Genomic DNA, 114086 nt, shown 5'->3' with positions numbered 1-114086 from the left:
AAAAAGTCGGAAAAATCACTATAAAACAGCAGTTTTTCTTGCCTTAAATAGGTTTTTATAGTACAATTTGAGTATTATGACTACCGACGAACTACGCAAAAAATATCTGAAATTTTTTGAAGAAAAGGGGCATAAAGTTATCCCTTCGGCTTCTTTAATTCCGGAAAATGACCCGACAGTGCTTTTTACCACTGCCGGTATGCACCCGTTGGTGCCGTTTTTACTTGGTGAAGAACATCCGGCCGGTAAACGATTGGTTAATGTTCAAAAATGTGTTCGCACTGGCGATATTGACGAAGTAGGCGATGATTGGCATCTGACTTTTTTTGAGATGCTTGGCAATTGGTCTCTCGGCGACTATTTTAAAAAAGAAGCGATAGAAATGTCTTGGGAATTTTTGACCGCAAAGAAATGGTTAGGGTTGGATAAAGATAAAATCGCCGTTTCCGTGTTTGTTGGCGATGAAGATGTGGTTTTTGATAAAGAGGCCTATGATATTTGGAAAAGTTTGGGCTTATCCGAAGAGCGGATAGCTAGATTGGGCAAAAAGGACAATTGGTGGGGGCCGGCGGGAAAAACCGGTCCGTGCGGTCCTGATACGGAAATGTTTTATTGGGTTGGAGAAGGCGAGCCGCACGGCAATCCCGGAGAAAATCCAAATGATTGGGTAGAAATTTGGAACGATGTTTTTATGCAGTACAATAAAACTGCAGACGGTAAATATGAAGAATTAAAACAGAAAAATATTGATACGGGAATGGGGCTGGAACGAACCGTGGCGATTTTGAACGATAAAAAAAGTGTTTACGAGATAGATGAATTTAAGGAGATCTTTAATGAAATAAGGCGTCTTTCTGGTGTAGATTACGATAATCATAATGCAATTGTAAAATCAAAGAGTAAAACACAACCTTTAGTTTGGGGAAATGATGGTGTTCATAATTCCACAGAGATTGTAAGATCGTTTCGTATCGTCGCTGATCACGTTCGTGCTGCGACATTTCTTCTTAGTGATGAACGAGGTATTGAACCATCAAATCTTGGGCAAGGGTATGTATTACGTCGTTTGATTCGACGCACTGTGCGTTATGGTAAACAGATTGGCATTGAAGAATTTTTTACTTCTAAAGTCGCTGAGGTGGTAATAAACCAAATGAAAGACATCTATTCGGAATTAGAAAAAAATAAAAAAAGGATTTTGCATGAATTGCAAAAGGAAGAGGAGAAATTTGCTAAAACCTTAGAAAAGGGATTGAAAGAATTCAAAAAATTAGAAAAAATTTCCGGCAAGGATGCTTTTAATCTTTTTTCTACTTACGGTTTTCCCCTGGAACTTACAAAAGAATTAGCTAGAGAAAAGGGGTTAAAGATTGAGGAAGCGGAATTTAACGAAGAATTTAAAAAGCACCAAGAACTTTCCCGCACGGCTTCCGTCGGGCAATTTAAGGGCGGGTTGGCAGATGCGTCGGAGCAAGTTAAAAAACTTCACACCGCCACACATCTTTTACATGCCGCCCTGCGTCAAGTTTTGGGCGACCACGTGGAACAGCGCGGCAGTAATATCACCGAGGAACGTTTGAGATTTGATTTTGTCCATCCGCAAAAAATGACTCCGCAGGAAATTATGGAAGTGGAAAATTTAGTTAACGAACAGATAAAAAAGAAACTGCCGATTAATTGTGATATTAAAACAGTTGAAGAAGCAAAGAAGGAGGGCGCCATTGGTTTGTTTGAATATAAATATGGAGACAAGGTGAAAGTCTATACTGTGGGGGATAATTCCTCTGTTTGTTCGGAACCCCCTTTTAGTCGGGAAATTTGCGGCGGTCCGCACGTCAGTAACACCGGTGAACTTGGACATTTTAAGATTATCAAAGAAGAGGCCTCCAGCGCCGGAATCCGCAGGATAAAAGCAATCTTAGAATAATTTTTTAGCTAATTTTAGCCGTAAAATTCGCCCTTGACACTAATTAGAGAAAAATATATAATAAGCTTACTTTTAAAAAGCGGGCTAAATATCTTGACGGTATTCCAAAATTACTGTAAGATTAGAATAAATCCGCATAACTGTGGATAACTGATAAAAAGATAGCCCTATTTTTTTTACTTAAAAATGGTTTCAAAAAATAATCAAGATTTGTTAGAAATGGAGGGGGAGGTAATAGAATTATTACCTGCCGCTTCCTTTAAAGTTAAATTGGATAACGGCCATGAAATTTTAGGGCATCTTTCCGGAAAAATGAGAATGAATAAAATCAGGCTGTTGATGGGTGATAAAGTAAGAGTGGAAATGACGCCGTATGATTTAACTAAGGGACGAATTACTTATAGATTTTAATTATGAAAGTTCGCGCTTCTGTTAAAAAAATTTGTAAAGATTGCAAAATCGTCCGCCGCAAGGGGCGCGTTTGTGTTATTTGTAAAATTCCTAAACATAAACAAAGACAAGGATAAACCATATGGCAAGAATAGCCGGAGTCAACATTCCAATCAATAAAAGAGTAGAAGTAGCGCTTAGCTATATTTATGGAATTGGTATAAATAACGCGCGGGATATTTTAAAAAGGACTAAAGTGAATCCGGATACCCGAGTTAAAAACTTGACTGATGATGAAGTTAATAAATTACGCAGTATTATAGAAAAAGAATATCGCGTTGAAGGAGAATTACGCCGTGATATTATGAGTAATATAAAAAGGTTGAAAGAGATTGGCTCTTACCGCGGTTCCCGCCATCATAAAGGTTTGCCGGTTCGCGGACAGAGAACTAAAACTAATTCCAGAACCGTGAGAGGTAACACCAGAAGAACTATGGGCAGCGGTAAAAAACCGGCTGGCCAGAAAACATAATTTATTTTTTATGGAAGAAGTTTCTAAAAATACAATTAAAGTTGATGAGGAAAAAGATTTTTTTTCTTCTGAAGCCGCTGCCGCCGCTGCGGTAGCTCCGGTAGCCAAAGAAAAGTCGGAAGCAGATGGTAAAGAAAAAAAAGTGAAGAAAGCAAAAAAACCGGTTAAGCAAGTTACTCAAGGCAGGGCTTACATCCAATCAACATATAATAATACTATTGTCACGATTACCGACCAAAACGGAAATGTTTTGGGTTGGTCCAGCGCTGGCATTTGCGGATTTAGGGGGCCCAAGAAAGCGACTCCTTACGCCGCGGGAATCATAGTAGCCAGTGTTTCAGAAAAAGTCAGACCCTATGGCTTAAAGGATTTGAATGTTTTTGTCAAAGGAGTCGGCGCCGGAAGAGAAGCGGCTATTCGCGCTCTTAATGCCAATGGTTTTAATCTTTTATTAATTAAGGATACAACTCCGATACCTCATAACGGTTGCCGTCCCAGAAGAGCGAGGAGAGTATAAAGTATGGCCAGAAATTTAAACGAAAAATGCAAACAATGCCGCCGAGAAGGGAAAAAACTTTTTCTAAAAGGAGACAAGTGTTCTTCTTCTAAATGTCCCCTGATTAAGCGTAATTACCCGCCGGGAATGCATGGAGTTAAAGGTCAGCCGAGATTGACCGGCTATGGTATTCAGCTTAGGGAAAAACAGCAGGCTAAACGCATGTACGGTCTTTTAGAAAGACAATTTCGTAATTATTGTAAGAAAGCTGTCACGACTAAAGGCGTTACCGGCGATAATCTGCTTCGTTTATTGGAAACGCGCCTGGACAATGTTATTTATCGTTTGGGGCTGGCTAAATCGCGCAACCTCGCCAGACAATTAGTCGCTCACGCGCATTTTACCGTCAACAACAAAAGAGCGGATATACCTTCTTTCAGCGTCAGGACCGGCGATGTTATCAAAGTAAAAGAAAATTCAAAAAAGAAAAATATCTTTGCCGAGACAATTAAAAATATTAAACCGGAAAATATTCCTGACTGGTTAAGTTGGGATGACAAAGAAGCGTCCGCCAAAGTTGTCAAAGATCCGGTAGATGATAAATTAAGGGGAATTATTAATACTAAAATGATTATTGAGTTTTATTCTCGATAATCAAAAAATAATTTTCAACTTATGGAAAATATAATTTTGCCTTCGCAAGTTGAAATAACTAAAAGCAAGGAGGAAAATAAAGCGATTTTTACAATCTCCCCTTGTTATTTTGGTTATGGTTTGACTTTAGGAAACGCCTTACGAAGAGTTTTACTGTCTTCTTTGCCGGGAGCGGCGGTGACCAGTTTTAAAGTTAAGGGTGTTGACCATGAATTTTCGGCGATTCCTCACGTTTTAGAAGATGTGATTGAAATAATTTTAAACCTAAAACAATTGCGTTTAAAAGTTTTTAGCGAAGAACCGGTTAAATTAAATTTAAAAGTAAAGGGTGAGAAAGAGGTTACTGCTGATGATATCTCAAAATCGTCCGACGTGGAAATTATCAATAAAAACCTTCATATTGCCACCTTGACCGATAAAGATGCCGAATTAGATATGGAAATTACCGTTAGCCAAGGCCGTGGTTATATCACTACTGAAATGAGAGACAGAAAAAATTTAGAAATAGGGGAAATCGCCATTGATTCCATATTTTCTCCGGCTAAAAATGTGGGGTTTAAAACGGAGAATGTCCGCGTTGGTCAGATTACAAACTACGATAAATTGATTTTAGAGGTGGTTACTGATGGAACCATCTCTCCGGAGGAGGCCTTTAAACAGTCCGTTCAAATTTTACTTAACCATTTTAATCTTTTGATGGATTTGGTAAATGAGAATAAATCAAAGAAAAAGGCATCTGCTGATAAGGGAGAAATTAAAGAAGAAAATAGTGATGATAAAGGGGAAGAAGAAAAAAATGAGAAAAAAGAAACAAAAAAGAAAGCTGTAAAAAAAACTGCTAAAGCGAAAAAATAATATTTATGCGACATCTAAAGCGGGGCAAAATTTTGGATAGAGCGAAAGCGGCGCGGGGAGCGCTATTACGTTCCTTGGCGACTAGTTTTATTTTGTATGAAAAGATAAAAACGACCGAAGCCAAAGCTAAAGCCTTAAGACCTTTCGTGGAAAAACTTATCACCAAAGGAAAAAGAAACAATCTAACGGTTCGCCGCGAGCTTTTAAGCATTCTTTATACGGAAAGCGCGGTTAAAAAGATACTTGAAGATTTAGCTCCTCGTTATAAAGACAGAAAGGGTGGATATACAAGAATTACTAAAATAATTCCCCGCAAGGGCGATGGAGCCAGAATGGCAAAAATAGAATTTGTATAATATTATGGTAAAAAAGATAGCACGAAAAATTTACAAACTAGACGCTACCGGTAAAATCCTCGGACGATTGGCAAGCACAATCGCTATGATTTTACGCGGAAAAAATAAAGCGAGTTTTGTCCCCAATGTTGACGGCGGGGATTTTGTTGAAGTTAGCAACTCTGACAAAATAAAAGTCACTGGTAAAAAATTAACTCAAAAAACATATTATCACACTTCGCTTTATTTGGGCGGATTAAAAGCTAAAAAGTTAAAAGATATCTCCATGGCCGAGGCCCTGAAAAAAGCAGTTTGGGGAATGTTGCCGAAGAATACCTTAAGAAACGAAATGATTAAACGTTTAATTATTAAATAGTTATGGCGATAAAAACTACGGAAACAATTAAAGACGCGCGCAAATATTTTTACGGAGTGGGGCGGAGGAAAAGCGCTACGGCGCGAGTTCGTTTATATGAGAAAGGCAAAGGTGAGATTAAAATAAACGGGAAGGATTACACACAACATTTTCCGAGAGTTGAACAGCAACGCAATGTATTGGCCCCACTCAAACTGGTCGGCCTTGATAAGAAGGTTGATGTTTCCGTTATAATTAACGGCGGTGGAGTCCACGGTCAATCTGAAGCTGTAAGACATGGTATTTCCAGGGCTTTAATAGCATTAAAACCAGAGGAATTTAAGGCCGTATTGCGAGCGGAAGGATTTTTAACCAGAGACCCAAGAGTTAAAGAAAGAAAGAAACCCGGCCTAAAGAGAGCTCGCCGCGCGCCGCAATGGGCCAAACGTTAAAAATGCGGATAAAAATTAACTTACGGGAATTAAAATTAATCTAATTTAATACAAAAACCGCCTGATTTTATCGGACGGTTTTTAAACTAATTCTTCCTCTCAATCTGGTATAATACAAGATATGCCTACACAAAATCTTGAAGCGTTTTTAAAAAGATACGATTATAAACTTCCGAAAAAATTAATCGCTCAAAAACCGGCTTCTCCTCGTGATAAAGCCAAACTTTTGATTTATAGAAGAAAGGACGGCGCAATTTTTTGGGACACTTTTTCTAATCTGCCAAAATATCTCCCGCCCCGGGCGGTTTTGGTTTTTAATGAAACAAAAGTTATCCCAGCGCGACTTACTTTAAAAAAAGATACTGGCGGTAAGGTGCGTATTTTATATTTAAGTAAAGAGAAAAATGTTTTGAAAGTTATGGCTGACCGCAAAATAAATATCCCTTCCGTTTTGTATTTAGATAAAAGTATGCCCTTAAGGGTAATTAAACAAAAAGGTAAATATTATTTCTTGAAGCCGTCATTCTTGTTTAAAAAATTTTTTGCGGTATTGAATGAAAAAGGTGAGGCCCCTATACCACCGTATATTAAGAACTCGCCGCTTACACCAAGGGAAATCAAAAAACAATATCAAACAATTTTTGCCCGCGAACCGGGTTCAGTCGCGGCGCCTACAGCTTCTTTGCATTTTACCAAACGGCTTTTGACAAAACTCAAAAAACAAGGGATTAAAACTGTCTTTATTACTTTACACGTTAATCTCGGGACTTTTGCCCCGCTTACCGAAGAGAACATCTTATCCGGACGACTGCACAAAGAGTATTATAAAATAGACAGGAACACCGCAAATTTTTTGACTAAAGTAAAAAAGTCGGGGCGACCGGTTATTGGAGTAGGGACTACCGTGGTTAGAACCTTGGAATCGGCGGTTGGCAAACAAGGGAAAATCAAAAAATTGTCCGGAACCACAGATTTATTTATCAGTGAAGGCTATAAATTTAAATCTATAGACGGGCTAATCACCAATTTTCATGTACCACAATCCAGTTTACTGATGCTCGTTGCCGCGCTGATAGGCAGAGAAAAACTTTTATCAGTATACAAAAAAGCTATCAAAAAAAATTGTAAATTCTTTTCTTTCGGCGATGGGATGTTAATTATCTAATATAAGCTGTATTTGCCAAATTTAAAAAGCCACTTTTTTAAGCGGCTTTCATGAGTTCCTGGCGTTTTTGCATCAACCTTTGATGAATGTTACTTTTTGCTTCCGCAGAAAGATGACATGTTTGAAGCCACCTTTCTGATTCCGCCAATAATCTTCCTTCCAAAACCTCATCAAAATTATCAGGGAGTGACTCATCCCACTCTTTTAGTAGCTTTCTGTCCATCTTGAACCCTCCTCAAATGGAAAATTATTAAAAGATTATCTCGTTTTTATTCTAACATATATAAATTAAAATTACAAGACTTATCAAAGGACCCCTGTTAAAAATCACTTAGGCCTTTTTTGCTTTAATTTTTTTAAAAACAATATAGTAAGTATGCCTTTGTATTGCAGATAATTTTAAATCAGAAAAAGTTTTTATTAGGGCCTTTTTAATAATTTTAAACCTATCTTTAGGTAGTAATCCCCTTAACCATTCTGTTCGGGCGGAATTTTTATAAGTAAACAATTTATCGTTTTTAGTAAAATTTCTCTTAACCTCATAAATATTCAAATGGTTAAAGCCAGCCTTTTTTATTAGTGAAATAGCTTCTTTTAAATACTTTGCGTTTAAATTTGGCAAATCATCTAAATATCTATGATTTATATCTGGATATTGGTTTTCAATAGCTTCCTTAAGATTCTTTCTGAATTGCCAATAAAATTTTCTTGTTTTTTTATGAAGTAAATTATCACTAGTTAAACTTAATACAAATCTCCCATCGGGTCCCAGGGCTCTCTCAATTTTTTTAAGCAATGCTTTTTTATTTTTTATCCACAGCCACGAAGCTAAAAGCAACACAACATCAAACTTTCGGATACCTATTAGTTTATTTAAACTTTGAACGTCTCCGTGTTTAAATTTAGCATTTTTAAAACTACAAAATTTCCTAGCATATTTAATAAAGAGTTTGGAATTATCAATGCCGACTATTTCTCCTTCTTTGCCAATTTGTTCGCGAATGACTTTTGCCGTAAAACCGGGTCCGCAACATAAATCTAAAACCGTCCACCCTTCTTTTATGGGTGTAAATTTTACAACTCTTTCGCCCCTATTTCTCCAGCCAAATCGTTGCCGGTCTTTAATATAATATCTCGTGGCGTCTTTATTGTTATAAGAGTTTGTTTCCATAAATTTATTTTGTTATTTTACCATTTTTAAGAAATATTGTCTTTTACTGCAAAATCAGCTAAAATATAAGAACTATATGCAAGAAGGGGCGCAAATAACCAGAAATACGGCTTATCTGACTGGAGCGTTTATAGGGCAAAAAATTTTGTCCTTTATTTTTTTTACTTTAATTGCCCGTTTAGCCGGAGTAGAGGATACCGGTAAATATTTCTTCGCCCTTTCTTTTACCACAGTTTTTTCTATTTTTGTTGATTTAGGCCTTTCGTCCGTATTGGTTCGCGAGGTCGCGAAATTTAAGGGGAAAACCATTGAATATCTAAACAATATTTTGGGCGTTAAATTGATTCTCTCTTTTCTCGCTTCCGCCGCCGTAATTATTTTTATTAATTTATTGGGTTATAGCGAGATTACCAGACAGCTTGTTTATATTGCCTGCGTTATCATGCTTTTAGATTCTTTTCATTTAAGTTTTTACGGTATTTTTCGCGCTCATCAAAATCTAAAATACGAAGCTTTGGGCGTAATAATCGGTCAGACACTTACCTTGATTATCGGTGGCTCCGCCCTAGCGTTTCATTGGCCGATACATTGGTTGATTATCGCCGTTCTAAGCAATAGCTTATTTAATTTTATCTATTCCCTGCTTTTACTGGTTAAAAAATTCCAATTTTGGCCAACCCTTTCGTATAACAAAGAAATAATTAAATTTCTTTTTAAAATAGCCATACCTTTTGCTTTAGCGGGAATTTTTGTAAAAATAAATTCCGTGGATTCAGTTTTGATTTCCAAAATGCTTTCCGAAACGCATGTTGGCTGGTATAGCGTACCTTATAAAATTACCTTCGCTTTACAATTTATTCCCATGGCTTTTGCCGCTTCTATTTTTCCGGCGATGAGCTCCTGTTATGTTTCTGCCAAAGAAAAATTGTCGGGGATTTTTGAAAAATCAATGTTTTACTTAATGATAATTTCCATCCCAACCGCCATCGGCACGGCGGTCTTGGCACCCGAGCTTATCAAAACGGTTTACGGTAATAACTATCTGACTTCCATCCCGCTTTTACAGATTTTAATTTTTTCCATTATCCCAATATTTTTAACATACCCCGTCGGTTCCTTAATGAATGCTTGTGATAAACAAACTACACATACAACCAATATGGGGATTGCCTCGTTAATAAATATAATTTTAAATATAATACTTATTCCGCGATTGGGACTTTTGGGGGCCGTAATTTCCGCCCTATCTGGCCATAGTTTATTTTTAGTACTGGATTTGTTCTGGGTTTTTCGAATTGTGCCTGGAACAGGCCTAAATTTGCTCAAATTTGCCCTTAAAACGACGATTTCTGGGGTCTTTATGGGTTTTATGGTATTTTATACTAAAACGTATATAAACTGGATTTTAGGGGTTCCCGCGGGGATTATCTCTTTTTTTGGTTTTTTGATGTTGGTTAGGGGTTTAACCAAAGAAGATGTGACTAAAATTTTTAGAACACTTTTCAAAAAAGAGGATAGCACTTAAGATTTTATGAAAAAAATTCTTCTTATTACTCTTGAATTTCCACCGCAAATTGGAGGGATAGCCAACTATCTTTACAATATCTTTTCTCATTTGCCGGAAGACAGGATTTGTGTTTTAGCGAATAAAATTTCCGGCGACAAGGAGTTTGATAAAAGGCAGAATTATAAAATCTATAGGAAAAAATTACTTTATAAAATTTTCAGGCCAAAATGGTTAAGGGCTTTTTTGCCCGCGCTGAAAATTGTCAGAAAAGAAAAGATAGAAGTGCTTCATATCAGCCACGTCTTGCCGATGGGATATGTGGCGTATCTTTTTAAAAAAACTTTCCGGATTCCTTACGTTGTTTACACGCATGGATTAGACATACTTCATCCGCAAAGTCATCCGCGAAAAAAAATCTGGCTTGTAAAAATTCTTCAAAATGCCGAGCTGGTGGTTGCCAACAGTTCTTTTACTGCCAATGAGGTGAATAAATTAGGTGTTCAGAAAGAAAAAATTAAAATCATCAATCCCTGTCTTGATTTATCCCAATATCAAAAACCAACAAGTGAGGATATAGAAAAATTGAAAAATGCGTATGGATTAAAAAATAAAAAAATTCTTTTAACAATTGGCCGGTTGGTTGAGAGAAAGGGGATAGATATGGTAATCAAAGCATTGCCCGAAGTTTTATTAAAAATTCCCGATTTAATTTATGTGATTGTTGGCGATGGAGCGGATGAAGAACGGCTAGGGGGTTTAGTTGAGAAAAACAATTTAGAAGATAAGGTGATTTTTATCGGCGGAATAAAGCCGAAAGATTTGGGTTTATACCATAGTTTAGCTGATGTGTTTATAATGCCCTCGCGACAATTAGCCAATGGCGATGTAGAGGGATTTGGCATAGTTTATCTAGAAGCTAATTTATTTGGTAAACCGGTTATTGCCGGTCGCAGCGGCGGAGTTCCCGATGCAGTAAAAAATGGTGTTAATGGGCTTTTAGTAAATCCGGAAAATGTGGAAGAAATAACGGGGGCAATTATTAAGTTATTCTTAAATCAAGAATTGTATAATCAACTGGCGGAGCAAGGGGAAAGGGGGGTAAGGGAGAAATTTATTTGTCAGAATTTTAATAATTTCTTAAAATAAAACTGCCTCTTACTTGTTGGTAAAAGGCAGTTACTCTTCAACTACTTCAACTATTTCAATTTCAATATCCCTGATTTTTTCATAGAAATAGCCAAAAAATAATACTGTGAGTTCCGCGGAACTCAATCTTTGAAAAACCAAAATTTTAACTTCACCCTCTTGTTTGATTGCCGAAAAACATCGGCTTTTAGATAATCCTTTAGATAGAAGCTCTAAGAGCAGATAATCAGTCTTGGAATTCCAAATTTTTTCATCTCCGATATTAGGGATAGTCATTACCTTGTCTTTTTCATCATCAAGTTCATTAACTTCTACAGCAACAACACCCAAATCATTAATTGCCGGATGGCTGAGGATTTCCGAAAGTAAGATGTTTTTTTGCCCCGGTTTAATATCAAAGGGGAAATTGAAAAAGAAAGTATTTTCCAGATTCCGGTTATTTGCCTTTTCTAAAAACCGCGCCGTTTTTTTAAATTTAATTAAAGCAGGGTTCTCGGTTTTTTTCACTTCTTCACCTCCTTAAAAAATATGGTTACTTTTACTTCTTTCGGGGCAATTCTTTCAACCTTGATTTTTTCTATAAACATTTTTTTAAAACTGAAAAAGATAGAAGAAAGAACTTTGTTGTTCTTTTTAACATAGGCTTTGCCTTCAGAAGGTACTTTCACAGTCACTCCCCGATATTTTACTTTTTCCACTTTTTCTGTTACCAACCCTATTAATACTTCCACTGTATTTCCTCCGTGTTTTTCTTTAACATAAAGTTCCATAGCGTATTCCTCCTTTGATTATTAAATTGTTAAAGTTCTTATTGGTTTATATATCAAATTAGCATTTTTATCTAAATATGTCAACACCTCCCAAAATAAGTATACTTATTCCGGCCTATCAGGCGGGAAAAACAATTTCCCGTTGTCTGGAAAGTATTTTTAGCCAAACTTTCCAGGATTTTGAAGTTATTGTGGTTAATGATGGCTCTATTGATGACACTCTTCAAAAATTGGAAAAATATCAAACTCGTATTAAAATAATCAACCAACAGAATGGAGGGGCGCCGAAGGCGAGAAACAGGGGATTTCAAGAGTCACGCGGGCGATATATTTTATTTTGCGATGCGGATATAATTTTAAAACCCGACGCCCTGCAAAAAATGATAGGAGTTTTAGAGGCTAATCCGGAAATTTCTTATGTTTATTCCTCGTTTTATTTTGGCTGGAAAAAATTTAAACTTCACGAGTTTGACGGCGAAAAATTAAAACAATATCCTTACATTCATACCACCGCGCTGATTCGCCGCGAACATTTTCCCGAATTCGATGAATCGTTAAAAAAATTTCAAGATTGGGATTTGTGGCTGACCATGCTGGAGCGCGGTTATGTCGGCAAATGGATACCAGAATTTCTTTTTAGAGCTCAAGCCGGAGGAACAATGAGCAATTGGTTGCCAAGTTTTATATATAAAATTCCCTGGAATAAAATCGGCTGGAAACCGAAGGTTGTAAAAAAATACGAAGCAGCCAGGGAAATTATTAAAAAGAAACATGGATTATAACTAGAAATATGGACTTATCTATAATCATCGTCAGCTGGAACGTCAAAAACTTGCTTCAAAAATGTCTGGAATCAATTTATCGTGAAACAAAAAATATCTCTTTTGAAATTTTTGTAATTGATAATGCCTCAACTGACGGAAGCGCAGAAATGGTCAGAAATAATTTTCCGCAAGTTAAATTAATAGTGAATAAAAAAAATGAAGGGTTTGCTAAAGGGAATAATCAGGGGATTAAAGAAAGCCATGGCGATTTCATTTTAATTTTAAATCCGGATACGGAAATTTTAGATGGGGCCATAGAAAAAACGCTGGATTTTATTAAATCAAAAAAAGACGCCGGAATCGTCGGTTGCCAAATTTTAAATGCAGATAAAACAATTCAGCCGTCGGTTCGCAGATTCCCCTCATTCTGGCCGATATTTTTAATTTTTTTAAAACTGCCAAAACTTTTTTCAAATCTAAGCACTGTCAGCAGGTATTTAGCAACTGATTTTAATTACCAATCCATGGCGGAGGTTGAGCAGGTGATGGGCGCTTTTATACTTATAAAAAGAGAGTTGTTTGAAAAAGTTGGGTTATTTGACGAAAAATTTTTTATCTGGTTTGAAGAGGTTGATTTATGCAAACGAGCTCAAAAAAATGGTTATAAAGTTTATTTTGCACCGTTGGGCAAAATTATCCATTATGGCGGACAAAGTTTTGCCCAGCAAAAAGTAATTAAAAAACAATGGCTGTTTTTTCGCAGCGCCTGGTATTATTTTATAAAAAATGGATTCTAAATAACTTATGAACTTCTTCGGAAAATATTTTAAAATTACTACCCTCACACTTCTTTTTATTGAATTACTTTCTTTTTTGGGGTATTTATTTACGCCCCTAAACCATCTCTTTTTCTTTTTGATTATAATAATTACCCTTATTCTGTCCCTTAGAAAACCAGAATATGGAATTTTTATACTTTTAGGGGAATTATTTGTCGGGTCCAAGGGTTATCTTTTTTTCTTTGAGTATAACGGGATAATTATTTCATTGAGAATAGCTTTGTTCTTAGTGGTAATGTCTGTTTGGTTTTGGCAATTACTAAAAACAAAAAAAATACTTTTTAGAGAATCAAAACTGTTTTGGCCATACATTTTAATTTTTCTGGCTATTGGGTGGGGGATAGTAAATGGTTTACTAAGAAATGAGTTCAGCGCCGCTTTTTTTGACGCTAATGCCTGGGTTTATTTTGCTTTAATTTTTCCATTTTATGAAATTTTGAAAAACAAAAGTCAATTTTATAACCTGCTTCAGATTTTCTTTGCCGCAACTATCGTTCTGTCCTTAAAAACATTCACTCTGCTTTATATTTTTTCTCATAATTTATGGGAAGTGAGCATTCCTCTTTATCATTGGGTAAGAAATTCCGGAGTGGGGGAGATTACTTTTGCGGGGGGAAATTTTTATCGGATATTTATCCAGTCGCAAATTTTTGTTTTGGTGGGAATTTTTATCACCGCTGTTTTTATTGCGATGATTATAAAAAAGAGTGGGGGAATAAAAGTCTGGCTGGAGGATAAAAATTTTTTACCTTTGATTTTACTTTTTATCTCGTATGGCGCGGTTATTATCATCAGTTTTTCCCGAAGCTTTTGGCTGGGCGGGGCGGCGGCGGGAATTTTATTTTTACCTTTATTATTTTGGCTAAGCAATAAACAACTAGTTTCTGTTTTAAAAAGTTGTCTCTATTTTATTTTATTGTTAATAATAAGTTTTGGTTTGGTTTATACCATGGCGAATTTCCCTTACCCCAAAGTATTAGGCGGATTTTCGGCTTCCTTGTTTGGCGACAGATTCACTAATTTGAGCGAGGCCGGAGCCTCCAGCCGTTGGCAACTTCTTCCGGAACTTTGGAAAGAAATCAAGAAAAATCCTATTGCCGGTGAAGGATTTGGCGCTGCTGTAACTTATAAAACCTCTGACCCGCGAATTTTAGAAACCACTGCTGATGGACTTTATACAACCTCTGCTTTTGAATGGGGATACTTAGATATTTGGTTAAAATTGGGTTTTTTTGGTCTCGCAATTTATCTTCTGCTTCTTTACAAAATATCTAAACAAGGATTCGTGAAGTGGAAAGGTTTAAAAAATGAGAGCGCTGGTTATTTGATTTTGGGAACAATTTTGGGCTTAATCGCTATTATCGGAACTAATTTTTTCAGCCCTTATCTCAACCATCCGCTGGGAATCGGATACCTTATTCTTTGCAGCTCTTTATTTGAATCGGCGATTATGTCAAGTACTTAACATCTCAGTCGCGATCGGCGGGTCTTGACAAATAAATTTTTTGCGCTATAATACGGAATCTGTAAAAGGAGGAGAAATGGAGAGAAAAATACTTGCTTTCTTAAAAACTTTTTTTCTGTGCTGTCAGGTGGGCATAGGCTTAATTACTGTTTATACCCTCTATATTCCGCTTAAAATTGCGGATGTGTACTGGAAACACCCCGAATTTTTACCAAAAATTTTGCCCACCCTTACTTTTGTTCTTTTTACACTTTTGCTGCTGTTTTTTATAGCAAGATTTCTTTGGAAAATCGCCAAAAGTGTTCACTAACCGCGATAATAAATCGCGGTTTTTTAATATTGACTTTTTTAAACCCTTGGGGTATATTAGCTGTGTTAGCGGTAAGTTACGGTTCTTTGACAAACAGTGTTTGTACGTCGTCATTAACGCATTTGGGTCGGGTCCGAAATATTTAGTAGGACCAAACCACCAAGAAACATGAAATATTTAGTAGTGTTTTAAGGGTTGAACTCAAATGACGGCCTCTTTTCTTAACCCGGGCCATGTGCCCATAATTAGGAGGTTTTTACAATGAACGAGCAAACAATAAAACTTTGTGAAGGGTGTTATTTGGTTAAAACGGAAATAGGAGGAGTGCTGTTTGGCGCGCCACCCGAGGTGGTAAAAAAAATATTGCAAACACCCGATTCTCCTAGGGTGAGAATTGTCGTTGCCCCCTCCGTCCCTTATGTCGGCGGCAACTCTCAATTCTCCTTTGAATTTATTCTCTATTATCATCTTTTCAATTCCGGCGGATTTTCTAGAGGAGAAAAATTGATAATCGTCGGCACAAAAAAACAGTGCCAACAGATTGAGACGATTTTACGTATTACTCTTTTAGGACCGACTGACGAAGAGATGAAACGTTGGGGAACTTCTAAGGGAGTAGCAGAGATGCTCCGCCGCGAAATGGACCACTTTGCCCTCAAAAGAGATGGTAAAATTCTCCAAATTCGTGATTTAGTGGATTTTCACTATTTTAACGAGTTGGGAGAAGTGGTAATTCAAGAAGGGGCTAGAGGTGTTAAAATCGCTAAACTCGACAAAAACATCTTTTTGGTCAACGACCTCGATGTTATTAATCTCAATTTTGAAGGAGAACAAATTCCTCCGTTTCCCTTGCCAGTTTTCTACAAAGCTGTTGAGCCGTCAAGTCTCGGCTTAGAGGTGCTAAGTGCGTCAAACGGTTTTGACCCCGAGAACGCTTGCAGCGGTCTTATAGCTGGAGCGAGGGGACTTTTCTATCTTATTGATTCTATGCCGTACGTAGCCGAAGTGGTAGAAAGAATGGGATTGAGCTTACTTCAGATAGAAGCCGTCTGTCCGACTCATGTCCATGACGACCACTGGGCCGCATCATCAATTCACCGCAAGGACAAAAAGCTAAAAGTGATTACTACTCCGGAAATTTTCGGCTCACTCTGTCTGAAAATCTCGGCTATCTGGGATATCGACGAAAACGAGGTAAGGGGGTACTTTGACTTTGTCCTCCTTACTCCGACTAAACCGGTAAAAATCCCTGGCGGTTGTATTACCGCTCATTACAACGCGCATAGTATTCCTACTATCGGCTTCACTTTTTCAATAGTGGATAGTAACGGAGAAAAGAAAAGTCTTCTTATCGGCGGAGATAATCTTTCCTGGACCGGCATAGAGGAGCTTCACCAAAAGGGGGTTATTTCGGATAATCGCCGAGATCGCCTCTTGGAAATACTCAATGCCACTAAACGGGAGGACATAGTAATGGCCGTTTATGACGCCGGCGGGGCGCCCCTTCATGGGAAACCCGTAGACTTCGCTTCTTACATCGAAAGTAACCCGGAAGTGAGAGAAAAGATTTTCTTAACCCACAGTAACTCTTCTAAGCTTCCCCCTGAAATCAAAAATCATCTTCTCCGACCTACCCAGCATTTTAATCTGGTACCAGGTAACAGCGACCTATTTGATGTAATAAGCATCCAAGATGCTCTTAATCAACTCGGGGTTGACCGATCCTGGCTTTCTGCTTTTCTACAAAGCGGAACAATCCAAAATAAACCGACTGGAACAGTAGTAATAGAAGAGGGAAGTAAAGCGGACAATGTCTATGTGGTTTTAAGTGGCATATTTGAAGTATTGGTCGGCTCCAATTCTTCTCAAAAGAAAATTGCCCTACTGCAAGCCGGGGATATTTTTGGGGAAATGGCTTTTGTCCAACGAAAACCGCGAAATGCAACCGTTAGAGCCGTTTCGCCAGTGAAAATATTCTCTATTCCCGGAGAAATTTTTACTGAGTTTATAAGTCATAATCCCGAAACAATCTCAGCTCTTCAGACTATGTGGAAAACAAGAGATTTTCTCCGTCGGGTGAAAATTTTCGCTGAGGTTTCAGCTCAACTGCTCGCGAAAATCAGTTCTTTCGCTGAAAAAATGGTCTTTCCCGAGGGAATGATTATCATCAACGAAGGGACAACTTCAAAGGATTGTTATGTCATCTTTGAGGGCGAAGTAAGTGTGGAAAAAGGAGGGGAGCAGATTGCGGTTCTTGGCCCGCGAGATATTGTGGGCGAAATTGTAGCTCTTGAGCTACAGAAAGAAAGAACCGCCACAATTAAAGCGATTAGCAGGGTGACTGTTTATAAAATAAACGCTACCCAGTTTAATCAGCTTTATCTCACTGTCCCCTCTGTCCGTCGTCACCTACGTTTTATCCTCACTCAGCGAGGATATAGCCCCGAGGCATAGCTTTCCAAAAACAAAAAGAATTGTAACTATACCGCAAAAACCACGGAATCATCCGTGGTTTTTCTATTTTCTATAAAATTTATCCTAATTCCGCACCAATTATATTTTTATATCCTCGCCTGAATTCTTGTCCGGTTAATTCCTTTTTGCCTTCAAGTTGTAGTTTTTCTAAAATCAAACTTCCTTTGCCGCAATAAATCCCCATGTTATCGTCATCGATTAAGAAAACTTTTCCAATATCTTGCGCCGGGTTATTATCCGTATTTAAAATCCTAATAGCGTTTAATTTTAATCGTTTCCCGTCCCAAAAAGTAAAAATTCCCGGCCAGGGAGTAAAAGCGCGCCATTGCCGCTCTATTTCTTCGGCTGATTTAAACCAATCAATTTGGCCATCTTCGCGAGTAGTTATTTTTGTAAAAGTTGCCTGCTCGTGATTTTGTTCTGTAGGTTTCATTTTCCCCGACAAATAATCGGGTAAAATCTTAATAAGTAAATCAGCTCCTAAAACAGACAATTTTTTGCTAAGCGTTTCCGTTGTGTCGTTATTCGTGATTCCTAATTCCTGCTTTGCCAATACTGGGCCGTGGTCCATTTTTTCATCAATAAGCATTATAGTTACTCCTGTTTTTTCCCCACCATTCAATATTGCTGTTTGAATAGGGGAGGCGCCTCGATATTCTGGCAAAAGAGAGCCGTGGATATTAATCACGCCATATTTAGGAATTTTTATAATATTTTGAGGGATAATTTTCCCATAAGCCACCACTACGATTAAATCGGGGCTTAATTCTTTTATCTGGTTTAACGCATTCTGTTCTTTCAAATTTTGCGGTTGGAAAATAGTTAGATTATTTTTCAAAGCCAATTCTTTAACGGGGGATTTTGCCAATTCTTTATTTCTTCCAAGTGGTTTATCCGACTGGGTAAATACGCCAATAATCTGATAATTTTTTATCAGTTTTTCTAAAATAGGCACTGCGAATTCGGAAGTGCCCATAAAAATTACTCTTTTACTATTTTTGAACATTAATATTGACAAAAAATATTTAATATTATATTATTTAACCGATTGTCCAAAAGAGACAACTCCAACCCGGCAGAGGGGAGAGCTATAATTGTGTAGCTCTCCCATTTTATTTTTTCAATCTGTCAATAAATAAAATACCGTCTAAATGGTCATACTCATGTTGAATCACCCGGGCAAGCAGACCGCTCGCTTTAATTTTTATTTTTATACCCTGCTCGTTATAAAAAGACACTTCTACGCTTTTACTTCTCTTTACTGGACCCCATACTCCTGGCAATGACAAACATCCCTCGTCGGCTATTTCTTTCCCGAGAGATTTTTTTGTTATACGAGGGTTAATAAAAATCAAAGGTTTTTCTTTGGTATCAACACAAAACAAACGGATATTTTCTCCGATTTGTGGAGCAGCTAAACCAACACCTTTTTCTTCTTTCATCGTCTTTATTATATCGCCAATCAACTCCTTGATTTCTGAAGAGGTAATTTTTTCGGTGGCTAACTCCACCGACTTTCTGCGCAATATTTTATTTTTTTCACCCTTTTCTATGGGCAATTTTTTAGCCATATATTTTATATTGACCAAACATTATAGTATTTGGCAATAAAAAAGTCAACTCTAAAGAAGATTACTCGGGTCTATATCAATTAACCAGTTTGCCGGCACGACTTTCAAAATTTCATAAATTTTATTCCAAGAATCCTGGCGGACTTTAAGCACTAAATTCCAGCGATATTTTCCGCGTATTTTTAAACCATAATACTGGATCGGGGGAATTAATTCTACTCCAGCTAATCCTTTGATTTTACTTGCTAATAGTTTATAAATTTTCGCTGACTCTCTTTCGGCTTTTTTATCATTACTATCTTGATAAATAAGTTTAATCAGATGCGAATATGGGGGATAAGAAAAAGAGTTCCTAATTTCCAGCTCTTTGTTAAAAAATTCCTGCCAATCTCCATTCTTTAAATATTGAAAAACTGGATTATCCAGGGAGTGTGTCTGGATAACAAGTGGCCCATCAAAATGCGTTTTTAAATTGGCTAAAAAATGGCCTTGCTTTTCTCTGGTCCTGAAATCTTGATGGTTTATAAAATTATCAAAATTAAGCACACCGACAAGCCCGATTTTACTCCAATCTAAACGTTGCCAAATAAAGTTTGTGCCAATAATAATATCGGCCTTGGCGAGTATTTTTTGATCTAAATCCTTTTTATCAACATCAGCATCCAATCTTAAAGAAATCGCGTCGGGAAATTTATTTTTTATAAAAAATTCTACTTTTTGTGTGCCTTTGCCGGAAAATTTTAGATTAGTCCCGGAACAGGCGGGGCAGGCAAGCGGAAAAGGAAACTCTTTATTACAATGCCGGCAACGTAGAATTTTTCCGTACTCTGCCAAGGGTAATTGGCATTCTCCGCATGAAAAAACATAGGAACAATCACCGCAATAAATGTACGTGGCGCCACCGCGGCGATTTAAAAATAGTAGTGTCTGTTTTTTATTTTTTAAAACACCGGCAATTTTTTCCTCCAGGAAATCGCTTAGTAACGAATAATTACCGGCTCGAATTTCTTCGTTTAAATCTATGATTTTTAAATTGTCATATTTTATTTCCGTACTGCTTAAAATTTTTATCTTACCGGATTTTATTTGTGGGTACATTTCCAGCCGGGGTAGGGGACTGGAAAAAATAACCGAAATATTTTTAAGTTTGTTTATTTGTATAGCCAAACTGCGAGCGTCGTAACGCGGGTTTGGCTCTTCTTGTTTAAAATCATCACTGAATTCTTCGTCCAAAACAATCGCCCCAATATTTTTCAAGGGAGAAAAGATAGCGCTGCGAGTTCCAATAATGATACTTTTTTTGTTATTTAAGATATTGAGCCACTCGGTATAAAAAGAACCTTTTGATAAATTATTTAATAACAGAGATGTTTGTCCTTTAAAATGCTGAATAAAAAAATTATTCAATTCTATCGCCCCACTGATAGTTGGCGATAAAAACAATGTTTGCCTATTTTGCCCCTGATTTTTTCGAACCGTGTCTAAATAAAAAGAGTGTTTTTCGTCCTGATTTTTATATTGAAAATAACCCAATCCCCTTGGCCGTGGCTTGACCTCAAAATTAATTGAAAGATTAGAAGTGATTATTTCTTGGGACTGGGATTTTCTTTTGGGAAAATCGGGGATAAATTGTTTGGCGGACAGCCCCCAAGAAATGAAATAATAATTAGCCAGCCATTTTATTAGCTCAATATCCTCTCTATCAAAAACCGGCGGGTTGATAGGTATTTTTATTATGGCTTTCAATTTTTTAAATTTTGATTCACTGCCTTTTTTTATATTATAAACCAGCCCTTCAATTTTTTGGCCACGGAAAGGTATTTGAACTATCTGCCCCACGCGCAGACTACTCTTCAGCTCCTCGGGAACCAAATAGTCAAAGTAGGTAAAATTTCTCGGCAATTTTATTGCCGGTATAATTTCGGCAATCATGGCTATATTTTACCCTATCTGATAAGAAAAAAAAAGCGCCGGAGACCCCCTCTGGGTTCCCGGCGCAATAATTTTAGAGTTTTTTAGGAAAAATTTCCTAGAGGACTTTCCGGTGACGCTTTTGCGCGCTTTTTATCCGTCGCCAGAACTAACTCATCGGGAGGGAGAACAACCGTTCCCCTAAACTCTCTGGTACGCTTGGCCAAAGACATACCTCCTAAAACCCGACGTATCAAGTTAAAATTAACTCAATACAATATTTTGGCAGAACAAAACTCCCTTTTTCCCGCCGGCGCGTTAAACGCACAACGGGGGGAGATGCTATTTTGGGGCGGTTTTTACCGCACCCTTTCTCTGACCATACTATAGCATAATTCTAAAAACCTGTCAAGCGCCAAGATATTAAACAATTCGTATTTATAAAATTGACTAAAAATACTCGCCTTGTTCAACCTTTGTATATTTCCAAAGTTTCCTCGGCAATTTTATCCCAATTGTAATTTTTTTCTATAAATTCTTTCCCTTTTTCTCCCCGTTCTCCCACTATTTCCGGGTGATTAACCAACTCTTGTATTTTATTCTTTAAATCTTCAACGTCTTTATTTTTAAAGCTCACTCCACTGTGGTCAATCAGTTCCAAATTTTCCGGAATGTCACTCATTAAAACACAGCGTCCGTAACTCATTGCCTCTAAAATAGTAAGGGATAATCCTTCAAATTCTGACGGATGAACATAAATATAGGCATTACCAAATAGCTGTGCTAAATCTTCTCCGCTTTGAAAACCGGTAAAAATAATATTACTGTTATTTTCGGCGAGCTCCCGCAGATATTTAAAATAATCGTCGGTATAGCTTGCCGCGCCGACTATAACCAATTTTTTATCAACATTTAATTCATTATAAGCTTTCAAAAGATGATGAATTCCCTTGTGCTCTATCAAACGAGCCACCGTCAAAATATAACTATCTTTTTCTAACCCCCATTTTTTTATTTTGTCACTATTCGGCGGCGGCTGGGGAATTACTCCATTAGGAATATAAACGGGATATTTTTTAAATTTTTTCTGGCAATATTTCTGTATGACATGAGAAACGGCAATGGTTTGGTGGGGAAAAGCGCAAGCGGTAAATTCTCCCCAGGAAAGATACAGACGGGCAAACCAGCCCCATTTCTTGTGGAATTTATCCTGACTATGGAAAGTAATAATCACTTTTGTCTTTGGTTTAAAAATACGCGGGATAAACGCCAGCGTGGACGGCCCCACGCCGTGGTAATGAATTACGTCCGCTTTTTGAAATAAAGCCCGAATGGTGGCCAAAAAACTGTAAGTAATCGTATCTAAATTTTTTGTGGATATAGATGGAATATAAACCAACTTTATGCCGCGATATTCACTGATTTTTTTAACATAAAAACGAGGGCGCACATAAGCGATAACTTCATGCCCCCTCTCCGCCAAACGAGCGCCCAATTCTTCAATGTGTTTTTCTACGCCCCCGCTTATCCCGGCCAAGGGGATAGCTTTTGGACCTATAAATAATATTCTCATTAGATTTTAAATTTTACCGTTAAATATCCTACGCCAAACGGATGTTCGTAAGAAATAATATTAACTTCATAGTTCATCTCGTGAATAATCCCGAGAAGCATTAATAATGAACGAAAGGAACATTCTTTCGCTTCTTCAATAATTTCGTTATCAATATCTAAAAGCCCTTTTATGTCTTTGCTTTTCAAAAAATCTATAAGTAACTGGTCATAGAGAGAGCCTTTTTTAGAATAACTGCCCGGCGAATTCTTGGTCAAAGTATGAGATAAATCGCCCGCCGCTATCACCGCAATGCGTTTTTCACTTTCCCAAATAACCTCTTTTAATAATTTCCCCAGCTTGAAATGCGTTTCTTTGTCGGCTAAGGAATAAGAAAATGGAACTACTTTTATCCCGGGTAAATTTTTTGTTAGATAAAAAAGCGGGGCAATAGTCCCGTATTCCAAATTATTTTCTGTTTTAAGCACCAAGGGAACCTCGTCTTCGATTTTATCCCTTACTTCATTAATTAAAACAACGTCACCATTAAAGCAAACTGCTGTGGTCAAATCACTGAATTCTTGAAAATCTCCGCGATACTTAGTGTTTAAATTAATTATAAAATGGTCCGAAAGAAACGAATGGTGTCCGGAAAAAACAATAATCGTTTCTGGCTTGGCCTCAATCAATTCTTTATTCAAACTCTCCATCGCCTTAATTGTCTTTCCTAAATGAGCTAAATTCTCCTTGCCGATATTAGGAATCAAAAGGGGAGTATGGGGAGTAAAAGCGGCAAATACCAACATAGGGTTATTTATTAATGGCTATTTCAACTTCTCCGGAAGTCAAACGTACTGGTTCGCCAAAAGAATGCGCTTCCAAGGCTTTCTCATTCGTAATTATTACCTGCCCCCATTTATACCCAAGCCCTTCAAAAATTTCAGCTGAAGGAATGGGACGTTTCAAACCATTAGAAATAACATAAACCGACGGGGAAACGGCGGATTTCACTAGCTCTCCTTCTTTAAATTTCAGAGGTTCGCTATCGGGGTATTTTCCTAACTCTTCAGCCGAGACGGCGACAATTTTTTTGTTTTTAAAATTACTTTTTAAAATTTCTTTGGCCCAAATAGGATGCTTAACCCCGTTTTCCACATAATAAACTCCTCCGGTTTTTTTATTTTGTAATAAAGCCCCTGTGGGGTAGACGCTTTCTGCGGTTATGGGCGCACCTTCGATGTATTGCGCCAATTCTTCCTGTTCTACGTCAATAATTTCTTCGGAGTTAAAACCGATTGCCCTAAACGCCTCGCGCGAGGCAATGCCGCGTAAAATATCGTCAACCAACAAATAAACCGTTCCGCGGGGAGAACGCAAAAGAGAATAATTAGAAAATTTTATTGGTTTGCCGATTTCGTATTTTAGTAAATCATTTTTGGCGACTTCAATCACTTTCTCTAAACTATAGCGAGAAAGCAGGGCGGACTTTGAGAAAAAAGGCCGCCTTAAGCCATTTTGTATCAGCCAAACTCCGGCTTCCTCTTTATCTTTTAGTAATGAGCCGTCGGGATAAAATTTAGTAAACCATTCGGTCCATCTTTTCCAGAGAAGGGAATTGGCTCCATATTTTGAAGTCCCGCCGCCATACTTTCCAACCCAAGGGTTATAGGTATAAAGAGCGGCGGTGGCGGAATTGGCAGGGACAACCTTTATCCCATCTAAAGTTTTTTTAGTCACCCCCGGACCCCAACCGGTAAAAGTTTTTCCGTTTTTAGCGATTTCATCTAAATACCAACGATTAAGCTCCGCCGCCCAACGTATCTGTTTATCAAAACCTTTATATTTTAAAATAATTTCCGGGTCGTCTTTGGAGCAACTATCACAAATGCCCGCTCCCATGGCCCAATCTAAATCATCACTCGTGAATGTAGAAGCGGTGACTAAACCTGATTCTTTCTGAAGTAAAGTTAATAAAAATTTAGGACTAATGTTATTTACCTGCGCGGACTCATAAATCAACTCCGAGGTGGTTTTTAACTGGCCATCAACAAGCATTTTGTAATCAGCCACTGCTCCGCCTTTGGATTTGATGAAAAACTCAATCGCCTGCGGCCCGCTATAAGCATCTTTGTCAGTAAACTCATAATCGGATAAAATATAATCGGGGTTAAAGGTAACGGCAAGAATAGGGGATAAGGGCAGGAAGAACATGCTAAAAATCACCGTAATTATAAATATATTTTTTGTTGCCTTAGCCATAATTTTGATTTTATTAATTGCCTTTTTATTATATAAAAAAAACGTTAATATCGCAAGGCTAAAAAAATAAATAAACTTCTTGACAAAACGGTAGTATTTATTTAATATACAATATACCCAAAAGGGTTTAATATAAAGGTCTTTAACAACTTAAGGAGTAAAAACATGGCACAGCAGAAGAAAGCATTCTGCAGTGCCAAAGCGCTGCAGAATCTCAAAAAAGACAATATTTTTGTTCAAAAACTGGAAAAATGGCGTAGAAATAAAGATTATATTTCTACCGGCAAAAAAAGCGACGGGAGTGTGGATACGGGAACCGCCCCCAATCAACGACTAGCTGACATTTTAAGGGAAGGTATTTCTTCGTCAGGCGAAACAGCCGAACTAAACGAATTTATTCTGGGTATAGGGTATGTGCTAAGTAAGGTTAAAAAAGACGTTTCTGAATTGATGACTGAATATCTACCACCCTCTATACAAGATTCTCTAAAACCGCTTCTGGGGTCAACGGTTATTATTGGAATGCTGGAACTCTTTAAGCAGTGGAAAGAAATAGAACTTGCCAATGAGAATAAGGAAATATTTTCAAGGGAAGAATTTGAAATTTTACGGACCATAGAATTAGTCAGAAAATACTTCCTTATAGGCGCTAAATACAAGGACTGGAAAACACCGCTTCGAGAATGGCAAAAACAAGATGAAGAGCAGGAAGAAGCTATTAAAACTTATTTAGTGAGTAAGGGGATTTTTTCTAATATCAAAAAAGAGAAGTGGTTTATTTTCTATGACCCGCTAAATCAATGGAAATGCGTTTCCATGATTTCTTCTGAAGATTTTCTAAATGGCAAGAATATCCCAGCAAATATGTGCTACGAAGCAGAAGACGTTGAGATAGTCACCCTAAACATAGATGATTCATCTGAGAAAAAGGTTAAGGCATTGTTGGCCAGCAGAAAAAAAGGTTATATGTCAACTATAGGCAGGATGTTGCGAAACAAAGAACTAAACCCCGAATTTCTCCCAGATCGTTACGGCATACGCCTTGCTTACTTTTCCCTGGAAGATATGAAAAGAGGTGAGGAATTTGTCCAAAAAAAACTATGGGAAATTACCGAAGGAGTTAAAAACGTCCCCAGCTTAAACAAGTTTTCTGCTAAAAATTTGATAATTGAAAGCCAATTTGCCTTTATTGACGGTAAATACCGCGAGATTCAACATCTGCCCGTAGAACATCTCTACAACATTTGCAATTCTATTGCCCCGGAAAATCACACTCTCTATCATGCGCGGTGGTATGCTGCTAAAAATGGTCTCTTCTCCCAGCTTTTTCCCAAAGAATTGTTTGGTATAAACTGGAATAAAAAAAAGGTGCAAGAACAAATATTCAGTTACATCAAGCAACGATTTGAGGAGAGAAACAAGAAATTTAAACCCGCGCCCCCTTCATCTGCCGAACTTGCGTCCTTTTAGTAAAAGTTATAAACTTTTACTAAAAGGACGTTTTTTATTTTACATACATGTTTAAAAATATTGAAAAAATTAGACAACTGTTATCTCAAAATTATCCCAAGGTAAATGTTGAGTTAGTGGAAAGGGCCTACAATTTTGCGGAAATGGCCCATCAAGATAATAAACGCTTTTCCGGAGAACCCCAAATAAACCATTCCGTAAATACCGCTCTTCATCTTGCCGAATGGAAATTGCCTATTAATTTTGTCGTCGCTGGGCTACTTCATGATGTCCCGGAATACACTAAATACACTATCGCTGACATAGAAACAAATTTTAGCCGAGATGTAGCCAAGATGGTTGAGGGGGAGATGAAGCTGGACAGTTTGAGGTATCGCGGAGAAAAAAAATACGCGGAAAACTTGCGCCAGATGTTTATTTCCGTAGCGGATGACGTGCGGATTATTTTTATTAAATTTGCTGATAGAATTGACAACTTAAAATCACTAAGCTTTCTGCCGGAAAATAAACAAAAACGCCTGGCGATAGAAAGTCTGGAAATTTATGCCCCGATTGCCAATCGTCTCGGGATGGATGTAATTCGCCAGCAATTGGAAGATTTATCGTTTAAGTATGTTTATCCCGAGGATTACGAAAAAACATTGAACTTGGTAAAAAATGTTTACGCGACCAAAGAAGGTTATCTGGAGAAAATAAGAAAAATAGTTAGCAAAGATTTGGTCAAGGGCGGCATCAGAGTGGCAGAAATTCACAGCCGCAAAAAAGGTCTTTACGGGGTTTATAAAAAGTTAGCCGCCAGAAATTGGAATCCTAATAATATCTACGACATCTTTGCTTCGCGTATCATCGTGGAATCGGAAAGTGACTGTTATTCAGCTCTCGGTATACTACACCATCGCTGGAAACCGGTAAAAGGAAGGATTAAAGATTATATTTCTCAACCCAAGCCGAATGGCTATCAATCTCTTCATACCACGGTTTTTTGCGAAGACGGAAAAACGGTTGAGTTTCAAATCCGCACCAAAACAATGCACGAAGAAGATGAATATGGTCTGGCTTCGCATTGGTTTTATAGAGAGCAGGGGGAGGGTCAGGAAAATAAGAAAAAACACATTGCCTGGCTAAGGGAATTTTCTAAAATTCAAAAGGAGATTAAAGAAAAAACAAAATTCTTTGAAAATATAGATTCCTTAAAAACCGACATCTTTCAAAAAAGAATTTTTGTTTTTACGCCAAAGGGCGACATTATTAATCTGCCAGAAAACGCCACGCCCGTGGATTTTGCCTATGCCATACACACTGAATTGGGGCATAAATACGCGCGGGCTAAAGTAAATGATGAATTAGTGTCTGACGATTATAAATTATTGTCCGGAGACAAGGTGGAAATAATCATAGAAAGAAGCCGAAAAAAACCCGACCCCGCCTGGTTGAAATCAATTAAAACCCGCAAAGCTAGAATGATGATAAAAGAAAAAATTTAAATTGAACTTTTAAAATTGAATTGACATAAATAAGTTTAGGAGGTGCGGAATGAAACACAGCACTATAGTACAAGCGCTTGCTCTTTTGCAAATAGGCATATTTTTTTATATGGCCCATAAATGCCGGCAAAGAGAAAAGAAAGCGCAACAAGAATTAAAACGAATCAGGGAAATGATGTATGAAGGGATAAAAGCTACAGACAAATAACCCTTCTTTTTAACAGAAAGAACGCTTATTACAACGTTCTTTTTTTATTTAAGCTACAAGTTTTGAGTTATAAGTTACAAGATTACTTAAACACTATCTTGCCGTCGCGAGCGTCAACGCTCACCGTTTCTCCTTCTTTAAATTCTTTGTTGATAATTTTAAGCGCTAAGGGGTCTAAAATCAACTGCTGGATAATGCGTTTTAACGGTCGGGCGCCGAAGAGGGGATCATAGCCCTTTTTGGCCAGCAGGTCTTTGACTTTATCGGAAATTTTTAACTTAATTTTCTTTTCCAATAATCTGTCATGTACTTTTTTAACCTGCAATTCAACAATACGCGCCAGCTCCTTCGGTTTCAGAGAATGAAATATAATGATTTCATCAACTCTGTTTAAAAATTCCGGTTTGAATCTTTCCTGCAACATCTTCATTATTTTGTCGCGCATTATTTTCTCGGGGCTTTTTCTTTCCGCCTTATCACCAAAACCAATAACCCCGCCGCGGCCGGTTTCCAAAATCAGTTCGCTCCCGATATTGGAAGTCATGATGATAACCGTGTTTTTGAAATTCACCACGCGCCCCTTGCTGTCAGTAATCCGGCCATCGTCTAAAATCTGGAGTAGCATATTAAAAACATCCGGATGGGCTTTCTCTATTTCATCAAATAAGATAACGGCGTAGGGCCGGCGGCGGATAATTTCCGTAAGCTGTCCGCCCTCTTCATAGCCAACATATCCCGGGGGAGAACCAATCATCTTGGCGGTAGAATGTTTTTCCATATACTCGGACATATCCAGCCGCACTAAGGCATTTTCATCGTTAAACATAAATTCGGCCAAAGCCCGCGCCAGCTCGGTTTTACCCACCCCCGTAGGCCCCATAAAGATAAACGACCCGATGGGACGTGATTCCTCCGCAATACCGGCCCTGGAACGCCTCACAGCGTTCGCTACGGCCTCAATTGCCTCTTCTTGGCCTATTACGCGCTTTTGCAGCCCCTCCTCCATTTTGGCCAATTTTCCGCTTTCCGACTCTAAAATCTTGGCCACGGGAATGCCCGTCCACCGCGCCACCACTTCGGCAATATCTTCTTCATCAACCTCTTCTTTGAGCATACGATTAGTTTTCTGAATCTCCGTCAATCTGTTTTCTTGTTTTTTTATTTCCTTTTCCAAATTAGGTATGCGGCCATAGCGAATTTCCGCCACTTCCTGCAAATGCCCCTCGCGTTCCAATTTTTCCGACTGACTTTTTAATTTATCTATCTCTGCTTTGGATTCGTGCATTTTGGTAAGCGCTTCTTTTTCCGCTTTCCAATGGATTTCCAACTCGCTGGACTCTTCTTTAATTTTAGATATTTCCTTATTTAATTTTTTTAATCGTTCTTTGGCGTCCGGGTCATCTTTTTCTTTACGCAAGGCCTCCCGTTCAATTTCCAACTGCCGTTGCCGTCTTTTAAATTTATCCAATTCTTCGGGCATGGAATCTATCTCCATGCGCAAAGCAGAAGTTGCTTCATCAACAAGGTCAATGGCTTTATCCGGCAGAAATCTTTCGGTAATATATCTTTTGGAAAGTTCCACGGCTGCCAAAAGGGCGTTGTCAGTAATCTTAACTCCGTGATGGACTTCATATTTTTCTTTAATGCCGCGCAAAATACTGATAGTGTCTTCGGGGGTTGGTTCGCTTACCAAAACCGGCTGGAAGCGCCTTTCCAAAGCCGCGTCTTTTTCGATATGCCTTTGATATTCTTTGATTGTTGTCGCGCCAATGGCCCGCAATTCACCGCGCGCCAAAGCCGGCTTCAACATATTAGAAGCGTCAATCGCTCCTTCCGCGCCGCCCGCCCCGACAATCGTGTGAAGTTCATCAATAAAAAGAATTGTTTTACCGGCCGCCGCTTTAATCTCTTTAAGCACGGCTTTCAAGCGGTCTTCAAATTCTCCGCGAAATTTAGTTCCGGCAACTAAAGAACCAATATCCAGAGAAATCAATTCTTTATCCTTGATGCTTTCCGGCACATCTCCGTCAACAATGCGCTGGGCCAGACCTTCCACAATCGCCGTTTTACCGGTCCCGGGTTCACCGATAAGCACCGGGTTGTTTTTGGTGCGGCGGGAAAGAACCTGCATTAAACGGCGGATTTCTTTATCACGCCCGATTACCGGGTCAAGCTTTTCCTTGCGGGCGAGGTCAGTCAGATTAACACTGTATTTTTCCAGCGCCTGATACTTGCTTTCCGGTTCCGGGTCAGTAATGCGCTGACTGCCGCGAACTTCTTTCAAAATCCGCAAAACACTATCATAAGTAAGCCCGAATTGTTCTAAAAGCAAACGTGATTTTGATTTAACGGAAAGCATGGCTAAAAGCAAATGCTCGGTGGAAATATATTCGTCCTTCATTTTCTCCGCTTCTTTTGAAGCCTTTTCCAAAACATCTCGAAATTCCGGAGTAATGTAAAGCTGGGCAATTCCGCCCATGGGCAGCCGCGGTTGAAGAAGCGACTCCAACTCCCTCCAAGCCCGCTCTTCCAGGGTTTTCTGATTGACATTTAATTTTTCTAAAATAGAAACAATAACTCCGCCATCTTGCCCCGCCAGAGAAAGAAGCAGGTGAAGGTCGCTAATTTGCTGTTGCCCGCTTTCCACGGCAATCTGGGAAGCGCGTTGCAGGGCCTCTTGGGCTTTGACGGTAAAATTATTAAAAGGTAACATATCAAGTAATTAAAGAATTATATTAGCACTCTCTTACTTTGAGTGCTAATTCCAGTATAATTAACTTCTAAAAATCTGTCAAACGTTATAAAAATTAAATAAAACCGGAAATCAAAAAGAAGGGAATAGTGCCCTTCTTTTTGAGATGTAACTATTATTCAATCCTTATTTTTCCAATCTTCATAATCACATTTCCCCCGATATTGTTCTTTCTTTTTTTTATTTCTTGCTCCTCTTCAGCTTCCCGTTTTTTTTCCACTTCTTTCTTAAATCCCTTGATGATATTTTCTAAAAATGTCGCTTCCAAAAAGGTTTTTTTGAAACCCATAGGGTCATCTGCCCACTTATCATTATACCACTCATTAAATTCGGATAATAGTTCTTTAAACAAAGGATTGTGGTCAATCCTAAAATCTAAACTTTCTTGAAATTTTTTTGGCCAATCAGGTACATTTGAAGTTAACCACTGTAATATACTTTTTTTGGCTTCTTCCTGAAATTCTTCTATTCTTTTCTGTCTTTCGGCTTCTTTCGCTTCTTTCTCTTTTATTCCTTTCTCAAATTTTGACACCCCTCCAAAAAATTTTGAATCCATAATAATTGGGTTATTTATTATTTAATAATAGCATATTTTGTTATATTGTCAATAAGGCGGGATAAAATTCACCCTCAATAGTTGACAATTTATTTAGAAAATGTTTAAATGAACTAAATCTGAACCTTGATAACCTTAAAAGGAGGTATAAAAATGAGAAAGAGAATAATTTTTACCGGCAATTCCAATCGTCCACTGGCCGAAAGGGTAGCGGCGAGATTAGGCGAAAAATTGGGTGAAATGGAAGTTGGCAGATTTTCTGACGGGGAAATAAAGATTAAAAATGTTCGAAACAATGTTCGCGATAATGATGTTTTTATTATCCAAAGCACCAACCCGCCGGCAGAAAATATCCTGGAACTACTTTTTATGATTGATACTGTTTCCCGCGCCGGGGCCGGAAGGATTATCCCGGTAATTCCTTACTTCGGCTATGCCAGGCAAGATCGTAAAATAGAACCTCGCACGCCGATTTCAGCAAGTTTGGTGGCCATGCTTATCAAAAGCGCCAGCCTCAAGGTGGAACAAGTTATTACGATTGACCTGCATAACAGCGCCATTGAGGGCTACTTCCCTATCCCGGTCAATCACGTCTACGCTAAAAACATACTGATTAATTACTTTGAAAAAAAACTTCTGGCAAAAGGACACAACCTGCAAGAAGATCTTGTTATTGTGGCTCCCGACACAGGGGCAACGCGACGCGCTCGAGATGATTTTGCCACCTATTTCAAGTGCCGACTGATTATTATTGATAAAAGGCGCATCGAGGAAAATGAGTCCGAAGTGATGAATATTATTGGCGAAGTTGACGGCAAAATCTGCATTATTGCTGACGATATGATTGACACGGCTGGCACGATAACTCAAGGCGCGGCAGCGATAAAAGCAAGAGGGGCCAAGGAAATTTACGCCTGCGCTACTCACGCCCTGCTTTCCGGTAAAGCGGTGGAACGCATTGAAAACTCCGCCATCAAAGAAATAGTTTTTACCGACACTCTCGTTCTTCCCGAAGAAAAAATGCTAAAAAAATTTAAAAAAATCAGTGTTGACCAAATCCTGGCCGAAACGATCAGGGCTGTAAACACCGGCGAATCGGTAAGCCACATCAACAACATGACATTCGAACAGTAATTTTAAAACTTAATCCCGTTTTTGGACAAAATCCAAACGGGATTTTTTATTTGATTTTTTGGATTAAAAATGATACTTTATAGAAATATGAAAATAGATATTTTGGGAGTTACCATAGATAACTTAGATAAAAAACAAGTTCTGGAAAAACTGGAAATTTTTTTACATTTGCCGGAACAGCACCAAATTGTCACGGTAAATCCGGAATTTATTGTAGCGGCGCAAAAAGATGAGAAATTTAAAAATCTTCTAAATAAATGCGCCCTCTCTATTCCTGATGGTTTTGGTTTAATTCTCGCCTTTAAATTTCTAAAACGACCTCTGCCCGAAAGAATCCCCGGGGTAGATTTGATTTGGGATATTGCAACGCTATGTGAACAAAATAATTGTTCAATCTATCTTTTGGGCGGGAAAGATAGGGCGGCAGAAAAAACAGCGGAAATTTTAAAAAATAAATGCCCGAATCTAAAAATAATAGGGGATAGTGAGATAATTGTTGAAAATCAGGAATTGGAAATTAAGAATTTGGAACTAGAAAAAATAAACAACTTTGGGCCGGATGTCCTGTTGGTAGCCCTGGGACAAGTTAAACAGGAAAAATGGATTGATAAAAATTTGGCTAAACTGCCAAGCGTCAAGTTTGCTATGGGAGTAGGGGGTAGTTTTGACTTTATTTCCGGGCAAATAAAGCGCGCACCGAAATTTTTAAGAATAATCGGATTGGAATGGCTGTGGCGTTTAATTTTAGAACCTTGGCGCTGGAAGAGGATTTATAACGCGGTGATAAAATTTAGCTGGCTGGTTTTGACAAAAAGATAAAATAAAAAATCCCGCTCCGCCAAAATGGGTTCGGGATTTTTGTTTTATTTATATTTTATTTAATCTCTCGTCTTCGCGATTGGCAAATTTTAAAGTAGAAATGATATTGGCAATTTGCCTAAAATTTTTATCATCCCTTAAATTAAACCGCGTCATGAATTCCGCCTCAATATCTTTGTCTTTTTCAATCTCTTTAATAGTTTTGCCGCCCTGTAATATATTTAAAATAAATTCTAACTGTTCATCGGGAATTTGAGATAATAATTCTTTGGACCTCTGCCGAATAGTATCAATATACGCCTTCTTTTCCTCTTCTTTTTTAGGGTCTAACGATGATTCCCATCCATTTTTATCCATACTTTTGACTAAAATCGCTAATTTTTATATAATTTAGGTAATTATAACTTAACTCCACTTTAATGTCAAAGCCTAAAATACGAGTGAGAATCGCCCCGTCGCCGACCGGCAATCTGCATATTGGAACAGCCCGCTCCGCTTTGTTTAATTATTTATTCGCTAAAAAAAATAAGGGTGATTTTATCGTGCGTATTGAAGATACCGACTTGGAAAGGTCTGGCGAACAATATACTAAAAATATAATAGAAGGATTAAGGTGGCTGGAAATAGAATGGGACGAGGGGCCGGAAAAAAGCGGTAAATACGGACCATATTTTCAAAGTCAACGAACAGAAATTTACTCTGACTATCTAAAAAAACTTTTGGATAATGGCACGGCTTATTATTGCTATTGTACCGAGGAAGAATTGGATAAAGAACGCGCCGAGATGGAGAAACAGGGGATTGCTCCGAGATATTCCGGACGATGCCGCCATCTGACAGAAGAACAAAAGAGAAAATTTGAAAGCGAAGGGCGCAAACCGATTATCCGTTTTAAAGTTGAATCAAAAAAAATAAAATTTAACGACCTTATCCGCGGCGAAATAGAATTTGATACTGACTTAATTGGGGATATAACAATTGCCAAAGACCTCAACACCCCGCTCTATAATTTTGCCGTGGTGATTGATGATTATACTATGGAAATCAGCCACGTCATCCGCGGGGAAGACCATATTTCCAACACACCCAAACAGCTTTTGATTTTTGAAGCGCTCGGACTCACGCCGCCTGTTTACGGCCATCTGCCCCTGATTCTAGGGTCCGATAAATCTAAAATGTCTAAAAGGCACGGTGCCACTTCAATTTTAGAATATCGGGAAAATGGTTATCTGCCAGAGGCCTTGGTGAATTTTATGGCTTTCTTGGGCTGGAATCCGGGGGATGAACGGGAAATTTTTTCGCTCAAAGATTTGATAAAAGAATTTTCCATAGAAAAAACGCATAAAACCGGCGCGATTTTTAATGTTGAAAAATTGGATTGGTTTAATAGTTATTATATTAAACAAAAATCAATCAAAGAACTCACTAAACTCTGCGTCCCTTTTCTTGCGGAGGGCCGCCTGATTCAAAGAGCTGGTTCAAAATTTGAAATAACTGACACCAAAGAACTGATTGACTCTGAATATCTGGAAAAAATCGTGGCGCTGGAGCAAGGGAGAATTAAAAAATTAAAAGACATTGACGAAGCTACCAATTATTTCTTTTTTGATTCCATTAAATACGAACCGGAAATACTAATCTGGAAGAAAAGCGATAAAGAAGCTACCAGCGCTAATCTGAAAAATGTTTATAAAATCCTTTCTGAACTAAAAGAAAAAGATTTTGAGCCGAAAAAGTTGGAAAAAATACTGCTGGGAATTTGCGGGGAGGATAGGGGGGCGGTGCTTTGGCCACTGCGCGTCGCCCTTTGCGGCCGTAAGGCCTCGCCCGGGCCCTTTGACATTGCCGCTATTTTAGGAAAAGAAAAAACGTTAAAAAGAATAAATGACGCAATAAATACTTTAAAATAAAATATGGAAATACTACTTTGGTAGATTTAAAGATTTAACTCCCGCAAATATCGCTCAAAATTTAAAAAAGGATAGTCCCATAACTTATAAATATTGGCAAAAATTTGGTTATTTCAGCTAAACCGTGTTAAAATAAATTAATGAAGACAAAAACACAAAAAACAAATACTTTCCGCCTGCTAACTATTTTTTTTATAGTTAGTATTTTTTTTCTCTCGCCGGGTTTTATAAAAAATATCTTGGCGGAAACAGCAAAAGACGACATCAGGGATGAAGTTTTAAATATCAACGACCAAATACAATCCAAAAAGGACGAAATAGACAAATTGAAAGACCAATCCAAACAATACGAAAAACTCATCTCTCAAAAGAGGTCAGAGGCGATAAACTTAGCCAATCAGATAAATTTAGTGGAAAATCAAATCGCCAAAACGAAAATTGACATAGAAACAACGGAAGCGGAGATGGACCAGGTTAAGCTGGAAATAGCTGGCACCAATTTAGAGATAGGGGATAAAGAAAAAGATATCGCCAATCGCAAAAAAACTCTAACTGACTACCTTCAACTTATCAGAAAAAATGACGATATCGGTTATCTGCGAGTTTTCTTGCTGAATGATTCTTTTTCTGATTTTTTTGACCAGCTAAAATATCTGGAAAATATGCAGACAAACCTGCGCGATGTTTTAGGTAAGGTCGTAACGCTAAAAAAGGAGTTGGATGAGAAAAAAATCCGTCTGGAATCACAACAAAAGGACCTGGAAAAATTAAAACTCGCTTTAAGCGAGGAGCAGAGCCGTCTGCAGGGAGAAATCTTAAGTAAAGAATTAGTTTTGGAAAACACTAAAAAGTCCGAAGCGAAATTTCAAGAATTATTATCCCAATTACGCCGCGAACAACAGGCCGTAAGTTCCGACATCGCTTCACTTGAAAAAACCATTAGACAAAAATTAGAAGCCAGCGACATAAATTTCAAAGAAGGGGAGCAGGCGATACTTTCCTGGCCGATACCTTTTAACGGCATCACCGCCACCTTCCACGACCCCGACTACCCCTTCCGCTATATTTTTGAGCATCCGGCGGTTGATTTAAGGGCCTCACAGGGCACAGCAATACGCGCACCGGCGCCCGGATATATCGCCAGAGTCAGGGAAAACGGTTTTGGTTATAATTATCTGATGATTATCCATTCCGGCGGAATTTCCACGGTTTACGGGCACGTTTCGGCTTTTGCCGTCACCGAGGACGAATATGTGACGCGCGGCCAAATCGTTGCTTACACGGGCGGCGCTCCGGGAACCTTAGGTGCCGGGCGGCTGACCACTGGACCGCATTTACATTTTGAGGTAAGATTGGATGGGATACCGGTTAATCCCATGGATTATTTGATAAATTTTTAAATAATAGGAGGCGCCGAAAAGCGTCTCTTTTAAAAAGAACTTTAACAATTAGTTGGAGGGTAAAATGAACAAAATAGATATTAAGGTTAAATTCTTCTGCGTCTTGCGGGCATTTTTCGTGGACCACAAAATGCCCTTAGACAAAGAGCTTGAAAAAGAAATCGTCTGTGATATCCCCGTAGAATATTATTTCTGGAGAAATGGTGAGAGTAAGAAAAGATTGGTATGCATAAACGCCCTGCTTCACTATTATGAAACCAAAAAACCAGTTTGCGGAGGAATCGAAAAATTTATAAAAGCGGCCGAAGAGAAAAAGGAGTCCATAGAGAAAAAACTCAAAACTCAATAACTCCGCCAAAAGACGTCAGCTGACGTCTTTTTTATTTCGTACTTAATGCTAATAAAAAATAGGGATAAATCCATCCCTATTTTATAGTTTAGCTAATTCTGATAAAACCACGGCTCTTTACGGGTGTATTTAATGCTTTTCGCAAACCCCTTGACTCCCTTAAAATTAATATCTTTTTTAAGAAGTTCGTGACATTTCAGCTCCCATGCCGCCCTGGCTTCAGCTATTGTCCGAAAAGCAAAAATTCTGCTGCCGGCTCCATCTATACAGATATGAATAACGGCTCCTTCTCTGCCGGCCGGCGGATTCTTAATTTCCAATAGTTCCGCATACCCTTGCGGAACCTCTTCACAATCAGCGCATCCATACTTATGTTGCGTAATGTCATACTTGCTTTCTGACGAATAAGAGCCGTGTTTCACGAGCGTTACCTTGGTTTTTAAATCTTTCCTCATATTTAACCCTCCTAATATAAAAGAACCGGTTCATTTTGCCCTCACTTTACTTTTTTTACTAAAATTAGTCAATAGGGAGACATCGCTCTTGACAAAAATACGAGAAAATGATAAAAATATATGAACAGTATATTTGTTATTTAACAACTAATTGGAGAATAAGAAATGGAGAAAGAGAATAAAAAAACAAGGGTTAGGGGAGGTTCAAGAGGTGTAAAGAGAAGTTATCTTATTTTTCATCTCGTAGAAGATGCTTACAATGGAAAAGGGGGCGACTCCCGCGTTTCCGATTGGCGTTTTTGGGAATTTGACGGACCACTTGCGGATTGTTTCACGTTAGAGGCAATCAGTGAGCTAGCGAAATACTACAATTCGTTAAATAGCGCCGAAAAGTGCCAATTTAAAGATTCTAAACTTTTGAAAGAAATGGCCCGCCGCCAACCAATCTGCATTCAAGGTATTCTAAAAACGTTATCAGAAATCCGAAAATACTATTTGCTTGAAGCCAACGTACGACCGCCAAAAAAATATCTTAAATGGCTTCGTTGGCTTAACAGAAAAAATCCCTCGCGAAAGTATATAGCCGCTTACTGGATATTAAGGCATTTTGAAGCTCTCCCGCCGGAAAACCGGCCCAACAATCTTGAATTTTTTATTACGAAAGTAAGAGAGCAGCGGGAAAAATCACTTCGTAATGTCAATGCCGAGGAAGATTATAGTACAACAATCGACGTTTACGGGGATAGAAGACATCGCGACCCCCTGCCGACAGGAGAAGCGGGAGGGGATTTATTCCCTTCTTAAAATCAGCTCCAAAAAGGCGCCAAAACGCGCCTTTTTTTATTCCGTCCCAAAAGGGGGCTCTTGACAAAAATACGAGAAAATGATAAGAATACATGATATCTTATTTGTTATTTAACAACCAAAAAAAGGAGTAGAAATGGGAAAAAAGAAAAGAAAAATAAAAGAAACGAGGAGTTTAAAACACGGTTATTTCACTCTCCATATCCTGAACGCTGCCTACAACGGAGAAGAAATAAAAGACGCTCTTCGTATTGTGCCTTTCTCTTTCTGGAAATTTAAGGATGGGCGACTCACGGATTGTTTCGTGCTTGAAATAATTGATATACTAAAAGGGCACTACAATTCATTAAACAATACCGAAAAGCGCGAATTTAAAGATTCTAAGCTTTTGAAAGAGATGGCTCGCCGCGAATCAGTCTGTGTCAAAAATATTACAAAAACCCTGTCGGATCTTAGAAAATATTACTTCTCTAAATCCGATAAAAAGCCTCCCAAAAAATATCTCAAATGGCTGAAATGGCTTAACGGAGAAAACGCGGCACGAAAGTATATAGCCGCTTACTGGATATTAAGATTTTACGAAGCTCTACCACCCGAAAATCGCACCAATGTTCTTGATTATTTTATTGCTAAAGCAACGGAAGAAAAAGAAAAAGCTAGTGCAGAGTTAATGGTATATGTTGAGTGGAATCACAAAATACCATCATTACCGATAAAAAAGGCCGGCGGGGGGTTATTCACTGGAACCTGCTAAACTAAAAAGGCGCCAAAACGCGCCTTTTTTTATTTTTTATATTATGCTAAAATACAAACAAATAACAACAAAATATGCTTATTTCAACAACAGAACAAATTACTGGAAAAACAATTATCCAAAACCTGGGGCTGGTCAGAGGAAATACTGTTCGCGCCCGTAATATCGGCCGCGATATTATGGCCTTGGCTAAAAATATCGTCGGCGGAGAAGTGACTGAATATACCGCTCTTTTGAGCCAAAGCAGGGAACAGGCAATTGACAGAATGATTGAGGAAGCGCAAAAACTCGGGGCTAACGCCATTGTCAACGTCCGTTTTAACACCTCGGGCGTTACGGCCGGCACAGTGGAAATTCTTGTTTACGGCACAGCTGTAAAATTAAGCTAATATGGTATTAAAAATACTCGCCATTGCTATAATCGCTGTTTACGGTATTTTTTTGGTTTCCCTGGTTGCGGCGATAATTTTAAAAATCATAGAAAGAGCAAAAGAAAGCAAGAAAGATAAATATAAAGATATAGAAAAATAATTTTAATAAATAAAACGTTTTTTGAAAATTTAAAAACCCAAAAGATAAAGGGGGTTAAAAAATGAACGCACAAGAAATAGTTGATAAATTGGAAGAACTCGAAAAAAGCGCGAAAGAGAGTCTTAACTTTAGCAAGAATTTATCCCCCGACGGCTTTTGCCCTCCGATATCTCCTTATGTCACGCCAAAAAAATTATCGCCAGAAACAAAACAGATTTCCGAGCGATTGTTCGGCAGGTGAAGAGGGGAGTGGGGGTAAAACAATCATCTCGGCGCGGAAATAAAAAAATTTAAAACACGATTCATCGGATCGTGTTTTTTATATAAAAATACTTTCAATTTGACAACGATAAAAAATGTGCTAAAATAAACATCTCAAACACATACAAAGGAGGTTAAAATGAAAAAACTTGCTCTTTTTATCGTCTTAATTATCTTTATCTCTCTACCTTTAGTAGGGGACGCCAAACCACAGAAAATCAAAGACCCAAAAGAATTAATAGGTTCAGTAACGATTAAAGTAACATATGTCATTGATGGCGACACAATCCGGGCCGATATTGAACCGGGTTTTGACATTATTCTTCAAAATCAAAGAGTACGCCTACACGGAATTGACGCGCCGGAAATCAAAAAAGACAAAGAAGCCGCCCTCAAAGCGCAAAAACGACTAAAATGGTATCTTGTAGATACGGCCAAAGAAGTGCGAATGGTAAAACTGCCAACCAAAGACAAATATGGAAGATGGGTAGGAAGATTATATGTAAAAAACGAAAAAGGGGAATGGATTGATGTAAACGAAAGTTTAATTGACGATGGCGTAGTTAAACTTTATATCCCTAAACCCAGGAAGTAAACATTGAGTAACAACAAAGACCCGTATTATAATTTACGGGTCTTTTTATTATAGGGTATCTATAAATAAGCAGGGAAGCTCTATTTTAAATAATATGTTGCGTCGCACAATATATCTTATACGACGCTTATATCCTAAACATTGACAAAAGCGCATTTTTAAGATATGCTTAATTAATCTCTAAATATAAATAATCATCCAAATATGAATATATTTGAAAAATCACTAAATAGGAAAGAAAAAACGGAATCCGCTATTAAAATTGAAAAGAAGCAAATCTGGATAGATAAACATGGGCAAAGGGTAAAAATTCTGGATGCTAATGAAGAAATGGTATTTTGCCAAATAGTAGGAGTAACAGTACGAAGCGTAGAACATCGTTTTAAAAAAAGCGAATTCCTCGAAAAATTCAAATTAGATGCCGAAAAATAATCCCGCCTTGGCGGGATTATTTATAATAGACCCTATCGTCAAAACGTAAATCAATATATTGAATCTTTGAAGGGTCTTTTATTTTACCCTCTAATACCAATTTTAAATTTTGCAATTGCGCGTCAAGATTTTTAGCGGACTCAAAATACACAGCCCACCCCTTTTCTGTTATTATGTGCACCCTGGTAGTCATTAATTCTGGTGTCGCAAAATGTTTAACTTTTATATTGGGAAAAGCTGCGGCAAATTTTTGAGACAATTCTATAATAAAAGTGATGGCCTTGCCATCCAAAACCTGCTCTTTAATTTTAACTTCGCTATTACTTAAATCATATATCAGGGGTAAAATAATACTCCCCTGCTCTTGAGAAGCTACCCCTCCGCTGTCATTTTCCACTTCTATCGCTTTTTCCTTTTCATCTGCCACTATTTTTTTATCAGTATATATTTTTTCCACCTCCAATATTGGCATTTCGCCAAGCACCACGCCGTTTAAATCTAAATAATAATATCTATCAACGTTTTCTTTTTTAGTTACCCAGACCACGGTTGAAACCTTCTCTTTAATGCTTATGGATATTTTGTGCGGATACTGCTTATCTATAATTAATTCATCCAAAACGTAACTATTTTTAATGTTTTTACGGGCCAACCCCTTGCTAAACATAAAAATATTATCCTGCCTAAATATCAAAAATCGAGAATGGTCAAATTGTTCCTCGACGATATTTTTTAAAGCAAATTCGGAGATATTTTCCCGCCCCCTGATTTCAATTTCTGTTAGTTTAAAATTCGGCGAATAGAAAAAATAATACATCACATACACTAAAACGGCTAAAAAAACCATCAAAACAACCCTGCTAAAATATAATCTAACGTGTCCCCCCGTCTTTCTTCTGACAATTCCGCCCGAGGGCAAAAAAGACCGGTGCCTATAAAAATTATAGCCCTTGTTGTAATGCCGACGTGGAGAAAACTTTTTTTTCCAGCTAAACATATCTTAAGCTTAAATATCCGAATAAAAACGCGGTATCATTGGATTGATTCTGGATAGAATCTCATAATGAATCGTGTTTAATTTTCCAGCTACTTCTTCCGCCGTAATAACTTCCCTGCCCTGCGACCCTAATAACACGACTTCGTCCTCAACTTCAGCGCCGGTGACATGAGTTATATCCACAACACACATATTCATACATATTCTGCCTAAAATTTTACAACGCTCGCCCCTGACAAGAACATTCCCGACACTTGATAATCCGCGGTCTAAACCATCCGAATAACCCACCGGCAAAACTGCTACCTTACCATCTCTTAAGATTTTTTCCGTTAAGCCATACCCCACCGGAGTTCCGGATTTTAGAGCTTTAATTTGGGCAATTCTGGTTTTCCAGCACAGACAAGGTTTTAATTTAATATCCCGACCATTCTCTTGGGCAGAAACAATCGTCTCCCGAGAAGGCCAAAAACCATATAAACTAACACCAAATCGCGCTAAATTAAAATGGGTATCCGGAAAAAGTATGGCCGCGGCGCTGCAGGCCGTATGCTTTAAGGGAATAATTATGTTTAAATCTTCTAAAAAATTTATGGCTTGCTTAAATTTTTTTAGTTGCTCTTCGGCGTAACTGTGATTAGTGGTGTCCTCAATGTTGGCAAAATGAGTGTAAATCCCTCTAATATTAAGTTTAGGATATTTTTTTATTAAATTCACAAAATCTAAAAGATTTTCCAAACCCACGCCTTGGCGATTAGTCCCTGTTTCTAACTTAATGTGGAGGTTGGCCGTTTTATCGCATATCTCACTCAACCTACCCAATTCTTCCACGGTTTCTTTATTATAGACAACTAAATCAAGGTCATTTTCAAAAATTTCCGATAAACATTCAAGCACGGTATAGCCTAAAATTAAAATAAAGGACTTGATGCCCTCTTTCCGCAGGATAATCCCCTCCTCTATTGAATCCACCCCCAGCCATTGCACACCCGACTGAACACAAATTTTACTCACCTCCGTAAGACCATGACCGTAAGCATTAGCTTTAACTACTGCCATCATCTGAGTAGCGGGGGTTAAGATTCTACTCAACTCCTTTATATTATTTTTTAAAGTCAGCCCGTCCACCTCTACCCAAGTTTTACATTTAGCTATCTTGGCATCCATAATTATTTTTTCTTGATAACTTTAAACCCGAGATATGGCCTTAACACTTTAGGAATTTTTACTGAGCCATCTTTTTGCTGATAATTTTCAAGAATAGAAATAAAAATTCTCGGACTGGGAAGGGCTGTATTATTAAGCATATAGACAAACTTTTTTTCTCCGTTTTTATCAATATATTTTACATTCAACCTTCGGGCTTGCCAATCAAGAAAATTACTGGCTGATCCCGTCTCGCCGTAGCGCTCTAACCCCGGCATCCAGGCCTCAAGGTCAAACATTTTGTACTTACCCGCGCCCATATCCCCGGTGCAAATTTGGACCTGCCGATAAGGAAGGCCCAATTCTTCGTGCATCTCTTTGGTAAGAGCCAGCATTTCCTGCTGAAATTTTTCCGCTTCGGCAATATCCGCCCTACAAATAACCACCTGTTCCACTTTCATAAACTCATGGACACGATAAATACCTTTATTATCTCTGCCATAACTCCCTATTTCACTGCGATAACACTGGCTGAATCCGCAAAATTTCTTAGGTAAATCAGTTTCCTTTAAAACTTCATTGGAATAATAAGCTAAAAGCGACGGCTCGGAAGTCCCGACTAAAAATTTTCTTTCCTTGCTGATTACTCCGCTTTCTTCTTTGTCCGGAGTAGCCACCTCGTATATTTCATCCGTTTCGCTGTTATATTGCCGGCCCTTAAAATAACCGCTGCCGAACAAGGCAAATTCTTTTATAAGTGTCGGCGGAATCATTGAAAGATAACCCTTGCCAGCCATTTTTTTAAAAGCGTAAAACATTAAAGCCATAACTAATAATGCTCCCTCGTTCTTTAGATAATAACCCCTATAACCCGCCACTTTTACTCCTCTTTCTAAATCCAAAATATCTAAATCACGCCCCAACTCAATATGGGTTTTGGGCTTAAATTTAAATTCTTTTATTTTCCCCCACCTGCCACACTCTACATTTTCACTTTCATCTTTACCGATAGGGGTATCGGACGAGGGCACCATCGGCACTTTGGCCATCAGATCTAAATACTGTTTTTCTATAATTTCCAATTCCTTCTCTAACTCCCCTATTTCCCCCTTCACTGTTCTCCCCTCTTTAATCAATTCCTCTGAAGGTTTGCCGTTTTTTCCGGCGTGAGCGAGTTCATTCCTCTTAGAACGCAAGACATCAAGACGCTTTACAATCTCTTTTCTTTTATCATCCATCTCTAATAACTCTTCTATTTCTAAATCCACCCCCTTATTTTTTATCGCCTCCCTGATTTTTTCTGTATTCTCCCTGATAAATTTAATTTCCAGCATATTGAAAATTATTTAAAATTAACCGGCTAACTCAATTTTTCCATCCTCCAACGCCTGCTTAATTTTAGAATGCAATCGATGCCTTATCTCCAAATACTTTTCATAATCGCCATTATATTTTACCCAGTAAACAACTTTCATTTCCGGACCGCTTAAGGGAAAACTGACCAAAGCGGTGTGATATTCATCAAGCACGCCCTCTTCATTCAATAAAATATTATCAACCACCTTTTTAGCTATTTCTAATTTTTTCCATTTTGTTCCCTTATCAAAATGTAATATTATTTCTTTCTTTACCGCCCGGCGCTTGGAAATGTTTTCTATAATCTCGTTGGCCAATAAAGAATTGGGAATAACTATTTCCGTGGTATCAAAAGTGATTATTCTGGAACTGCGCAAACCGACTTCCTTGACCACTCCTTCGTAATTTTTAAATTTTACAATGTCGCCGACCTTAAAGGGCTTATCGCTTAAAACGGCTAAAGAGCCAAATAAATTTGACAAAGTATCCTTGGCCGCCAAAGCTACGGCCAAACCGCCAATACCCAGTCCGGTAAGAAGAGACCGCGCGTTAATTCCAAAATTTTCAAGGGCAAAGAATAGCCCCAAAACAACAACAATTATTTTAATAAAACGCTGAATCAGACTGACTAATTGGTCATCAAGCCTATTGGGGCTTGATTTTATCAAAGGATAAAGATACCAAATAACCAATAAATCAAAAAATTTCAACCCCAACCAAATTATATTAAGAATTACCAAGGTCAAAATAACGCTATCCACGTAATCCCTAAAATAATCCGGCAAATACAGGAAATCAAACGAAATTTTTAATCCAATAATAATGATAAAAAAAACAAAAGGCCACTTAATAATCTCTAAAATTTGATCGTCGGTTAAATTTTTAGTCCTTTCCACAAATCTACCGAGAGGATAGCGCAATAAATAATAAACTATCCGCGAGATGAGAACAACAATAAGAAATACTAACAAAAATATCAAGTATTGCCTCACACTATTGCCGTAGTAGATAGCGTTTAGAAAAGAAAAATTTATTAAACCCTCCATAAGAAGATATTAAAAAAATTAATAAAAATTTTATTTTTTCTCCGGCCTTAGAGTGGGGAAAAGTATAACCTCTTTTAGATTATGTGAGTCAGTCAGTAAAGCTGTGAGGCGGTCTATGCCCATGCCAAAACCGGCGGTTGGGGGCAAACCATGTTTTAAGGCATTAATAAAATCTTCATCAAAAGGATGGGCTTCTTCATCACCAGCAGTCTTCATCTCAACTTGCCGTTTAAATCTTTCTTCTTGGTCAAGTGGGTCATTTAACTCGGAGTACCCATTGGCCAGTTCAACATTACCGGCCAAAAGCTGAAATCTCTCCGTATAACTGGGGTTATCATAAATTTTTTTGGCCAAAGGGGATAATTCCACCGGATGGTCGGTAATAAAAGTCGGCTGAATTATTTTGGGGCGGACGAAGGTCTTAAAAAGCTCGTCTAAAATTTTGCCACGGTCAAAATATTGTTCTATTTCTGCTCCTAGCTTTTTTGCCTCTTTAGCCAAAGCCGTCGTTTCGGGATATTCCTCAATATCCACGCCAGCGCAATCTTTAACGGCTTGACGGAATGATAATCTTGGATAAGAAGGAGTAAAATCAATCTTACTGCCCTCAAATTCCAAGGTCATTCCCCCGCCGACGGCTTTCGGTATTAGATATTTAAATAATTTTTCGGTTAATTCCATTAAATCATTATAATCGGCATAGGCCTCGTAAAACTCAATCTGCGTGAATTCCGGATTATGGGCGTGGTCAATGCCTTCGTTGCGAAAACACCGGGCTATCTCGTAAATTTTTTCATACCCCCCCACAATCAATCTTTTTAAATACAGTTCTGGCGCTATACGCAAATATAAATCCGTGTCTAAGGCGTTATGATGTGTGACAAATGGTCGGGCAACGGCACCGCCGGCGATGGGCTGTAGAATTGGCGTTTCCACCTCCATAAATCCTTCCTTATCAAAGAAATTCCTAATTTCTTTGACTATCAAACTGCGTAATCTAAAAATATTTTTGACATTCTCATTGGCAATTAAATCCAAATATCTCCGCCGATAACGCTTCTCCGTATCGGTAAGACCGTGAAATTTCTCCGGCAAGGGTAAAAGGCTTTTGGTTATAATCCGTAAATGTTGCACCTCCAATGTTTTTTCTCCGGTTTTAGTGGCAAACATTATCCCCTTGAGTTCTAAAAAATCTCCAATATCAACTAGATTATTCCAAATATCATATTGCTTGCCCAAAACATCTTTCCTTAAAAAAATTTGAAGGTCAGCGCTCTCATCGCCCATCACCCCAAAACTTGAACCGCCATGTTTTCTAATAATTTTAAGACGCCCGACAACTGTAATCGGTTTTTTATTTTTAACTAATTTATTAAAATCCTCTTTTGCCTTACCGCACGTAAAATCTCTGCCGACTTTGCTCGGATAAGGGTCTACACCACTCTTTATTACCCCCGCTAATCTGCTTCTTCTATCGCGCTCTTCTTCAATAATATCAAAGTCTTTTTCTTGGCTATTTTTAGGCATAAATAATAACTTTTGTATTAAAAAGCTTGTATTTATTTTAAAACACTTTTAGGAAAAAGTCAAAACAAAAAACCCCGCCTTCAACTCCCAGTTGGCGGAAGATATTTGTGGGCGCATATGGGGCATTGACAAATAATCATAGTAAAGATATATTAATACTACATTCCCCCCTTAAATTTATTTCGGACCGCCCCGATATTCTCGGGGGTCAAGGTCTAGCGGACATAGTTCAAAAATGAGCCGACTGACTACCTTTTAATTTAAGAGTGAATTAAGTGATAAAATTTAATTTCGGCTCAAACTGTGTCCGCAGAAGGCGCTTCTTATCTAAGGAGCGCCTTTCTTTATCCGCGCTCTCTTGATAAATTAAACGAATTATACTAAAATTATTTAATGGTCTTTTGATCGTCCCGCCCCTAAAATAAGCATAAATCTCGAGGTCTCTTTTCCCTTAAATCAAATTTTTTATGCTTATTTTAGCTATCCTATCTCAAACGGCCGAACTATAAAGTTCGGCCGTTCTTATTTTGAAATTTTCACTCAATTTAAATATCCTTAAAAATCAGATGCCTATTTGATTTTTAAAATTTTATATTTTACTACTCCGGCCGGAACCTTAATTTCCACTTCCTCATCCTTTTTTCTACCCAAAAAAGCCCTGCCCAGGGGCGACTCATTAGAAATTAAACCTTTCAAAGGGTCGGCTTCAGATGCTCCGGTAATGGTAAATTCTTTTTTACCCAATGGACTTTCCACTACTATAGTAGAGCCAACATTTACCATGCCCCTCTCTCCTTCAGTAATTAAAGAGGCGGTCATCACCATTTCTTCTAATTCTATTATTCGGCCTTCATTAAAAGCCTGCTCATCCTTGGCTTCCGCATATTCTGCGTTTTCCGATAAATCTCCGAGTTCTTTGGCCCTGTCAATACGGTCGGCTATTTGCCGGCGTAAAACCGTCTTTCGATGAGTTAATTCTTCTTTTAACTTCTCCAGCCCCTCTCTGGTCACATAATTCACTTTATTAATTCTCATATTCTGTTTTATTATACAAAATTACTAAACATAGGTATAAAGATACAAGTTTAAAAACATGCTGTCAAGTCTATTTTATTCACAGCTCCTTTTCTTTGTTTCCAAAATACCATCCCAAGATATCGTGGGCCACAGCTAAGGCCACGCCACTCCCCTCACCGCCCTCCTCAATTAAAACCACAATGGCAACTTTGGGATTATTATATGGAGCGAACCCCACGAACCAAGAATGCGGTTGCTTTTTACTATGCCATTGCGCCGTTCCCGTTTTCCCGGCAGAGGTGATGGGTAAATCAAGTAAACCCTTAGCGCTGCCGGAAACGACTGCTTGTCGAAGACCAGACCTGATAATATCTATATTTTGCGGAAAAGCGAAATTGCTATTGATAATTTCCGGTTTAACCTCTTCTACGACTTCATTTTTTTCATTTAAAATTTCTTTAACTAAATACGGGCGATATAACGTGCCGCCATTGGCAAAAACCGAAATCCAAGAAACCGCCTGCAGAGGGGTCACTAAAATATCTCCCTGCCCGATAGCTAAATGATAAGTGTCGCCTATGTACCACTCTTCACCCTTGGCTTTTTCTTTCCATTCCGGAGTCGGTAAAAATCCAAAGGCCTCACCGGGTAAATCAACCCCTAACCCCTCGCCTAGATTAAATTTTTTAGCATATTCAACTATTTTATAAATACCCAAGCCCTCAAAATCTTTATAGCCCCCGCCGATAATATAAAAAAAGGTATTAATTGATTCAGCTAAAGCGCGCGTCACATTAGTCCATCCATGTCCGCCGGCTTTCCAATCCGGGAAAAACCATTGATAAACATTAATACCTCCGACGGAGAGAAAACTTGTGCGTTGATTGATTATCCCCTCTTCCAGGGCGGCCAAAGCCACAATGGGCTTAAAAATTGACCCCGAAGGATATTCCCCTTTTATAGCCCGATTAAATAGGGGCTGAGATTCGTCATTAATAAGGCCCGTATAAATTTCCTGACTAATGCCTTCGGAAAAATCATTATTATTAAAAGTCGGCAAACTCACCATTGATAAAATTTCTCCGCTATTTGGGTCTTCAATTATAACCGCGCCCCTTTTCTTATTGTTGCTCTTTAAATAACGAGCTAATAATTCTTCTGTTTTTTTCTGTAATTCTTTGTCTATGGAAAGTTTGATATTCCTCCCAAATTCCGGTTTAACCTCCGCCAAAACTTTTATTTCCCTGCCGCGGACGTCAACTTCCACCTTTTTTTCCCCATGCTGGCCGCGGAGTAAATTTTCATAAGAAAGCTCTAACCCCGATTTACCCAAACGGTCATTTAAATAATAATCGTCGCCATAAAGAGCCAGTTCATCCCTGGTTATTTTACCTTCATACCCGATGATATGAGCCAGAGAATTTTTAGAACTTTCCTCGCCGTTTATAATATATTCGCGACGAATGCCAACGTCAACGCTAAACCCCGGCAAATTTTCACTTTGAATTAGAATCTTCAGGGCCTCTTCCCGGCTGATATTTTCTTTTAATAGAATCGGCTGATAAGAAAAACTGGGCACCCCTTCAAGCAAACTTTTAATTTGCTCTTTAGCAATGCCATACTCTTCGGAAAAATTATCAAATAATGCTTCCTTATCTTCTTCTTTCTTGGGTAAATCGGAAGGTACTACTACTAGATTAAAACTCCCGACGTTTTTTACAAAGGCCTCCCCTCCCCTGTCATAAATCAAACCCCGCGGAGGCGGAGTTACTTTAATGCGAATCCTGTTGCCTTCGGCAAAATCACGATATTCCCCGCCCCTTATAATCTGTAAATAAAAAGCTCTTGAAAATAATAAAAAAAGAAACAGGGCGATAACTAAAAAAATTTTTCCCAATATCTTGTCGTCGATTGATTTGCCTAAAAAATCTTCTCCTTTGCCAGTTTTAGCCAAATTTAAAAAAGAATCCGGCGTCCATTCTCGTCTTCTTACCGCCAAACTCTTCTCATTATCGCCGAAAGTAAAAGGATTATTATCCCTTATAAACATATTTAAAAATCAACTTAAATCAATCATTAAAAATAAAAACTGCTCTTAATCTTTTGCTCCCGCTCTTCACAATAAAAAACATCAGAATTAAAACCAAAATATTCAGTAAAATCTCACTGATTAACTTTTTAAACCAAAAATAATCCAAAAAAATGCGAAACTCTAAAACACCAAAATAAAACGCCAGAAAAACTAATAAATAAAGAAAAAACTCGTAAAACAAGATGGAAACCCCGCCCAAAACGATCAAGGAATAAAGGGATTTATTGGTAAAAAAATTGCTAAAAAGAAAATTGACACCGAGAGCGATGAGTAAAAAAATGACCGTGGATAAACCGAAAAATAAAGGAGAATAAATGTCTAAAAAAATTCCGGCGAGAACCCCAAAAAGTAAACCGACGCGATAATCAAAAATTATTACCAAAAAAATGACTAAACATAAAACTAAATTAATATTGTTGAGCGGCGCGCCTAAAGAATTTAAAAAACCACTTTGCAAAATTACTGAAAAAATCGCCCCTAAAAAAAGTAAAAGAAATTTTTTCATAAACTAGGGCAATAACACTAAGACAAATTTTATATTATGATAGTTAGTCAATGGAGAAAGAACAGCACTCTGGAAAAGTTCTCCGCTTAAATTAGTAATTTGACTAATACGCCCCACTAAAAGTCCTGGGGGAATATCGGTTTCTATCCCCGAAGTCACCACAATCCCCTCGGAACGCAATTCTTTGTCTTTAGGTATCAGCTCCATTTTTAAACTAAGGCCATACTCTCCGCTAACCATTCCATTGATTCCTTGGTCGTCTAAACTCATAACCGCCAATTTACTCTGAACATCCGTTAAAAGCAAAATAGTTGAAATGCTTTTTTCGATTTTTATTATTTTGCCGATAATAACTCCCTCGTCAGCCACCACCGCCAATCCCTTGCGAAGACCATCCTCTTCGCCCTTGTCTATTATCAGAGTATTAGGTAAAAATAGATTACGGCTAATCACTCGACCGGGAATAATGCGATATTTTCTCTCTTCGGAAAATTTTAATTCTTTTTTTAGCGATTCGTTTTCATTAACCAAAACTTTAAGTTCGGCATTTTCTTTTAAAAGCTTACTATAATTTTCTCCTAATTCCTTATTTTTTGCCAATAAAGAGCTGATTTCGGCCCTATTTCCGGTTTTATCTGAATAAAAATTCTCTAACCAATTACCTCCGGAATAAAATTCCCCTAGCAACGGATTCAAAGTTTTAGTAATTGCTCCTCCGATAAAATGCAATCCGCCGATGTAATACAAAAAAACGAGCAGTAATAATACTGCTACAAAAATAAAATAATATTTAGACCGAGAACGTTGCATTGTTTATAATATTTATCTTGGGCGAGATGAATCCTGTGACGATGGCACCATCACCTCTTTTAATAATTCAAAATTTTCCAAAAGTATCCCGGTACCGCGGACCACGCAAGTAAGTGGGTCATCGGCTACCCTCACTGGAACCTCGGTGCGTTCCGAAAGCACTTTGTCTAAATTTTTAAGCAAAGCTCCACCGCCGGTAAGCAACATCCCTTTCTCATAAATATCCGCCACCAGTTCCGGCGGGGTGACCTCCAGCGTTGCCTTAACATTTTCCACTATTTGATTTACGGAACGTTTTAAAGCATTCCTAATCTGCTCATCGGTAACAATGACTTCTCTGGGTAATCCGGTAATTAAATCCCGCCCGCGCATTTTGGCCTCCAACGGCTCGTCTAAGGGCGCAGCTGACCCCACCTTTATTTTTATTTCTTCAGCCACTCTTTCCCCTAAAAGCAAATTAAAATTATCTCTCGCATACTGAACAATATCTTTGTTCATCACATCTCCGGCAATTTTTATGGTTTTCCAGGTCACAATACCACCTAGGGAAATAACGGAAATTTGCGTTGTCCCGCCGCCCATATCAACAACCATATTGCCAGTAGCCTCTTCAATGGGCAAACGGGCGCCAATAGAAGCCGCCATGGCTTGCTCAATTAAAAACACCTCTCTGGCTCCGGCGGAAATAGTGGCATCTTCAACCGCCTTTCTTTCCACTTCAGTAATATCTAAAGGAATAGCAATAACAACCCGCGGGCGCGGTAAAAAAGCCGAAGTTTCTTCGTGAACACGCTGAAAAAAATATTTAAGCATTTTTTCCGTCACTTCAAAATCAGAAATAACTCCTTCCACCAGCGGACGGCAAGCCATAATATGCGCCGGCGTTTTGCCGACCATTTTTTTAGCCTCATTACCCACGGCTAAAATTTGGTCATTCTTTATATTGACAGCTACAACCGACGGCTCGTTAATAACAATCCCCTTGTCTTTCACATACACCAAAGTATTAGCTGTCCCTAAATCAATGCCCAAATCCTTGGAAAACCTCCCTAAAATTTTATCTAAAATTCTCATAATTCATTAAATAAATCCTACTCTAAATTTCTTATTTTGAACGAAGAAATGATAACTTCATATGTATTTTTATCTAAATCGGCTACATCAGCAAATGTGACAATTCTCTCTTTAATTTCAGTGGAAAATCCCCAACCGCCAACTTCTCCGAGTATAGACACCAAAACGCCTTCTCTGCCACCATAATTTACTTTTTCAGCTCCCTCGACTTTTAGGTCTTCGTCAAGCGAAGAAAAATATGGTTTGTTATCAACACTAATTTCCAACATACCCCCCGGATAATCCTCTATTAATCCTGGCTTAGTCAAATAAATAATAAAATCCATGGCGTCTTGTTCTGAAAAATCTACTTCTATTTTGTTGAACTCTTCGGGATACAAAAAACTTACCCCCAGTGTCTCGTTAACATATTTATTAAATCCTATGGGTACTTGTGCAATATCTAAATTAACTTCCTCTCGCTGTCCGGAAATCTCTCCAATAGAATCTTGTCTGTCTACTTTAATGCATCCGGCACCTAAAAAAATAACCACACCAATAATCAATACTCCTAAAAATAGATTCTTCATAATCATATTTTTCCCTTATTTTATCAACTTCAATATTTCACTAATTTTAACTAATTCCATTCTTTCTTGATCTCTCTTTTTTAATTCTACACTTCCCTTATCTAAAGTTTTGGGACTTATTACTAAACGATAAGGAATACCGATTAAATCCGCATCGGCGAATTTGACTCCGGCTGATTCCTCTCGGTCGTCAAATAAAACTTCTATCCCATTATCAAGTAGCTTATTATACAATACTTCCGCTTTTTTGGCAACCGCTTTATCGTCGCCTAAAATCAGAAGATGGGCCCTGAAGGGGGCGACTGCTTCCGGCCAAATTATACCTTTATCATCATGAAAAACTTCTACTAAAGCCCCCATGAGACGTGAAATGCCGATACCGTAGCAACCCATAATCACGGGTTTTAACTTTCCATCTTCATCCGCGTATTTATAATTAAAACATTCGGTAAATTTGGTTTTTAATTTAAAAATGTTGCCAACCTCAATGGCTTTTTCTTCTTTTAAATCTTTATTGCCGCATTCGGGGCATTTCGAACCGCCCCCCTCTTCGCTCTCTATAAGTTCCTTATTAACTGCGATGCGACACTTATCACAAATATAAATAGTGTCTTCCCCATTCGGCGAGACCGTCTGATATTCATGAGAGTATTTAGAAAAAGCTCCGCCGGAAGCAAATGTTTTATAAGTGATACCGCCGAGGTTCAAACGTTTGTAAATTTTTTCATAAGCGGCTTCAGCTCTGGTATAATATTTATCCAAATCTTCTTCTGAAGTATGGAAAGAATATAAATCCTTCATTATGAATTCCCGCCCGCGTAAAAGCCCCGATTTCGGCCTGGCTTCATTCCTGAATTTCGTCTGTATCTGATAAACATAAACCGGCAAATCTTTATATGAAGAAGCGAATTTTTTAACCAAGGGCGTAACAATTTCTTCGTGAGTCGGACCTAAGGAAAATTTACTATCCTCCCCTATCTCCACTTTAATTAGAGCGTCAAAATTGTCCCAACGATTGGTAAGCTCCCAATTTTCTTTTGGTTGAAGCGCGGGCATAGAAACTTCCTGTCCGCCGATAAAATTTATTTCCTCGCGCACAATGTTCTCTATTTTATTTATCACTCTCCAGCCCAAAGGAAGAAAAGTATAAACACCGCTCATGACCTTGTCTATAAAACCTCCTTTGATTAAAAATTGAGCGTTGACGCTCTTTTCTTCGGCTGGTATGTTTTTTATTGTTTTAGTAAAAAGCTGGGACTGTCTCATAAAAATTAATTTGCCTTTTTAAAAGATATAAAGAAGAATTCTAAAACCGTCAATGCCAGAATAAACAAAATTATATTCCACCAAGTTAAAAGGTTATGGTTCTGAAGAATAAGTGAACCGATAATCAAAATGGCAAATAATACCGCCTGGCGGAAAGCCACGGCCACGTGGCGAAAAGCCAATTCTTCTTTAAGAATCAATTTGCGAATAAAAAATCCGACGACTGACAGGGTTCCGGTAATTGCCAAAAATAAGCTGAAATAGAAAAAGAAGAAGCCCAAAAATCCCGTTTCCGTCGGGTCTATATTATTAATAACCACAATCCACGCTCCCCAACAAACTAAAGTGGCCAAAGCCATTAAAATAAGGTATTTATTAAGAGTCATGTTAAAGAAGATAAATAAATTATGCTTTTATAATAGCAAAACGGCAAGATTAGTCAAACCACAAGAATCTTAAATAATTGACTAAACCACAAAAAACTAATATACTAAAATCAGTTTAATTTCTTTGACAATTAACTACTCCGCATAAGAAAGGATAAAAAAAATGGATATTATTCGCACAAAAAAACTGATGGTGAGGTGGTCGCTACTATTTACTGGTTTAATTCTCGCCTTTTGGGCTATTTATTATCTGTGGACAGGGGCAATGCCGGTTGCTGATGATATACGACTTACAGAAGACCATACTTACTACAAATTTCCCTTTGGGATACCAAGAATCGCAGATCTTCTTATCGGGATTCTTTGCCCCGCTACCTTTATCTTTATGGCCCACCTAGCTTATAAAGTAGAAAAATATAAGGATGGGGATATGTTTATGCTTTCGGTGTTTCTTGCGACGATTATAGGTTGCGTAGTGGGTTTCATCTTGAGTAAAGGCGCCATTACTTATATTTTTACTGTATCTCTCTTAATAGCTGCTTTTTGTTTCGCTGTGTCTACGGGGATTGAAAAAAAACCTATTTCTACCAAAACCATAAAAACATTTTTTCTCTTTTTTGCTTTACCCTACATCCTAATGTTGGGAAGCGTGGCCGGATTAATATCCGGGGTATTAACGGGACTATTTTTTTCAATCACGGCTATAATCGGTGCGACGGTGGGAATTTTTGTAGGAATCCTCTCCCTTATATCAGTAGAGCTGTATTCTAAATACGAGGACTACCCGGGCAAAATCATAGCCTCACTAAAATGTTGGTCGCGAATTAAAAAATTTATGCTGGCTAAATAAAATTCTTAAAAGCTTCCGCGAAATACGGGGGCTTTTTTATTTTCTAGAACCCCTGCCACGGGCAGGGTAGAAAATACTTCTACGCCGCCTCCTCCAATTGAACGGACAGGCATGGCGGCGTAGAATTATTACTATTAAATTTACAACCGATACCTCATCCTTTCCACCGCTTGATAACCCAACTTATTATTGATTGCCGCTAAAATTTCTTTCTCCCTTAACCTTATTTCCTGCGCCGCCACCGAACTCATACAGGCCACGGTTAATTTTTTATTTTTCAAATGCAAGGCTTTCGCCTCCCCCACTATTTTATCTCCCCAAATATCTTTTATAATCTGATGAAATTTCTCAATAACCAAAGCCGCCTCAACGCCTTTGCGAAAGCTCGATTTTTTTGCTGACCCCCTCAAAATGTTTCCCAGGGATTCGAAAGACATAAGTTATAAGTTACAAGTTCCAAATTATAAGAATTACGCTCCATTGGCTTTAAATTCGCAAATATCTTTAAAATCGCAATACTTACAAGTATGCAATTCCGGAGTCGGAGAAAAATCGCTCTTCTTGATTTTTTCAATCTCGGAAATTATTTCTTCGCGGGTTTTTATTAAATCTTTTTCAGTGCCGACGAATGACATCTCCTTGTTGGCGTTTAAATAATAATAAGTGAGTTTCTGGGGTTTTAATTTTAAAACTTCTTCCGCGGCTATCTGATAAATTAGCAACTGCCTTTTATCGTTTGCTTCCAGTTTTTCTTTGGGCTGGCCGGTTTTATAATCAATAATTTCCACTCCGCCTTCAACCTCGTCAATCCTGTCAATTTGCCCCTTTAATGTGAAATCCCCAAACTTTATATTAAAAGGTTGTTCTAAAAATTTTATCCTGGGATTTTTCTCCGTTAAAATGCGATGAAAGTCGGTTAGTATCTCTTCGCCTATTTTACGATATTTTTCTTTTTCGGCTTTGCCATTATACCAAGAGTCGTCCCATTCTTCTTGGTATATTTTTAATAATTCTTCTTTGTCGGGCAAGGATTTAGCACCGCTGGCTTTGCTATCGCTAAACAAATCCTTCTGTTTCGCGCCGCTCCTTTCCATAAATAATTTCAAAAATTTTTCCAAGGTCGCGTGCATAGTTTTGCCAAAACTAAATTGCGCTTTGCCTAAAACCGGAATCCGTAAAATATGAGCAAATTTATACTGCAAAGGGCAATTCTGAAAAGCCGCCAACTGGGTAAAACTGAATTTGCCGGGTAAAATATATTTGTGCTTTTTTACATCACCGGCGGTTTTTTCGTCTTCCGCAAAATTGTCGGCTTCTTTTTCCCTCACCTCTTTTTCCTTGTACCTGAGTTCTATCAGAAACCGCGATAACTTCTTTTTTCTTGCTCCGCCATAATCCAACGCGGAAGTAAAATATAACCCCTTTTTAGCCCTGGTCATCGCCACATAAAAAAGACGACGCTCCTCTTCCAAATGCATATCCCCTTCCGGTATTTTCTCTTTAACCAGTGCGTCCGGCAATTCAATCGGGTCTTGGCGTTCCGTGGTTGGAAATTTTCTGTCAACAAGATTAGGAATAAAAACATATTCAAATTCCAAACCTTTAGCGCTATGCACGGTCATAATTTTTACCATCTCCGGACCGGCATCCGGGTCAAAGTTGAGTTCGCCCTCTTCCCCACTCTCCATTTCTAATTCTAAAAATTTTTCAAAATCTTTCAATTTCGGGTCGGGAAAATCCGCTTCAAAGACGGTAATTTTTTTATAAAATTGCTGAAGATAACCAAGCGCTTCGCGGCTGCGCTCTTCCTCCCCCGCCGTCTGGCCGCTGTGGTTCAGATATTCCAAATAACCGCTTTCTTTTAAAAATAAAATGAACATCTCGCTGACTCTTTTCTCTTTGACTAACGACGAATGTTTGGCAATTAAATTCAAAACTTTGGATAATTTCCCCGCGGTGGCCGGTTGGAGAGAATTGATACCGGATGCTCTTTTTAGAACTTCAAAAAGCGACTCGGATTTCTTTTGGGCTTCAAAATTAAGTTCCACGAGATCGGCGGCATCTATGTCAAAAAACGGCAAATTTAAAATCCTCCACAGCGCCGGACTTTCGTGATAATTATCCAATAATTTAAAATAAGCGAGGCAATCCAGAATAATCGGCTTGCCGTAAAGACCGCGCATCGCCACGAATTGGTAAGGAATTCTGGTTTTTATCATTTCCCTGATAAAAATATTGGCGCTGTCATTGGCGCGGACTAAAACGGCGAAATCGCTCCACGACAAATGTTTATTGTTATTTTTTAATTCCACGATTTTTTTAATAATCCATTTCACCTCCTCATCCAAATCCCGCCCGTGATAATGTTCTATTAAACCACTCTCTTTAATGTTGGCTTTTAACTTTTTATCAATACCCAAACTCGCCTCCAGACGATTGGGATTGTTTTGTTTGATAAAACCATAAGACAAATCCAAGATATTCTGCGCGGAACGATAATTATTCGTCAAAACAACTTCTTTGGCGGCAGGGAAATCGCTTTTGAACTGCATAATATTACTTACCGAGGCTCCGCGGAATTTATAAATAGACTGATCGTCATCTCCCACCACCGCCAGATTTTCTCGCGCCAGAAGTTTAACCAGTTCATACTGCGCCCAATTCGTGTCCTGAAATTCATCAACCAAAATATATTTAAACTGCTTTTGGTATTTTTCTAAAATAGCTTTGCGCTCCCTGAATAATTTTAAAGTATAATTAATCAAATCGCCAAAATCCAAAGCGTTATTTTCCAAAAGCAGGCGTTCGTAAATATGATAAGCATTGGCGATTTCTAAAAGACGGCTGCGCTCTTCACCCTGGTCTTTACTGTCTTTATCGAGCTCAATGTTCTCAGCGTATTTCAAATAATCCACCGGGCTGACCACTTCGTCCTTGGCGCGGGAGAAATGCTTTAAAAGAGCGTGAATAAATTTTGTGGGATTACCCAAAGGGCGATAATAATCCAAATCAAATTTGTCCAAATTCTGCCGCACCAACAGCCATTGTTCCGTTTTGTTTAACAATTTAAAATCGTTCGGTAACCCAATATCAATGGCGTGCTGTTTTAAAATCCTCTCGGCAAAACTATGAAAAGTGGAAATCCATAAATCTACGTAGCCATAGGGCAACAGCCGGTCTACCCGTTCCTCCATTTCCCCCGCCGCTTTATCAGTAAAAGTCAAAGCCAAGATTTCTTCCGGTTTGGCTTTAGCCTCATTGATAAGCCAAGCAATACGGCTTGTAATCACTGTGGTTTTGCCCGTTCCCGCGCCCGCCACAATCAAAAGCGGCCCACCATCATAGGTAACCGCCTCTTTTTGCTCTTTATTTAATCTAGCTAAAATATCTTCCATATTGGGTTTATTTTAGCAGAAAAGACAAAGATTTTCCAGAAAAATAAAAAGGGTCAAGATTTTATCTCGGCCCTTATGGAGAGAAGAAGGGGGCAAGAGTAAAAAAGATTTACACTTTAGCCTAAATGACAAAGATGAAATCGAAAAAGAAATACTCTGTACCTGCGATGGACTGGGTATTGTAAAACTTACTGCCATCAGAGACGAAATTTTAAGGAAATCGTTGCATGGAGGATTATCCTTAAAAATCGAAGAGAAAAATAGTGTGATTATGCTCGAAATCGTTAAAATCAAAAAAACCAAAACCAGCTATAAAATCCCTAAGGGATAGTGGCGTCAGAAAAGAATTGAAAAAACCGACCTAAATTAAGGCCGGTTTTTTATTTTATTAAAATACTATTTTAAACTAACTCTACTTTACCATTCAAAAGAAGAATATATTTTTTAACTTCAACCTCAAATTTTTCTTTTACCAATTTTTCTGCTTTGGCCAAATCCTCAACATATTTTTGCCTTTCCTCTCCCCAGCTCGAAAAGGCCTTGCTGCCGCCGTAAGCACCGCAATCTTCGTGGGCAATAATATTTATCGTTTTTATTCCGTGGAGATTAACAGAGGTTTCAATCTGCTTAAAAACTGCCGCTCTTGTATCTTCGTCTAAAATCGCTTTTTGCGAACCGGCCAAAGCAACTAAATCGTAATTTTTGTTTCCCAATATTTTTTCCGCCCAATCAACATGAATTTTTGGCAAACGAAAATCCATACAAACAATCAATAGGTTTTCAATCGAGTGAGACATATTATAATTTACATTTGTTAAACTTTCTTTCTCTTTTTACCCTTTAATTGCTCAATGAGTTTTAATTTCGCCAATTCATTTTCCAATCTTTCGGAAAGCACCGAATATTCCTGACTCTCCTTGGGATATTTTTTAATCAATTCCTCAACTTTTCCCCTAGCGGCGGTGATTTTTTCTTCCTCTAAATCTTCCGGCAAATCGGCGGTATCAGCCATAATAATAACTCTTTCTCTGGTTATTTCGGCAAAACCGCCGACAACAGCGAAAGATACAACGTCATTACCGGCCAGCGCTTTAAGCTCTCCTGAAGAAAGAGCGCTCACGAGGGCGATATGTCCGGGTAAAATCGTAATTTCTCCCATTTTTGTGGGAATGCTAACCTGGTCCACTTCGCCGGAGTAAAGTGTCTTTTCTAAAGTTGTAATTTCTAAAAATATTTTCTTTGCCATAGATATTCTCTTCTCTCGACTATTAGTCATAAGCCATCTGCTACGCTATTTAACTTCATCGATTCCGCCCTTCATATAGAAAGCATCCTCATTTTTATCATCGTGTTTGCCGGCCAAAATTTCTTTAAATCCGCGGATAGTTTCTTTAAGTGATACATAGCGCCCCGGCGTGCCGGTGAAAACCTCGGCCACGAAAAATGGCTGGGATAAAAATCTTTGAATGCGGCGGGCGCGGGCGACGATTTTTTTATCCTCTTCCGACAATTCTTCCATACCTAAAATGGCAATAATATCCTGAAGCGATTTGTAGCGCTGTAAAACCTTCTGCACTTCGCGGGCAACCTCATAATGTTCCTTCCCCACTATATTGGGGTCTAAAGAGCCGGAAGAGGAATCCAGCGGGTCTACGGCCGGATAAATGCCGAGCTCGGTCAAAGCGCGGGAAAGAACAATAGTGGAATCGAGATGCCCAAAGGTCGTGGCCGGGGCCGGGTCGGTCAAATCGTCAGCCGGAACATACACCGCCTGTACCGAAGTAATAGAACCTTTCTTGGTGGAAGTAATGCGTTCCTGAAGCTGGCCCATTTCTTCCGCTAATGTTGGCTGATAACCCACGGCTGAAGGCATGCGTCCCAAGAGAGCGGACACCTCCGAACCAGCTTGAGTAAAACGAAAGACATTATCAATAAATAAAAGCACATCTTTATTCTGCTCATCACGGAAATACTCGGCCATCGTTAACCCGGAAAGAGCCACGCGTTGGCGCGCGCCCGGCACCTCATTCATCTGGCCGAAAACCAGCGCGGTTTTATCCAAAACACCCGAACCCTTCATGTCATTATAAAGGTCATTGCCTTCGCGGGTTCTCTCCCCCACTCCGGCAAACACCGAATAACCACCATGCTCCTTGGCGATGTTGCGAATCAATTCCATTACCACGACCGTCTTACCCACGCCAGCGCCGCCAAAAAGTCCGACCTTACCACCCTTAGTAAAAGGAGCGATTAAATCAATAACCTTAATGCCGGTTTCAAAAATTTCCGTTTTGGTGGATTGCTCCGTGAATTCCGGCGGCTGACGATGAATCGCCAACTTTTTTACGGCTTTCACCGCTTCTTTGCCGTCCAGAGGATTACCCAAAACGTCAAACATTCTACCGAGGCAAATGTCCCCCACCGGCACCTTAATCGGTGAACCAGTGTCCTCCACCTCCACGCCTCTCTGTAAACCGTCCGTAGAATCCATGGCCACCGCCCGAACCCTGCCAGCGCCGATATGTTGAGCCACTTCCAAAGTTAATTTTTTATCGCCGACTTTTATTTCCAAGGCGTTATAAAGCGCCGGAAGATTAGAAGCGTCGGGAAATTCCACATCCACCACCCCGCCGATGATTTGGCTGACTTTACCTTTTTGCGTTTCCGCGATTGTTTTATTCATATGATATAAATTATTTTATTAAATTATTTTTCCAAAGCGGCCGCTCCGGCGCTGACTTCGGCAATCTCTCTGGTAATGCTCGCCTGGCGGAATTTATTATAACTTAAACTCAATTCTTCAATCATATCTTTGGCGGCTTCGGAAGCGTTTTTCATAGCCACCATTCTGGCGCTATGTTCCGAAGCGTTAGCTTCCAAAATTATGCTATATACCTGAATTTCTATAAGCTTAGGCAGTATCACTTTTAAAACTTCGTCTGGTGACGGTTCGAAAATGTATTCCCCGCCGGATTCTTCTTTCGTAAATTTGCCCGCGTCGGCATATTTGCCCCTAGCCGGCGTAATTTCTTGTACCACTGCTTCCAACATTTCCTTTTTAATCGGCAAGACATGGCGAAGAACCGTCTCTTGTTTTAAAGTGGAAATAAAATTAGTATAAGCGAAAACTGCCTGGCCGTATTTTTTATCGTAATAATCGCGCATCAACATTCGCGCTAACGGCAGAACTTCTATCACGTCGGTTTTATCGCCAAAACCGGTAAAGTCGGCAATGATATCCAAGCTCAACCGTCCCGCCCATTCGCGCGCTTTTCTGCCCACGGCGATAATTTTTACTTTCTCCTTTTGCTGTTTTAAAAATTCGGCCAGGCGACGGAAAAGATTGGCATTCAATCCTCCGCATAAACCTTTATCGGTGGAAATAACCGCTAGATATGTCTCGCCCTCCGCTCGTTCTTCCAAAAGCGGATGTTCTGACCGGTCTATCTTGCCGCTCAAGTGCGTTAAAATTTCCAGGGCCTTCAAAGCGTAAGGCCTGGCCGCCAGCGCCACCTCCTGGCTCCGGCGCATTTTGACAGCCGAAACCATCTCCATGGCTTTAGTTATTTGCTTGGTATTTTTAACCGATTTTATCCGGCGTTTTATTTCTTTGCCTGACTGCGCCATGATGGTAAAATTTTATTTGTAGCTATTTTTAAAATCAACCAGAGCCTTTTTTAACTCCGTTTCAATTTTTTCATCTAAAACTTTCCCTTCTTTTATAGTTTTAAGAATACTGGCTCTCTGATTTTCCATAAAAGACAAAAATTTCTCCTCAAAATCTTTTAAAGATTCCACCGCAACATCATCTACATAACCATTATTAGCCGCGTAAAGCATGCAAACTTGTTTATAAAATGGCATCGGCAAATACTGACCTTGCTTTAAAATTTCTTCAATTCTTTTGCCTCTCTCAATACGGGATTTAGTCTCTGCGTCCAAGTCGGAACTAAATTGCGCAAAAGCCGCCAGCTCGCGATATTGGGCCGCAGCCAATTTTAATTTGCCAGCCACTTTTTTCATGGCCTTGGTTTGCGCTGCTGAACCCACGCGCGACACGGACAAACCGACGTTCACGGCCGGACGAATGCCCTGATAAAACAAATCCGCTTCCAGATAAATCTGGCCATCGGTAATGGAAATTACATTAGTGGGAATATAAGCCGAGACATCGCCGGATTGGGTTTCAATAATCGGCAGAGCGGTCAAAGAACCGCCACCCTCCGCTTCCGACATTCTCGCCGCGCGCTCCAACAAACGGGAATGAAGATAAAAAACATCTCCCGGGTAGGCCTCGCGTCCCGGCGGACGGCGGAGCAAAAGTGAAACTTGGCGGTAAGCCCAAGCGTGTTTAGATAAATCATCGTAAATAATAAGAGCATCCTTGCCCTTGTCCATAAAATATTCGCCCATAGCGCAACCGGCGTAAGGAGCGAGATAAGATAAGGAAGCCGATTTCGAAGCGCCGGCCACCACCACGATTGTGTGTTCCATCGCTCCTCGCGCCTGAAGTTCCGCCACGATTTTAGCGACTTTTGACTCTTTTTGACCGATGGCCACATAAATGCAAACGGGACGTTTTTCCTTTGGTTCATTTAATTGAGCAATAATTGTATCTATGACAATGGCGGTCTTACCGGTTTGACGGTCCCCGATAATGAGCTCGCGCTGGCCGCGACCTATCGGGAACATTGAATCAATGACTTTAAGACCGGTGTGCAGGGGCGTGTCCACTGATTTTCTGGTGATAACACGCGGAGCGATTTTCTCCACCGGATAAAAAGCGCTTTCTTTTATGTCTCCCTTACCATCAATCGGCTGGCCCAAAACATTGACCACGCGGCCGACGAGCTTCTCCCCCACTGGTACCTCCAGAATTCTTCCGGTATTCTTCACCAGGTCGCCTTCTTTAATTTTTAAATAATCGCCGAGAATAATAGCGCCGATTTGGTCCTCCTCCAAATTTAGAGCCACGCCAAAAATGTCTCCCGAAAATTCCAAAAGTTCCCCGGACATCGCTTCGCTAAGGCCGGAAACCGTCGCCACGCCATCGGCGACTTTCAACACCTTGCCGACATTCTGAACCCTTTCTTCAAATTTAAAATCGGCAATTTGTTTCTTTAAACTGTTAATTATCGCGTCTGTGTTATTGGACATATATTTTATTTAAATTTTAACTATTTAACTCAATTTTTTTCTTAAAGATAGAATCTTATTTTTAAAACTTCCGTCTAAAAGTTTGTCTCCCGCCAAAATCCTGACTCCGCCAAGAAGTAAATCATCCCTTTTTTCTTGAAGTAAAACTTCGCGGTTGCCGGTCGTTTTTTTAATACCCTTAATAATACCGGCCCTATTTTTTGCGGAAAGCGCTCTCGCTGTCGCAACTTCAGCTCTTACAAGGCCGTTTCTTTTATCGCTCAACTTCGTAAACTCGGCAATTATCGCGGGGAGTTTTTTAAAATCATTGTGCTTGGATAAAAACATTAAAAAATTACGGATATTTTCCCCCAACTCCTTGCCTTTTTTATCTTTGGTTAAGTCATAAAAAACGGCAGCGTATTGTTTTGGTGAATATCTCATATTTTTATTTTTCCAAAGATTCTATTGTTTCGGCAATCTTTTTCTCGTCCATACTTTTACTGACATTTTCCTTTAAAATTTTCTCTACGGCTAAAATCACCAGTTCGGAAACTTTGCCCCTGATTTCTTTTTCGGCTTTTTCTTTTTCAACGACAATTTGCTCTTTGGCCTCGGCCACCACTTTCTCCGCCTCGTTTTTTGTTTTTCCCAAGGCCTCTTGCTTTTCGCGCTCAATCACTTTTTTCGCTTCCTTGATAATTCTTTCAGCCTCCCTCGTGGCATCAGCCAGTCGCTCTTTTTTAAGTTCCTCGGCTTTGGCTAAATTGGCCTCAACCTGCTTGGCGTCCTCCAGACTTTTTTCAATGTAAGATGTGCGCTCATTCATCTTCTTGATAAGCGGCTTTAAAGCGAAAAACCACAAAACTCCGACTACTATGGCAAAATTAACAATCTGCGCTGCCAGCAGCTGCCAATTGATGTGAAAATTTTTGATAAGTTCGTCCATATAATTTAACCATTAAATAATAAACTCGCCACAGGGGGAAATTTCCCCCTGTTCGCGAACCTACTACTTAATACTAAAAGCGATAACCAAAGCGTAAATAGCGACAGCTTCGGCGAAAGCGGCGGCCAAAAGCATCGGCACTAAAATTTTGCCGGCGGCTTCCGGATTGCGGCCGATTGATTCCATGGCCTTAGCACCGATTTTACCGATGGCTAAGGCCGGGCCGATAGAGCCAATGCCGATGGCTAGAGCCTTGGCAACCATTGTTAAATCCATATTTTTTCCTTTTTTAACAGTCGTGCAATCGAGGGAGGAATTTTATTTAACCTCGGCGTAACTGTTATTATTTAAAAACTTAATTAGTGTTCCTCGTGAGCAGAAGTGGCAATCGTAAAATATACCAGTGTCAGCATGGCAAAAATCAGGGCCTGGATAATTCCCACGATTATTTCCAAAAACATAAAAGGAATCGGAAGAATATAAGCAAACAGCACAGCCATGGAAGCCAGAAGCACTTCCCCCGCGAAAATATTACCAAAAAGACGAAAGGACAACGAAGCCACTTTGGCAATTTCGGAAATTATTTCCACTACCCCGACAAAAAACTTAATCGGATTCACTATAATAATGGTCGGGTCCTTAAAAATCTTTTTGGGAATTTCCGCCAGACCTTTCAAATTAATGAACTTATTAAAATAATTCCAAACGCCGATAAAAATTATTCCCACGATGTGCGAACCAATAACCGCCGCCAAAGCCAGGGCCAGAGTAGTATTTAAATCGGCCGTGGCGCCGCGAAACAAGGGAATAAAAATATTTTCTCCGCCGTGAGTTTCTACAAAACCCAAAGACCCGATGCCCGGCAAAAGACCGAGCCAATTATTTAAAAGAATGAAAACAAACAAACAAAAAACGATGGGCGCGAATAACAAAGATTTTTTTCTATCTCCTGTGACGGAATCGAAAAGCTTTAGCGCTTCTTCAATTATTATTTCCATAATATTTTGAAGTCCGTGCGGCACGAGAGAAATTTTTCGCCTGATTAAAACCGCCAAAATTACAATGAGCGCCACCACAAACCAGCTATTTAGCAGAGAATTGGTGACGGTGAAACCGCCGACGTTAAAAATGGGCTCGGCGAAAAGAGTCGTTTCATGCTTTACTTCTCCCTGAGTTTCTACCGGCTCCCCTCCTCCACTCAAATCGGACGAACCAACCGCATGGTCACCGGCTAAATCTCCACTATGGCTTTTTTGTTCCGTCTGGATGCTCATCTTTTTTATTTTCTTCAGTTATTTTATTCATCGATTTGATGGTCTTAGAAACAATGCCGAACATGGAAATCACGAAAGCCACGCCAACGGAAACCAAAAATAACCATGGTTCGGAATTATATCTGACATCTAGCCAGCGCCCAAGATACACTGCCGCGATTATAGGAACAACAATCCAGCCGGAAAGTTCAAAAAAAAGAACTAAATGCGGTTGCCACCAAGCGGTTTCATTAACTGGTTTTTTATTTTCCAATTGGCTCATAAAAATTTTGAATAAAACAAAACGCCCCCCTCTCTCTTTACTCTCTCGGAAATACTTGCGATACTTCCCTATTAGTTGTCCACAGGTACAAAGTATTTATATAATGTTAGCCCCTTTTATCAAATTCGTCAACGGTGGCAAATTTTTTAAAGCTAAATTTGGAAGAAACATAAAACCCGAGACGCTCTTGACAAAAACACTAATTATTAATATATTTAAAACAGTTATAATGCTTAAAATGAACTTTAACAAGGAGAGCTAAAAAGCTCGGAAAAATATTTTTCTTTGCTATATGCGGAGCTTTCTTGGGAAGCATGCTTTGCTTTCTCTGGGCAGGAGTGGGATTAGCGGACCACCTAACTGACGACGGGTTTATTTTCAAATCTGTATTTTTAGATGGATTATTTCTCTCTATTTCTTTGGGACCTACTGTCGGTGGAATAATCGGAGGAATTGTTGGTGTAATATATGTAATTTCCCGTAAAATATCTGCTATTTTCCACAAGTGACTTCACAAAAAACAATAAAAAATTTCCTCAAACAAAAAAGAGCTCTGGAACGTCAGCGCTCTTTTTTATTTTATATATTTGGCTTATCCAATTCTATCGGCTCTATTTTTGAATTCTTGCCGGTTATTTTCGTCACGTCTTTGTCAACCTTTTTAAATTCTTTATACGCCGAGTTGTACATATTCACTGTCGTCCCCAAATTATTGCCAAGCTTTTGTAGATAGCTTTCATAACTCAATAAATGTTTTTGCAGGTCTTCCACGTGCTCACGGATTTCTTTGGCCGACTCTTCAATCTGGAGTGCGCGCAAACCCTGAAGCACGGTTTGGAGATAAGCAAAAAAACTGGTGGGCGAAACAATAATCACGTGCTTTTCTTTAAAAGCATACTCAATTAAATCCCGCGTATTGACTTTGACCGCCCCGACCTGATTAATCAATAAATCGTAATAGACCCCTTCCGAGGGAATAAACATAAAAGCGAAGTCCATGGTTTTTTCGTTTGGACGAATGTATTTTGAAGTTTCATCAATTCTTTTTTTCAAATCCTCCTTAAACACCTTTTCGTATCCTTCTTTTCGCGCGGCGTCTTTTTCGGCCAAAATTTTATTGTAATTTTCCAAGGAAAACTTGGAATCAATGGGAATGATTTTATTTTGAACGAAAATAACCGCGTCCACAATCACGCCATCTTTAAATTTATACTGCATTTCATAAGATTGCGGGGGTAACACGTTTTTCAAAATCGTTTCTAAAAAATATTCGCCCAAAATACCGCGCTGTTTGGGATTTTTTAAAATATCCTCTAAACTTTGCAATTGTTCAGCGAACCCCACGACCTGCCTATTAGTCTCGTCAATTTTGGTTAATTTTTCCGTAACCTCGGAAATTATCCGATGGCTCTGGCCGGTCTGGCGCTGGATAAATTCCAAATTTTTTTCCAAAGACCCGCGAAACTCACTCCTGATATTTTGCAATTCCTTATTTAAGGTTTCCATGGCATTATCCTGACCATTATCTTTGGCCTCTTTCTTTTTAAACTCCAAAATCAGCCAGCCAATGGCAACTAACACAAAAACGCCGATTATTACCAACACTATTTCCATAAAACTTGACAAATGATTAAATCTGTTATATTATACACTACTCTTCATTTTAAAACAAAGGAGGTAAAATGAAAAACTTGTTCTTTCTGATGTTAATGATGACGTTTTTCTCGGCCTGCGCAGCCCCAAAAACTATTACTTACACTTATAACGGCGGTAATGAAAATGTGTGTGCCGTAAGGGAATCTGCGGGGAAAAATGAACTTATTTGCACATTCTTTTGTCCCATTGGATTCAAGTCGGAAAGTTTTACCGATGCCGGCAGTATTATTTGCAAAAAGGAGACCCCTAATGACCCGACTGGTGTTACTCTTTATTAGTATCGGTTTATTTATCGCTTCCTGTGCGAGCGGACCGCGAATAGTGGTCATCCCAACCAAATGTCCTCCGGGAACGGATGAAAAGATGAAACTGGCCGGATTTGAAGAAGACATTGGAACGGCCAGTTTTGAATTCCCTATCCGCAAAACAACCGGAGTGATAAATCCCGAAAAAGTCACAGAAATCTACGTAAAAATCTGCAAAGAAAGCCCGTCTGACAAAAAATAGTCAGGCGGTTTTTATTTTAGAAAACAACCTCAAAGCGTTTTGCCAAGTCGCCTCCGCCACTTCTTCAAATTCCAATCCTTTCAGTTTGGCGATTTTTTCCGCCACGTATTTTACGTAAAGCGGTTCGTTACGTTTTCCGCGAAACGGCTCCGGCGTCAAATAAGGCGCGTCGGTTTCCACCATCAATTTTTCCAAGGGCAATCCGGCAATAACTTTGTCCCAATCTTTTACAAAAGTGATAAGCCCCGTAAAGCTAATTAAAAATCCTAATTCAATATATTCGCGAGCCAGCTTCAAGTCGCCCGAAAAACAATGGAGTACTCCCCTTTCTTTTAACTTCTCCCTCTCGTATCTACGTTTTAAAATTTCCATAATATCATCATGCGCTTCGCGGCAATGGATAATCGCCGGTAACTCCATTTCTTCTGCCAAATCCAAATGTTTTTCAAAAACTTCCCGCTGATTTTTTCTGACTTCCTCCTTACTGTAACCTTCTGGCCAATGGTAATAATCAAGCCCCGTTTCCCCTATGGCCACGGTCTTTTTATCTTCCGCTAATTTTTTATAAAAATTATAATCAAACGCTTCGCCGCGGACAGAAAATTTAAAACTAATTTCCGCTTCATCAATCTCGGTCCTAAAAAGATGAATGGGATGCAGCGCTACTGCCGCGTAAACTCCCTCTTTAAACTCTTGGGCATATTCAACCGCCCGCCCGCTGGTCGTGCTTTGCGAACCGACATTTATCAACCAAGTGTCATTAGCCAAACTGCGCTTAATCACTTCATCAGCGTCATTTTTGTAAGCGTTGAAATTAACGTGGCAATGGGTATCAATTAACATACGGCGAATGACTAATAGATAAAATTAGATGACGGATTTTATCTTTTTTAACAATTCCGGAAAAAGCGGCCACAAGATTGTTGTGACCAATAAAAGATACGGGGCGATTTCCGACCGAGCCATCTGCTCTGTTAAAACGCCAAGATTATACTTACTGGCCACATAAAGAATGGTTCCCAAAACCAGCATCCCTTCCAGCGCTCCAAATATCCCTCCAGCCAAACGATTGATGGTTTTTAAAAATGGAATGATGGAAATAATGTTAAAAACTTTTTCCAATAAATAAAAAGCTAAACCGACGAGGCGGGTTACTATAATAAAAATCATTATAAAAATTATGATTTTTGCCCAATTACTTGAGCCGACAAGCCAGCCAAGCTGATTGGCAACAACTTCATAATAATGAGTCGCCACCCACGAACCGGCGATGACTCCGACTAACGCGCCGAGTGTATGAATTAACCCAAACCAAAGGCCGAATAATATAAACCCACCTAAAATGATAAGGAGAACGAGGTCAAATAAAATCATAAAAATTTAAATTATGAATTATGAGTTATGAATTAGGAATTATGATTCCTAATTTCTATTTCTTATTTATCTAATCTTGGAAAAAGAATTTCGCCTTTTTTGATTTTGGCGTTTTCTTTAAGACCGCCCCACTCCATCGCCCTTTTAAAATCTTTGATTTCCTCAACTTTCGACTGTCCCAACTGCTCCAAAATTTTATCCGCCGTCTCGGGCATAAAGGGGTAAATCATGAGAGCGATATGACGGGTCCTTTCTAAAACATTATACATCACAACTTCAGTTCGTTCGTCTTTATTTTTTATCAACTCCCAAGGTTTGGTTGTGGAAATATAATTATCCAAAAAAGCAATCATACTCTGAACTTCTTTATCATTAATTTTACCTGAAATTAGATAAAGGGGGGCTCTGTCTAGGGCTATCTCCCCCATCTTTCTTTTATAAGATTCCCAAGTATTATCTATATCAAATATACACGTAAAATCACCCCATACTTCAGGTAATTGATTGTTATTTTTTAATCTCATCCCCGCCTCTTCCATTTTCTCAAATAACGCCGTCGCCCTTGCCACCAAATTTCCCAACCCGTTTGCCAAATCCGCCGTGTATTTCTCATCAAAAAATTCCCAACCAATATCCCCGTCACTGCCAAAAGAAGTAGCGCTCATCAAGAGATAGCGCGTGGCATCCACGCCGTATTTTTTAACCAAATCTTCCGGCGCAATCACGTTGCCGAGCGATTTGGACATCTTTTGCCCATCAACCAAGAAAAAGCCGTGAATAAAAAGTTCTTTTGGCAATTCCAAACCAAGAGATAAAAGCATCGCCGGCCAAATTGTGGCGTGTACCCTCAAAATATCCTTGCTCATCAGTTGGACATCTGGGGGCCAAAATTCCGGTGATTTTTTACCCGAACCCTCCCAATCTAACCCTGTCAAATAATTCAAAAACGCGTCAGCCCAAACATAGGTCGTCTGGCTTTTATCCCATGGAAGCGGTATACCCCATTTAACGTTCTTGCGGGAAAAAGCCACGTCTTTAAGCCCCTCGTTTTTATAAAAACTTATAACTTCATTTTTTCTTTCTTTGGGTGAAATTTTAAATTCGTCGCTTTCTATCTTTTTCAAAAGCTCTTTCTGATATTTAGAGAGCTTGAACATATAGCACTCCTCGCTCATCCATTCTGGTTTCGTTTTATGGTCAGGACATTTGCCATCAATTAAATCCTTCTCATTTTTAAACTGCTCGCAACCGCGGCAATATAGCCCCTCATATTTTCCAGGATAAATATCTCCTTTGTCGTACATATATTGAAGCGCGTTTTGCACGGCCGCCATATGCTCCGCTTCGGTAGTGCGGATAAATCGGTCGTGGGAGATATTAAGATTATCCCAAGCCAGTTCAAATTGCGCCGCCACGCCGTCAACAAATTTTTGCGGCGACAATCCCGCTTCCTTGGCTTTCTCTTCAATTTTCGTGCCATGCTCATCGGTGCCTGTCAAAAAGAAGGTCTTATCGCCAATCAACCGATGATAACGCGCCAAAACATCAGCCGCGACCGTGGTATAAGTATGGCCAATGTGCGGATTGGCGTTGACATAATAAATCGGCGTGGTGATATAAAATTTTCCTTTTTTATTTGACATAAATCAATTGCTGTATTATTGTAAACGATAGTTCTTCGCGCGGAAATTAAGCTGAATTTATTAACACACCGGTAGACCTATACTTCTAAAGCTTAATTTTCGCGCTTTTTTCTTTGATATTTTTTTGGGGGGCTTGACCAGTCAGTTGTAAACTGACGGGACTTGACCAGTCGGTCGCGACCGACTGGTCTTGACAAATATTATAAAATATGGTATAAATTAAAGACAATATGGATTTTAACAAATTAATCAAATAAATAAAAAGGAGAAAAAATGGAAGAAAAATGGATAAAATCCAACGTACCCGCAGAAATACTACGTAAGATTGAACAACTTCTGGCTCCTCTTCGATTGCTAAAAGGGGGCGTAACTACTTTAATACAGCCCATACCGGATCAATCCGACCTATCCTATGTGGAAATATCCACAAAGGGGCTAAACGAAACGGAACGCGATAACCTGTTAAACAATCTCAATTCTCTGTTTCCCCCGCCAAAAGAAGAGGAAAAAACGAAAGTACAAAAAAAGGAAAATACCGAAGAAGAGCCTTCTCTGGCAACCGTCGTCAGGAACGGACCATAAGAAAAAATCCCAAAGCTAAAAAACAAAATCCCCGCACCACGTTTGCGGGGATTTTTATTTTCCCCGCACCACGACTGTGAATTCTCCCTTGATTGAATCTTTTAAAAGTTCCGCTAAAACTTTTTCAATATCGCCGCGATAAATACTCTCAAACATTTTGGTAAGCTCGCGGCAAACAACGATTTGTCTATTTTTATCTAAAAAATTTTTCAATTGCTCCAATGTTTTTAAAATCCGGTGGGTTGATTCGTAAAAAGCCACCGTCTCTTTCGCCACAGCAATTTCTTTAAACAATGTCTCTCTCCCCTTCTTGTGCGGCAAAAATCCCAAAAACTTGAATCTATCTGTCGGAAAACCGGAAATAGATAGCGCCGCGATGACTGCCGAACCCCCGGGAATGGGAACAATTTTCGTGTCTGGCAATTTCTCCACGACATATTCAACCAATTTATTCCCCGGGTCGGAAATCCCCGGCGTGCCAGCATCGCTCACCAACGCGATATTTTTGCCGCGCCTTAATTCTTCAACGATAAAATCCAGCTTGGAAAGCTTGCTATGCTGATGATAACTCTGCGTTTTTGTTCTGATATTGTAATGGTCCAAAAGCTTTTTTGTCTGTCTAGTATCCTCGCACAAAATCAAATCCGCCTCGCCCAAAATCCTGACAGCGCGATGCGTGATATCCTCCAAATTTCCGATTGGCGTGGCGACTATGTATAAAGTTCCCATAAATAAGGATTATTTAAAAATACCATAAAAATGGATAAAAAGAAAGGCCTCCCTACGTTTAGGGAGGCCACTTGGGAGGGGAATTACGTAAGTCCGGCGAAATTTTTATTTAAAACCGAAAGAATACTTTTCAACATAAGGCCAGAGTACTGTCTCGCTCGGACTTCGCAAAATTATTATAGCAAATGCGTTCTTATTAGTCAAAAAATTATCCGTAATACTTCTGCACGTAAAAACTGACGAGTTTCTCCACTTCCGGCAGAGAACCTGGGTCGCCAGTGCCAACTTTGGTTTTGGCCTGTACTTTTTCCAAAGTATCAGCCCCTTCCAGCACCGCTTCTTCTATATCACGGTCAGTGATTTTTAAAACCTTGTCCAAAACCCGATAATTGCCGACTTCCACACGCGCCAATTGTCCGCTCTTACGGAAATAATCGTTAATCGCCTGCCGCAACGCTTTGTCCCCCAAAACCGAACAGTGAATTTTTCGCGCCGGCAAACCGCCTAAAGCGTCAATTATATCATTGGGCGTAAGTTTTAAGGCTTTATCCAATTTCATCCCCTTCACTATTTGCGACATCATGGAAGTGGAAGCAATAGCGCTGCCGCAACCAAAGGTCTGCCAACGGCAATCAGTGATGGTGTCTTTTTTGGGGTCAACTTGAATTAAAACTTTCATCACGTCTCCGCAAGCCGGACTGCCGACATAGCCCACGCCATCGGCCTTGTATTTTTTTTCTTCTTCAGGCCTCAAGATATTGCGCGGATTAAAAAAGTGGTCCTTAACTTTGGGCGAATAAAGCCATTCTTCGCCAGTGCGCTCCACTCCATCGCAGGACTTTGGTAATTTATATGATTTTTTTGATAATTTTTTCATAATTTATAATTTCTATTTTTTAATCTGCGCCAGCTTGCCCTTAACTAAACTACACGCTTTTATCGGCGACATAGCGCGGACTTTCTCCACCAACCCGGGCAAAATTCTCAAAACATCTTCAATATCCTCCTCCGTCGTCCTCTTGCCCAAAGTAAAACGCACACTGCCATGGGCGTATTCATATGGCAATCCCAAGGCCACAATCACGTGCGAAGGGTCCAAATTTGTGGAAGTGCAAGCCGAACCAGTGGAAACATAAATTCCTTCATTATCAAGATATAAAAGCAAGGCCTCGCCTTCAATGCCTAAAATAGTTATATTGGCGTTATTGGGCAAGCGCTGCTCGCGATGGCCGTTTAATTTGACATTGGGAATAGATTTTTCAATTCCGGCAATCAACTCATCGCGCAATTTTATCAGACGCTCATTTTCCTTGTCTTTATTTTTTTGCGCCAATTCCAAAGCGATAGCCACTCCGACAATCCCCGGGATATTTTCCGTGCCGGCGCGCAATCCGAATTCCTGCGCTCCGCCGTAAATCAAGGGCTTAATCTTAACTATTTTTTTCTTATACAAAACTCCCACGCCCTTGGGCCCATAAATCTTACTGCCGTTGATAGTCATTAAATCAACATGAAGTTTTCCCACATCCAAATCCAAAGCGCCAGCCGCTTGGCAGGCGTCAGTGTGAAAATACGGGTAAACCGTATTATGCTCTTTACGGTATTTTAAAATTGCCCGACCAATATCGGCAATCGTCTCAATGGTTCCGATTTCATTGTTGGCATACATTATGGAAACAAGAACCGTTTCCGGGCGAATCGCCCTATAAACATCTTCGGGATTAACCAAGCCATCTTTATCAACTCCAATGTAAGTAATTTCCCAGCCCTCTTTTCTTAATGCTTCCACGCTATGCAAAACAGCATGATGTTCTATTTTGGAGGTGATAATATGTTTGCCTTTTTTCTGATGCTCGCGCGCCACGCCAAAAATTGCCAAATTATCGCTCTCCGTCCCCCCACCCGTGAAAATTATTTCCGAGCCGCGGCAATTAAAAATTTTGGCAATTTTTTCGCGCGCTCCATCAAGAGCGACGAGTGCTCCCCTGCCCTTGGAATGCAAGCTGGAAGGATTGCCGTAATTTTTTTGCCAATACGGCGCCATCGCCTTTTCCACTTCCGGCAAAAGATAGGTGGTGGCCGCATGGTCCAAATAAATCTCTTTTTTTGTTTTCATATTATTTAAAATCGCTTAATTTTATTTTATTTAAAGCTTTGTTAATATCGCAATTCAGACGGAATAAAATTTTTTTGGTTGAACAAGCGGAAATTGCCGGGCAGGACTTGCCGCCCTTCAGACAGCGCATCACCGCCACCTTGCCCTCCAACGCCCGAAAAATATCCCCGAGCTTTATTTGAGCCGGTTTTTTTGTTAAAATATAACCGCCGCCGGAGCCGCGCATTGACCGGATTAATTTTGCCTGACGGAGCTTTCCGGCGAGCCGCTGAAGAAAAAGAAAAGAAATACCGTATTTCTCCGCAAATTTCCGCAAAGAAACCGGCTTTTTATCTTTATTTTTAGCCAATTCCACCATTAACCGCAGGCCATAATCAGATTGTCTATTTATCGTAAACATAAAACTTGACTAATTCATACTAATTTAGTATGATATAAATATATCATAGCTTAAAATAACTGTCAAATCAAAAATTATGCCGGATTATAAAGCTAAAATTACCAAAATAGAAAAACTGGCGCCGCAAGTTCTCTCTTTATATTTGCAACCGCAAGAAAAAATAAATTTCCAGGCCGGCCAATATATTCTCGTGAAAATTCCCCAACATGACATTTATCGCGCCTACTCTTTATTTTCCACGCCCGAAGAAAATCAAATCCGCCTCTGCATTCAACTTATCCCCAACGGCAAGGCCTCGGGATATTTCGCCGCCATTAAAGAGGGTGAGGAGCTGGAATTTAAAGGACCCTTCGGTTCTTTTATTTTAGAAGAAGCGCCGGAATATATTTTCGCGGCCACCGGCGCCGGACTTTCTCCACTGCGGTGCATGATTAAAGAACTCTTACAAAACGGGAGTAAAAAACCTATTCATCTTTTTTTAGGGCGACGCTATGAAGAAGATATTTTTCTTACGGATGAGCTTGAAGAATTAAAGAAAAAATATCCCAATTTTTCCTATACCCCTACCCTCACCCGACCGACTTCCGCTTGGCCGGGAGCCACGGGCCGAGTGACGGAACATTTGGCAAAGTTGAAAAATTATAAAAATAAAAAATTTTACATCTGCGGCCAACCCGATATGGTCAATGATTGTGTGGCCATTCTCAAAGAAAACGGCGTAGAAACCAAGGACATTCATTTTGAAAAATTTAATTAAAAAAGCGAGAGTTTTTTTAAACTCTCGCCCGGAATCTGCTTTCCTAAGGCTCACCACTTAAGGCAGGTGACTCCTATGGGGACAGGTGCGAATCTGTTCAATGTTCACTGTTCCAGTGAACTTCCGAAGATGGGTAAAAGTGCCTCATCTTTTCCTCCTTTTTAAGATTATTACGATTTTATGAATAATATAGGCACAAACGCCTATAAAATCACTATCTAAAACGACTTTTTATCGTAATAATACATTATAGCACATTCTGATGGTTTTGTCAAGACCCCGGGCGCTTTAAGCGTCAAAGGGTCAAGGGCTCAACATAAAAAGAAGTTTTTAAAATAAAAAACCCCGTAAAGCTACGATTAGCTCTGCGGGGTAAAATTACTCTGTAAAATATAACCTAAAACATTATTCCGGACATGAAGTGTATTCTGTGTAGAGATTACCATCGTCGTCAACTCCTATCTTCACAAAACAATCTGGCTTATAGAGCCAAATAGGATAATACTCCGCCGGATTTTTTGCCGTGTTGTAATAAACACAGTTTATATTTTTATTAATACCACCGTCGCAATCATCGCAAATTTCCAGTTCGAAGCTACAGACAACATTTTCTTCTTTTATAAAATTGAATGTAAACATTGCTCCTATTACAGCGGAAATAAAAACGAAAACACCAATTATTTTTACTACCTTTTTCATTCCAACTCCTCCTTTATTTTTATGTTATTTAATTTTCAAACAACTCTATTCACTAACCTTGCTTTACTTAATAAAACAGACATTTTGCTATCTTTGAGAGAATTATTGCTATAGTCCAAGACAACAAAATGCCTGTTTTCTATCTCTCTCTATGTTTTATTGTAACAAACTATTATAGCACATTCTGACGGTTTTGTCAAGGGCTTAACGTAAAAATGGCTTTAATTAGCTATTCTTCTATTGTCTACAGAGACCCCGCCATGGCGCGTCTCTACATTTTAAATTAAATAAAAACCCCGAGCGGCAGATGCGCCCGGGGAATGTCCGTTTTTTCTCCCTAACAGCGGAACATTTTTCACTTTATTAGGGATATCCCTGTTTTCTCCGCCAGACCGGGAATCGTCTTAAGCGGAGCCTAGCTGTTTGCCAATTATTGAAAGTCCGCTAGGCGACTTTCTTTATATGAATATACTCTATCATATTTTAACGATATTGTCAAGACCCCGAACTCGCAGAGACAATTCATGAATTGTCTCTGCGAATATATAATAATAAAAAACCCGCCACGAGGGGTTTACATTTATTTAATATTCTATCCCCTCTCTCGCCGGCACGCCCTGATAAAAATAATGTTTAATTAATTTCATCTCGGTAATCAAATCCGCGCTATCTAAAATTTCTTGCGGGCAATCACGGCCGGTGATAACCAGTTCCAGATGCTCCGGTTTTTTATCTAACAATTTTATAATATCCGCGACTGGCAGCATTTTTAAATTTGCCGCTAAACCAAGCTCGTCTAGAATTATCAGGTTGTAATTTTTAGTAAATAAATCTTCGGCGATTTTCAAACCGCGTTCCGCTTCTTTAATGTCTTCCGGCAAAACTCCAAAACGAAATTCCCGCGTCCGGGGATTAACGCGGTCCAGACCGGTAGCAAAATATTCCACGCCCAATTTCCGCAAAATTTCGCGCTCACCGTAATTCTCCCCGCCCTTGTCAAAATAGACCACTGCCACCTTTCGGCCCCTGCCTAAAGCGCGAATAAGCAGGCCCAGAGAAGCTGTGGTCTTCCCCTTGCCCTTGCCGGTATAAACTTGAATGTATCCTTTGCCTGTTGCCATAGTTTAAAAGAGGCGGGCTCGCGCCCGCCCTTATAATTATCCGCATTTGGAATAACCGCAGACGCGGCACATCATACATCCTTCCCCCAGCTCCAAGATATTGCCGCAATCCGGACATTGCGGAGCCACGCCAAAATCGGCGATAGCCACGCGAGTTTTGGTTTTCACTTCCGTCTGCGCCACAATTCCATGGCCAGAACCATGAAGAGTGACGGGAGTTATCGGTTCGGATTCTATTATCACGGTTTCCTTTGTTTCCTTAACCAAAGTTGCCTGATTTAACGGTTCAGACGGCGACTCGCTGGCCATCTCCTTTTTCTCTTCCGTTGTTTTAATGTTCTCTCTTATTGATTCTTTCACTTCTTCAATTTTGTCCTCCACGCTGTAATCCGCCATTGGGGTTTTTTCTTTACTCTCCTGGCTAAACTTCAAATCAAGTTTTTGCTGGGATTTGGAAACATGTTCTTCTAAAACTTGCGAGATGGCGTCGGGGATGGAAAGAATCATTTTGCCGTTAGACCAACTAGGCATCGGTCCGCGGATACCCTTTAATTGTTCAATTACTATTTTAACGTCAATCTGCGAACGCAAGGCCAAAGAAATTAACCGGCAAATGGATTCTGATTTGGCGGAAAAAAATCCGCCGGTTTTGCCGATGTTGGCAAATACTTCAAATGGTTTGCCTTCTTCATCGTTATTAACGGTTACAAACAAAGTCCCATAACCGGTCTTGATTTTATAAGTAAATCCCTGCACACATTCGGGTCGCGGACGCGGAGCCGGAGAAAACCCCGGCACGCTGACATTGGAAATACTGATTCCCCTTTCTTCTTTTGGCTCGCCTTTTTTGCCGGTCGTCAAAACCTGACTGCGACTGCCATCGCGGTAAATCGTAATTCCCTTGCAGCCCTTTTCATACGCCAAAAGATAAACCCGCGCGATATCCTCGGTAGCGGCGTTGGCCGGAAAATTAATGGTTTTAGAAACCGCGTTATCCGTATATTTTTGAAAAGCCGCCTGAATGCGCAAATCCCATTCCGGAGAAATATCGTGAGCGCAAACAAAAACTTTTTTAATGTCTTCCGGGACCTCTTTCAAATTCTTTACACCGCCTTCTTCCATAATTCTCTCCATCAAGCTTTCCGAGTAGAACCCCCGTTTTTTGGCAACCTCTTCAAAAAGCGAATGAACTTCAAATTGGTCCACTCCGCCCATGGAATTCTGCCGTTTGAAAGCTAAGGCAAAAACCGGCTCAATGCCCGAGGAACAACTGGCCACAATACTCGTATAACCGGTCGGAGCGATAGTCGTGACCGTGGCGTTGCGCATCGCCAGATATCCCTTTTTGTTTTTCCAGGAACTAATATCAAAATTCGGGAAAGAACCCTTCTTACTCCCCAATTCTTCGGAATAACCATGCGCTTCTTTATTGATAAAAGACATTATTTCTTCCGCTTTGGCTACCGCTTCATCGGAATTATAAGGAATCCCCAATTTTATAAGCATATCGGCAAAGCCCATCACTCCCAAGCCGATTTTTCTATTGGCCCGGGTGGCTTCTTCTATTTTTTTCAAAGGGAAAACATTAATATCAATAGTGTTGTCCAGAAAATGAACGGCATAGCGCACGGTTTCGCGCAGTTTTTCCCAATCAATCAGTCCCTCGTCGGTAATATGATTGGATAAAATAATTGAACCCAAATTACAGGTTTCATACGGCAGAAGCGGTTGCTCTCCGCAAGGATTAGTAGTATCAAGTTTCCCCAATGTAGGCGTGGGATTATCCTCTTCTATTCTGTCAAGCAGAATCAAACCCGGGTCGCCACTCCTCCAGGCGTGCTCCACGATACTGTCAAAAATTTTCTTAGCTCTCACCGTTTTAACCGTCCGGCCGTCAGCCGGATTGGTAAGATTAAAATCCTTGTCTTCCTTAACCGCCTCCATAAACTCCTTGGTAATCCCTACGGAGATATTCATATGTTCCAGCTCCCCCTGCTCGTCTTTAACTTTTATAAATTCCTCAATATCCGGATGATTAACATTTAAAATAGCCATGCTCCCCTGCTGACGCCCGCCTTTGGTCTGAATGGTCCCCTGCGTGAGATTAACCGCTTTCATAAAAGTGACCGGACCGGCGGCCACCGGTCCCGCCTCTCCCACTTGCGAACCTTTGGCTCGTAAACGCGAATAATTAAAACCCGTCCCGCCGGTGGATTTATGAATAATGACATTTTCCTTGATAGCATCAGTAATACTTTCTATGGAATCGTAAATCGGCAAAACAAAACAGGCGGAAAGCGTATAGCGTCCGTGGCCGCTGTTACGCAGGGCTTGACCGGACAAAAACCGTAATTGCGACTGAATTTCGTAAAACTTTTCTTCCAAATTAAAAATTTCTTCCGGCGTGGCGCCATAAGTCTTTTCCGCGCTCGCCACCCACTTGGACACCCGCCGAAAAAGTTCTTCGGGGGTTTCAATCACCTGCCCGTCCTTATTTTTTATCAAAGCTCTTTTTTCTAAAACAGTCAGGGCGTTGGGAGTCAGGGGGATTTTAGTAGGCACATGAATTTCTTCCACGGCTTTTTTGCTGACCGGCTCAAGCTCTATGCAGTCATCATTGGTCGGCACCGGCTCTGGCTTAGCTTCTTCAACCTCCGCTTTTTCTTTTAGATTTAAAACCTGAAACTCTTTACTGCCATCGCGATAAATAGTCACGCCCTTACAGCCAAGTTCATAAGCTAAAATGTAGGCGCGGCGAACATCGTCAACGCTGGCATAACGCGGGAAATTAATGGTTTTGGAAACAGCCGCGTCGGTATATTTTTGCGCCGCCGCCTGAATTTTAATATGCCAGTCAAAGGTAACATCGTGGGCCGTGGTAAAAATTTTCTTGACATCCGCGGGGATTTCCGGAATGTCTTTAAGCGTTCCTTCTTCGGCAATTTTTTCCAATAATTTATCAGAGTAAAATCCCCGTTCTTTGGCGACGCGCTCAAAAACCGGGTCAATAATATTCACTACCCGCCCGCCGCCGTCACTATTGTCTTCATAAAACATGCGACGCACGGTGGCCAAAGAAAATACCGGCTCAATCCCCGAGGAAGTGCTGGCCACCAAACTGATTGTTCCGTTGGGAGCGATGCTGGTTAAATGGCTGTTGCGGATTTTAATTCCCATCTTTTCCCATTTGCTGCCCCGCCAAGCCGGAAAAACTCCGCGCGTTTCCGCCATTTTGATGGATTCGTCTTTGGCGATTTCATAAATAAACTTCATTATCTTTTCAATCAGCGCCACGGATTCTTCGGAGTTATAAGGAATGCCGAGCTTAAAAAGCAACTGGGCAAAACCCATGGCTCCCAAACCGATTTTTCTGGTTTTGGAAACATTTTCCCTGATGACCGGAAGCGGAAATTTATTCAAATCAATCATATTGTCCATAAAATGAACCGCCCGCCTGATAGTGCGTTCCATTTTTATCCAGTCAACGTCCCCGTTGGCAGAATGATTGGGAAGCACCACCGAACCGAGATTACAGGATTCGTAAGGCAGGAGCGGCTGTTCACCGCAGGGATTGGTCGCTTCAATTTTTCCGAGATGCGGATTGTTATTCCCTTCTTCCATTCTATCCAAAAAAATAATCCCGGGGTCGGCGCATTCCCAAGCCCGCTTGGTTATTTTGTTGAAAATATCCCGCGCCCGCAAATTTTTCACCGTTTTGCCGGTCCGCGGATTAATCAGTTCATATTCTTCGTCGTTGCGCACCCGCTCCATAAAACCATTGGTGACGCCCACGGAGATATTGAAATTTTTAATAGTAGAGCCATTGTCTTTAAGCTCAATAAATTCTTCAATGTCCGGATGAGTGACATTCAGAATGCCCATATTGGCTCCGTGCCTCTTGCTGCCCTGAAGCACGCGGCTTAAAGCCGTATCATAAGTGCGTAAATAATGAACCGGACCGGCGGCAATGCCCGGCACGCCTTTGACCGTATCCCCCTTGGGTCGGATGCGGGAAAAATTAAAACCCGTTCCGCCGTTATTCTGCTGGACTAAAGCGGCCGCTTTCAAACTGTCAAAAATAGCTTCCATGCTGTCTTCCACCGGAATCACGAAACAAGAAGACATTTGCCCGGTATGATTATTTCCGGCTTCAAAAAGAACCCTGCCTCCCGGAAGGAATTCTAAATTGACCAAAATCTCGTAAAACTGCTCAATTGACCTCTCGGAATTTTCTCCGGCGTAATTTTTATCGGCGCTGGCGATAAAAGCAGCCACCCGATAAAACATTTCTTCCGGAGTTTCTATCGGCTCGCCATTTTCATCCTGCCTTAAATAGCGTTTTTTTATCACTTCCAAAGCACTCGGAGAAAATTCGGGCTTTTTTGAAAGCAGCTCTTCTTTGGTCATAAAAATATATAAATAAAATTATAATTTAGGCCTTTTTCAAATTCAAAACTTGCGCTTCACGGCTGCCGTCGCGATAAATAGTCGCACCTTTACAGCCAAGCTCATAAGCCAATCTAAAAATGTTCTCCACTTCCTGCCGCTCGGCTTTATTGGGCAAGTTCACCGTCTTAGAAACCGCGTTATCCGTATATTTCTGAAAAGTCGCCTGAACGCGGATATGCTGTTCAGGAGGAATATCGTGCGCGGTGACGAAAACTTTTTTAATTTCCTCGGGAATGCCCTCGATATCCTGGATACTCCCCTTGACGGCTATTTCCTCCATCAGCTCTTTGGAATAAAACCAATTGTCTTTGGCAACTTTTTCAAAAACCGGATTAATCTCCAAAAATTCCTGGTCCTTATCTAAAATATTTTTTCTGATATACACCAAAGAAAATAACGGCTCAATGCCCGACGAACAATTGGCGAAAATACTGGTGGTGCCGTTGGGCGCGATAGTCGTCACCGTGGCGTTGCGCATCATTTTATAGCCCTCTTTTTCCCAAATACTTCCCTTAAAATTAGGGAAAGAACCCCGGCCCTTGGCTAAATCGGCCGACGCCTGATGCCCGACTTCATTGATAAAACGCATCACCTTTTCGGAAACCTGCAGGGCCTCCTCGGAATTGTAGGAAATACCGAGTTCAATCAAGAGGTCCGCAAAACCCATTACTCCCAGCCCGATTTTGCGGTTGTTTTTAACCATTTCCGTAATCTGCGGCAAAGGATAATTATTAACATCAATAGTATTATCCAAAAAATGGACCGCCGCCCGGACAACGCCGGCCAAACGCTCCCAATCCACTTCTTTCTTGCCATCTTTACCGCTAGTGACGAATCTGGATAATATAATAGACCCCAAATTACAGGCCTCATAAGCAAGCAGGGGCTGTTCGCCGCATTGATTGGTCGCGTCAATTCTTGCTACGTGAGGCGTGGGGTTATGGCGATTGATTTCATCAATGAAAACTATCCCCGGCTCGGCCGAAGCCCAGGCGCTGTCCACCAGCTGGTCAAAAACCTGCCGGGCTTTCAGGGTTTTGACGACTTTACCGTTATGAGGAGCTATTAAATCATAGGTGTCGTTATTTTTGACGGCCTCCATGAATTTATCGGTCACGGCCACGGAAAGATTAAAATTAGGAAGCTCGGAGTTATCCCTTTTGGTAGTGATAAACTCTTCAATATCCGGATGGTCCACTCTCAAAATACCCATATTGCCCGGCCGGCGGGTGGCGGCGTTATAAACAATGGTAGCGCAGGAATATTCAAAAAGTTTCATAAACCCGACTGGTCCGCAGGAACGCCCGCCGGTGCTTTTGACCACATCATCGCGCGGGCGAAGTTTGGAAAAGTCATAACCGATGCCCGCGCCGGTTTTATGCAAAAAAGCGGCGTTTTTCAGGGTGGTATAAATGGATTCCATGGAGTCCTCTATGGGCAAAACATAACAAGCCGACAATTGTTGGAGTTTTCGCCCCGCATTTCTCAAGGCCATGCCTGATAAAAACTCTAAATTAACCATCATTTTGAAAAATTCCTCTTCGGTTTTGGCCACTTCTTCGTCCGTGGCGCCGTAAAACTTATCCGCCATGGCGATATTATTGGCCACCCGCCTGAACATATCCAGCGGGGTCTCAATCACATTGCCGTTTTCGTCTTTCCTTAAATAACGCTTCTCCAAAACCGTCCAGGCGCTCGGGGTGAATTCCAAAACCCTTTCTTCTCCGCCCAAGTTAAATTTTAGGGTGTCACGATTGGTGACATTGATATTTGGCATACACTATATGTAGGAGTGAGTTTAATTATTATACCACAAGATATTGTGTCTCCCCAGATTCGGGTCAAGCCCCGAACTGTGGATAAAAAGAGTCGCAAAATACCTTTCTCGCTCGCAAAAGACATTCACTTATTTTACCCCAAGAAAAATATTTTAGCAACAAAAAGCACCTGTCAATATCCTCTCTAACTAAAACAAAAAACGACCCTTACTTTAGAGTCGTTTGTTTAGTGCGCTGCTAAACTTCAGTTTATCGCTGCTTCCGCTTTTCCGCCTCCTCTTTTAATTTTCGGAATTTGGGACTCGGAGGAAGGGGCTCTCCTTCTTCGCTTTCAAACACTTTGCGGCCATAATCTAACTCTTCCGGCGAAGGTGGTTGGGAAAGATTGTAGTCCAAATGAACCTTGCCTTTTTCCTTTGTATCCGTTGCCATTTTATCTATTCTCCTTTCTCATTTTCTGGTTAAAAGAACTATAAACTCAATAACTTATTTATATTATATGGAATTTGGGGAGGGAGGGTAAGGGTTAAGGTAAATCTATACTGCCCCCTGTCAAACTAATATAATAGTCAAAGAAATAAGTATCCCCCAAAATTAATACTTAATTTAAACAAGGTTCGTAGCACCACAATGCGGGCAATCAACGGTTTTATTAACAAGACCTATTTGGGTTGTTAAAAACCAATCTATATATTGAAATGGCTTACCACAACTGGAACAAGTACGGACGCGATCGAAAATACCCTGCTCTCTCGCTTGCGGAATTGCATAAGAACCAAGGGATGCCTTACTTTTATTTAATTCGTCAATAATTTTTTCAATTCCTTTTCTTTCTTTTTTATCTTTTAGCGAGTCTAAATTTTTTAACTTCTTCTGATATTCTTGTATTAAATCATTGGTAGATTCCTCATATTTTTTCGCTTTTTTTTCTCTCTCTTTAGAGAGCTGATCTTCTCGTTCATTTCTATCTTCTATCTCTTTTTTTTGACTTCGAATAATATCGTCTAATTTTCTTTTACCTTCTCTGCTATTCCAATATATAACAACGGCGGCTACTATCGTTCCTACTGTAAATAAAGCAGTTAATGAAGCAATTATAAGAATATAAGGGTCAAACCAATAACTCATTTGTTGATTAGTTTTTTCAACAATTGCCGCATAATTATTTAACATTATCTCATATTGATTAGGCGCTGCTTGTATTGTAGTAATTGTATTTTCCATATATTTTACCTCTTCACTTTTATCACTCCGGAATTGGTGTCGCAGGCGCCGACTTCAATGCGATTGCTGTCGGTAGCGCGATAGATGTAGTAGCCGGTTTGGGCGGCGGAACCATTCTCGGGGTCCATCGGCATCTCCGCCAGATATTTATCAACTAAAAATCCGCTTAAATCCAGACAGGCCTCGGGCACTGTTTGAGCGACGCAACTGGCTCCGCTTGAACAAGCGCCAAGCATTTTATAACTGCCATCGGCAATTAAACCGGACGGGAAAGAACCATTATTGTCCACGATGTATTCCTGAATCGCTTCTGAAATATCGCGCACATCCTGGCGCCGGACCGCGTCCTGCGCCTGACCAATGCGCTTAGCCGGGTCCACGGCCACCAAAATCACCGCGAAAAGAATAACGATAATGGCGATAACTACCAAAAGTTCAATCAGGGTAAATCCCGCCAGCTTCTTCTTTAATAATTTTTTATTCATAGTTTTTTTTATTAGATGTTTCTATTATATCATATTTGAAAAACCACGCCACCAACCGTTGCCTTTATTAAACCATGGTCTTATAATTAAATTGTTTACGAGCTAAAAACTAAATTGCCAATTTTATGCGCGGACTTTTACCTCTTATTGTAATAATAACCTTGTTTCTGGGCGGCTGTGATTTCACAAAACCTTCCGAGCCGGAACAAAATCTTAATCAACCCGAGCAAAAGACGGACTCGGGGAATTTTTCCGAAGAGGAGCTTCCGCCTGCCGAAGCCCAGCCGGAAGACCAACCACCAATAGAAACCCCGCCGGCCGCTCCGGAAGAAATTATCCAAATCAAAACAACTTTAGACATCCCCGTCCCCTTCGCCCCCCAAGCGCCATTCGCCGACTGGGGGATGCCTTATCAGGAGGCCTGCGAAGAAGCCAGTATTATTATGGCGGCCAAATACTTCAAGGACGAACCGCTGGATAAAAATATAATGAATGACGAGATATTAAAATTAGTGGAATGGGAAAAAAATTATTTCGGCTTTTGGGAAGATTCCACGGCCGAGAATGTCGTGGAAATTTTGGATAAATATTATAATGTCAAAGCGCGGACCTCAAAAGAAGTATCCGCGGATAAAATCAAGGAGGAATTAAACAAGGGCAATTTAATCATCGTCCCCACTGCCGGGCGGCTTTTGGACAATCCCTATTTCTCCGGCGAAGGACCGGCTTATCATATGCTTGTCATCCGCGGCTATGACCGCAACGAGTTTATCACCAATGACCCGGGCACCAAGCGTGGCGAGGGGTTTAAATATAAATATGATAATCTTTTGAATGCCGTTCACGATTGGAACGGCACAAAAGAAAATATCTACACCGGGCAGAAAATAATGGTGGTAGTAGAAACCCCCCTCTTAAAATCCTAACCCCTCCTCCCCTCCCCTTATCTTAAGGGGAGAATTAATAAAAATAAAAAATCCACTGCTTAATAGCGGTGGATTTTGAATAAACATAGCCCTCACTTTTTCTTCTTTAAGACGGAAAGAAGATTCCAACGTGTCTTTCTCTCAAAAGCCAGAAATTCCGGGTCTTTTCCCTCTCTTGAGCGTTCCTCTACTTCTGCAGGGCCCAATCGCCGCTAACCAACCAAAAGGACGAATAGTGAAATCCACCGTCCGTCCCTTTAATTATTTCCAATCAAGTGTGGAAATTGAAAATACTTAGAACAAATAAAAAAGGTAGAGATTATACTCTACCCTAATTATTTTGGCGAAAGAACATGCTAATCTTTTTGTTTAGGTTTTAATAGTTGATCGCTTGCGGATTGCCACGCTTCAATATCTTTATCTCTAAGATATGCTTTCATAATTTCCTCTTTCTCCTCTGGTGTCAGTTTTCTCCTTTTCTTTTTTGGGGCTTCCGATGCCCTTCCTGCGCTTTCTCCCATGTTTTCTCCATCCATTGTATCCTCCTTGTTAAATGTTAAACAACAATTATATAGTTTTATACTAATATATTATTAAATTTTCTTCAAGCCCCGCTATCCTTACAAAAATTTCCGCTTTATCACAAAGAACTGCCCAAAACAAATCTTCTGTAAAATAAACTAAAGATAAAAATAACCGAGCTGGCCAAAACAATGGTCGGGCCGGAGGCGGTATTTAGATAATAAGAGGCGACAATGCCGATAAGAGCTGACAAAACGCCGACAATCACCGAAAACACCAGCATCTCTTTCAGATTAATAGCCATATTTTTCGCCGTGGCCGGGGGAATAATAAGCAAAGGGCCGATAAGAATGGCGCCGGCAATTTTTAATCCTACCGCCACCGTGAGCGCCAGAATAAACATAAAAAGATAATCGTAAAAATCAACGGCCAGTCCCTCAACTTCGGCCAAGTCCCGATGAAAAGCGATTTTGGCAAAATCTTTAAATAAAAAAGCCACTAAAGCCAGCACGGCGATTCCCAAAACGGAAATAATAATAATATCCCAGCTGGTCACCCCTAAAATATCGCCGAACAAAAATTTAAATAAATCCACCCGATAACCGCGCAGAAATCCGATGACTACCACGCCCAAAGCGACGGAAGCGGAAAAAAATACGCCGATGATGGCGTCTATGGAAAGGACGCTTTTTTTATTTAAAAAAGCAATGCCCAGAGCGACCAAAATACAAAAAACCACCGCGCCTAAAAGCGGGTCAAAATTCAGGAGCGCGCCGAGAGCGATGCCGGTCAAGCTGGAATGGGCAATGGCGTCGGAAAAAAAAGACATCTTGCGCAGAATAACGAAAACGCCAAGCACGGCAGTGATAATGCCGATAATAACGCCCGCAATCAGGGCTCTCTGAATGAAAGAATAGGCGAGAAATTCAAACATGGGTAAAAAAATTATTCGTGATGATGTTCGTAGGTCGCCACCCCGTGGCCGTAAATCTCTTCTAATTTTCTGCCGGTTAAAACTTTCTGCGGAATCCCCTGGCAAATGAGCTTCCTATTTAAGCAAACCACTTTGTCAGCATGGTCAAAAACCACATCCAAATCATGGGAAACGAAGAAGGCAGTCAATCGTTCCTCGTGGCAGACCTGGTGAATGAGATTATAGATAGTTTCTTCTCCGCCGATATCAATGCCGGCCGACGGCTCGTCAAAAAATAAAACTTGCGGACGGCCGACCAGAGCGTAAGCCACCAGCACCCTTTGCAACTCCCCTCCCGACAAACTGCCAATTTGTTTTTCCAATAATTTTTCGGCGCCGACGCGGGAAAGAAGAAATCTTACTTTCTCCGTAGTCCGCTTCTTGCCGGAACCGAAAAACACGTTTGGCAATCTTAAAAAAAATAATTCCCTGACGGTGATGGGAAAACTGCGGTCAAATTCCAGTTTCTGCGGGACATAACCAAAACTCACATCGCGGGCCCATTTTATCTCTCCGTCATATTTTATCAGACCAAGGATGGCCTTAACCAAAGTCGTCTTGCCGGAACCATTCGGACCGATGATAGCGACGATATCACCGTCATCAATAGAAAAAGAAAGTTTGTCTAAAATAACGGCGTCTCCATATCTGACAGTTAAATTTTTTGCCTCAAAAAACGGCATAATATCTTAAAAATATTTCTTTATTCCACCGTGACGCTCTTGGCCAAATTTCTCGGCCGGTCAACGTCCCGCCCCAATCCCGCGGCTATATGATAAGCCAATAATTGCAAAGGTAAAACATTAAGCAGGGGTTGTAGAAGCTCCATTGTTTCCGGAACATAAATCACTTCTTCGGCCAGCTCTGCGGCTTTGGCATCGCCTTCAGTCGCGATTAAAATCAGCGGCGCTTTTCGGGCGCGAATTTCCTCAACATTACTTCTCATTTTGTCGTAAAGCTGGTCCTTGGCCATAATCGCCACCACCGGAAAATCTTCCGACAAAAGCGCGATTGGCCCGTGTTTCATCTCCCCGCCCGGATAGGCCTCGCTATGAATATAAGTGATTTCTTTCAGCTTCAGCGACCCCTCCAGCGCCACCGGATAATTAATACCTCGCCCCAAAAAAAGAAGATTCTTAAAATTTTGATATTTCTCCGCCAGGGCCGCTATCCCCTCGTTGTTATTTTTTAAAAACCCTTCCATCTTTTGAGGGATTTCCGTCAGAGCGTTAAGCAAGCGCTGGCCAGTAGCCAAAGACACGCGATTCAGACGTCCGAATTGCAAAGCATAGAGGATTAGAACCGCCACCATGTTGGTATAGGCCTTGGTGGATGCCACGGCTAATTCCGGACCGGCGTGGATATAAGTGCCGCCATCTGTCTCACGAGCAATCGTAGAACCCACCACATTGACAATACCGCGCACATAAGCGCCCTTGCGCTTGGCCTCCCTTAAAGCGGCCAGGGTGTCGGCTGTCTCCCCGGATTGCGAAATCCCAAATACCAACGTCTCTTTGTCTATAATTGGGTCCCGATATCTGAATTCGCTCGCCACATCCGCCTCCGCGGGTAATCCGGCCAATCTTTCAAAGGCATATTTGCCGACCAGAGCGGCGTAATAAGCCGTACCGCACGCCAGAAATACCACTTTTTTTACCCGATGCATTTCTTCCTCGCTCATATTCAGACCTCCCAAATGCGCCGTACCTTCTTCTAAATTATAGCGACCGCGCAGGGCATCCTGTATCACTTTCGGCTGGTCAAAAATTTCTTTGAGCATAAAATGCGGGAAACCCTGTTTCTGCGCCTGCGCTTCATCCCAGTCTATTTGTTCCACGTGTTTTTCAATCGTCTCGGCATTAATATTATAAATCCGCATATCGCTTTTCTCGATGACCGCCAGCTCGCCATCATCCAGAAAAATAACTTTCTTAGTGTAGGCCAGCATCGGCGAGGTGTCTGAAGCAATATAATATTCCCCCTCCCCCACGCCGATCACCAAGGGGCTTCCCATTCTCGCCGCCACAATTTTATCCGGTTCGGCAACGTGCATGGCCACCAAGCCGTAAGTGCCCCGCACTTCGGCTAAAGCCCGGCGTACGGCTTTTAACAAATCGCCGTCATAAAAAACTTCTATTAGATGAGCTAAAATTTCCGTATCGGTTTCGGATTTTATTTGATGTTCGGATAAAAACTGTCTTTTGAGTTCGCGATAATTTTCAATGATGCCATTGTGGGCAATCATGATATCGTCGGCGCAGGCGCTGTGCGGATGCGCGTTGGCTTCACTCACTCCGCCGTGAGTCGCCCAGCGAGTATGAGCAATACCGACCGAACCCGCCAGATTTTCGCCCTTAATTTTCTCGGCTAGATTATCAATTTTGCCGACCGCCCGGACCCTTTTCATCTCGCCGTTAAAAAATAAAGCCACGCCGGCGGAATCATAACCGCGATATTCCAAACGCCTAAGCCCATTAATTAAAATCGGCAAGGCCTCCTTATCTCCGATGTAAGCGATTATTCCGCACATACAATTATTTTTCAGTATTATTCTCTTCGTTTTTCACTCCCAAGGCCTCTTTTAAAATTTCCGTGTTCTTTCTCATGCCTTTTTCGTAAAAATCCAAAGTAAACTCGCCGGTGACCAGAGGGTCAAGCTCAAAAACCGGCAATTTCAAATCAGCCGCCAAAGTTTCCATAAGTTTGGGAGAGTATTGCGGTTCGGTAAACAAGGCCGGTACTTTATATTTTTTTATTAAATTTATTAGATTGGCAATGTATTGCGCTCCAGGCTCTTTGCCGGGGGACTCTTCAAGCACCGCTACCTGATTCAAACCATACCGTTTGGCAAAATAATCAAAGGCCGCGTGGAAAGAGATAAAATTTTTTGTTTTTAAATCTTGAAGTCCCAATTCTAATTCTTTATCCAAATCCCGCAATTTTCTTATGTAAGCTATGGAATTTTCCAAATAAACGCTTTTGTTTCCCGGGTCGGCCTCCATCAGCCCCCCGCCGATTTTTTCCACTTCCTTAACGGCTAAAAGAGGGTCAAGCCAAACGTGCGGGTTCCCCTCCTCGCTATGAGCGTGCTCATCTTCCTCTGGTTTTTTAGCTGATTCGACCACGCCTAAAAGTTCTATCCCTTCGCTCGCGTCAATAACTTTTAAATTTCCCCTGCCGGCACTTTCTATAATTTCATCCACCCAATCGTCAAGATGAGCGCCGTTCTTTATCACCACATCGGCTTTAAAAATTTTAATTACGTCAGCGGGAGTAAAAGAATAATCGTGAGCGCAACCGGCGCCCGCCGGCAGAAGATTTTCCACCTCCGCTTTGTCACCGACTATATTCTTTGTAAAAGCATAGAGCGGTAAAACGGTCGTCACCACTCGTAATTTTTTTTCTTCTGATTTTTGTTCTTTAACGTTTGCTTTCTCAAAAATCGCCAGGAAAAAAATGCCCGAAATTACCAAGAGAACAAAAATGGCTAAAAAAATTATCTGCTTTTTGTTCATATTTAATTATTAACCGTCACGACATTGCCGCACCACACCTCCCCGCTTTCCTCTTTACTGCAAACTCGGTAATAGTAGGTTTTTCCAGCGGCTATGTCAGCATCAAGATAAGAATTAAAAGTTCTTTTCGTTGAATATTTAATATAACCATCGTTGGGATAATACAGGTCCGGATTGGTTTCCGAACGCACGACTTTATAATACATAAAACCTTCTCCGGCGCGCGGCGTCCAGGAAAGATGCACGCCGTCGCTGGCCTTGGAAACAGAAAGCTGAAGTTCACCCGTGATAGCCTTAAACCCTTCAGTCTGGGATGTTTCCTCTCCGCCGGCCGTGGCAGCTTTTATTTTCATGACATTGCCGCACTTAACTTCACCCGAACTTGTTTTAACGCAAATGCGATAATAATAATCCGTACCGCCCTTAGCCGAAGAATCAAGGTAAGCGACCGATTCCTTATCATTTAAAACCTTAATATAACCGTCATTCGGATAATATAAATTAGCGTTGGTTTCCGAACGCACGACTTTACCATAAGAAAAATCCGTACCGGCATAAGGCGTCCAGGAAAGGTGAATGCCGTCGGTCTTGGCTTCAACGCTCAAATTCAGGGCATTTTCAACCAATGTGAAAGTGTTCTTTGCCTCGTCTTTTTTCTCCGTTTCCTCTTCTTTACTCTCGTTGACAGCCGTTCTTTGAATCACGTTTCCGCATTTTATTTCCTCTCCGATCTTAGCGCAAATGCGATAATAATACTCCGCCCCCTTTTTAGCGGTGGAGTCAATAGAAGAAGAAAAACTTTTATCCGAAGAAACTTTAATATATCCGTCAGCGGGATATTTTAAATCGGGATTATTTTCCGAACGCACGATTTTATAATAAGAAAAATTATCGCCGGCATAAGGCGTCCAGGAAAGATGAATACCGTCATCTTGCGCCGTACCCCAAAGAGTAAGATATTCGCTTTTTTTATTTTCCTCCGCACTGCTCCCCGCCCCCTCATCTTCCTCATTTTCTTCTTCTTTTAACTCCTCATCTTTCTTAATATCCTTTAACACTCCTAACTCATAAGATTTTTTACTATCTTCTTCCTTGTTCCATAAATACCAATCCGTTTTTAAGTCAGCTTCCGTCAACTTGGCCACTTCGGCTAATTCTTTGGCGCTGTCCACTTTGGCCCCCTGACCGGCCTCCACGGTTTTCTCTTCTTTAACTTTCCCCTCTTTTTTGATTTCCACCTTAACCTTATTCTCTATCACATCCACTTTAAGAGCGCCTCCGTCTTTATCGCAAGCGACGTTAAACGCCGTTCCTAAGGCGACAATCGTCTGGCCGAGTGAATCAATTTTGTATACACCATTTTCGTCTACAATAACCCGATGATAAGAAGAACCGCTGATTTGAGTCAAAACAATTTCTTCCTTACTTAATTTAGTTAAGACAATCTCTGCCCCGCCGTCCAATCTCAAAACCCCGCCGCTGGCAAACTCCAAAATCGCCCGCGCGTTCTTATCTAATTTTATCGCCCAACCCTCTTTCAATAGCACGCCCGTTTCCACGGTGGTAAAATCCGCCCCCGGTTCTTCAACAAAAACCTTACCCTGCTGCCAGGACAAATTAAGCGCCAAAGGAGTAATCTTTTCACTGGTTGACGCCTGCTCTTCATTATTCTTTAAAGAAACTTTCAAATCAATGTTCTCTTTTACCTGTAAGACCACTATCCCCAAAAGAACAATAACTAAAAATCCTAATATCAAACTACTAAAAGAAGTTTTACCTTCCTGATTTTTAAACATATTTTTATAATTTAATTTGAAATTATTGCCAAAGGCGGCGCCCTTCTTCCCAAAAAGAAGCATCTTCTTTTATATTTTTCATCCAGTACCACCATTCCGCCCCCCAAATAAAAGTCGGGGAAAAACCAACCTCTTCGGCAAAGCGGACATTCTTCCTCATTTGCTCAAGATTCATTGATTTTTTTTGTTCGCTTAAGGGCGTATTTAACGCCGAACCCGAAGGTAACCAAGGTTCTAACTGCAACTCCGTGTTTATTACCTTTTGCACGTGATTTCTCACTAAATAGGCCTTAATACGGTAAAAAGAAGGGGGCACAAACCACTCAAAATAACCAAATCTCTTGTTCCAAACCACCCGATACATACTCACCCCCAAGATATCGGATATTTTAGCAATTCTACGCCAACTGGACAACTCCCCGCTGTCAGTAACCACTACCGGTCTCGTTCCATCCAAAGATTTAACTAACTTTACTTCTTCTTCAAAAAACTTTTTATCCAGCCGCGGACACTCGCCAAAAACGTCTAAAAATGGCTCGTTCTCCACTTGCCAATATTTTAAAGCCGGCTCCCTTTTATATCTCTCTACGATTTCTCTCAACATTGTAAGTATTTTATCCTGCCTCTCTTTCTCTCCCAACCCCCACCACCAGCCGGGCGCGCGGCATTCCGGCCAGCGCGGCAAACGCAATCCTATAGCCAATTGGATATTCACTCCCCGTTTGGAGGCCTCGCTTACCTGCCAATCAATCTTGGAAAAATTAAAATTCTCTTCTTTCAATTCTAAATCGTCCCAATAAACCGGTATCCTTACCCACTTTACTTTTAAATCATCTAAAACGGCTAAATAGGCCTCCTGCCAATTAAGCCCAAGATACTTGGCATAGTCCCAAGAAAAAGAAACTCCCCATTCCAGTGGTTGTTTTTCCAGCGGCAAACTAACGGCGTAGAGAAAAACTAAAACCGCCACCGCTCCCGCTAGAATTATGAAAATTACGCCAAAAATTATATTTTTTAATCTGTTCATTTTTTAAAAATTTATTATGGCAATTCCTACGCCTATTATAACAATGGCAATGACTCTCTGTAAGATAACCCGGGGGGCCATTTGCTCTTTCAAAAGATTGGTAAAGCGAGACATCAGCAACAACGCCAAAATAAAGACAAAGGCATATTGCGCCCCCTGCAAAGCATTAACCAAAGTGACGCTGGCCAAAGAAATGGCGTAATTTATAAAAACAAAACTTAAAGCGCCTAAAATTTGCCCGCCTAAAAAAATCAGATAAACCTTGGCAGTCATCTCCTGGCCGCCGCTAAAAAGATTCTTTCTCGTTTCAACGTCAAACAATAAAAACAGAGCGGCGATAAAAGAGCCGAGGCGTGGCCAGATAAACCCATCCACAAAACTCAAATTGTTAAATATATATTTAGTCAAAATATAAAACAGGGCGAAAAATATGCCGGCGGACAAAGCTAAAATAACTCCGCCACTTTGACCGCTTTTCCCCCGACCAGTAGGGTCAATGCTTATAAAAATTCCTCCGAGCACTAATAACAAAAAAGCGGCAATCTGCCATCCTGAAAGGCGCTCCCCTAAAAAGATAAAAGCCAGAACAAAAATAATTATTGCCTGCGTCGCCCCGACCAAAGTCACCATTTGCGAGGCCTCGTCTTTTCTTAAAGCCGTGAAAAAAAGCAACAAAGCAATTATAAAACAAGCGCCAGTGACTAAAGAAATAAGCATCCAATACCCAGAAATCAAAGACCAACCCCAGGGAGCTAAAATAAACCCCGAGAGCCCTAAAACGCCCACTAGAAAAGCGTAAATCCGGGGGTTAGGCATTGACCTGCCCAATAGTATCTTATTTATAACAGACGAAACGGCATTAAAAAAATACCCGACAAAAGAGGTCCACAGCCAAAGCATATGAATTATTTATTAATAACAGCCGCCAACATCCCGCCTAAAAGATAAACAATAACGGACTCCGCCGCCCAACAAATAAGTAAACCCGCTGGCAGATTTATCAGAAGAACCATTGTCAGGGAATAAGGAATAACTGCCGCCAAAAAATACATTGCGCCATAAAATAATCCGCTCTTGGTTTTGGAAACTTCTCCGAAAATTTTATTTCTTAAAAAAATATAAAGCCCGGTGAATATCAACGCCCCGATAAAAGAAAAAATAAAAGAGTAATACATGAAAGAAGTCGGCGGCGGACCGGCTTCCGGCATCATCAATTTGCTCCACACCGCAAAGTACTGCGGGTCTAAATAATACTTCATACTGACCATAGCGCCAACCGTGTGAACAATCTGCGCCAAAACGGCAAAAACGAGGGAAGAAATCAGCCAACGCCCCCAGTTGATGTTTGTTAAAATTTTTTCCGGCATATATTTAAATTATTTTCTAAAATTATTCAGATAATAGCCAGCGGCGCCCATGGCCACTCCGACATTTAATGATTCTTTCTCTCCGGCCATGGGCAAAGATATTACTTTATCAGTTTTTTGCAAAAGACCACCGGAAATGCCAGCCACTTCATTACCGAGAATAAGGGCTAGGGGAAATTTCGGCTTAAATTTTTTATAATCCGTCGCCTTGCTTCCGGTTTCCAGCGCGATTATCTTCACCCCCTCCTTTTTTAATTTATTTATAACCACCCCAACTCTCTTTTGTTGCTCCCAAGCAACCGTTTTTTCCGCTCCCAAAGCCACCTTGCTGATTTCTTTTCTCGGCGGCTGGCCGGTATAGCCGGTGAGAAAAATTTTAGAAATTCCGAGAGCATCAGCCGTCCTAAAAATAGTCCCGACATTATACAAACTCCTGATGTTGTGGGCGATTACGTAAAACTTCTCTCTAAACATACTTTCTATCTTGCTAAGATAAATGACTGGGCAATCACGAAAACCGCGTAAATCAAAACTAACACCGCGCCCTCTCTGTTTGTCAATTGCCGTCCGGTTCTGTAAAAAATCGCCAAAAGAAGAAATAACACTCCAAAAATTATAAACAATAAATAATAAGAGCTATTCACTGACACCCCGATATTCTTAAATACGGATAAAATTCCAATGATAAGAACATTGGCGATTGCCGAACCTAAAATATTACTTAACGACAATTCCTCCACGTGTCGCCGCCAAGCCCTTAAAGAAACGATAATCTCCGGCAAATTTGTTCCCAAAGAAAAAACCAACAGGCCCACAAAAAATGCCGGCAAATCCAAACGTTCCAAAACAATAAAAGTATATCTCATGATTAAATTGGCGATAATCGCTACCAAAGCCACTCCGATAATGACGCCAAAAATATTTTTTATTATCTTTCGGGTATTGGTTATCTCAACGGACGGGAATGTTGGTTCCTTTTTTTTGTTTCTCAAATATAAATAAAATACTGCCGCGGAATAAGCCAATATCATAAAAACACCATCAGCCCAATCCACTTTGCCATCTAGACCCAAAAGCAGAGGTATAAAAAGAATCGCTAAAGCTGACAAAAAAGATGATAGCTCTCCGCTGGCGGCTATCTTCCTGTTTAAAATCGCGCTACCCCCTAAAATTAAACCAAGTAAAACAACAATCCCACCCACCAAGTTGCCGAAAGAAATTTCCCCCACCCCGCTTATCAAAGCGTTGATACCCAAAACAAATTCCGGCAAGGTAGTAAATACTCCGAGAAAAATTCCCAAAAAAAATAAAGAAACGTTTAATCCCTTTCCCACGCGCCTTAAATTAATCACGACTAAATCAGCCGACCGGCCCAAAAGATAAAATAAAACGGCTATTAAAGCAAAAATTCCAAGATTATCAAACATAAAATGTTTTTTCTCAATTTTCCCTATTCGCCCGCTCTTAAAAATCCCTTATATTATACCATTTTTTTAGTTTTTTAGCAGGCACTCAACTGTGTATAAACATAAAAATATACTATAATATAAAAACTATGATTTTAGATTGGCGAAAAATAAAAAAACCAATTATCGCTCTGGCTCCCATGGCTGACATTACCGACGAGCCATTCTCTTTGATTTGTAAAAAAATGGGGGCGGAAGTGATTTTTCGCGAAATGGTTTCGGCCGAAGCAATTGTCCGCGGCTCGGCAAAAACTTTAAAAATGTGCGAATTCAAAAAATCCGAACGCCCGATTATCCAGCAAATTTTTGGCAAAGACCCGCAAGTGATGGCGCGAGCCGCTAAAATCATCGCAAAAAAATTTAGACCGGACGGCATTGACATTAATATGGGCTGTCCCGCTAAAAAAATCATTGCTGATTTTAACGGCGCTTCGCTCATGCGCGACCCAAAGCTGGCCGCTGAAATTATTCGGGAAGTAAAAAAAACGGTGAGTGTTCCAGTATCAGTAAAGACGAGAACCGGCTGGAGCGACGAAAAAGAAATTTTGGAATTTTCAAAAATAATTGAAAAAGCCGGCGGGGATTTAATTACTATCCATGGCCGGACAAAAAAACAGGGGTATAGTGGAAAAGCCAATTGGCAAATAATCGGTGAAGTAAAAAAACAATTGGCAATCCCCGTGATTTTAAACGGCGACATCTTCTCCGCTGAAGACGCCCAACGGGCACTTGAACAAACCCGCTGTGACGGCATTATGATTGCCCGCGGCGCCATTGGCAATCCTTGGATTTTCCGGCAAACCAAAAATTTGCTGAATAAAAATATCGTTCCCCAAAAAATAACCGCTGTAGAAATTAAAAAAATAGTTTTAGAACACGCCAAACTCCACTTAAAATTTTACGGCCAAGACAAAATTCTCACCTTCCGCAAGCACTTGGTACAATATTTTAAAGGCGTCCTGGGCGCAAAAAAATTAAGAGAAAAATTGGTTAAAATATCCACATTAAAAGAACTGGAAAAAATTTTGAAAGAAACAAGGTAAGATAGACCTTTTTGGCCCCCTGACAAGGGGCTGGGGTTGGAAACGTTCCAAAATATGAAGGCGAGAATTCGAATTCTCGCCTTCATACAAGGGCTTGACCCGTTAGTCGCGACTGACTGGCCTTGACAAATTTCTAAGTTTGTGATATTGTGAAATATACTTGGTTTTTGCGGTTTTATACTTCTCTCCATGGTTTAAAAAGATGATTTTTAACAAAGGAGAATACCATGACAGAGAAATTAAAAAAGAAAAGGTTTACTTCTAAAGAGCTCAAAGAGCTCAAAAAAGAAGGCGAGGAGCTTTATGAAGAAATGGCGAAAGCCGACCAAGCCGACGGGGACGCAATTATGAATACCTGGGACAAATTATGGACCCAGGAAGAAATGGGTTGCCCCAAAGTTTTACCGCCCAAAGTCAAAAAAAATAAAGCCAAGTAACCCAATCTAAAAAGCGCCAGTAAAACGGCGCTTTCTTTTTTTAAAAACCCACTTTGTCATCCTGAGGAGCGGAGCGACGAAGGATCTCTAAAAATAAGCATATAGATTCTTCGCTTCATCCCGAATAATCGGGATTACGCTCAGAATGACAAATAAAAAAATATCAAAAACATAAAACCAAGTAAACGTATCTAAATAGCGCCAATAAATGGCGCTTTCTTTTTTAAAAACACGTGGGCGAGAATTCGGATTCTCGCCCACTTTTTACAAAACGATTTTAAGAAATTAATCTCTAGTCGTAAAAAACTTTCTTGGTTTGGAATTTTTCAAAATATAATGATAGGCGTCATCAACATTTTTCGCCAGATAAAAAATGTCCATATCCGCTTTCTCTATGGCGCCAAATTTTCTATAAACCGTATCATTAATAAATTTTGTAAACGGTTCCCAATATTCTTTGCCCATCAGCACCACTGGCAACGGCGGCGCTTTTCTTGTTTGAATTAAAGTGATGATTTCCAAAAATTCATCCAAAGTGCCAAAACCGCCAGGAAAATAGATGTAAGCGCGAGCGGACATTGAAAGCATTACTTTGCGGGTAAAAAAATAATAAAAACCTGTTCCTCTTTTCACGTATTTATTAATTCTCTGCTCTGTCGGCAACTGGATATTCAGGCCTATGGAATTGGCGCCGGCTTCGGAAGCCCCTCTGTTAGCCGCTTCCATCACGCCCGGCCCGCCGCCAGTAATTATCGCGAATCCCGCCTTGCCTAATTTATAGGCCAGCTGGCGGGCGTCTTTGTAATCCTCATCAAATTCCGTCACTCTGGCCGAACCGAAGAACGTCACCTCTTTTTTTAGTTTTGATAAAAATTCAAACCCCTCAATAAACTCGGCCATAATTTTAAAAATCTTCCAGCTGGCCTGGCTGGTGAACGGCTCCATCGGCGCCTGAAATCTTTTTATTTCTTCAAGAATTTCTCGCTTATCTTTCGACGGCTTCAAGGTATTACTCATATAAATAATTATTTTTAAACTTTAACTAATTATAGCAAATTCAAAGTTTAACATCAAAAGGGCCCGCCTCCCCCGATTTATCCACTACTGCTTTATATAACCTAATCTCTCCGTCATCTTTTAACCCCGCCAAATTTTCTCCGACAACCTCCCGCAATATACCCTCGCCTCTGCCAGTGATAATTAAAACTCTGGATACTCCCCTCTTTTGGCAATCTTTAATAAAAATTTTTAGATTCAAAATGGCGTCGCGAACGCGCTGGCCGTGGAGGTCAAGCTCCGCTCCGATTGGTGGATGTAAAGAATGACGCGGATTCTTTCTATATTCCAGTTCTCCCAACTCCTTTTCTTGACTAAAATCCGCAGAGCCATATTCTTCTAAAATATCTTTAAATTTTTTAGTTTCATTTCCCATAATTTAAAATAACCCCACTACGGCGGGGTTATATTCTTCTTTGCCAATAAATTATCACCATATTCGAAAATCCATATTACCATAGGCAAGGGCCAAATAAGACCAACGAGGACCGGGATGAAAATTTTTGCTTCCAAGGGATTATTTTCAAATCCCTGTTTATTTTTTCGGAACCAGCCCCACCCGACAGCCAAACCGATTGTCAGATAAACAACGATTAAAAATGTAAACATTTTACCTCCTTTTGTTTAAAGAACTCATTAACCTATTTTACCATATTCTTTAAAAAAATAAAAGACCCCTGCTATGCTACGTTGAGCTTTTATGCAGGGGTCGGAAGAGTGCCATAACCTTCATTGTCTTTTTTAAATTTACGTCTCATTGCGACCCGCTCTTTCTAAGGGTGCGGTCAATGAAAGATTCTTTGAAAATCTTCGCGCCCTTGAAAAATTCGGTGATTGTATTCGCCACAATTTGCGGGTCAAACTCTTTGCAGGAATGAATGAGTAAAACAAAACTGTCTTCCTCCGGCCAAGTGTCCAAGCTTAGAATTGATGTCATAAGCGGTTGGCTGACCGAATATGACTTCACCCCGAAAATTTCCGAGGGAAGCTCGTCCACGATCGGATTCTGGCGCATCTTTCTCATCTCAATCGCTTCGCAAAGCTTATCGACAAACTTCCGCAAATTATCTTTGTTTATGATTTGACCAACATCACAAACCTGAACTGTGGCAAGATAGACAAACGACGGCACGGCACTGCTGACGCGGTGTTCTTTTGCCATTTCACCCTCCTTTACTAAGTTGAAAGTTAAAAAGAACTCTATGATTTTTAAATCATAGTTTATGACTTAATTGTAAAGTTGTCAAGCTAATATGTCAATAAAAAAAGTTATCCACAACACCAAATAAACTGGCTCTGGGGGGAGGAGTCGAACCTCCACTAACTGCATTAACAGTGCAGCGTTTTACCGTTAAACTACCCCAGAATATAAACAAAAAACCCGCCGGTTTAATGGCGGGTGGTAAAAGACAAATCAAAACTACCATCCGCCGGCGGGATTATTATTGTTATTAATTTTTTTAATCTTAAAAATGATTTCATATAATCTAACAATAGCTCCAAAAGGATAATAAGTCAAGGGTGTTTCTCGCCATCTAAAATATCTTCTGGAAAATAAAAAACGGAAAGCAATGTTATGCTCCCCGTTTTGGGCAATGGATTTATTCCGTTTGGTTATTTTTTGGCAGAAATTTCCTACGAAATTTTTTATCCAACTCTTTTTCGTACTCTTCATCGGAAACAAATATCTTTGCTGCCACCTCTGGTATATTAAGAATTCCTTGTATCTTTTTGGCTTCATCGCTGCCAAGCGGATTGCCGTTGCTATCGGAACCATACACAATCACGATTCCGCTTACCGGCGGTTTTTCCTAGCCATTTTGCCCTTTCTTTTCTCTTTCATCACTCATTGTTTTGCCCTCTGTTGGTTAGATTATTAATATTCAAAAAACGCTATTTAAATAAAAAATTATTTTCATAATACTAAAATTAATTTCTCTTTTTCGCAGCTGACTCCTCCATTTTAGCCAAAGAAATTTTAAACTTCGCCAGATTATCTTTTACTTTTTCCGATAAACCGGCATGTTCCAAATCCGCCGTCTGCGATTTTAACAATTCAATCAAATTACCGAAAACTTCTGCCTCCTCATCTGATAAACCGCCGGATAAATCATAATTCATCTTGCCCAATAATTTATCCAGTTCGTCGCGGGAAATTGACAGACAAAAAACCGGAATGCCGCTTAGTTCCTTTTTAACCAGCTTCTTCCCACCATCAGATTTTTCAAAAGTAATTCCGTATTTCAATACCGCTCCGTCTTTTTTTGATTTATCCCTGATTTTTTTTATTTTTTTCTCAAATCTCTCCCCTCCCTTATCGTCATTAACCCCGTCAAAAGCGCAAGCCACATCGCCCGTTTCTTTATTGACAATCACGTAATCCACGCCGTTGGCATAATCGTCGTAAACCGAGGAATGAACCACAATGAAATCCTTGCGCAGGGCCTTATATAAAATACTCAAAAGCGCCTTTTCCAACAACGCCCCGTAGCTTTTTTCCTGATTCTTGCTCCACTGTTTCACCATTTCCTCTTCGGTGCCACAATTAAAAGTATCGCGGTAATAATCTTTAATGTTTTTATCTTCCTTACCGTCATCATTCCAAATTCCGCTGAAAATTTTTCGGCGCTCTAAGACAAAATCTTCGTCTTCGCTTACGCTCCCCTCTCCGGTTTTAGCAAACGGTCCGCCCTTTTTTGTCCAAAAAGAACGCATCTCAATATGCCCGTCTTCCCCGACGATATTTTTACCCCTTTCGTCTTCAATAAAGCGATTGAGATATTCATTTGTCTCCGCCGCGATATTCTTAATCAACTCCGCAAATTTTTCCTGTCGCTTCTCCCCCTTGGCGGGCTTTTCAAATGTTGATTTGAACATATTTAAAAAATTTACTCAACTATATTAAAAAACGCCCGGAAAACGAATTCTTATTCTTTCTTTATTTCCAAAATCTGAATGCCAACGTAAGCTTGCTTACTTGAATCATTGCCAGTGGCTTTTTTATACAACTCATCGGCTTCTAGAATATCCCCGGCTTCACATTCAAAAATAACCTTTTCAATCTTATGGTCCGTGTAAACATACCTCCTTAACTCTTTCTTTTGTTCTGGGCTTGAATTAATATTTTCTCGATTCATACTTTTAATTAATTCTGGCAGGGGGTGTAGGAATCGAACCCACGCTAGAGGTTTTGGAGACCCCTGTACTACCATTATACGAACCCCCCGAGTTTTTATTTTAAACTTAAACGTCTCAACAAGGCATTATAAACGGAACCACTATTTTTTAAACCTTTTTCTCTTTTTAAAGCTAGATATTTACCACCATAAGCTTCAAAATAAATTAATTTTGGGTTTCTACCTCTGGTTGTTCTAACTCTCCCTAGTAAATGTTCCTTAAGTCTATTTTTCAAATCCGCAGTATAACCAATATAAAAATTTTTACCCTTAATCCCTTCTATATGTAGAATATAAATATAATACATAAAAGTTTTGGAGACACCCGTCAGTCGCGACTGACGGGTGAGACCCCTGTACTACCATTATACGAACCCCCCGAGAACTATAAGCTATCGGCTTATAGTCATCGACTATTTTGTTTCCTTATGCGGTGTGTGTTTTTTGCAATGTCGGCAATATTTTTTCATCGCTAAACGCTCTCTAAGTGTTTTTTTATTTTTCTTAGAAAAATGGGTAACCCTTTTGCATTCCGAGCATTCTAATTTAATGAGATTGTCTTGTGACATAAAAATAAAATTAATTAATAATCTGAAGCCACCCGTCGGATTCGCCCGGTCATCCGACCGGGTCCGCCTTTGGCGGAAACCGAAAAGGAGCAATTGATTTACTTACTGAACCAGAGCCGAGGACAGGATTCGAACCTGCGACCCGCAGTTTACAAAACTGCTGCTCTACCAGCTGAGCTACCTCGGCACTTAGCGACTGGCGGGCAGGCAAAACTGTCGCTCTTTTATCTTAAAACAGAGGTGCGACAGCGGTATCGCACCTACAAAATATTTTTTAAAAAGGCCTCTGAGCCGTTGCGCGGGCTTGAACCGCGGACCTACTCCTTACCATGGAGTTGCTCTACCAACTGAGCTACAACGGCATATAAACGAATAAATATTAGTCCCAGCCAAAGGCTGGTCAGCCAACTGCTCGCCCCGCCCTACCAACTGAACCCGTCCGCCACGGCTTCGCCGTAGGCGTGCCGGGCGGGCTACAACGGCATTATTTTATTTCCTTAATCCTTTCTTTAAATTCCGATAATTTTTCGTTTTCTGGATTTACCTCTTCTAATTTTTTCAAAGTATCCTCGGCTAATTTTTTATTTTCTCCTATTATAGCAGATTCTAAAAGGAAATCAAGCGTGCGAGGGTTATGGGGCGAAGATTTAACCGCTAATTTGGCATTGGCCAATAATTTTTCCTTATCGCCCAGAATCTTAAAAATTTCTCCCAGTTCAATATAATAAACAAAATTTTGCGGATTGATTTTAATCAAATAATCAAGCGTCTGAAGAGCTTGCTCGTATTCCTTTCCCTCAATATAAATCCCTACCAGCCCCTCGTAGGCCTCGGTATTTTTTATATCCAAACTAATAATCGTGATATATTTCTGCTCCGCTTCCATGAACTTTTTTTCTTTAATTAATTCTTCCGCTTCGCGTAAAAGATGAGTGATTTTTTGCTCAATGTTTTCTCCATTTTCCGCAGTTACCATAGAGGATTTTTTGTATCTTTTTTCCAAATCTAAAAGCTTGTTATGCAGTCTCCAAAAACTTTCCCTTAAAATATCGCTGGTAGGCCCAAAAAGCTCTTTACCCCAAGATTTAATTTTACCGAGTAATCCCTTAAATCGACTGGTCAAAATTTGCTCCTTCTTTTCCGCTTGTTGTTCCTCGGGTATTGATTTGACGTCAATAGCCGCCAAGTTGGGAAATTTTCTCACGGCAATCACAATTAAAATTAAAAGACAACCCCCCAAAATTATCAAACTTATGTTTATAAGCATTGCGATTTCTTTATTAATTCTTTAAAACTGGCAAGCTTCTGCGCCGCCCCGCCTACCAACACTCCTTGTATTTCTTGTTCTTTAGTAAACCCTAAAATGCTTTTACTGTCAACACTGCCGCCGTAGATAATAGTAAAATTACTCCGCGCCACAGTGGATGAAAAAATTTCCGAAATTTTCTTTCTGATAAACAGATGCGCTTCAGCGGCTGCGGCGGCATCTAAAAATTTCCCAGTACCTATTGCCCAAATTGGTTCATAGGCCACAAATATCCTGACTCCCGGAGAAAGTTTAAGGTCTCTGAAAATCTCGGCGATTTGCCCGCTTAGAACTCTCCAATAATTTCCCGCCCTTCTTTCTTCGGCGGTTTCGCCGATACAAACAATTGGAATCAGGCCATTTTTTAGAGCCGCGCGGGTTTTCAGCCCCACTATTTTATCGGTTTCCTTCAAATAATTCCGCCTTTCCGAATGCCCCAAAATTACGTATTTAACCCCCGCCTCCTTGAGCATCGCCGGGGAAATTTCTCCGGTAAACGCTCCCCTTTCTTCCCAAAACATATCCTGCGCGCCTAGTTCTAGGGGCGTGCGCTTAATCAAACTTCCGACCCTTTCCAAACTGGTGAACGACGGGCAAAGCACTATTTTATTCTTTTTATGATTATTTTTAATTTTAATGACAGCGCGGGCAAGCTTGACCGAATCTTTTAACCCTAAATTCATTTTCCAATTGGCGATAGTAAAAAAAATTTTCATAACCAAATTAATTAAGGATTAAAATTTTAGCAAGGGGCGAAATTCTCCAAAATCTTTAAACGGCCCAATCAGCGCGCCCCGCAAAAAATCCGGCTGAAAAACCTCGCGCGCCACAGCCGAAATATCATTACTCCCCACTTCGTCTATCTTAGCAAATTTTTCTTCCGGCGTTAAAACTTCTTTACACAAAAGCTCCTGCCGGCCAAACCAGCTCGCCAGCGCGCTGGAATCCTCCAACGCCAAAATCGTCCGTCCTTTAAGATAATCTCTAGCGCGAACAAGTTCCGCGGCCGTCACTCCGGCGTTGAGAACTTTCCGCACCTCCGCCAGAATCAACGGAATCGCCTCTTTGATTCTGGATTTATCAAGCCCGGCCTGGATTTTGAAATGACCCGTATCTTCATAGGTCTCCGCGCCGGCGCTGATATAATAACAGAGGCCTTTCTTTTCGCGGATATTAATGAACAAGCGCGAGCTCATTGTCCCACCCAAAATAATTCCAAGTAAATTCAGGGCGTAAATTCTCGGGTCATCATGCGATAAAGCCGGCCACCCTAAAGCCAGATGAATCTGCTCAGTCTCTTTGTAAAAAATGGCCACATCCGGACCCGCGAAATTTTTTGGTGAAATTTTAAAATTCTCAAAAGTGGGCGTGACTTCACCGCCGGCCTTAATTTTGCCAAAATATTTTTCCGCTAACTTTCTGTCTCCCCCGCCGATATTGCCGGCCAGCGCCACCACCATATTTTCCGGAGAATAAAATTTATTTTTATAGCCCAGTATTTCCTCCCTCTTCAGCCGCTGGATATTTTCTTTGGGGCCCGAAATCAGCTGGCCAAGTTTGTTTCCGGCGTATAAATTCTTTTCAAATAGATCGTCCAGATATATCATCGGCGTATCTTCATACATATTAATTTCTTCAATAATCACGCCCCGTTCTTTTTCCAATTCCCCGGCGCTGAATTTTGACTGCCAGAGTATGTCAGAAAGAACGTCCAAGGCCACGCCGACTTTTTCTTTATTAGCTTTGATATAATAGCCCGTATGGTCTTTAGCGGTAAAAGCGTTATAATCCGCGCCGATGGAATCGAGGTCGCGGGAAATGGCCAACGTCGTCGGACGCTTCTTGGTGCCCTTAAACATCAGATGCTCTATGAAATGGGAAACGCCGTTCAACTCTCCGGATTCGTATCTTGAGCCAACACGAAAAAGAACCAGAGCGGTGACTGCTTTGGTTTCTTTTTGAGGGATAAAAATCAATTTTGCTCCATTGGGTAAAACTTTTTTCTCGTACATCTATTTTAACTTATCTTGAAAAATATTTACCAAGTCGGCAATATCAACTCTCTCTTGTTTCATACTGTCGCGCTCACGGATGGTCACCTTTTTATCTTCTAAACTTTCAAAATCAACCGTCACGCAATACGGCGTGCCAATTTCGTCCTGCCGGCGGTAGCGCTTGCCGATGGACTGGGTCTCATCATATTCGCACGTATAATTTTTACGCAGTTCGTTATAAATCTCGTGCGATAGTTTTGATAAATCCTCTTTTTTAGATAAAGGTAAAATGGCGATTTTAATGGGCGCAAGCCACGAGGGAAATTTCATTACCACGCGCGTATCCTCTTCCCCTTCGCCCGTTGGCGCGCTTTCTTCCTGATAAGCTTCCAGCAAAGAAACCAGCAACATGCGGTCCACGCCAAACGTCGGCTCAATCACGTGCGGCAATATCTTTTCCCCCGTTTCCGGGTCGGTATATTTTAAATCTTCCCCGGAAACTTCCTCGTGCCGGCGCAAATCAAAATCTGTGCGATAAGCGATACCATGCAGTTCCTTTACACCAAAAGGATATTTATACTCAATATCAACTGTGCGTTTAGAATAATGCGCCCGTTCTCCATCGGGGATTTCGTGCCAGATTAAATTATTCATATTAATCCGCATGACATCTCGCCACCAAATTTTGATGTCCTCTAACCACATTTCAAATTTCTTTTCCCAACCTTCCGGTCTGATAAAATATTCCAGCTCCGCGATTTCAAATTCGCGCGTGCGGAAAATAAAATTGCCGGGCGTAATTTCGTTGCGAAAATTCCTGCCGATTTGAGCAATGCCGAAAGGCAAACGCCGACGAGTGGTATTCAAAACATTTTTAAAATTAACGAACATCCCTTGCGCGTTTTCCGGCCGCAAATAAGCGACATTCGCTTGTTCCTCTGACGGACCGATAAAAGTCTTAAACATCAGATTAAATTGTTTAACATCAAATTTTCCTCTTAAATCACCTTCTCTACCTTTTGTTTCAATGCCAAGGTTTTTAGTTCCACAATTTTCACAAATCCAAAAAGCACCGAGTATATCTTCATCTGGACCAAGCTCATCTAATTCTGCTCGAGGCCCTTCGTACATAACTTTTATCTGATCCCAACGAAAACGTTTATGACATTTCTGATTTTTACATTCCACCAATGGGTCAGAAAACTCTTTCAAATGCCCACTCGCTTCCCAAACCTTAGGATTCATAATCAGAGCGGCGTCAATCCCCACCATATCTTCGCGTTCCTGCACAAAAAATTTCCACCATTTTTGCTTGATATTATTTTTCATCTCCACGCCATAAGGGCCGTAATCCCACGAATTGGCCAATCCGCCGTAAATCTCCGAGCCCGGGAAAACAAAACCGCGCCTCTTGCAAAGAGACACAATCTTTTCCATCTTTCCGTTTTGAGCGGAAACGGGAGCTTCTTCTTTTTTATTTTTTGCCATAATTTAAATCGTGGTGATTTCTTCTTCTTTCTTTTTGGTAATTTCTTCCACTTTTTTATTATAATCCCCGGTCACCTCATCTAGCTCCTTCTGCAAAGCGTATTTATCGTCCTCGGTAATTTCTTTGCTCTTTTCGGCGGCAATAATTTCTTCGCGAATTTTCTCGCGAACCGCCCTTAGCTTTATCTTCCCCTCTTCTATTTTTTTATTAAGCAATTTCAATAAATCCTTTCTCGTTTCCTCCGTCATCTGCGGGATATTTATTCTGACCACCCCCCCTTCATTTATCGGATTCAGCCCGCGACCGGAGTCCCTAATGGCTTTTTCAATATCTTTGCCAATATTTTTATCCCAGGGTTCAATGGTAATCGTTCTCGCTTCCGGCACGCCAATGCTGGCCAATTGTTTCAAGGGTGTCCTGACCCCATAGGCCTCAACCGAAATATCCTCCACCAGCGCGGCGTTGGCCCGGCCGGTTTGGATAGTGGAAACTTCCTTTTTTATAAATTCAAGGGCTTGGGCGAATTCCCCCTCGTGTTTTTGGATTAATTGATGCATAGTATTTAAAACTTATTTCTTTATTTTGGTAATTCCGAGATACAACATATTAGGGTTGGCGTAATTAACAAGTAACGCCGTCCCCGCGCCGGTGGTCGGCAACGCCTTGGTTGTCCAGGTCTTCCCGCCGTCCGCAGTGCGATAAAATGTTTTATCGGCCACATAATAAATTTCCGCGGAATTCTGCGGGTTAACTGACAAAGAATAAATAGTAGCCGTCCCCGGAGCAGTAATCAAGTTAATGGGTTGCCAGGCCTGCCATTCATTGCCCAGCGTAGTTTTTAATAGGCCGTATTTGGTGGCTAAAATTAAACTATTCTTTTGATAAACCATGTCGCGAAATTCCAAACCGCCGCCGTAGGTCCTTAAAATATCCTGCGATTCCTCCCAGCTCTCTCCGGCATTGGCGGTTTTATAAACACCATTCTTCTGGGTAGCCACAAAGACCACGCGCGTATCATTGGCTTGATTTATCAAAATTTTTTCCACCGAGCTTTTTAGCCGATTAATCGCTTTCCAGCTTTTGCCTCCGTCCAAACTTTTAAGAACATCCCCTTGCGATGAGCCGGCATAAACAATCTGCGTATTGAAAGAATCCAAATCCAAGGCGTTGATTTTATTGTCCGCGCGCGGGTCATCGTAAATAAGCTTCCAGGTGCGATTACAATCATCGGATTTGAAAATCTTATTATCTACCGCGGCATAAAGATTACATTTATCTTTATTGTCTACGGCAATTGAATTAATTGTTTTCCCGGAAAAAAATTTCACCAACTGCCAACTGTCTCCATTGTCGTAAGTATAGATAATACCCTGACCTTCGCTTAGAGCGTAAAGAGCGTTGCTGTCCGACGGATCAATTTCAAAATCTTTGATATTCACTCCGGCAATGGAAACATCTGCCACGCCCACGTGCGCCACCGACACTTTCTGCTGCCAATTATCGCCCTTGTCACCGCTTCTAAAAACGCCCAAATCATTCCCGGATTTTTTAAAACTGATGCAACCGGCGCCGGATAAAACAAAGATAGTTAAAACCGAGAAAAGTAAAAAAAATTTTTTACTGGACATACGGATAATGTTTAAAATTTATAGATTTAAAACAAAGTTTTCCAGGGCCAAACGGATATTCACGTTCCTTTCCAAATAATCCCTGGTTTTGTTAAGCTCTTCCATTAGTTCCACAATTTTCTCCAAAGAGTATCTTTGCGCTAGTTTTTGTAATTTTTCCTTGACATTCAAATTGGCGATAAAATCGAGAGAATCATTCTTGATATAGGCCATGTCCCTTAAAAGCGACGCCCAAATCCCGAGCGAACTGTCCAAATTTTTAACCAAAACATTTCTCTCTATCTTGCTATTGGCCAAATTATTTATGATTTCAAACCTTTCATAAATTTCGCCTTGAGACAAGAGAAAAAAGTCATTCACTCTCTTATTATGTTCTTCCAGCAAATCCCGTTGGCGGAATAAATCAAGAGCTAGGCCCGGCCGGCCAAAGGACAAGTGCGCCAAATTTTCCGCCTCCGCGCGTTGAGCGCCCAAGGATAAAAGATAATCAAAAATTTCTTTTTCTTTAACTGGTAAAAATTTTAAAATCTGACAACGCGACAGAATTGTTGCCGGCAAAAAATCAACTTTCTCGGCTATCAAAATAATAATCGTCTTGGCTGTCGGCTCTTCCAGCGTCTTTAAAAAACTGTTGGCCGAAGATTCATTCAATAAGTCCGCGCCATCAATTACCGCCACTTTATAACCGTTAGAAAAGGAGCCTAAACTTAATTTATTTTGTAACTCTCTCACCTGCTCAATGATGATGTCTTTTTTTTCTTCCAATTTAGAAAGATGATAAACGTCCGGATGGATTCCCTTGGCGATTTGCTGACATTGCCGGCACTTGCCACAGGGTTTCACGTTTTTATCCTCGCAAAATAACGAAGAGATAAATTCATAGGCCAGAATCTTGCGGCCAACTTTTTCCGGACCGGCAAAAAGGTAGGCGTGAGCTAAATTGTTTTTGGCAATGTTATTTTGTAAAAAATCGGCAATATTACGATTGCCAATCACCCTCCAGTTCCATTGTATCCCCTTCTGTATCATATAGAGAATTCTATCATAAAGCGGCGGATTTAACAATAAATTTACCCACAAATACATTAAAATCCTCCGCTTCGCCACTCCAATTTTCGGGATTGCTCAGTATATATTCACGAATATTATTTAATGATTTTTCGGTACGGATTACGTGCTCCCAATAATTGCGCTGCCATAATCTCCGATCGAATGGCGGCCAACCGCCTTGTTTAACATTTTTAATATATTCATTCGTCGTCATTGTTTTAAACCATTTTACAATATCATGTAGGGGCGAACCTACGTGTTCGCGATTGTGTAGGGGCGAACCTACGTGTTCGCGATTGTGTAGGGGCGAACCTACGTGTTCGCGATTGTGTAGGGGCGAACCTACGTGTTCGCCCTTTTTAAGATTAGAGCAGACACGCAGGTCTGCCCCTACAATCCCTATGGTTATATTTATTATTCCATGAAAATGGTTCGGCATTACAATAAATTTATCTAATTCAACGCGGAAAAATTTATTTTCTAATTCCAGCCACCATTTTTTAATCATTTCGCCAATACTATTTAATATCACCTCACCATTAACCACCTCGCCAAATAAACATTTACTACCTTGTACGCAAATCGTTACGAAATAATATCCCGATTCACTATAATCATAATTTTTTAAACGAATCGACTGGCGATTAAACTTTTTATCCCCTCCTGCCATAAAATAATTATTGCTTTAAAATTTTCATCGTTTCCTCCGCGCATTTTTTCCAAGAAAATAATTTCGCCCTTTCCAGGCCCTTTTCAATAAGCGTTCTTCTTAAATTTTCATCATTTACAACTTCCCCCATCTTCCGGCCAAATTCCTCAAAATTTTCCGGTTCTATTAAAATTCCTGCCCCGCCCGCAATCTCCGGCAAAGCCGCGCGGTTAGAACAAACTACCGGCGTGCCACAAGCCATGGCCTCTGTAATCGGGATTCCAAAACCTTCGTAAAAACTGGGAAAAATAAAAGCTGTAGCGCCATTATAAAAAGCTGGCAAATCCTGCTCCTCCACCCAACCGAGCTCTAAAATTTTATCTTTAACCGGAGAATGAAAAATTTCATCTTTTATTTTTTGATAACCAAAATATCCGGACCGACCGACCAATACTAATTTATAATCGCCAAACCTCTCATCTCGCATCAAAAGATTAAAAGCCCTTATCAGTCCCGCCACATTTTTCTTTTCTTCCAATCTGCCTAAAAACAAAAAGTATGGTTGACTGATATTGTATTTCTCTAATATGGAACTAGCTTCCTCTTTCGGCAATTTTTTATATAAATCAGAATTATATCCATTATAAACAACGGAAATTTTCTCCGGGTCGGCGCCGTAAATATCAATCATCTCTTGTTTCGAAAAATTGGAAACAGTAATAACGCGCTTGGCGTGTTTAATGGCAAAACGGGCGGAAAAACGATGGTAAGCTAATTCCTGAAAATTATAAATTTCAGGAAATCTCTCAAAACCAATGTCATGTAAAGTAGTAACGGTTCTTTTAGGATGAATCAACGGTATGGTGTGCGCAGGAACGAATAAAATATCCGGCTTGTCTTTTATCATTTCCCACGACAGGCGCCACTGCGTCCAAAATCGGCGCAAAGAAGATGTTAAAATTTTAGAACGCCAATTAGGCGGCAAATTTTCTAAACCGTCACACAGAGCTTCTTTAGAATATAAAATAAACTGATCCCCTTCGGAGTTCAGTTTCTTAAATTCTTGAATCAGATAGTAAGAATACCATTCGGTCCCGGTTTTTTCTTTTTTGTTGGCGCGCGAAGCGTCAATGCCGATGAGCATTATCTTGTCGCTAATATTGACCTTTTATATGATTCCAAATTTTCTAAAGCAACGCCTGTACCCTTGGCTACGCAAAGCAAGGCATCATCAGCCACATAGGCCGGCACTCCGGTCGCCTGCGACAATAAAATATCTATATTACGGAGCAGAGCTGTTCCACCGGTCAAAACCATCCCCTTTTCCATAACATCAGCAGATAGTTCGGGGGGTGTTTTATGAAGAACTTCCCGGCAAGCGGAAATTATTCCGTTTAACTCGTCTTGAATGGCTTCGGTGACATGGTCAGAGTTGATAATAATTGTTTTGGGAAGGCCAGAGACCATATCTCTCCCCTTGACTTCCATGGATAATTTATTTTCCAAGGGTGTGGCTGAACCGATTTTTATTTTTATATCTTCGGCCGTGCGTTCACCGATAGCCAAGCCGAATTTGCGGCGCACATACTCCAAAATGGCTTGGTCAAGTTTGTTGCCGCCGATGCGCACGGAATCAGAAGCGACAATCCCGCCCAAAGAAATCACCGCCATCTCCGCCGTTCCTCCGCCGATATCTATAATCATATGCCCGGAAGCACTGCCAATCGGAATATCCGCTCCAATAGCGGCCACAATCGGCTCTTTAATAATATAAGCGGCTTTGGCTCCGGCGGCGATAGTCGCGTCAATCACCGCGCGTCTTTCGGTGGAAGTGATGCCCGCCGGAACGGAAACCATTACTTCCGGCCGAAAAAGATGAACTCCGCCAAGCGCCTTATTAATAAAATATCGGAGCATGGCTTCCGTAGTTTTGTAATCTGCAATAACTCCGTCTTTCAACGGCCGAGAAGCGATAATAGTATCGGGAGTACGGCCAAGCATTTCTTTGGCTTCACTGCCGACAGCTAATATCTTTTTATCAACAACAGAAATAGCCACCACCGATGGCTCATTAATAATGATGCCTTTTTTAGGAATATAGACTA

Annotated in this window: 124 protein-coding genes and 4 tRNA genes (1 of these 128 only partly in view); 40 read left to right on the top strand and 88 right to left on the bottom strand. The window is 40.2% G+C overall.

Going from position 1 to position 114086, the window contains the following annotated elements:
• Positions 1-76 precede the first annotated feature (76 nt).
• The 11 genes from PHG22_01765 to queA all read left to right on the top strand — a co-directional run bounded on the left by PHG22_01765 (position 77) and on the right by queA (position 7161).
• A complete protein-coding gene (locus tag PHG22_01765; protein MDD5490505.1) occupies positions 77-1927 on the top strand; it encodes an alanine--tRNA ligase in 1851 nt (616 codons plus the stop codon).
• A 186-nt stretch (positions 1928-2113) separates the two neighbouring features.
• On the top strand, positions 2114-2338 hold the full coding sequence (gene infA, locus PHG22_01760; GenBank protein ID MDD5490504.1) for a translation initiation factor IF-1: 225 nt from the start codon (positions 2114-2116) through the stop codon (positions 2336-2338).
• Positions 2339-2340: 2 nt separating this feature from the next.
• On the top strand, positions 2341-2454 hold the full coding sequence (gene rpmJ, locus PHG22_01755; protein MDD5490503.1) for a 50S ribosomal protein L36: 114 nt from the start codon (positions 2341-2343) through the stop codon (positions 2452-2454).
• Positions 2455-2459: 5 nt separating this feature from the next.
• Positions 2460-2849: a 30S ribosomal protein S13 gene (gene rpsM, locus PHG22_01750; protein MDD5490502.1), complete on the top strand. Its 390-nt coding sequence runs from the start codon at positions 2460-2462 to the stop codon at positions 2847-2849.
• Positions 2850-2991: 142 nt separating this feature from the next.
• Positions 2992-3366 (top strand): 30S ribosomal protein S11, encoded by a 375-nt coding sequence (gene rpsK, locus PHG22_01745; protein ID MDD5490501.1) that lies wholly within the window; start codon positions 2992-2994, stop codon positions 3364-3366.
• Positions 3367-3369: 3 nt separating this feature from the next.
• The gene (gene rpsD, locus PHG22_01740; GenBank protein ID MDD5490500.1) at positions 3370-3999 is read left to right on the top strand and encodes a 30S ribosomal protein S4; all 630 of its coding nucleotides are present in this window, start codon (positions 3370-3372) and stop codon (positions 3997-3999) included.
• A gap of 21 nt (positions 4000-4020) precedes the next feature.
• Positions 4021-4854 carry a DNA-directed RNA polymerase subunit alpha gene (locus PHG22_01735; GenBank protein MDD5490499.1) on the top strand — a complete coding sequence of 278 codons (834 nt, stop codon included), beginning with the start codon at positions 4021-4023 and terminating at the stop codon, positions 4852-4854.
• A 5-nt stretch (positions 4855-4859) separates the two neighbouring features.
• Positions 4860-5210 (top strand): 50S ribosomal protein L17, encoded by a 351-nt coding sequence (gene rplQ / locus PHG22_01730; GenBank protein MDD5490498.1) that lies wholly within the window; start codon positions 4860-4862, stop codon positions 5208-5210.
• 4 nt (positions 5211-5214) lie between these two features.
• The gene (gene rplM / locus PHG22_01725; protein MDD5490497.1) at positions 5215-5565 is read left to right on the top strand and encodes a 50S ribosomal protein L13; all 351 of its coding nucleotides are present in this window, start codon (positions 5215-5217) and stop codon (positions 5563-5565) included.
• Positions 5566-5567: 2 nt separating this feature from the next.
• A complete protein-coding gene (rpsI, locus tag PHG22_01720) occupies positions 5568-5996 on the top strand; it encodes a 30S ribosomal protein S9 (protein ID MDD5490496.1) in 429 nt (142 codons plus the stop codon).
• 121 nt (positions 5997-6117) lie between these two features.
• A complete protein-coding gene (gene queA, locus PHG22_01715; protein ID MDD5490495.1) occupies positions 6118-7161 on the top strand; it encodes a tRNA preQ1(34) S-adenosylmethionine ribosyltransferase-isomerase QueA in 1044 nt (347 codons plus the stop codon).
• A gap of 37 nt (positions 7162-7198) precedes the next feature.
• Here queA and PHG22_01710 read toward each other — a convergent pair whose 3' ends face one another.
• The gene (locus PHG22_01710; GenBank protein MDD5490494.1) at positions 7199-7384 is read right to left on the bottom strand and encodes a hypothetical protein; all 186 of its coding nucleotides are present in this window, start codon (positions 7382-7384) and stop codon (positions 7199-7201) included.
• 108 nt (positions 7385-7492) lie between these two features.
• Entirely contained in the window at positions 7493-8332 is an 840-nt protein-coding gene (locus PHG22_01705) for a class I SAM-dependent methyltransferase (GenBank protein ID MDD5490493.1), read from the bottom strand.
• A 76-nt stretch (positions 8333-8408) separates the two neighbouring features.
• Here PHG22_01705 and PHG22_01700 point away from each other — a divergent pair, with 76 nt between their 5' ends.
• Both PHG22_01700 and PHG22_01695 read left to right on the top strand, forming a co-directional pair.
• Positions 8409-9857 (top strand): flippase, encoded by a 1449-nt coding sequence (locus tag PHG22_01700; GenBank protein ID MDD5490492.1) that lies wholly within the window; start codon positions 8409-8411, stop codon positions 9855-9857.
• Positions 9858-9863: 6 nt separating this feature from the next.
• Positions 9864-10985, top strand: coding sequence for a glycosyltransferase family 4 protein (locus PHG22_01695; GenBank protein ID MDD5490491.1), 1122 nt, complete (start codon positions 9864-9866; stop codon positions 10983-10985).
• Positions 10986-11015: 30 nt separating this feature from the next.
• On the opposite strand, the gene PHG22_01690 is transcribed toward PHG22_01695, so the two are convergent.
• Entirely contained in the window at positions 11016-11492 is a 477-nt protein-coding gene (locus PHG22_01690; protein MDD5490490.1) for a hypothetical protein, read from the bottom strand.
• Positions 11489-11755: a hypothetical protein gene (locus tag PHG22_01685; protein MDD5490489.1), complete on the bottom strand. Its 267-nt coding sequence runs from the start codon at positions 11753-11755 to the stop codon at positions 11489-11491. The genes PHG22_01690 and PHG22_01685 overlap by 4 nt, the downstream gene beginning before the upstream one ends.
• Positions 11756-11832: 77 nt before the next feature.
• Here PHG22_01685 and PHG22_01680 point away from each other — a divergent pair, with 77 nt between their 5' ends.
• The 5 genes from PHG22_01680 (at position 11833) to PHG22_01660 (ending at position 17587) form a co-directional block, all read left to right on the top strand.
• Positions 11833-12537, top strand: coding sequence for a glycosyltransferase family A protein (locus PHG22_01680; protein ID MDD5490488.1), 705 nt, complete (start codon positions 11833-11835; stop codon positions 12535-12537).
• Positions 12538-12545: 8 nt separating this feature from the next.
• Positions 12546-13316 (top strand): glycosyltransferase family 2 protein, encoded by a 771-nt coding sequence (locus tag PHG22_01675; GenBank protein MDD5490487.1) that lies wholly within the window; start codon positions 12546-12548, stop codon positions 13314-13316.
• A gap of 7 nt (positions 13317-13323) precedes the next feature.
• Positions 13324-14823 (top strand): hypothetical protein, encoded by a 1500-nt coding sequence (locus tag PHG22_01670; GenBank protein MDD5490486.1) that lies wholly within the window; start codon positions 13324-13326, stop codon positions 14821-14823.
• A 76-nt stretch (positions 14824-14899) separates the two neighbouring features.
• A complete protein-coding gene (locus tag PHG22_01665) occupies positions 14900-15133 on the top strand; it encodes a hypothetical protein (GenBank protein ID MDD5490485.1) in 234 nt (77 codons plus the stop codon).
• A 261-nt stretch (positions 15134-15394) separates the two neighbouring features.
• Positions 15395-17587, top strand: coding sequence for a cyclic nucleotide-binding domain-containing protein (locus tag PHG22_01660; protein ID MDD5490484.1), 2193 nt, complete (start codon positions 15395-15397; stop codon positions 17585-17587).
• A 79-nt stretch (positions 17588-17666) separates the two neighbouring features.
• On the opposite strand, the gene fmt is transcribed toward PHG22_01660, so the two are convergent.
• From fmt to PHG22_01630, 6 genes are all read right to left on the bottom strand, one after another.
• Positions 17667-18584, bottom strand: coding sequence for a methionyl-tRNA formyltransferase (gene fmt / locus PHG22_01655; protein MDD5490483.1), 918 nt, complete (start codon positions 18582-18584; stop codon positions 17667-17669).
• A 136-nt stretch (positions 18585-18720) separates the two neighbouring features.
• Complete coding sequence (gene def, locus PHG22_01650) at positions 18721-19179, bottom strand: peptide deformylase (protein ID MDD5490482.1); 459 nt, start codon at positions 19177-19179, stop codon at positions 18721-18723.
• A gap of 51 nt (positions 19180-19230) precedes the next feature.
• Entirely contained in the window at positions 19231-21111 is a 1881-nt protein-coding gene (gene priA, locus PHG22_01645; protein ID MDD5490481.1) for a primosomal protein N', read from the bottom strand.
• A 448-nt stretch (positions 21112-21559) separates the two neighbouring features.
• Complete coding sequence (locus tag PHG22_01640; GenBank protein MDD5490480.1) at positions 21560-22663, bottom strand: glycosyltransferase family 4 protein; 1104 nt, start codon at positions 22661-22663, stop codon at positions 21560-21562.
• The gene (locus PHG22_01635; protein ID MDD5490479.1) at positions 22663-23448 is read right to left on the bottom strand and encodes a class III extradiol dioxygenase subunit B-like domain-containing protein; all 786 of its coding nucleotides are present in this window, start codon (positions 23446-23448) and stop codon (positions 22663-22665) included. Before PHG22_01635 ends, PHG22_01640 begins: the two co-directional genes overlap by 1 nt.
• 4 nt (positions 23449-23452) lie before the next feature.
• The gene (locus PHG22_01630) at positions 23453-24901 is read right to left on the bottom strand and encodes a hypothetical protein (GenBank protein MDD5490478.1); all 1449 of its coding nucleotides are present in this window, start codon (positions 24899-24901) and stop codon (positions 23453-23455) included.
• Positions 24902-25066: 165 nt separating this feature from the next.
• Between PHG22_01630 and PHG22_01625 the strand changes: the two genes are divergently transcribed.
• The 3 genes from PHG22_01625 to PHG22_01615 are packed head-to-tail and all read left to right on the top strand — an operon-like array spanning position 25067 to position 28063.
• Positions 25067-26371, top strand: coding sequence for a hypothetical protein (locus PHG22_01625; protein ID MDD5490477.1), 1305 nt, complete (start codon positions 25067-25069; stop codon positions 26369-26371).
• A 47-nt stretch (positions 26372-26418) separates the two neighbouring features.
• Positions 26419-27855: a RelA/SpoT family protein gene (locus PHG22_01620; GenBank protein MDD5490476.1), complete on the top strand. Its 1437-nt coding sequence runs from the start codon at positions 26419-26421 to the stop codon at positions 27853-27855.
• Positions 27856-27904: 49 nt separating this feature from the next.
• A complete protein-coding gene (locus PHG22_01615) occupies positions 27905-28063 on the top strand; it encodes a hypothetical protein (GenBank protein MDD5490475.1) in 159 nt (52 codons plus the stop codon).
• A gap of 82 nt (positions 28064-28145) precedes the next feature.
• Here PHG22_01615 and clpB read toward each other — a convergent pair whose 3' ends face one another.
• Positions 28146-30776, bottom strand: a complete 2631-nt coding sequence (gene clpB, locus PHG22_01610; protein ID MDD5490474.1) for an ATP-dependent chaperone ClpB — start codon at positions 30774-30776, stop codon at positions 28146-28148.
• Positions 30777-30930: 154 nt separating this feature from the next.
• Positions 30931-31371 carry a hypothetical protein gene (locus tag PHG22_01605; GenBank protein ID MDD5490473.1) on the bottom strand — a complete coding sequence of 147 codons (441 nt, stop codon included), beginning with the start codon at positions 31369-31371 and terminating at the stop codon, positions 30931-30933.
• 153 nt (positions 31372-31524) lie between these two features.
• Between PHG22_01605 and PHG22_01600 the strand changes: the two genes are divergently transcribed.
• On the top strand, positions 31525-32505 hold the full coding sequence (locus tag PHG22_01600; protein MDD5490472.1) for a ribose-phosphate pyrophosphokinase: 981 nt from the start codon (positions 31525-31527) through the stop codon (positions 32503-32505).
• A gap of 87 nt (positions 32506-32592) precedes the next feature.
• Entirely contained in the window at positions 32593-33324 is a 732-nt protein-coding gene (locus tag PHG22_01595) for a WecB/TagA/CpsF family glycosyltransferase (protein MDD5490471.1), read from the top strand.
• Between the two features lie 48 nt (positions 33325-33372).
• Here the strand turns inward: PHG22_01595 and PHG22_01590 are convergent, their stop codons facing one another.
• Positions 33373-33681, bottom strand: coding sequence for a hypothetical protein (locus PHG22_01590; GenBank protein ID MDD5490470.1), 309 nt, complete (start codon positions 33679-33681; stop codon positions 33373-33375).
• A 62-nt stretch (positions 33682-33743) separates the two neighbouring features.
• Between PHG22_01590 and gltX the strand changes: the two genes are divergently transcribed.
• The 3 genes from gltX (at position 33744) to PHG22_01575 (ending at position 36983) form a co-directional block, all read left to right on the top strand.
• Positions 33744-35234: a glutamate--tRNA ligase gene (gene gltX, locus PHG22_01585; protein MDD5490469.1), complete on the top strand. Its 1491-nt coding sequence runs from the start codon at positions 33744-33746 to the stop codon at positions 35232-35234.
• Positions 35235-35374: 140 nt separating this feature from the next.
• Positions 35375-36634 (top strand): peptidoglycan DD-metalloendopeptidase family protein, encoded by a 1260-nt coding sequence (locus PHG22_01580; protein MDD5490468.1) that lies wholly within the window; start codon positions 35375-35377, stop codon positions 36632-36634.
• 64 nt (positions 36635-36698) lie between these two features.
• Positions 36699-36983 (top strand): hypothetical protein, encoded by a 285-nt coding sequence (locus PHG22_01575; protein MDD5490467.1) that lies wholly within the window; start codon positions 36699-36701, stop codon positions 36981-36983.
• A 92-nt stretch (positions 36984-37075) separates the two neighbouring features.
• Here PHG22_01575 and PHG22_01570 read toward each other — a convergent pair whose 3' ends face one another.
• Positions 37076-37438 carry a hypothetical protein gene (locus PHG22_01570; GenBank protein ID MDD5490466.1) on the bottom strand — a complete coding sequence of 121 codons (363 nt, stop codon included), beginning with the start codon at positions 37436-37438 and terminating at the stop codon, positions 37076-37078.
• Between the two features lie 165 nt (positions 37439-37603).
• Between PHG22_01570 and PHG22_01565 the strand changes: the two genes are divergently transcribed.
• From PHG22_01565 to PHG22_01540, 6 genes are all read left to right on the top strand, one after another.
• Positions 37604-38242: a hypothetical protein gene (locus PHG22_01565; protein MDD5490465.1), complete on the top strand. Its 639-nt coding sequence runs from the start codon at positions 37604-37606 to the stop codon at positions 38240-38242.
• A 136-nt stretch (positions 38243-38378) separates the two neighbouring features.
• Positions 38379-38996 (top strand): hypothetical protein, encoded by a 618-nt coding sequence (locus tag PHG22_01560; GenBank protein MDD5490464.1) that lies wholly within the window; start codon positions 38379-38381, stop codon positions 38994-38996.
• Positions 38997-39070: 74 nt separating this feature from the next.
• A complete protein-coding gene (locus PHG22_01555) occupies positions 39071-39385 on the top strand; it encodes a YbjQ family protein (protein MDD5490463.1) in 315 nt (104 codons plus the stop codon).
• Between the two features lies 1 nt (position 39386).
• Complete coding sequence (locus tag PHG22_01550) at positions 39387-39527, top strand: hypothetical protein (protein ID MDD5490462.1); 141 nt, start codon at positions 39387-39389, stop codon at positions 39525-39527.
• A 400-nt stretch (positions 39528-39927) separates the two neighbouring features.
• Complete coding sequence (locus PHG22_01545) at positions 39928-40383, top strand: thermonuclease family protein (GenBank protein ID MDD5490461.1); 456 nt, start codon at positions 39928-39930, stop codon at positions 40381-40383.
• A 204-nt stretch (positions 40384-40587) separates the two neighbouring features.
• Complete coding sequence (locus PHG22_01540) at positions 40588-40815, top strand: hypothetical protein (protein MDD5490460.1); 228 nt, start codon at positions 40588-40590, stop codon at positions 40813-40815.
• A gap of 16 nt (positions 40816-40831) precedes the next feature.
• On the opposite strand, the gene PHG22_01535 is transcribed toward PHG22_01540, so the two are convergent.
• The 13 genes from PHG22_01535 to PHG22_01475 form a co-directional block, all read right to left on the bottom strand.
• Positions 40832-41812, bottom strand: a complete 981-nt coding sequence (locus PHG22_01535) for a hypothetical protein (GenBank protein MDD5490459.1) — start codon at positions 41810-41812, stop codon at positions 40832-40834.
• A gap of 9 nt (positions 41813-41821) precedes the next feature.
• Complete coding sequence (gene alr, locus PHG22_01530; protein ID MDD5490458.1) at positions 41822-42979, bottom strand: alanine racemase; 1158 nt, start codon at positions 42977-42979, stop codon at positions 41822-41824.
• Between the two features lie 2 nt (positions 42980-42981).
• Entirely contained in the window at positions 42982-44292 is a 1311-nt protein-coding gene (gene serS / locus PHG22_01525) for a serine--tRNA ligase (GenBank protein ID MDD5490457.1), read from the bottom strand.
• An 18-nt stretch (positions 44293-44310) separates the two neighbouring features.
• The gene (locus tag PHG22_01520; protein ID MDD5490456.1) at positions 44311-45360 is read right to left on the bottom strand and encodes a mechanosensitive ion channel; all 1050 of its coding nucleotides are present in this window, start codon (positions 45358-45360) and stop codon (positions 44311-44313) included.
• 30 nt (positions 45361-45390) lie between these two features.
• On the bottom strand, positions 45391-46887 hold the full coding sequence (gene lysS, locus PHG22_01515) for a lysine--tRNA ligase (protein MDD5490455.1): 1497 nt from the start codon (positions 46885-46887) through the stop codon (positions 45391-45393).
• Between the two features lie 570 nt (positions 46888-47457).
• Positions 47458-47922 (bottom strand): transcription elongation factor GreA, encoded by a 465-nt coding sequence (gene greA / locus PHG22_01510; GenBank protein MDD5490454.1) that lies wholly within the window; start codon positions 47920-47922, stop codon positions 47458-47460.
• A gap of 79 nt (positions 47923-48001) precedes the next feature.
• Positions 48002-49954, bottom strand: a complete 1953-nt coding sequence (mrdA, locus tag PHG22_01505; GenBank protein MDD5490453.1) for a penicillin-binding protein 2 — start codon at positions 49952-49954, stop codon at positions 48002-48004.
• 19 nt (positions 49955-49973) lie between these two features.
• Entirely contained in the window at positions 49974-50501 is a 528-nt protein-coding gene (mreD, locus tag PHG22_01500; GenBank protein MDD5490452.1) for a rod shape-determining protein MreD, read from the bottom strand.
• Between the two features lie 3 nt (positions 50502-50504).
• Positions 50505-51311, bottom strand: a complete 807-nt coding sequence (gene mreC, locus PHG22_01495) for a rod shape-determining protein MreC (GenBank protein ID MDD5490451.1) — start codon at positions 51309-51311, stop codon at positions 50505-50507.
• A 12-nt stretch (positions 51312-51323) separates the two neighbouring features.
• Positions 51324-52385, bottom strand: coding sequence for a rod shape-determining protein (locus PHG22_01490; protein MDD5490450.1), 1062 nt, complete (start codon positions 52383-52385; stop codon positions 51324-51326).
• A 17-nt stretch (positions 52386-52402) separates the two neighbouring features.
• Positions 52403-52960, bottom strand: coding sequence for a hypothetical protein (locus PHG22_01485; GenBank protein MDD5490449.1), 558 nt, complete (start codon positions 52958-52960; stop codon positions 52403-52405).
• A 9-nt stretch (positions 52961-52969) separates the two neighbouring features.
• Positions 52970-54220, bottom strand: coding sequence for a His/Gly/Thr/Pro-type tRNA ligase C-terminal domain-containing protein (locus PHG22_01480; GenBank protein MDD5490448.1), 1251 nt, complete (start codon positions 54218-54220; stop codon positions 52970-52972).
• Positions 54221-54225: 5 nt separating this feature from the next.
• Positions 54226-54606, bottom strand: coding sequence for a hypothetical protein (locus PHG22_01475; GenBank protein ID MDD5490447.1), 381 nt, complete (start codon positions 54604-54606; stop codon positions 54226-54228).
• A 163-nt stretch (positions 54607-54769) separates the two neighbouring features.
• Between PHG22_01475 and PHG22_01470 the strand changes: the two genes are divergently transcribed.
• Positions 54770-55456, top strand: coding sequence for a hypothetical protein (locus PHG22_01470; protein MDD5490446.1), 687 nt, complete (start codon positions 54770-54772; stop codon positions 55454-55456).
• Between the two features lie 140 nt (positions 55457-55596).
• On the opposite strand, the gene PHG22_01465 is transcribed toward PHG22_01470, so the two are convergent.
• The 13 genes from PHG22_01465 to PHG22_01405 form a co-directional block, all read right to left on the bottom strand.
• Complete coding sequence (locus PHG22_01465; GenBank protein ID MDD5490445.1) at positions 55597-55893, bottom strand: DUF721 domain-containing protein; 297 nt, start codon at positions 55891-55893, stop codon at positions 55597-55599.
• Between the two features lie 33 nt (positions 55894-55926).
• Positions 55927-58851, bottom strand: a complete 2925-nt coding sequence (locus PHG22_01460; protein ID MDD5490444.1) for a UvrD-helicase domain-containing protein — start codon at positions 58849-58851, stop codon at positions 55927-55929.
• Between the two features lie 401 nt (positions 58852-59252).
• A complete protein-coding gene (locus tag PHG22_01455) occupies positions 59253-59648 on the bottom strand; it encodes a hypothetical protein (GenBank protein MDD5490443.1) in 396 nt (131 codons plus the stop codon).
• Between the two features lie 17 nt (positions 59649-59665).
• Positions 59666-60097, bottom strand: a complete 432-nt coding sequence (gene atpC, locus PHG22_01450; protein ID MDD5490442.1) for an ATP synthase F1 subunit epsilon — start codon at positions 60095-60097, stop codon at positions 59666-59668.
• Positions 60098-60142: 45 nt separating this feature from the next.
• Complete coding sequence (gene atpD / locus PHG22_01445; GenBank protein ID MDD5490441.1) at positions 60143-61534, bottom strand: F0F1 ATP synthase subunit beta; 1392 nt, start codon at positions 61532-61534, stop codon at positions 60143-60145.
• Positions 61535-61557: 23 nt separating this feature from the next.
• Entirely contained in the window at positions 61558-62478 is a 921-nt protein-coding gene (gene atpG / locus PHG22_01440) for an ATP synthase F1 subunit gamma (GenBank protein MDD5490440.1), read from the bottom strand.
• Between the two features lie 12 nt (positions 62479-62490).
• Positions 62491-64008, bottom strand: coding sequence for a F0F1 ATP synthase subunit alpha (atpA, locus tag PHG22_01435; protein MDD5490439.1), 1518 nt, complete (start codon positions 64006-64008; stop codon positions 62491-62493).
• Between the two features lie 24 nt (positions 64009-64032).
• On the bottom strand, positions 64033-64431 hold the full coding sequence (gene atpH / locus PHG22_01430; protein ID MDD5490438.1) for an ATP synthase F1 subunit delta: 399 nt from the start codon (positions 64429-64431) through the stop codon (positions 64033-64035).
• 4 nt (positions 64432-64435) lie between these two features.
• Positions 64436-64936: a F0F1 ATP synthase subunit B gene (gene atpF, locus PHG22_01425; protein MDD5490437.1), complete on the bottom strand. Its 501-nt coding sequence runs from the start codon at positions 64934-64936 to the stop codon at positions 64436-64438.
• Between the two features lie 63 nt (positions 64937-64999).
• Positions 65000-65212: an ATP synthase F0 subunit C gene (gene atpE / locus PHG22_01420; GenBank protein MDD5490436.1), complete on the bottom strand. Its 213-nt coding sequence runs from the start codon at positions 65210-65212 to the stop codon at positions 65000-65002.
• Positions 65213-65295: 83 nt separating this feature from the next.
• Positions 65296-66210: a F0F1 ATP synthase subunit A gene (atpB, locus tag PHG22_01415; GenBank protein ID MDD5490435.1), complete on the bottom strand. Its 915-nt coding sequence runs from the start codon at positions 66208-66210 to the stop codon at positions 65296-65298.
• Positions 66179-66472, bottom strand: a complete 294-nt coding sequence (locus tag PHG22_01410) for an AtpZ/AtpI family protein (GenBank protein ID MDD5490434.1) — start codon at positions 66470-66472, stop codon at positions 66179-66181. The genes atpB and PHG22_01410 overlap by 32 nt, the downstream gene beginning before the upstream one ends.
• A 579-nt stretch (positions 66473-67051) precedes the next feature.
• Positions 67052-68086 carry a DNA recombination protein RmuC gene (locus PHG22_01405; protein MDD5490433.1) on the bottom strand — a complete coding sequence of 345 codons (1035 nt, stop codon included), beginning with the start codon at positions 68084-68086 and terminating at the stop codon, positions 67052-67054.
• 68 nt (positions 68087-68154) lie between these two features.
• Here PHG22_01405 and PHG22_01400 point away from each other — a divergent pair, with 68 nt between their 5' ends.
• Positions 68155-68406, top strand: coding sequence for a hypothetical protein (locus PHG22_01400; protein ID MDD5490432.1), 252 nt, complete (start codon positions 68155-68157; stop codon positions 68404-68406).
• Entirely contained in the window at positions 68390-68635 is a 246-nt protein-coding gene (locus PHG22_01395; protein MDD5490431.1) for a hypothetical protein, read from the top strand. Before PHG22_01400 ends, PHG22_01395 begins: the two co-directional genes overlap by 17 nt.
• Here PHG22_01395 and PHG22_01390 read toward each other — a convergent pair whose 3' ends face one another.
• The 3 genes from PHG22_01390 to metG form a co-directional block, all read right to left on the bottom strand.
• A complete protein-coding gene (locus PHG22_01390; protein ID MDD5490430.1) occupies positions 68636-69478 on the bottom strand; it encodes a TatD family hydrolase in 843 nt (280 codons plus the stop codon).
• Positions 69479-69502: 24 nt separating this feature from the next.
• Entirely contained in the window at positions 69503-70009 is a 507-nt protein-coding gene (locus PHG22_01385) for a CvpA family protein (protein MDD5490429.1), read from the bottom strand.
• Between the two features lie 62 nt (positions 70010-70071).
• The gene (gene metG / locus PHG22_01380; GenBank protein MDD5490428.1) at positions 70072-71652 is read right to left on the bottom strand and encodes a methionine--tRNA ligase; all 1581 of its coding nucleotides are present in this window, start codon (positions 71650-71652) and stop codon (positions 70072-70074) included.
• A gap of 273 nt (positions 71653-71925) precedes the next feature.
• Here metG and PHG22_01375 point away from each other — a divergent pair, with 273 nt between their 5' ends.
• Entirely contained in the window at positions 71926-72234 is a 309-nt protein-coding gene (locus PHG22_01375) for a hypothetical protein (protein MDD5490427.1), read from the top strand.
• A gap of 54 nt (positions 72235-72288) precedes the next feature.
• On the opposite strand, the gene rsmI is transcribed toward PHG22_01375, so the two are convergent.
• The 4 genes from rsmI to PHG22_01355 form a co-directional block, all read right to left on the bottom strand.
• Positions 72289-72963, bottom strand: coding sequence for a 16S rRNA (cytidine(1402)-2'-O)-methyltransferase (rsmI, locus tag PHG22_01370; GenBank protein MDD5490426.1), 675 nt, complete (start codon positions 72961-72963; stop codon positions 72289-72291).
• 208 nt (positions 72964-73171) lie between these two features.
• On the bottom strand, positions 73172-73840 hold the full coding sequence (locus PHG22_01365; GenBank protein MDD5490425.1) for an iron-sulfur cluster assembly scaffold protein: 669 nt from the start codon (positions 73838-73840) through the stop codon (positions 73172-73174).
• 12 nt (positions 73841-73852) lie between these two features.
• A complete protein-coding gene (locus PHG22_01360) occupies positions 73853-75079 on the bottom strand; it encodes a cysteine desulfurase family protein (protein ID MDD5490424.1) in 1227 nt (408 codons plus the stop codon).
• A 1-nt stretch (position 75080) separates the two neighbouring features.
• Entirely contained in the window at positions 75081-75479 is a 399-nt protein-coding gene (locus PHG22_01355) for an Rrf2 family transcriptional regulator (GenBank protein ID MDD5490423.1), read from the bottom strand.
• 76 nt (positions 75480-75555) lie between these two features.
• Here PHG22_01355 and PHG22_01350 point away from each other — a divergent pair, with 76 nt between their 5' ends.
• The gene (locus PHG22_01350; protein ID MDD5490422.1) at positions 75556-76236 is read left to right on the top strand and encodes an FAD-binding oxidoreductase; all 681 of its coding nucleotides are present in this window, start codon (positions 75556-75558) and stop codon (positions 76234-76236) included.
• Positions 76237-76641: 405 nt separating this feature from the next.
• On the opposite strand, the gene PHG22_01345 is transcribed toward PHG22_01350, so the two are convergent.
• The 7 genes from PHG22_01345 to PHG22_01315 form a co-directional block, all read right to left on the bottom strand.
• Positions 76642-76875: a hypothetical protein gene (locus tag PHG22_01345; protein ID MDD5490421.1), complete on the bottom strand. Its 234-nt coding sequence runs from the start codon at positions 76873-76875 to the stop codon at positions 76642-76644.
• A gap of 644 nt (positions 76876-77519) precedes the next feature.
• On the bottom strand, positions 77520-78056 hold the full coding sequence (locus tag PHG22_01340) for a cob(I)yrinic acid a,c-diamide adenosyltransferase (GenBank protein MDD5490420.1): 537 nt from the start codon (positions 78054-78056) through the stop codon (positions 77520-77522).
• Positions 78057-78092: 36 nt separating this feature from the next.
• Positions 78093-82463, bottom strand: a complete 4371-nt coding sequence (locus PHG22_01335) for a vitamin B12-dependent ribonucleotide reductase (protein ID MDD5490419.1) — start codon at positions 82461-82463, stop codon at positions 78093-78095.
• A 25-nt stretch (positions 82464-82488) separates the two neighbouring features.
• Positions 82489-84282 carry an adenosylcobalamin-dependent ribonucleoside-diphosphate reductase gene (locus tag PHG22_01330; GenBank protein MDD5490418.1) on the bottom strand — a complete coding sequence of 598 codons (1794 nt, stop codon included), beginning with the start codon at positions 84280-84282 and terminating at the stop codon, positions 82489-82491.
• 250 nt (positions 84283-84532) lie between these two features.
• Positions 84533-84715, bottom strand: a complete 183-nt coding sequence (locus PHG22_01325) for a hypothetical protein (protein ID MDD5490417.1) — start codon at positions 84713-84715, stop codon at positions 84533-84535.
• A 174-nt stretch (positions 84716-84889) separates the two neighbouring features.
• The gene (locus PHG22_01320; GenBank protein ID MDD5490416.1) at positions 84890-85507 is read right to left on the bottom strand and encodes a hypothetical protein; all 618 of its coding nucleotides are present in this window, start codon (positions 85505-85507) and stop codon (positions 84890-84892) included.
• 5 nt (positions 85508-85512) lie between these two features.
• The gene (locus tag PHG22_01315; GenBank protein MDD5490415.1) at positions 85513-85992 is read right to left on the bottom strand and encodes a prepilin-type N-terminal cleavage/methylation domain-containing protein; all 480 of its coding nucleotides are present in this window, start codon (positions 85990-85992) and stop codon (positions 85513-85515) included.
• Positions 85993-86117: 125 nt separating this feature from the next.
• Between PHG22_01315 and PHG22_01310 the strand changes: the two genes are divergently transcribed.
• Positions 86118-86918 (top strand): C39 family peptidase, encoded by an 801-nt coding sequence (locus tag PHG22_01310; GenBank protein MDD5490414.1) that lies wholly within the window; start codon positions 86118-86120, stop codon positions 86916-86918.
• 356 nt (positions 86919-87274) lie between these two features.
• Here PHG22_01310 and PHG22_01305 read toward each other — a convergent pair whose 3' ends face one another.
• The 11 genes from PHG22_01305 to PHG22_01255 form a co-directional block, all read right to left on the bottom strand.
• Positions 87275-87454: a hypothetical protein gene (locus tag PHG22_01305; protein MDD5490413.1), complete on the bottom strand. Its 180-nt coding sequence runs from the start codon at positions 87452-87454 to the stop codon at positions 87275-87277.
• 104 nt (positions 87455-87558) lie between these two features.
• Positions 87559-88374 (bottom strand): metal ABC transporter permease, encoded by an 816-nt coding sequence (locus PHG22_01300; protein ID MDD5490412.1) that lies wholly within the window; start codon positions 88372-88374, stop codon positions 87559-87561.
• Between the two features lie 11 nt (positions 88375-88385).
• Positions 88386-89096, bottom strand: a complete 711-nt coding sequence (locus PHG22_01295) for a metal ABC transporter ATP-binding protein (GenBank protein MDD5490411.1) — start codon at positions 89094-89096, stop codon at positions 88386-88388.
• Between the two features lie 20 nt (positions 89097-89116).
• Positions 89117-90943, bottom strand: coding sequence for a glutamine--fructose-6-phosphate transaminase (isomerizing) (gene glmS / locus PHG22_01290; GenBank protein MDD5490410.1), 1827 nt, complete (start codon positions 90941-90943; stop codon positions 89117-89119).
• A 4-nt stretch (positions 90944-90947) separates the two neighbouring features.
• Positions 90948-91928 carry a metal ABC transporter substrate-binding protein gene (locus tag PHG22_01285; protein ID MDD5490409.1) on the bottom strand — a complete coding sequence of 327 codons (981 nt, stop codon included), beginning with the start codon at positions 91926-91928 and terminating at the stop codon, positions 90948-90950.
• Between the two features lie 2 nt (positions 91929-91930).
• Positions 91931-93724: a FecR domain-containing protein gene (locus tag PHG22_01280; protein ID MDD5490408.1), complete on the bottom strand. Its 1794-nt coding sequence runs from the start codon at positions 93722-93724 to the stop codon at positions 91931-91933.
• 22 nt (positions 93725-93746) lie between these two features.
• A complete protein-coding gene (locus PHG22_01275; protein MDD5490407.1) occupies positions 93747-94751 on the bottom strand; it encodes a hypothetical protein in 1005 nt (334 codons plus the stop codon).
• Positions 94752-94754: 3 nt separating this feature from the next.
• Positions 94755-95651, bottom strand: a complete 897-nt coding sequence (locus PHG22_01270) for a DMT family transporter (GenBank protein MDD5490406.1) — start codon at positions 95649-95651, stop codon at positions 94755-94757.
• A gap of 5 nt (positions 95652-95656) precedes the next feature.
• The gene (locus tag PHG22_01265; GenBank protein ID MDD5490405.1) at positions 95657-96118 is read right to left on the bottom strand and encodes a hypothetical protein; all 462 of its coding nucleotides are present in this window, start codon (positions 96116-96118) and stop codon (positions 95657-95659) included.
• 9 nt (positions 96119-96127) lie between these two features.
• Positions 96128-96592, bottom strand: coding sequence for a TrmH family RNA methyltransferase (locus PHG22_01260; GenBank protein MDD5490404.1), 465 nt, complete (start codon positions 96590-96592; stop codon positions 96128-96130).
• A gap of 5 nt (positions 96593-96597) precedes the next feature.
• Positions 96598-97545, bottom strand: a complete 948-nt coding sequence (locus PHG22_01255) for a hypothetical protein (GenBank protein ID MDD5490403.1) — start codon at positions 97543-97545, stop codon at positions 96598-96600.
• A gap of 128 nt (positions 97546-97673) precedes the next feature.
• On the opposite strand from PHG22_01255, the gene dusB reads away from it, so the two are divergent.
• Together dusB and PHG22_01245 are read left to right on the top strand one after the other, a co-directional pair.
• Positions 97674-98627, top strand: coding sequence for a tRNA dihydrouridine synthase DusB (dusB, locus tag PHG22_01250; protein MDD5490402.1), 954 nt, complete (start codon positions 97674-97676; stop codon positions 98625-98627).
• 227 nt (positions 98628-98854) lie between these two features.
• Entirely contained in the window at positions 98855-99064 is a 210-nt protein-coding gene (locus PHG22_01245) for a hypothetical protein (protein MDD5490401.1), read from the top strand.
• A 285-nt stretch (positions 99065-99349) separates the two neighbouring features.
• Here PHG22_01245 and PHG22_01240 read toward each other — a convergent pair whose 3' ends face one another.
• From PHG22_01240 to PHG22_01130, 23 genes are all read right to left on the bottom strand, one after another.
• On the bottom strand, positions 99350-100081 hold the full coding sequence (locus PHG22_01240) for a TIGR00730 family Rossman fold protein (GenBank protein ID MDD5490400.1): 732 nt from the start codon (positions 100079-100081) through the stop codon (positions 99350-99352).
• A 40-nt stretch (positions 100082-100121) separates the two neighbouring features.
• On the bottom strand, positions 100122-100496 hold the full coding sequence (locus PHG22_01235) for a Smr/MutS family protein (protein MDD5490399.1): 375 nt from the start codon (positions 100494-100496) through the stop codon (positions 100122-100124).
• 17 nt (positions 100497-100513) lie between these two features.
• Positions 100514-100729, bottom strand: a complete 216-nt coding sequence (locus PHG22_01230) for a hypothetical protein (GenBank protein MDD5490398.1) — start codon at positions 100727-100729, stop codon at positions 100514-100516.
• A gap of 145 nt (positions 100730-100874) precedes the next feature.
• On the bottom strand, positions 100875-101282 hold the full coding sequence (locus PHG22_01225; protein MDD5490397.1) for an S-adenosylmethionine decarboxylase: 408 nt from the start codon (positions 101280-101282) through the stop codon (positions 100875-100877).
• Positions 101283-101411: 129 nt separating this feature from the next.
• Positions 101412-101486, bottom strand: a tRNA-Asn gene (locus PHG22_01220).
• Positions 101487-101721: 235 nt separating this feature from the next.
• On the bottom strand, positions 101722-101901 hold the full coding sequence (locus PHG22_01215) for a hypothetical protein (protein ID MDD5490396.1): 180 nt from the start codon (positions 101899-101901) through the stop codon (positions 101722-101724).
• A gap of 148 nt (positions 101902-102049) precedes the next feature.
• Positions 102050-102997, bottom strand: coding sequence for a hypothetical protein (locus PHG22_01210; protein ID MDD5490395.1), 948 nt, complete (start codon positions 102995-102997; stop codon positions 102050-102052).
• A 50-nt stretch (positions 102998-103047) separates the two neighbouring features.
• A complete protein-coding gene (locus tag PHG22_01205; protein MDD5490394.1) occupies positions 103048-103257 on the bottom strand; it encodes a hypothetical protein in 210 nt (69 codons plus the stop codon).
• A gap of 15 nt (positions 103258-103272) precedes the next feature.
• A tRNA-Trp gene (locus PHG22_01200) sits at positions 103273-103346 on the bottom strand.
• Positions 103347-103352: 6 nt separating this feature from the next.
• Positions 103353-103604, bottom strand: a complete 252-nt coding sequence (locus PHG22_01195; protein ID MDD5490393.1) for a GIY-YIG nuclease family protein — start codon at positions 103602-103604, stop codon at positions 103353-103355.
• Positions 103605-103709: 105 nt separating this feature from the next.
• Positions 103710-103865, bottom strand: a complete 156-nt coding sequence (gene rpmG, locus PHG22_01190) for a 50S ribosomal protein L33 (GenBank protein ID MDD5490392.1) — start codon at positions 103863-103865, stop codon at positions 103710-103712.
• Positions 103866-103979: 114 nt separating this feature from the next.
• Positions 103980-104052, bottom strand: a tRNA-Thr gene (locus tag PHG22_01185).
• 102 nt (positions 104053-104154) lie between these two features.
• Positions 104155-104227: transfer RNA gene (locus tag PHG22_01180), tRNA-Thr, on the bottom strand.
• A 122-nt stretch (positions 104228-104349) separates the two neighbouring features.
• Positions 104350-105132, bottom strand: coding sequence for a hypothetical protein (locus tag PHG22_01175; protein MDD5490391.1), 783 nt, complete (start codon positions 105130-105132; stop codon positions 104350-104352).
• Positions 105123-105887: a triose-phosphate isomerase gene (gene tpiA / locus PHG22_01170; GenBank protein MDD5490390.1), complete on the bottom strand. Its 765-nt coding sequence runs from the start codon at positions 105885-105887 to the stop codon at positions 105123-105125. The genes PHG22_01175 and tpiA overlap by 10 nt, the downstream gene beginning before the upstream one ends.
• Positions 105888-105905: 18 nt before the next feature.
• Positions 105906-107183, bottom strand: a complete 1278-nt coding sequence (locus PHG22_01165) for a pitrilysin family protein (GenBank protein MDD5490389.1) — start codon at positions 107181-107183, stop codon at positions 105906-105908.
• Positions 107184-108653, bottom strand: a complete 1470-nt coding sequence (locus tag PHG22_01160; GenBank protein MDD5490388.1) for a glycine--tRNA ligase — start codon at positions 108651-108653, stop codon at positions 107184-107186. It lies immediately after the preceding gene.
• A 3-nt stretch (positions 108654-108656) separates the two neighbouring features.
• Positions 108657-109211 (bottom strand): ribosome recycling factor, encoded by a 555-nt coding sequence (gene frr, locus PHG22_01155; protein ID MDD5490387.1) that lies wholly within the window; start codon positions 109209-109211, stop codon positions 108657-108659.
• A gap of 12 nt (positions 109212-109223) precedes the next feature.
• Entirely contained in the window at positions 109224-110282 is a 1059-nt protein-coding gene (locus tag PHG22_01150; protein MDD5490386.1) for a YCF48-related protein, read from the bottom strand.
• A gap of 18 nt (positions 110283-110300) precedes the next feature.
• Positions 110301-111368, bottom strand: a complete 1068-nt coding sequence (gene holB, locus PHG22_01145) for a DNA polymerase III subunit delta' (GenBank protein ID MDD5490385.1) — start codon at positions 111366-111368, stop codon at positions 110301-110303.
• Positions 111325-112002, bottom strand: a complete 678-nt coding sequence (locus PHG22_01140) for a hypothetical protein (protein ID MDD5490384.1) — start codon at positions 112000-112002, stop codon at positions 111325-111327. Before PHG22_01140 ends, holB begins: the two co-directional genes overlap by 44 nt.
• Positions 112003-112009: 7 nt before the next feature.
• Positions 112010-113125 carry a glycosyltransferase family 1 protein gene (locus PHG22_01135; GenBank protein ID MDD5490383.1) on the bottom strand — a complete coding sequence of 372 codons (1116 nt, stop codon included), beginning with the start codon at positions 113123-113125 and terminating at the stop codon, positions 112010-112012.
• Positions 113125-114086, bottom strand: the 3' portion of a protein-coding gene (locus PHG22_01130; GenBank protein ID MDD5490382.1) for a rod shape-determining protein. It continues 46 nt past the right edge of the window; the window shows 962 of its 1008 coding nt (coding positions 47-1008); its start codon lies beyond the right edge, outside the window; it ends in the stop codon at positions 113125-113127. Before PHG22_01130 ends, PHG22_01135 begins: the two co-directional genes overlap by 1 nt.

This window comes from Patescibacteria group bacterium, assembly GCA_028716045.1.
In the GTDB taxonomy this organism is placed as follows: domain Bacteria; phylum Patescibacteriota; class Patescibacteriia; order JAQUQO01; family JAQUQO01; genus JAQUQO01.
The sequence above is the reverse complement of the archived record's forward strand: the minus strand, read 5'-3'. Positions and strand labels throughout refer to the sequence as shown.

Excerpts from the sequence above, each read along its gene's own strand:
- PHG22_01765 (MDD5490505.1), top strand. The coding sequence starts at position 77 with ATGACTACCGACGAACTACGCAAAAAATATCTGAAATTTTTTGAAGAA.
- infA (MDD5490504.1), top strand. The coding sequence starts at position 2,114 with ATGGTTTCAAAAAATAATCAAGATTTGTTAGAAATGGAGGGGGAGGTA.
- rpmJ (MDD5490503.1), top strand. The coding sequence starts at position 2,341 with ATGAAAGTTCGCGCTTCTGTTAAAAAAATTTGTAAAGATTGCAAAATC.
- rpsM (MDD5490502.1), top strand. The coding sequence starts at position 2,460 with ATGGCAAGAATAGCCGGAGTCAACATTCCAATCAATAAAAGAGTAGAA.
- rpsD (MDD5490500.1), top strand. The coding sequence starts at position 3,370 with ATGGCCAGAAATTTAAACGAAAAATGCAAACAATGCCGCCGAGAAGGG.
- PHG22_01735 (MDD5490499.1), top strand. The coding sequence starts at position 4,021 with ATGGAAAATATAATTTTGCCTTCGCAAGTTGAAATAACTAAAAGCAAG.
- rplQ (MDD5490498.1), top strand. The coding sequence starts at position 4,860 with ATGCGACATCTAAAGCGGGGCAAAATTTTGGATAGAGCGAAAGCGGCG.
- rplM (MDD5490497.1), top strand. The coding sequence starts at position 5,215 with ATGGTAAAAAAGATAGCACGAAAAATTTACAAACTAGACGCTACCGGT.
- rpsI (MDD5490496.1), top strand. The coding sequence starts at position 5,568 with ATGGCGATAAAAACTACGGAAACAATTAAAGACGCGCGCAAATATTTT.
- queA (MDD5490495.1), top strand. The coding sequence starts at position 6,118 with ATGCCTACACAAAATCTTGAAGCGTTTTTAAAAAGATACGATTATAAA.
- PHG22_01710 (MDD5490494.1), bottom strand. The coding sequence starts at position 7,384 with ATGGACAGAAAGCTACTAAAAGAGTGGGATGAGTCACTCCCTGATAAT.
- PHG22_01705 (MDD5490493.1), bottom strand. The coding sequence starts at position 8,332 with ATGGAAACAAACTCTTATAACAATAAAGACGCCACGAGATATTATATT.
- PHG22_01700 (MDD5490492.1), top strand. The coding sequence starts at position 8,409 with ATGCAAGAAGGGGCGCAAATAACCAGAAATACGGCTTATCTGACTGGA.
- PHG22_01695 (MDD5490491.1), top strand. The coding sequence starts at position 9,864 with ATGAAAAAAATTCTTCTTATTACTCTTGAATTTCCACCGCAAATTGGA.
- PHG22_01685 (MDD5490489.1), bottom strand. The coding sequence starts at position 11,755 with ATGGAACTTTATGTTAAAGAAAAACACGGAGGAAATACAGTGGAAGTA.
- PHG22_01680 (MDD5490488.1), top strand. The coding sequence starts at position 11,833 with ATGTCAACACCTCCCAAAATAAGTATACTTATTCCGGCCTATCAGGCG.
- PHG22_01675 (MDD5490487.1), top strand. The coding sequence starts at position 12,546 with ATGGACTTATCTATAATCATCGTCAGCTGGAACGTCAAAAACTTGCTT.
- PHG22_01670 (MDD5490486.1), top strand. The coding sequence starts at position 13,324 with ATGAACTTCTTCGGAAAATATTTTAAAATTACTACCCTCACACTTCTT.
- PHG22_01665 (MDD5490485.1), top strand. The coding sequence starts at position 14,900 with ATGGAGAGAAAAATACTTGCTTTCTTAAAAACTTTTTTTCTGTGCTGT.
- PHG22_01660 (MDD5490484.1), top strand. The coding sequence starts at position 15,395 with ATGAACGAGCAAACAATAAAACTTTGTGAAGGGTGTTATTTGGTTAAA.
- fmt (MDD5490483.1), bottom strand. The coding sequence starts at position 18,584 with ATGGGCACTTCCGAATTCGCAGTGCCTATTTTAGAAAAACTGATAAAA.
- def (MDD5490482.1), bottom strand. The coding sequence starts at position 19,179 with ATGGCTAAAAAATTGCCCATAGAAAAGGGTGAAAAAAATAAAATATTG.
- priA (MDD5490481.1), bottom strand. The coding sequence starts at position 21,111 with ATGATTGCCGAAATTATACCGGCAATAAAATTGCCGAGAAATTTTACC.
- PHG22_01640 (MDD5490480.1), bottom strand. The coding sequence starts at position 22,663 with ATGAGAATATTATTTATAGGTCCAAAAGCTATCCCCTTGGCCGGGATA.
- PHG22_01635 (MDD5490479.1), bottom strand. The coding sequence starts at position 23,448 with ATGTTGGTATTTGCCGCTTTTACTCCCCATACTCCCCTTTTGATTCCT.
- PHG22_01630 (MDD5490478.1), bottom strand. The coding sequence starts at position 24,901 with ATGGCTAAGGCAACAAAAAATATATTTATAATTACGGTGATTTTTAGC.
- PHG22_01625 (MDD5490477.1), top strand. The coding sequence starts at position 25,067 with ATGGCACAGCAGAAGAAAGCATTCTGCAGTGCCAAAGCGCTGCAGAAT.
- PHG22_01620 (MDD5490476.1), top strand. The coding sequence starts at position 26,419 with ATGTTTAAAAATATTGAAAAAATTAGACAACTGTTATCTCAAAATTAT.
- PHG22_01615 (MDD5490475.1), top strand. The coding sequence starts at position 27,905 with ATGAAACACAGCACTATAGTACAAGCGCTTGCTCTTTTGCAAATAGGC.
- clpB (MDD5490474.1), bottom strand. The coding sequence starts at position 30,776 with ATGTTACCTTTTAATAATTTTACCGTCAAAGCCCAAGAGGCCCTGCAA.
- PHG22_01605 (MDD5490473.1), bottom strand. The coding sequence starts at position 31,371 with ATGGATTCAAAATTTTTTGGAGGGGTGTCAAAATTTGAGAAAGGAATA.
- PHG22_01600 (MDD5490472.1), top strand. The coding sequence starts at position 31,525 with ATGAGAAAGAGAATAATTTTTACCGGCAATTCCAATCGTCCACTGGCC.
- PHG22_01595 (MDD5490471.1), top strand. The coding sequence starts at position 32,593 with ATGAAAATAGATATTTTGGGAGTTACCATAGATAACTTAGATAAAAAA.
- PHG22_01590 (MDD5490470.1), bottom strand. The coding sequence starts at position 33,681 with ATGGATAAAAATGGATGGGAATCATCGTTAGACCCTAAAAAAGAAGAG.
- gltX (MDD5490469.1), top strand. The coding sequence starts at position 33,744 with ATGTCAAAGCCTAAAATACGAGTGAGAATCGCCCCGTCGCCGACCGGC.
- PHG22_01580 (MDD5490468.1), top strand. The coding sequence starts at position 35,375 with ATGAAGACAAAAACACAAAAAACAAATACTTTCCGCCTGCTAACTATT.
- PHG22_01575 (MDD5490467.1), top strand. The coding sequence starts at position 36,699 with ATGAACAAAATAGATATTAAGGTTAAATTCTTCTGCGTCTTGCGGGCA.
- PHG22_01570 (MDD5490466.1), bottom strand. The coding sequence starts at position 37,438 with ATGAGGAAAGATTTAAAAACCAAGGTAACGCTCGTGAAACACGGCTCT.
- PHG22_01565 (MDD5490465.1), top strand. The coding sequence starts at position 37,604 with ATGGAGAAAGAGAATAAAAAAACAAGGGTTAGGGGAGGTTCAAGAGGT.
- PHG22_01560 (MDD5490464.1), top strand. The coding sequence starts at position 38,379 with ATGGGAAAAAAGAAAAGAAAAATAAAAGAAACGAGGAGTTTAAAACAC.
- PHG22_01555 (MDD5490463.1), top strand. The coding sequence starts at position 39,071 with ATGCTTATTTCAACAACAGAACAAATTACTGGAAAAACAATTATCCAA.
- PHG22_01550 (MDD5490462.1), top strand. The coding sequence starts at position 39,387 with ATGGTATTAAAAATACTCGCCATTGCTATAATCGCTGTTTACGGTATT.
- PHG22_01545 (MDD5490461.1), top strand. The coding sequence starts at position 39,928 with ATGAAAAAACTTGCTCTTTTTATCGTCTTAATTATCTTTATCTCTCTA.
- PHG22_01540 (MDD5490460.1), top strand. The coding sequence starts at position 40,588 with ATGAATATATTTGAAAAATCACTAAATAGGAAAGAAAAAACGGAATCC.
- PHG22_01535 (MDD5490459.1), bottom strand. The coding sequence starts at position 41,812 with ATGTTTAGCTGGAAAAAAAAGTTTTCTCCACGTCGGCATTACAACAAG.
- alr (MDD5490458.1), bottom strand. The coding sequence starts at position 42,979 with ATGGATGCCAAGATAGCTAAATGTAAAACTTGGGTAGAGGTGGACGGG.
- serS (MDD5490457.1), bottom strand. The coding sequence starts at position 44,292 with ATGCTGGAAATTAAATTTATCAGGGAGAATACAGAAAAAATCAGGGAG.
- PHG22_01520 (MDD5490456.1), bottom strand. The coding sequence starts at position 45,360 with ATGGAGGGTTTAATAAATTTTTCTTTTCTAAACGCTATCTACTACGGC.
- lysS (MDD5490455.1), bottom strand. The coding sequence starts at position 46,887 with ATGCCTAAAAATAGCCAAGAAAAAGACTTTGATATTATTGAAGAAGAG.
- greA (MDD5490454.1), bottom strand. The coding sequence starts at position 47,922 with ATGAGAATTAATAAAGTGAATTATGTGACCAGAGAGGGGCTGGAGAAG.
- mrdA (MDD5490453.1), bottom strand. The coding sequence starts at position 49,954 with ATGTTTATAAGGGATAATAATCCTTTTACTTTCGGCGATAATGAGAAG.
- mreD (MDD5490452.1), bottom strand. The coding sequence starts at position 50,501 with ATGAAAAAATTTCTTTTACTTTTTTTAGGGGCGATTTTTTCAGTAATT.
- mreC (MDD5490451.1), bottom strand. The coding sequence starts at position 51,311 with ATGCAACGTTCTCGGTCTAAATATTATTTTATTTTTGTAGCAGTATTA.
- PHG22_01490 (MDD5490450.1), bottom strand. The coding sequence starts at position 52,385 with ATGAGAATTTTAGATAAAATTTTAGGGAGGTTTTCCAAGGATTTGGGC.
- PHG22_01485 (MDD5490449.1), bottom strand. The coding sequence starts at position 52,960 with ATGATTATGAAGAATCTATTTTTAGGAGTATTGATTATTGGTGTGGTT.
- PHG22_01480 (MDD5490448.1), bottom strand. The coding sequence starts at position 54,220 with ATGAGACAGTCCCAGCTTTTTACTAAAACAATAAAAAACATACCAGCC.
- PHG22_01475 (MDD5490447.1), bottom strand. The coding sequence starts at position 54,606 with ATGACTCTTAATAAATACCTTATTTTAATGGCTTTGGCCACTTTAGTT.
- PHG22_01470 (MDD5490446.1), top strand. The coding sequence starts at position 54,770 with ATGGATATTATTCGCACAAAAAAACTGATGGTGAGGTGGTCGCTACTA.
- PHG22_01465 (MDD5490445.1), bottom strand. The coding sequence starts at position 55,893 with ATGTCTTTCGAATCCCTGGGAAACATTTTGAGGGGGTCAGCAAAAAAA.
- PHG22_01460 (MDD5490444.1), bottom strand. The coding sequence starts at position 58,851 with ATGGAAGATATTTTAGCTAGATTAAATAAAGAGCAAAAAGAGGCGGTT.
- PHG22_01455 (MDD5490443.1), bottom strand. The coding sequence starts at position 59,648 with ATGTCTCACTCGATTGAAAACCTATTGATTGTTTGTATGGATTTTCGT.
- atpC (MDD5490442.1), bottom strand. The coding sequence starts at position 60,097 with ATGGCAAAGAAAATATTTTTAGAAATTACAACTTTAGAAAAGACACTT.
- atpD (MDD5490441.1), bottom strand. The coding sequence starts at position 61,534 with ATGAATAAAACAATCGCGGAAACGCAAAAAGGTAAAGTCAGCCAAATC.
- atpG (MDD5490440.1), bottom strand. The coding sequence starts at position 62,478 with ATGGCGCAGTCAGGCAAAGAAATAAAACGCCGGATAAAATCGGTTAAA.
- atpA (MDD5490439.1), bottom strand. The coding sequence starts at position 64,008 with ATGTCCAATAACACAGACGCGATAATTAACAGTTTAAAGAAACAAATT.
- atpH (MDD5490438.1), bottom strand. The coding sequence starts at position 64,431 with ATGAGATATTCACCAAAACAATACGCTGCCGTTTTTTATGACTTAACC.
- atpF (MDD5490437.1), bottom strand. The coding sequence starts at position 64,936 with ATGGACGAACTTATCAAAAATTTTCACATCAATTGGCAGCTGCTGGCA.
- atpE (MDD5490436.1), bottom strand. The coding sequence starts at position 65,212 with ATGGATTTAACAATGGTTGCCAAGGCTCTAGCCATCGGCATTGGCTCT.
- atpB (MDD5490435.1), bottom strand. The coding sequence starts at position 66,210 with ATGAGCATCCAGACGGAACAAAAAAGCCATAGTGGAGATTTAGCCGGT.
- PHG22_01410 (MDD5490434.1), bottom strand. The coding sequence starts at position 66,472 with ATGAGCCAATTGGAAAATAAAAAACCAGTTAATGAAACCGCTTGGTGG.
- PHG22_01405 (MDD5490433.1), bottom strand. The coding sequence starts at position 68,086 with ATGGAAATAGTGTTGGTAATAATCGGCGTTTTTGTGTTAGTTGCCATT.
- PHG22_01400 (MDD5490432.1), top strand. The coding sequence starts at position 68,155 with ATGAAAAACTTGTTCTTTCTGATGTTAATGATGACGTTTTTCTCGGCC.
- PHG22_01390 (MDD5490430.1), bottom strand. The coding sequence starts at position 69,478 with ATGTTAATTGATACCCATTGCCACGTTAATTTCAACGCTTACAAAAAT.
- PHG22_01385 (MDD5490429.1), bottom strand. The coding sequence starts at position 70,009 with ATGATTTTATTTGACCTCGTTCTCCTTATCATTTTAGGTGGGTTTATA.
- metG (MDD5490428.1), bottom strand. The coding sequence starts at position 71,652 with ATGTCAAATAAAAAAGGAAAATTTTATATCACCACGCCGATTTATTAT.
- PHG22_01375 (MDD5490427.1), top strand. The coding sequence starts at position 71,926 with ATGGAAGAAAAATGGATAAAATCCAACGTACCCGCAGAAATACTACGT.
- rsmI (MDD5490426.1), bottom strand. The coding sequence starts at position 72,963 with ATGGGAACTTTATACATAGTCGCCACGCCAATCGGAAATTTGGAGGAT.
- PHG22_01365 (MDD5490425.1), bottom strand. The coding sequence starts at position 73,840 with ATGAAAAAATTATCAAAAAAATCATATAAATTACCAAAGTCCTGCGAT.
- PHG22_01360 (MDD5490424.1), bottom strand. The coding sequence starts at position 75,079 with ATGAAAACAAAAAAAGAGATTTATTTGGACCATGCGGCCACCACCTAT.
- PHG22_01355 (MDD5490423.1), bottom strand. The coding sequence starts at position 75,479 with ATGTTTACGATAAATAGACAATCTGATTATGGCCTGCGGTTAATGGTG.
- PHG22_01350 (MDD5490422.1), top strand. The coding sequence starts at position 75,556 with ATGCCGGATTATAAAGCTAAAATTACCAAAATAGAAAAACTGGCGCCG.
- PHG22_01345 (MDD5490421.1), bottom strand. The coding sequence starts at position 76,875 with ATGTTTACATTCAATTTTATAAAAGAAGAAAATGTTGTCTGTAGCTTC.
- PHG22_01340 (MDD5490420.1), bottom strand. The coding sequence starts at position 78,056 with ATGGCAACAGGCAAAGGATACATTCAAGTTTATACCGGCAAGGGCAAG.
- PHG22_01335 (MDD5490419.1), bottom strand. The coding sequence starts at position 82,463 with ATGACCAAAGAAGAGCTGCTTTCAAAAAAGCCCGAATTTTCTCCGAGT.
- PHG22_01330 (MDD5490418.1), bottom strand. The coding sequence starts at position 84,282 with ATGCCAAATATCAATGTCACCAATCGTGACACCCTAAAATTTAACTTG.
- PHG22_01325 (MDD5490417.1), bottom strand. The coding sequence starts at position 84,715 with ATGGCAACGGATACAAAGGAAAAAGGCAAGGTTCATTTGGACTACAAT.
- PHG22_01320 (MDD5490416.1), bottom strand. The coding sequence starts at position 85,507 with ATGGAAAATACAATTACTACAATACAAGCAGCGCCTAATCAATATGAG.
- PHG22_01315 (MDD5490415.1), bottom strand. The coding sequence starts at position 85,992 with ATGAATAAAAAATTATTAAAGAAGAAGCTGGCGGGATTTACCCTGATT.
- PHG22_01310 (MDD5490414.1), top strand. The coding sequence starts at position 86,118 with ATGCGCGGACTTTTACCTCTTATTGTAATAATAACCTTGTTTCTGGGC.
- PHG22_01305 (MDD5490413.1), bottom strand. The coding sequence starts at position 87,454 with ATGGATGGAGAAAACATGGGAGAAAGCGCAGGAAGGGCATCGGAAGCC.
- PHG22_01300 (MDD5490412.1), bottom strand. The coding sequence starts at position 88,374 with ATGTTTGAATTTCTCGCCTATTCTTTCATTCAGAGAGCCCTGATTGCG.
- PHG22_01295 (MDD5490411.1), bottom strand. The coding sequence starts at position 89,096 with ATGCCGTTTTTTGAGGCAAAAAATTTAACTGTCAGATATGGAGACGCC.
- glmS (MDD5490410.1), bottom strand. The coding sequence starts at position 90,943 with ATGTGCGGAATAATCGCTTACATCGGAGATAAGGAGGCCTTGCCGATT.
- PHG22_01285 (MDD5490409.1), bottom strand. The coding sequence starts at position 91,928 with ATGAACAAAAAGCAGATAATTTTTTTAGCCATTTTTGTTCTCTTGGTA.
- PHG22_01280 (MDD5490408.1), bottom strand. The coding sequence starts at position 93,724 with ATGTTTAAAAATCAGGAAGGTAAAACTTCTTTTAGTAGTTTGATATTA.
- PHG22_01275 (MDD5490407.1), bottom strand. The coding sequence starts at position 94,751 with ATGAACAGATTAAAAAATATAATTTTTGGCGTAATTTTCATAATTCTA.
- PHG22_01270 (MDD5490406.1), bottom strand. The coding sequence starts at position 95,651 with ATGCTTTGGCTGTGGACCTCTTTTGTCGGGTATTTTTTTAATGCCGTT.
- PHG22_01265 (MDD5490405.1), bottom strand. The coding sequence starts at position 96,118 with ATGCCGGAAAAAATTTTAACAAACATCAACTGGGGGCGTTGGCTGATT.
- PHG22_01260 (MDD5490404.1), bottom strand. The coding sequence starts at position 96,592 with ATGTTTAGAGAGAAGTTTTACGTAATCGCCCACAACATCAGGAGTTTG.
- PHG22_01255 (MDD5490403.1), bottom strand. The coding sequence starts at position 97,545 with ATGTTTGATAATCTTGGAATTTTTGCTTTAATAGCCGTTTTATTTTAT.
- dusB (MDD5490402.1), top strand. The coding sequence starts at position 97,674 with ATGATTTTAGATTGGCGAAAAATAAAAAAACCAATTATCGCTCTGGCT.
- PHG22_01245 (MDD5490401.1), top strand. The coding sequence starts at position 98,855 with ATGACAGAGAAATTAAAAAAGAAAAGGTTTACTTCTAAAGAGCTCAAA.
- PHG22_01240 (MDD5490400.1), bottom strand. The coding sequence starts at position 100,081 with ATGAGTAATACCTTGAAGCCGTCGAAAGATAAGCGAGAAATTCTTGAA.
- PHG22_01235 (MDD5490399.1), bottom strand. The coding sequence starts at position 100,496 with ATGGGAAATGAAACTAAAAAATTTAAAGATATTTTAGAAGAATATGGC.
- PHG22_01230 (MDD5490398.1), bottom strand. The coding sequence starts at position 100,729 with ATGTTTACATTTTTAATCGTTGTTTATCTGACAATCGGTTTGGCTGTC.
- PHG22_01225 (MDD5490397.1), bottom strand. The coding sequence starts at position 101,282 with ATGGCAAAAGAACACCGCGTCAGCAGTGCCGTGCCGTCGTTTGTCTAT.
- PHG22_01210 (MDD5490395.1), bottom strand. The coding sequence starts at position 102,997 with ATGTTCAAATCAACATTTGAAAAGCCCGCCAAGGGGGAGAAGCGACAG.
- PHG22_01205 (MDD5490394.1), bottom strand. The coding sequence starts at position 103,257 with ATGAATCGAGAAAATATTAATTCAAGCCCAGAACAAAAGAAAGAGTTA.
- PHG22_01195 (MDD5490393.1), bottom strand. The coding sequence starts at position 103,604 with ATGTATTATATTTATATTCTACATATAGAAGGGATTAAGGGTAAAAAT.
- rpmG (MDD5490392.1), bottom strand. The coding sequence starts at position 103,865 with ATGTCACAAGACAATCTCATTAAATTAGAATGCTCGGAATGCAAAAGG.
- PHG22_01175 (MDD5490391.1), bottom strand. The coding sequence starts at position 105,132 with ATGCTTATAAACATAAGTTTGATAATTTTGGGGGGTTGTCTTTTAATT.
- tpiA (MDD5490390.1), bottom strand. The coding sequence starts at position 105,887 with ATGAAAATTTTTTTTACTATCGCCAATTGGAAAATGAATTTAGGGTTA.
- PHG22_01165 (MDD5490389.1), bottom strand. The coding sequence starts at position 107,183 with ATGTACGAGAAAAAAGTTTTACCCAATGGAGCAAAATTGATTTTTATC.
- PHG22_01160 (MDD5490388.1), bottom strand. The coding sequence starts at position 108,653 with ATGGCAAAAAATAAAAAAGAAGAAGCTCCCGTTTCCGCTCAAAACGGA.
- frr (MDD5490387.1), bottom strand. The coding sequence starts at position 109,211 with ATGCATCAATTAATCCAAAAACACGAGGGGGAATTCGCCCAAGCCCTT.
- PHG22_01150 (MDD5490386.1), bottom strand. The coding sequence starts at position 110,282 with ATGTCCAGTAAAAAATTTTTTTTACTTTTCTCGGTTTTAACTATCTTT.
- holB (MDD5490385.1), bottom strand. The coding sequence starts at position 111,368 with ATGTATTTGTGGGTAAATTTATTGTTAAATCCGCCGCTTTATGATAGA.
- PHG22_01140 (MDD5490384.1), bottom strand. The coding sequence starts at position 112,002 with ATGGCAGGAGGGGATAAAAAGTTTAATCGCCAGTCGATTCGTTTAAAA.
- PHG22_01135 (MDD5490383.1), bottom strand. The coding sequence starts at position 113,125 with ATGCTCATCGGCATTGACGCTTCGCGCGCCAACAAAAAAGAAAAAACC.